The 110,174-nt window shown below is 50.5% G+C and carries 118 protein-coding genes, 1 tRNA gene and 2 pseudogenes (1 of these 121 running past the window's edge); 54 read left to right on the forward strand and 67 right to left on the reverse strand.

The window, feature by feature from the left end; translation table 11 throughout:
• From E3E33_RS01855 to E3E33_RS01925, 15 genes are all read right to left on the reverse strand, one after another.
• Window positions 1-484, reverse strand: a 484-nt coding sequence (locus tag E3E33_RS01855; protein WP_304940786.1) for an MnhB domain-containing protein, incomplete at its 3' end; no start/stop codon positions are given.
• On the reverse strand, window positions 485-739 hold the full coding sequence (locus tag E3E33_RS01860) for a hydrogenase subunit MbhD domain-containing protein (protein WP_012571987.1): 255 nt from the start codon (window positions 737-739) through the stop codon (window positions 485-487).
• Window positions 732-1,091 carry a monovalent cation/H(+) antiporter subunit G gene (mnhG, locus tag E3E33_RS01865; protein WP_167711618.1) on the reverse strand — a complete coding sequence of 120 codons (360 nt, stop codon included), beginning with the start codon at window positions 1,089-1,091 and terminating at the stop codon, window positions 732-734. The genes E3E33_RS01860 and mnhG overlap by 8 nt, the downstream gene beginning before the upstream one ends.
• Window positions 1,088-1,372, reverse strand: coding sequence for a monovalent cation/H+ antiporter complex subunit F (locus E3E33_RS01870; RefSeq protein ID WP_012571985.1), 285 nt, complete (start codon window positions 1,370-1,372; stop codon window positions 1,088-1,090). Before E3E33_RS01870 ends, mnhG begins: the two co-directional genes overlap by 4 nt.
• Window positions 1,362-1,937, reverse strand: a complete 576-nt coding sequence (locus E3E33_RS01875) for an NADH-quinone oxidoreductase subunit B family protein (protein ID WP_012571984.1) — start codon at window positions 1,935-1,937, stop codon at window positions 1,362-1,364. Before E3E33_RS01875 ends, E3E33_RS01870 begins: the two co-directional genes overlap by 11 nt.
• Window positions 1,938-1,942: 5 nt before the next feature.
• Window positions 1,943-2,440 carry a 4Fe-4S dicluster domain-containing protein gene (locus tag E3E33_RS01880; protein WP_167711617.1) on the reverse strand — a complete coding sequence of 166 codons (498 nt, stop codon included), beginning with the start codon at window positions 2,438-2,440 and terminating at the stop codon, window positions 1,943-1,945.
• 1 nt (window position 2,441) lies between these two features.
• Entirely contained in the window at window positions 2,442-4,064 is a 1,623-nt protein-coding gene (locus E3E33_RS01885) for an NADH-quinone oxidoreductase subunit C (protein ID WP_167711616.1), read from the reverse strand.
• A 3-nt stretch (window positions 4,065-4,067) separates the two neighbouring features.
• The gene (locus E3E33_RS01890; RefSeq protein ID WP_167711615.1) at window positions 4,068-4,949 is read right to left on the reverse strand and encodes a respiratory chain complex I subunit 1 family protein; all 882 of its coding nucleotides are present in this window, start codon (window positions 4,947-4,949) and stop codon (window positions 4,068-4,070) included.
• Window positions 4,946-6,850: a proton-conducting transporter membrane subunit gene (locus E3E33_RS01895; RefSeq protein WP_167711614.1), complete on the reverse strand. Its 1,905-nt coding sequence runs from the start codon at window positions 6,848-6,850 to the stop codon at window positions 4,946-4,948. The genes E3E33_RS01890 and E3E33_RS01895 overlap by 4 nt, the downstream gene beginning before the upstream one ends.
• Before the next feature lie 4 nt (window positions 6,851-6,854).
• Window positions 6,855-7,049 carry a CooT family nickel-binding protein gene (locus E3E33_RS01900; protein WP_012571980.1) on the reverse strand — a complete coding sequence of 65 codons (195 nt, stop codon included), beginning with the start codon at window positions 7,047-7,049 and terminating at the stop codon, window positions 6,855-6,857.
• Window positions 7,050-7,859, reverse strand: a complete 810-nt coding sequence (locus E3E33_RS01905; protein ID WP_012571979.1) for a P-loop NTPase — start codon at window positions 7,857-7,859, stop codon at window positions 7,050-7,052.
• Window positions 7,860-7,926: 67 nt separating this feature from the next.
• Window positions 7,927-9,819: an anaerobic carbon-monoxide dehydrogenase catalytic subunit gene (gene cooS, locus E3E33_RS01910; RefSeq protein ID WP_167711613.1), complete on the reverse strand. Its 1,893-nt coding sequence runs from the start codon at window positions 9,817-9,819 to the stop codon at window positions 7,927-7,929.
• Between the two features lie 10 nt (window positions 9,820-9,829).
• The gene (locus tag E3E33_RS01915) at window positions 9,830-10,444 is read right to left on the reverse strand and encodes a 4Fe-4S dicluster domain-containing protein (protein WP_240911995.1); all 615 of its coding nucleotides are present in this window, start codon (window positions 10,442-10,444) and stop codon (window positions 9,830-9,832) included.
• A gap of 121 nt (window positions 10,445-10,565) precedes the next feature.
• A complete protein-coding gene (locus E3E33_RS01920) occupies window positions 10,566-11,675 on the reverse strand; it encodes a winged helix-turn-helix domain-containing protein (protein ID WP_240912009.1) in 1,110 nt (369 codons plus the stop codon).
• Entirely contained in the window at window positions 11,675-12,229 is a 555-nt protein-coding gene (locus tag E3E33_RS01925) for a V4R domain-containing protein (RefSeq protein WP_048055067.1), read from the reverse strand. The genes E3E33_RS01920 and E3E33_RS01925 overlap by 1 nt, the downstream gene beginning before the upstream one ends.
• A 64-nt stretch (window positions 12,230-12,293) precedes the next feature.
• On the opposite strand from E3E33_RS01925, the gene sfsA reads away from it, so the two are divergent.
• From sfsA to xerA, 3 genes are read left to right on the forward strand one after another with little or no spacing between them, the layout of a single operon-like run.
• A complete protein-coding gene (gene sfsA, locus E3E33_RS01930) occupies window positions 12,294-13,016 on the forward strand; it encodes a DNA/RNA nuclease SfsA (RefSeq protein WP_167711611.1) in 723 nt (240 codons plus the stop codon).
• 49 nt (window positions 13,017-13,065) lie between these two features.
• On the forward strand, window positions 13,066-13,959 hold the full coding sequence (locus tag E3E33_RS01935; protein WP_167711625.1) for a toprim domain-containing protein: 894 nt from the start codon (window positions 13,066-13,068) through the stop codon (window positions 13,957-13,959).
• 1 nt (window position 13,960) lies between these two features.
• A complete protein-coding gene (gene xerA / locus E3E33_RS01940) occupies window positions 13,961-14,809 on the forward strand; it encodes a site-specific tyrosine recombinase/integron integrase (RefSeq protein WP_167711610.1) in 849 nt (282 codons plus the stop codon).
• Here the strand turns inward: xerA and pfkC are convergent, their stop codons facing one another.
• Together pfkC and E3E33_RS01950 are read right to left on the reverse strand one after the other, a co-directional pair.
• Window positions 14,810-16,189 (reverse strand): ADP-specific phosphofructokinase, encoded by a 1,380-nt coding sequence (gene pfkC, locus E3E33_RS01945; RefSeq protein WP_206203402.1) that lies wholly within the window; start codon window positions 16,187-16,189, stop codon window positions 14,810-14,812.
• A gap of 99 nt (window positions 16,190-16,288) precedes the next feature.
• Window positions 16,289-17,002, reverse strand: coding sequence for an aspartate/glutamate racemase family protein (locus E3E33_RS01950; protein WP_167711609.1), 714 nt, complete (start codon window positions 17,000-17,002; stop codon window positions 16,289-16,291).
• 96 nt (window positions 17,003-17,098) lie between these two features.
• On the opposite strand from E3E33_RS01950, the gene E3E33_RS01955 reads away from it, so the two are divergent.
• Genes E3E33_RS01955 through E3E33_RS01975 form a run of 5 tightly spaced genes read left to right on the forward strand, consistent with a single transcriptional unit; the run spans window position 17,099 to window position 20,423 of the window.
• The gene (locus E3E33_RS01955) at window positions 17,099-17,707 is read left to right on the forward strand and encodes a nitroreductase family protein (RefSeq protein WP_167711608.1); all 609 of its coding nucleotides are present in this window, start codon (window positions 17,099-17,101) and stop codon (window positions 17,705-17,707) included.
• Between the two features lie 41 nt (window positions 17,708-17,748).
• A complete protein-coding gene (locus E3E33_RS01960; protein ID WP_012571969.1) occupies window positions 17,749-18,075 on the forward strand; it encodes a hypothetical protein in 327 nt (108 codons plus the stop codon).
• Between the two features lie 5 nt (window positions 18,076-18,080).
• Window positions 18,081-19,226 (forward strand): tRNA uracil 4-sulfurtransferase ThiI, encoded by a 1,146-nt coding sequence (gene thiI / locus E3E33_RS01965; protein ID WP_167711623.1) that lies wholly within the window; start codon window positions 18,081-18,083, stop codon window positions 19,224-19,226.
• A gap of 9 nt (window positions 19,227-19,235) precedes the next feature.
• Entirely contained in the window at window positions 19,236-19,790 is a 555-nt protein-coding gene (locus E3E33_RS01970) for a DUF998 domain-containing protein (RefSeq protein WP_167711607.1), read from the forward strand.
• 42 nt (window positions 19,791-19,832) lie between these two features.
• Window positions 19,833-20,423: a 7-cyano-7-deazaguanine synthase gene (locus E3E33_RS01975; RefSeq protein WP_167711606.1), complete on the forward strand. Its 591-nt coding sequence runs from the start codon at window positions 19,833-19,835 to the stop codon at window positions 20,421-20,423.
• A 91-nt stretch (window positions 20,424-20,514) separates the two neighbouring features.
• Here E3E33_RS01975 and E3E33_RS01980 read toward each other — a convergent pair whose 3' ends face one another.
• The 3 genes from E3E33_RS01980 to E3E33_RS01990 are packed head-to-tail and all read right to left on the reverse strand — an operon-like array spanning window position 20,515 to window position 22,914.
• On the reverse strand, window positions 20,515-21,495 hold the full coding sequence (locus E3E33_RS01980) for a hypothetical protein (RefSeq protein ID WP_167711605.1): 981 nt from the start codon (window positions 21,493-21,495) through the stop codon (window positions 20,515-20,517).
• Window positions 21,496-21,508: 13 nt separating this feature from the next.
• Window positions 21,509-22,456: a hypothetical protein gene (locus E3E33_RS01985; protein ID WP_167711604.1), complete on the reverse strand. Its 948-nt coding sequence runs from the start codon at window positions 22,454-22,456 to the stop codon at window positions 21,509-21,511.
• An 8-nt stretch (window positions 22,457-22,464) separates the two neighbouring features.
• On the reverse strand, window positions 22,465-22,914 hold the full coding sequence (locus E3E33_RS01990; RefSeq protein WP_167711603.1) for a hypothetical protein: 450 nt from the start codon (window positions 22,912-22,914) through the stop codon (window positions 22,465-22,467).
• A gap of 303 nt (window positions 22,915-23,217) precedes the next feature.
• Between E3E33_RS01990 and E3E33_RS01995 the strand changes: the two genes are divergently transcribed.
• Together E3E33_RS01995 and E3E33_RS02000 are read left to right on the forward strand one after the other, a co-directional pair.
• On the forward strand, window positions 23,218-24,039 hold the full coding sequence (locus E3E33_RS01995) for a cysteine synthase family protein (protein ID WP_167711602.1): 822 nt from the start codon (window positions 23,218-23,220) through the stop codon (window positions 24,037-24,039).
• A complete protein-coding gene (locus tag E3E33_RS02000) occupies window positions 24,036-24,371 on the forward strand; it encodes a hypothetical protein (protein ID WP_012571963.1) in 336 nt (111 codons plus the stop codon). The genes E3E33_RS01995 and E3E33_RS02000 overlap by 4 nt, the downstream gene beginning before the upstream one ends.
• Window positions 24,372-24,402: 31 nt before the next feature.
• Here E3E33_RS02000 and E3E33_RS02005 read toward each other — a convergent pair whose 3' ends face one another.
• From E3E33_RS02005 to E3E33_RS02020, 4 genes are all read right to left on the reverse strand, one after another.
• Window positions 24,403-25,128 carry an acetate--CoA ligase family protein gene (locus tag E3E33_RS02005; protein ID WP_167711601.1) on the reverse strand — a complete coding sequence of 242 codons (726 nt, stop codon included), beginning with the start codon at window positions 25,126-25,128 and terminating at the stop codon, window positions 24,403-24,405.
• Between the two features lie 31 nt (window positions 25,129-25,159).
• Window positions 25,160-26,578, reverse strand: coding sequence for an acetate--CoA ligase family protein (locus E3E33_RS02010; RefSeq protein WP_012571961.1), 1,419 nt, complete (start codon window positions 26,576-26,578; stop codon window positions 25,160-25,162).
• 103 nt (window positions 26,579-26,681) lie between these two features.
• Window positions 26,682-27,458, reverse strand: coding sequence for a sugar phosphate isomerase/epimerase family protein (locus tag E3E33_RS02015; protein ID WP_342764303.1), 777 nt, complete (start codon window positions 27,456-27,458; stop codon window positions 26,682-26,684).
• Entirely contained in the window at window positions 27,451-28,632 is a 1,182-nt protein-coding gene (locus E3E33_RS02020; RefSeq protein ID WP_238516368.1) for a magnesium transporter, read from the reverse strand. The genes E3E33_RS02015 and E3E33_RS02020 overlap by 8 nt, the downstream gene beginning before the upstream one ends.
• Window positions 28,633-28,739: 107 nt before the next feature.
• Between E3E33_RS02020 and E3E33_RS02025 the strand changes: the two genes are divergently transcribed.
• Both E3E33_RS02025 and E3E33_RS02030 read left to right on the forward strand, forming a co-directional pair.
• Entirely contained in the window at window positions 28,740-29,348 is a 609-nt protein-coding gene (locus E3E33_RS02025) for a potassium channel family protein (RefSeq protein WP_012571958.1), read from the forward strand.
• The gene (locus tag E3E33_RS02030) at window positions 29,341-29,919 is read left to right on the forward strand and encodes a potassium channel family protein (RefSeq protein WP_167711600.1); all 579 of its coding nucleotides are present in this window, start codon (window positions 29,341-29,343) and stop codon (window positions 29,917-29,919) included. Before E3E33_RS02025 ends, E3E33_RS02030 begins: the two co-directional genes overlap by 8 nt.
• Here E3E33_RS02030 and nth read toward each other — a convergent pair whose 3' ends face one another.
• Window positions 29,920-30,651, reverse strand: coding sequence for an endonuclease III (gene nth, locus E3E33_RS02035; protein ID WP_167711599.1), 732 nt, complete (start codon window positions 30,649-30,651; stop codon window positions 29,920-29,922).
• Complete coding sequence (locus E3E33_RS02040; protein WP_012571955.1) at window positions 30,617-31,048, reverse strand: ATPase; 432 nt, start codon at window positions 31,046-31,048, stop codon at window positions 30,617-30,619. The genes nth and E3E33_RS02040 overlap by 35 nt, the downstream gene beginning before the upstream one ends.
• A gap of 96 nt (window positions 31,049-31,144) precedes the next feature.
• On the opposite strand from E3E33_RS02040, the gene E3E33_RS02045 reads away from it, so the two are divergent.
• The 4 genes from E3E33_RS02045 to E3E33_RS10910 all read left to right on the forward strand — a co-directional run bounded on the left by E3E33_RS02045 (window position 31,145) and on the right by E3E33_RS10910 (window position 33,672).
• The gene (locus E3E33_RS02045) at window positions 31,145-31,594 is read left to right on the forward strand and encodes a PadR family transcriptional regulator (RefSeq protein WP_167711621.1); all 450 of its coding nucleotides are present in this window, start codon (window positions 31,145-31,147) and stop codon (window positions 31,592-31,594) included.
• Window position 31,595: 1 nt separating this feature from the next.
• The gene (locus E3E33_RS02050) at window positions 31,596-32,582 is read left to right on the forward strand and encodes an ATP-binding cassette domain-containing protein (RefSeq protein WP_167711598.1); all 987 of its coding nucleotides are present in this window, start codon (window positions 31,596-31,598) and stop codon (window positions 32,580-32,582) included.
• 4 nt (window positions 32,583-32,586) lie between these two features.
• Complete coding sequence (locus E3E33_RS02055; protein WP_167711597.1) at window positions 32,587-33,351, forward strand: ABC transporter permease; 765 nt, start codon at window positions 32,587-32,589, stop codon at window positions 33,349-33,351.
• 147 nt (window positions 33,352-33,498) lie between these two features.
• Window positions 33,499-33,672 carry a hypothetical protein gene (locus tag E3E33_RS10910; RefSeq protein ID WP_240911997.1) on the forward strand — a complete coding sequence of 58 codons (174 nt, stop codon included), beginning with the start codon at window positions 33,499-33,501 and terminating at the stop codon, window positions 33,670-33,672.
• Here the strand turns inward: E3E33_RS10910 and E3E33_RS02065 are convergent.
• Entirely contained in the window at window positions 33,666-34,910 is a 1,245-nt protein-coding gene (locus E3E33_RS02065; protein WP_167711596.1) for a phosphoglycerate kinase, read from the reverse strand. The genes E3E33_RS10910 and E3E33_RS02065 overlap by 7 nt on opposite strands.
• A gap of 143 nt (window positions 34,911-35,053) precedes the next feature.
• Here E3E33_RS02065 and E3E33_RS02070 point away from each other — a divergent pair, with 143 nt between their 5' ends.
• Complete coding sequence (locus E3E33_RS02070; RefSeq protein ID WP_167711595.1) at window positions 35,054-37,192, forward strand: restriction endonuclease; 2,139 nt, start codon at window positions 35,054-35,056, stop codon at window positions 37,190-37,192.
• Here E3E33_RS02070 and E3E33_RS02075 read toward each other — a convergent pair whose 3' ends face one another.
• The 7 genes from E3E33_RS02075 to E3E33_RS02105 all read right to left on the reverse strand — a co-directional run bounded on the left by E3E33_RS02075 (window position 37,193) and on the right by E3E33_RS02105 (window position 46,261).
• On the reverse strand, window positions 37,193-37,816 hold the full coding sequence (locus E3E33_RS02075; protein WP_012571948.1) for a hypothetical protein: 624 nt from the start codon (window positions 37,814-37,816) through the stop codon (window positions 37,193-37,195).
• A 90-nt stretch (window positions 37,817-37,906) separates the two neighbouring features.
• Window positions 37,907-39,925, reverse strand: a complete 2,019-nt coding sequence (locus E3E33_RS02080; protein WP_167711594.1) for a metallophosphoesterase — start codon at window positions 39,923-39,925, stop codon at window positions 37,907-37,909.
• 68 nt (window positions 39,926-39,993) lie between these two features.
• Window positions 39,994-40,593: a DUF447 domain-containing protein gene (locus E3E33_RS02085; RefSeq protein WP_167711620.1), complete on the reverse strand. Its 600-nt coding sequence runs from the start codon at window positions 40,591-40,593 to the stop codon at window positions 39,994-39,996.
• 34 nt (window positions 40,594-40,627) lie between these two features.
• On the reverse strand, window positions 40,628-41,692 hold the full coding sequence (locus E3E33_RS02090) for an ABC transporter ATP-binding protein (RefSeq protein WP_012571945.1): 1,065 nt from the start codon (window positions 41,690-41,692) through the stop codon (window positions 40,628-40,630).
• Between the two features lie 10 nt (window positions 41,693-41,702).
• On the reverse strand, window positions 41,703-43,547 hold the full coding sequence (locus E3E33_RS02095) for an iron ABC transporter permease (protein ID WP_012571944.1): 1,845 nt from the start codon (window positions 43,545-43,547) through the stop codon (window positions 41,703-41,705).
• Between the two features lie 147 nt (window positions 43,548-43,694).
• Window positions 43,695-45,146, reverse strand: a complete 1,452-nt coding sequence (locus E3E33_RS02100; RefSeq protein ID WP_012571943.1) for an ABC transporter substrate-binding protein — start codon at window positions 45,144-45,146, stop codon at window positions 43,695-43,697.
• Window positions 45,147-45,238: 92 nt separating this feature from the next.
• Window positions 45,239-46,261 (reverse strand): CGP-CTERM sorting domain-containing protein, encoded by a 1,023-nt coding sequence (locus tag E3E33_RS02105; RefSeq protein ID WP_240911998.1) that lies wholly within the window; start codon window positions 46,259-46,261, stop codon window positions 45,239-45,241.
• Between the two features lie 182 nt (window positions 46,262-46,443).
• On the opposite strand from E3E33_RS02105, the gene E3E33_RS02110 reads away from it, so the two are divergent.
• From E3E33_RS02110 to E3E33_RS02120, 3 genes are read left to right on the forward strand one after another with little or no spacing between them, the layout of a single operon-like run.
• Window positions 46,444-47,571 (forward strand): tyrosine--tRNA ligase, encoded by a 1,128-nt coding sequence (locus tag E3E33_RS02110; protein ID WP_012571941.1) that lies wholly within the window; start codon window positions 46,444-46,446, stop codon window positions 47,569-47,571.
• A gap of 25 nt (window positions 47,572-47,596) precedes the next feature.
• Window positions 47,597-48,058 carry an Lrp/AsnC family transcriptional regulator gene (locus tag E3E33_RS02115; RefSeq protein ID WP_012571940.1) on the forward strand — a complete coding sequence of 154 codons (462 nt, stop codon included), beginning with the start codon at window positions 47,597-47,599 and terminating at the stop codon, window positions 48,056-48,058.
• Between the two features lie 47 nt (window positions 48,059-48,105).
• A complete protein-coding gene (locus E3E33_RS02120) occupies window positions 48,106-50,646 on the forward strand; it encodes a DEAD/DEAH box helicase (protein ID WP_167711593.1) in 2,541 nt (846 codons plus the stop codon).
• A gap of 78 nt (window positions 50,647-50,724) precedes the next feature.
• Here E3E33_RS02120 and E3E33_RS02125 read toward each other — a convergent pair whose 3' ends face one another.
• Window positions 50,725-51,516: a DUF63 family protein gene (locus E3E33_RS02125; RefSeq protein WP_012571938.1), complete on the reverse strand. Its 792-nt coding sequence runs from the start codon at window positions 51,514-51,516 to the stop codon at window positions 50,725-50,727.
• 94 nt (window positions 51,517-51,610) lie between these two features.
• Here E3E33_RS02125 and E3E33_RS02130 point away from each other — a divergent pair, with 94 nt between their 5' ends.
• Window positions 51,611-52,003, forward strand: a complete 393-nt coding sequence (locus tag E3E33_RS02130) for a hypothetical protein (protein WP_167711592.1) — start codon at window positions 51,611-51,613, stop codon at window positions 52,001-52,003.
• A gap of 60 nt (window positions 52,004-52,063) precedes the next feature.
• The gene (locus E3E33_RS02135) at window positions 52,064-52,699 is read left to right on the forward strand and encodes a hypothetical protein (protein ID WP_240911999.1); all 636 of its coding nucleotides are present in this window, start codon (window positions 52,064-52,066) and stop codon (window positions 52,697-52,699) included.
• Here E3E33_RS02135 and E3E33_RS02140 read toward each other — a convergent pair.
• Both E3E33_RS02140 and E3E33_RS02145 read right to left on the reverse strand, forming a co-directional pair.
• The gene (locus E3E33_RS02140) at window positions 52,696-53,457 is read right to left on the reverse strand and encodes an energy-coupling factor transporter transmembrane protein EcfT (protein ID WP_012571935.1); all 762 of its coding nucleotides are present in this window, start codon (window positions 53,455-53,457) and stop codon (window positions 52,696-52,698) included. The genes E3E33_RS02135 and E3E33_RS02140 overlap by 4 nt on opposite strands.
• Window positions 53,454-54,245 (reverse strand): energy-coupling factor ABC transporter ATP-binding protein, encoded by a 792-nt coding sequence (locus tag E3E33_RS02145; RefSeq protein WP_167711591.1) that lies wholly within the window; start codon window positions 54,243-54,245, stop codon window positions 53,454-53,456. The genes E3E33_RS02140 and E3E33_RS02145 overlap by 4 nt, the downstream gene beginning before the upstream one ends.
• 47 nt (window positions 54,246-54,292) lie before the next feature.
• Between E3E33_RS02145 and E3E33_RS02150 the strand changes: the two genes are divergently transcribed.
• Entirely contained in the window at window positions 54,293-54,808 is a 516-nt protein-coding gene (locus E3E33_RS02150; protein WP_167711590.1) for a biotin transporter BioY, read from the forward strand.
• A gap of 7 nt (window positions 54,809-54,815) precedes the next feature.
• Here the strand turns inward: E3E33_RS02150 and E3E33_RS02155 are convergent, their stop codons facing one another.
• On the reverse strand, window positions 54,816-55,844 hold the full coding sequence (locus E3E33_RS02155) for a pyrolysin (RefSeq protein ID WP_167711589.1): 1,029 nt from the start codon (window positions 55,842-55,844) through the stop codon (window positions 54,816-54,818).
• 130 nt (window positions 55,845-55,974) lie between these two features.
• Entirely contained in the window at window positions 55,975-56,565 is a 591-nt protein-coding gene (locus E3E33_RS02160) for a molybdenum cofactor guanylyltransferase (protein ID WP_167711588.1), read from the reverse strand.
• Between the two features lie 41 nt (window positions 56,566-56,606).
• Here E3E33_RS02160 and E3E33_RS02165 point away from each other — a divergent pair, with 41 nt between their 5' ends.
• A complete protein-coding gene (locus E3E33_RS02165; protein WP_240912000.1) occupies window positions 56,607-56,978 on the forward strand; it encodes a DUF1931 family protein in 372 nt (123 codons plus the stop codon).
• 116 nt (window positions 56,979-57,094) lie between these two features.
• On the opposite strand, the gene E3E33_RS02170 is transcribed toward E3E33_RS02165, so the two are convergent.
• Window positions 57,095-59,440: an AAA family ATPase gene (locus E3E33_RS02170; RefSeq protein ID WP_167711586.1), complete on the reverse strand. Its 2,346-nt coding sequence runs from the start codon at window positions 59,438-59,440 to the stop codon at window positions 57,095-57,097.
• A gap of 58 nt (window positions 59,441-59,498) precedes the next feature.
• Window positions 59,499-61,394 carry a S9 family peptidase gene (locus tag E3E33_RS02175; protein ID WP_167731664.1) on the reverse strand — a complete coding sequence of 632 codons (1,896 nt, stop codon included), beginning with the start codon at window positions 61,392-61,394 and terminating at the stop codon, window positions 59,499-59,501.
• A gap of 126 nt (window positions 61,395-61,520) precedes the next feature.
• Here E3E33_RS02175 and E3E33_RS02180 point away from each other — a divergent pair, with 126 nt between their 5' ends.
• On the forward strand, window positions 61,521-63,953 hold the full coding sequence (locus tag E3E33_RS02180) for a tRNA(Met) cytidine acetyltransferase TmcA (protein ID WP_167731665.1): 2,433 nt from the start codon (window positions 61,521-61,523) through the stop codon (window positions 63,951-63,953).
• A 53-nt stretch (window positions 63,954-64,006) separates the two neighbouring features.
• Here the strand turns inward: E3E33_RS02180 and E3E33_RS02185 are convergent, their stop codons facing one another.
• A complete protein-coding gene (locus tag E3E33_RS02185) occupies window positions 64,007-64,435 on the reverse strand; it encodes a hypothetical protein (protein ID WP_167712196.1) in 429 nt (142 codons plus the stop codon).
• A gap of 159 nt (window positions 64,436-64,594) precedes the next feature.
• On the opposite strand from E3E33_RS02185, the gene E3E33_RS02190 reads away from it, so the two are divergent.
• The 8 genes from E3E33_RS02190 (at window position 64,595) to E3E33_RS02225 (ending at window position 70,005) form a co-directional block, all read left to right on the forward strand.
• On the forward strand, window positions 64,595-65,107 hold the full coding sequence (locus tag E3E33_RS02190; protein ID WP_012571926.1) for a TIGR00288 family NYN domain-containing protein: 513 nt from the start codon (window positions 64,595-64,597) through the stop codon (window positions 65,105-65,107).
• Entirely contained in the window at window positions 65,104-65,616 is a 513-nt protein-coding gene (locus E3E33_RS02195) for a TIGR00288 family NYN domain-containing protein (protein WP_167712195.1), read from the forward strand. Before E3E33_RS02190 ends, E3E33_RS02195 begins: the two co-directional genes overlap by 4 nt.
• A gap of 38 nt (window positions 65,617-65,654) precedes the next feature.
• Window positions 65,655-66,590, forward strand: coding sequence for a calcium/sodium antiporter (locus E3E33_RS02200; protein WP_167712198.1), 936 nt, complete (start codon window positions 65,655-65,657; stop codon window positions 66,588-66,590).
• A 129-nt stretch (window positions 66,591-66,719) separates the two neighbouring features.
• Window positions 66,720-67,862, forward strand: a complete 1,143-nt coding sequence (locus E3E33_RS02205) for a thiamine ABC transporter substrate-binding protein (protein WP_167712194.1) — start codon at window positions 66,720-66,722, stop codon at window positions 67,860-67,862.
• 63 nt (window positions 67,863-67,925) lie between these two features.
• Window positions 67,926-68,002 (forward strand) — tRNA-Arg (locus tag E3E33_RS02210).
• A 400-nt stretch (window positions 68,003-68,402) separates the two neighbouring features.
• Window positions 68,403-68,858 carry an LEA type 2 family protein gene (locus tag E3E33_RS02215; RefSeq protein ID WP_167712218.1) on the forward strand — a complete coding sequence of 152 codons (456 nt, stop codon included), beginning with the start codon at window positions 68,403-68,405 and terminating at the stop codon, window positions 68,856-68,858.
• Between the two features lie 170 nt (window positions 68,859-69,028).
• The gene (locus tag E3E33_RS02220; RefSeq protein WP_167731666.1) at window positions 69,029-69,355 is read left to right on the forward strand and encodes a hypothetical protein; all 327 of its coding nucleotides are present in this window, start codon (window positions 69,029-69,031) and stop codon (window positions 69,353-69,355) included.
• Between the two features lie 287 nt (window positions 69,356-69,642).
• On the forward strand, window positions 69,643-70,005 hold the full coding sequence (locus E3E33_RS02225; RefSeq protein WP_167712220.1) for a hypothetical protein: 363 nt from the start codon (window positions 69,643-69,645) through the stop codon (window positions 70,003-70,005).
• Between the two features lie 96 nt (window positions 70,006-70,101).
• On the opposite strand, the gene asnS is transcribed toward E3E33_RS02225, so the two are convergent.
• Window positions 70,102-71,394 carry an asparagine--tRNA ligase gene (gene asnS, locus E3E33_RS02230; protein ID WP_167712057.1) on the reverse strand — a complete coding sequence of 431 codons (1,293 nt, stop codon included), beginning with the start codon at window positions 71,392-71,394 and terminating at the stop codon, window positions 70,102-70,104.
• Between the two features lie 241 nt (window positions 71,395-71,635).
• Here asnS and E3E33_RS02235 point away from each other — a divergent pair, with 241 nt between their 5' ends.
• The gene (locus E3E33_RS02235) at window positions 71,636-72,898 is read left to right on the forward strand and encodes an amidohydrolase (protein ID WP_167712058.1); all 1,263 of its coding nucleotides are present in this window, start codon (window positions 71,636-71,638) and stop codon (window positions 72,896-72,898) included.
• Here E3E33_RS02235 and E3E33_RS02240 read toward each other — a convergent pair.
• Window positions 72,879-73,292, reverse strand: a complete 414-nt coding sequence (locus E3E33_RS02240) for an NfeD family protein (protein ID WP_012571919.1) — start codon at window positions 73,290-73,292, stop codon at window positions 72,879-72,881. The genes E3E33_RS02235 and E3E33_RS02240 overlap by 20 nt on opposite strands.
• 19 nt (window positions 73,293-73,311) lie before the next feature.
• Window positions 73,312-74,268: an SPFH domain-containing protein gene (locus E3E33_RS02245; protein WP_012571918.1), complete on the reverse strand. Its 957-nt coding sequence runs from the start codon at window positions 74,266-74,268 to the stop codon at window positions 73,312-73,314.
• A 114-nt stretch (window positions 74,269-74,382) separates the two neighbouring features.
• On the opposite strand from E3E33_RS02245, the gene E3E33_RS02250 reads away from it, so the two are divergent.
• The 9 genes from E3E33_RS02250 (at window position 74,383) to ndk (ending at window position 82,201) form a co-directional block, all read left to right on the forward strand.
• A complete protein-coding gene (locus E3E33_RS02250; RefSeq protein ID WP_167712059.1) occupies window positions 74,383-76,275 on the forward strand; it encodes a phosphoadenosine phosphosulfate reductase family protein in 1,893 nt (630 codons plus the stop codon).
• Between the two features lie 26 nt (window positions 76,276-76,301).
• Window positions 76,302-77,174 (forward strand): MarR family transcriptional regulator, encoded by an 873-nt coding sequence (locus tag E3E33_RS02255; protein WP_240912001.1) that lies wholly within the window; start codon window positions 76,302-76,304, stop codon window positions 77,172-77,174.
• 122 nt (window positions 77,175-77,296) lie between these two features.
• Window positions 77,297-78,067: a hypothetical protein gene (locus E3E33_RS02260; RefSeq protein WP_167712061.1), complete on the forward strand. Its 771-nt coding sequence runs from the start codon at window positions 77,297-77,299 to the stop codon at window positions 78,065-78,067.
• Entirely contained in the window at window positions 78,064-79,884 is a 1,821-nt protein-coding gene (locus E3E33_RS02265; RefSeq protein WP_167712062.1) for a prenyltransferase/squalene oxidase repeat-containing protein, read from the forward strand. The genes E3E33_RS02260 and E3E33_RS02265 overlap by 4 nt, the downstream gene beginning before the upstream one ends.
• Window positions 79,885-79,935: 51 nt before the next feature.
• Complete coding sequence (locus tag E3E33_RS02270) at window positions 79,936-80,547, forward strand: HVO_0476 family zinc finger protein (RefSeq protein ID WP_012571915.1); 612 nt, start codon at window positions 79,936-79,938, stop codon at window positions 80,545-80,547.
• 177 nt (window positions 80,548-80,724) lie between these two features.
• Window positions 80,725-81,096, forward strand: coding sequence for a 50S ribosomal protein L7Ae (gene rpl7ae / locus E3E33_RS02275; protein ID WP_012571914.1), 372 nt, complete (start codon window positions 80,725-80,727; stop codon window positions 81,094-81,096).
• Window positions 81,097-81,174: 78 nt separating this feature from the next.
• On the forward strand, window positions 81,175-81,387 hold the full coding sequence (locus E3E33_RS02280) for a 30S ribosomal protein S28e (protein ID WP_012571913.1): 213 nt from the start codon (window positions 81,175-81,177) through the stop codon (window positions 81,385-81,387).
• 5 nt (window positions 81,388-81,392) lie between these two features.
• Window positions 81,393-81,599, forward strand: a complete 207-nt coding sequence (locus tag E3E33_RS02285) for a 50S ribosomal protein L24e (protein WP_012571912.1) — start codon at window positions 81,393-81,395, stop codon at window positions 81,597-81,599.
• An 89-nt stretch (window positions 81,600-81,688) separates the two neighbouring features.
• On the forward strand, window positions 81,689-82,201 hold the full coding sequence (gene ndk, locus E3E33_RS02290) for a nucleoside-diphosphate kinase (RefSeq protein WP_012571911.1): 513 nt from the start codon (window positions 81,689-81,691) through the stop codon (window positions 82,199-82,201).
• 2 nt (window positions 82,202-82,203) lie between these two features.
• Here the strand turns inward: ndk and E3E33_RS02295 are convergent, their stop codons facing one another.
• Both E3E33_RS02295 and E3E33_RS02300 read right to left on the reverse strand, forming a co-directional pair.
• A complete protein-coding gene (locus E3E33_RS02295; RefSeq protein ID WP_167712063.1) occupies window positions 82,204-82,377 on the reverse strand; it encodes a hypothetical protein in 174 nt (57 codons plus the stop codon).
• A 2-nt stretch (window positions 82,378-82,379) separates the two neighbouring features.
• Complete coding sequence (locus E3E33_RS02300; protein WP_167712064.1) at window positions 82,380-82,658, reverse strand: hypothetical protein; 279 nt, start codon at window positions 82,656-82,658, stop codon at window positions 82,380-82,382.
• A gap of 99 nt (window positions 82,659-82,757) precedes the next feature.
• On the opposite strand from E3E33_RS02300, the gene infB reads away from it, so the two are divergent.
• Window positions 82,758-84,551 (forward strand): translation initiation factor IF-2, encoded by a 1,794-nt coding sequence (gene infB, locus E3E33_RS02305; RefSeq protein WP_167712065.1) that lies wholly within the window; start codon window positions 82,758-82,760, stop codon window positions 84,549-84,551.
• A gap of 3 nt (window positions 84,552-84,554) precedes the next feature.
• Here the strand turns inward: infB and rlmD are convergent, their stop codons facing one another.
• Both rlmD and E3E33_RS02315 read right to left on the reverse strand, forming a co-directional pair.
• A complete protein-coding gene (rlmD, locus tag E3E33_RS02310) occupies window positions 84,555-85,814 on the reverse strand; it encodes a 23S rRNA (uracil(1939)-C(5))-methyltransferase RlmD (protein ID WP_167712066.1) in 1,260 nt (419 codons plus the stop codon).
• A gap of 136 nt (window positions 85,815-85,950) precedes the next feature.
• Window positions 85,951-87,171, reverse strand: coding sequence for a PLP-dependent aminotransferase family protein (locus E3E33_RS02315; RefSeq protein ID WP_240912002.1), 1,221 nt, complete (start codon window positions 87,169-87,171; stop codon window positions 85,951-85,953).
• A gap of 68 nt (window positions 87,172-87,239) precedes the next feature.
• Here E3E33_RS02315 and gyaR point away from each other — a divergent pair.
• Window positions 87,240-88,244: pseudogene (gyaR, locus tag E3E33_RS02320) on the forward strand (glyoxylate reductase).
• Between the two features lie 74 nt (window positions 88,245-88,318).
• Here gyaR and E3E33_RS02325 read toward each other — a convergent pair.
• Window positions 88,319-89,062: a DUF72 domain-containing protein gene (locus E3E33_RS02325; RefSeq protein WP_167731667.1), complete on the reverse strand. Its 744-nt coding sequence runs from the start codon at window positions 89,060-89,062 to the stop codon at window positions 88,319-88,321.
• Between the two features lie 66 nt (window positions 89,063-89,128).
• Between E3E33_RS02325 and E3E33_RS02330 the strand changes: the two genes are divergently transcribed.
• On the forward strand, window positions 89,129-90,709 hold the full coding sequence (locus E3E33_RS02330; RefSeq protein WP_167712204.1) for a dihydropteroate synthase-like protein: 1,581 nt from the start codon (window positions 89,129-89,131) through the stop codon (window positions 90,707-90,709).
• Window positions 90,710-90,731: 22 nt separating this feature from the next.
• Here E3E33_RS02330 and E3E33_RS02335 read toward each other — a convergent pair whose 3' ends face one another.
• Genes E3E33_RS02335 through E3E33_RS02350 form a run of 4 tightly spaced genes read right to left on the reverse strand, consistent with a single transcriptional unit; the run spans window position 90,732 to window position 92,744 of the window.
• Complete coding sequence (locus tag E3E33_RS02335; RefSeq protein ID WP_012571902.1) at window positions 90,732-91,025, reverse strand: DUF3216 domain-containing protein; 294 nt, start codon at window positions 91,023-91,025, stop codon at window positions 90,732-90,734.
• A gap of 3 nt (window positions 91,026-91,028) precedes the next feature.
• Window positions 91,029-91,787 (reverse strand): YchF/TatD family DNA exonuclease, encoded by a 759-nt coding sequence (locus E3E33_RS02340; protein ID WP_167712205.1) that lies wholly within the window; start codon window positions 91,785-91,787, stop codon window positions 91,029-91,031.
• Window positions 91,780-92,043 (reverse strand): DUF504 domain-containing protein, encoded by a 264-nt coding sequence (locus E3E33_RS02345; protein ID WP_012571900.1) that lies wholly within the window; start codon window positions 92,041-92,043, stop codon window positions 91,780-91,782. Before E3E33_RS02345 ends, E3E33_RS02340 begins: the two co-directional genes overlap by 8 nt.
• Window positions 92,043-92,744, reverse strand: coding sequence for an MBL fold metallo-hydrolase (locus tag E3E33_RS02350; protein WP_167712206.1), 702 nt, complete (start codon window positions 92,742-92,744; stop codon window positions 92,043-92,045). The genes E3E33_RS02345 and E3E33_RS02350 overlap by 1 nt, the downstream gene beginning before the upstream one ends.
• A gap of 149 nt (window positions 92,745-92,893) precedes the next feature.
• Here E3E33_RS02350 and E3E33_RS02355 point away from each other — a divergent pair, with 149 nt between their 5' ends.
• On the forward strand, window positions 92,894-93,946 hold the full coding sequence (locus E3E33_RS02355; protein ID WP_167731668.1) for a M20/M25/M40 family metallo-hydrolase: 1,053 nt from the start codon (window positions 92,894-92,896) through the stop codon (window positions 93,944-93,946).
• Between the two features lie 80 nt (window positions 93,947-94,026).
• Here E3E33_RS02355 and E3E33_RS02360 read toward each other — a convergent pair whose 3' ends face one another.
• Both E3E33_RS02360 and E3E33_RS02365 read right to left on the reverse strand, forming a co-directional pair.
• The gene (locus E3E33_RS02360) at window positions 94,027-96,804 is read right to left on the reverse strand and encodes a DEAD/DEAH box helicase (RefSeq protein WP_167712024.1); all 2,778 of its coding nucleotides are present in this window, start codon (window positions 96,802-96,804) and stop codon (window positions 94,027-94,029) included.
• Between the two features lie 29 nt (window positions 96,805-96,833).
• Window positions 96,834-97,967 carry an iron-containing alcohol dehydrogenase gene (locus tag E3E33_RS02365; RefSeq protein WP_167712025.1) on the reverse strand — a complete coding sequence of 378 codons (1,134 nt, stop codon included), beginning with the start codon at window positions 97,965-97,967 and terminating at the stop codon, window positions 96,834-96,836.
• Window positions 97,968-98,122: 155 nt separating this feature from the next.
• Between E3E33_RS02365 and E3E33_RS02370 the strand changes: the two genes are divergently transcribed.
• On the forward strand, window positions 98,123-98,404 hold the full coding sequence (locus E3E33_RS02370) for a hypothetical protein (RefSeq protein ID WP_167712026.1): 282 nt from the start codon (window positions 98,123-98,125) through the stop codon (window positions 98,402-98,404).
• Here E3E33_RS02370 and mtnA read toward each other — a convergent pair.
• Window positions 98,356-99,426, reverse strand: coding sequence for an S-methyl-5-thioribose-1-phosphate isomerase (gene mtnA / locus E3E33_RS02375; RefSeq protein WP_167712027.1), 1,071 nt, complete (start codon window positions 99,424-99,426; stop codon window positions 98,356-98,358). The two genes, E3E33_RS02370 and mtnA, sit on opposite strands and share 49 nt — an antisense overlap.
• Before the next feature lie 55 nt (window positions 99,427-99,481).
• Between mtnA and E3E33_RS02380 the strand changes: the two genes are divergently transcribed.
• Entirely contained in the window at window positions 99,482-100,000 is a 519-nt protein-coding gene (locus E3E33_RS02380) for an NTPase (protein WP_012571893.1), read from the forward strand.
• Here the strand turns inward: E3E33_RS02380 and E3E33_RS02385 are convergent.
• The 3 genes from E3E33_RS02385 to albA form a co-directional block, all read right to left on the reverse strand.
• Window positions 99,997-100,542, reverse strand: a complete 546-nt coding sequence (locus tag E3E33_RS02385; protein ID WP_012571892.1) for a cyclic nucleotide-binding/CBS domain-containing protein — start codon at window positions 100,540-100,542, stop codon at window positions 99,997-99,999. The two genes, E3E33_RS02380 and E3E33_RS02385, sit on opposite strands and share 4 nt — an antisense overlap.
• Before the next feature lie 49 nt (window positions 100,543-100,591).
• Complete coding sequence (locus E3E33_RS02390; protein ID WP_167712038.1) at window positions 100,592-101,221, reverse strand: transcriptional regulator; 630 nt, start codon at window positions 101,219-101,221, stop codon at window positions 100,592-100,594.
• A gap of 111 nt (window positions 101,222-101,332) precedes the next feature.
• Window positions 101,333-101,608, reverse strand: coding sequence for a DNA-binding protein Alba (gene albA, locus E3E33_RS02395; protein ID WP_012571890.1), 276 nt, complete (start codon window positions 101,606-101,608; stop codon window positions 101,333-101,335).
• Window positions 101,609-101,800: 192 nt separating this feature from the next.
• Here albA and purB point away from each other — a divergent pair, with 192 nt between their 5' ends.
• The 3 genes from purB (at window position 101,801) to E3E33_RS02410 (ending at window position 105,196) form a co-directional block, all read left to right on the forward strand.
• Window positions 101,801-103,156 carry an adenylosuccinate lyase gene (purB, locus tag E3E33_RS02400; protein ID WP_012571889.1) on the forward strand — a complete coding sequence of 452 codons (1,356 nt, stop codon included), beginning with the start codon at window positions 101,801-101,803 and terminating at the stop codon, window positions 103,154-103,156.
• 917 nt (window positions 103,157-104,073) lie between these two features.
• Window positions 104,074-104,814: a hypothetical protein gene (locus E3E33_RS02405; RefSeq protein ID WP_167712028.1), complete on the forward strand. Its 741-nt coding sequence runs from the start codon at window positions 104,074-104,076 to the stop codon at window positions 104,812-104,814.
• Between the two features lies 1 nt (window position 104,815).
• The gene (locus tag E3E33_RS02410; RefSeq protein WP_167712029.1) at window positions 104,816-105,196 is read left to right on the forward strand and encodes a hypothetical protein; all 381 of its coding nucleotides are present in this window, start codon (window positions 104,816-104,818) and stop codon (window positions 105,194-105,196) included.
• Window positions 105,197-105,624: 428 nt separating this feature from the next.
• Here E3E33_RS02410 and E3E33_RS02415 read toward each other — a convergent pair whose 3' ends face one another.
• Window positions 105,625-105,981 (reverse strand): DUF134 domain-containing protein, encoded by a 357-nt coding sequence (locus E3E33_RS02415; RefSeq protein ID WP_167712039.1) that lies wholly within the window; start codon window positions 105,979-105,981, stop codon window positions 105,625-105,627.
• A gap of 107 nt (window positions 105,982-106,088) precedes the next feature.
• Between E3E33_RS02415 and E3E33_RS02420 the strand changes: the two genes are divergently transcribed.
• The gene (locus E3E33_RS02420) at window positions 106,089-106,547 is read left to right on the forward strand and encodes a 6-carboxytetrahydropterin synthase (RefSeq protein ID WP_167712030.1); all 459 of its coding nucleotides are present in this window, start codon (window positions 106,089-106,091) and stop codon (window positions 106,545-106,547) included.
• On the opposite strand, the gene E3E33_RS02425 is transcribed toward E3E33_RS02420, so the two are convergent.
• On the reverse strand, window positions 106,544-107,119 hold the full coding sequence (locus E3E33_RS02425; protein WP_167712031.1) for a hypothetical protein: 576 nt from the start codon (window positions 107,117-107,119) through the stop codon (window positions 106,544-106,546). The genes E3E33_RS02420 and E3E33_RS02425 overlap by 4 nt on opposite strands.
• A gap of 56 nt (window positions 107,120-107,175) precedes the next feature.
• Between E3E33_RS02425 and E3E33_RS02430 the strand changes: the two genes are divergently transcribed.
• The gene (locus E3E33_RS02430; protein ID WP_167712032.1) at window positions 107,176-107,595 is read left to right on the forward strand and encodes a PPC domain-containing DNA-binding protein; all 420 of its coding nucleotides are present in this window, start codon (window positions 107,176-107,178) and stop codon (window positions 107,593-107,595) included.
• Here the strand turns inward: E3E33_RS02430 and E3E33_RS02435 are convergent.
• The 5 genes and pseudogenes from E3E33_RS02435 to E3E33_RS02455 all read right to left on the reverse strand — a co-directional run.
• Window positions 107,592-108,173 carry a DUF998 domain-containing protein gene (locus E3E33_RS02435; RefSeq protein ID WP_167712040.1) on the reverse strand — a complete coding sequence of 194 codons (582 nt, stop codon included), beginning with the start codon at window positions 108,171-108,173 and terminating at the stop codon, window positions 107,592-107,594. The two genes, E3E33_RS02430 and E3E33_RS02435, sit on opposite strands and share 4 nt — an antisense overlap.
• Window positions 108,174-108,475: 302 nt before the next feature.
• A pseudogene (locus tag E3E33_RS02440) lies at window positions 108,476-109,266 on the reverse strand (SDR family oxidoreductase).
• Between the two features lie 112 nt (window positions 109,267-109,378).
• The gene (locus E3E33_RS02445; RefSeq protein ID WP_167712033.1) at window positions 109,379-109,786 is read right to left on the reverse strand and encodes a NifB/NifX family molybdenum-iron cluster-binding protein; all 408 of its coding nucleotides are present in this window, start codon (window positions 109,784-109,786) and stop codon (window positions 109,379-109,381) included.
• A 55-nt stretch (window positions 109,787-109,841) separates the two neighbouring features.
• Window positions 109,842-110,069 carry a hypothetical protein gene (locus E3E33_RS02450; protein WP_167712034.1) on the reverse strand — a complete coding sequence of 76 codons (228 nt, stop codon included), beginning with the start codon at window positions 110,067-110,069 and terminating at the stop codon, window positions 109,842-109,844.
• Between the two features lie 33 nt (window positions 110,070-110,102).
• Window positions 110,103-110,174 carry the 3' end of a NifB/NifX family molybdenum-iron cluster-binding protein gene (locus tag E3E33_RS02455; protein WP_167712041.1) on the reverse strand. 522 nt of this gene lie beyond the right edge of the window, so only the last 72 of its 594 coding nucleotides appear in the window; the start codon falls outside the window, past its right edge; it ends in the stop codon at window positions 110,103-110,105.

Consider the following 110,174-nt stretch of genomic DNA (forward strand, 5'->3'; position numbering starts at 1 on the left):
GGGTATATTTTGAGTATGCTGCTATTATAAGGAGCGGAGCGACCGCGAGAGCAGAGCCGCCCTGAAAGCCACCACCCGGTGTCAAGTGACCGTGCAAGGCAATAGATGCCGAAACCGCAAGGATCATGACGACAATAATTTTCGTAACTGATTTGACTACTATGGTAAGACCTCCTGTGAATTCCTCTGTCTTCTGCTTTGCTGCCTTTTCCTGTCTTTTATTTAGCCTAAAGAGAGTTAGGCTTCCAATAATCGCAAGGAAGAATACCGCAGTCTCAAAGAGTGTATCAACACCACGATAGTCCCACAAGATTGAGGTGACGACCTCTGGACTTTTAGCCGAGTAGTCCCCGAAATAACTATTCTGGAGGTAAAACTCACCTAGAGGTCTTACATCAGTTTGCTGGGGGAGTTTTGGAGCAATATAATAAGCCAATCCCAGTATTGCCACAAGTATGATTACAAGTGGGATTAGCTTTTTCATTTACACCACCTCGTATCTCCCTGTTTTACTCACAACGAAAACCAGGAGTGCTGAATATATTCCAACCGCTATAGCAACGTAGGCCAAGACAATGTCTGGTGCCATTAGGATGTAAAATGCGATTGCATAGGCAATTGCCTGGACTGCCGAAAAGCCAATGGCTCTAAGCAGGTCTTTTTCAATAATTGCCAAGTATGAGAATATTAATCCGATGATTGTTGTAATTGCCAGCATTAGTAAGTGCACTTCAATCATGCTTCTTCACCTCTGTTAAGTGGTCGCACTTGGGGTTCCATTGGACGAGCTTAGCTTTGTGAGCGGCGTACGCTAGGGCATGGGCACCGGCAGGCGCTGCCAGAAGCACTATTATCCCTGTGACGAAACTAGCTCCTGCTATGGCATACTTGTGGGGAAGGAAATTGCTACCCAATGCTAAAAACCCGACACCGAATAACGGCACTACTGCACCCCCGATAGTTCCAACTGTTGCAGCGTGTAGCCTGACGTAGAAGTTGGGGAAGCGGAGTAGGCCTATGGCCCCAAAGAGGTCGCAGATGCCGCCGATAGTTATCATGATGGCTCCGAGGTAGAACAGCACCTCACTCATGCTCCCACCTCTCTACTCACAAGGTATTTGGCTATGTAGATATCCAGAAGATAAGCCCACAATGCTAGAGTTATAGCACCACTAATCAGAAAGACGCTTTTGAAGTAGACTGCCAAAATGGCCATGAATGCTGCGATATCGAAGCTCATGCAGTCTATTGCTAGTATTATGTCAGGTATTGTTGGACCTCTGAAAGCTCTAATTGCATAAATCACAAATGCAAGCAGGTAAAGCGGAATAATGAACTTCATGAAGATAATGAATGTGTCCTCAAGGCTCATCCTCAACCCCCCTGATGACAATTCCCGGCATAAAGTGCCTCGTCTTTTCTGTTTCACTTATGAGCTCGGCGATCATTAGCTTCTCATTTGCCACAGATTCCTCCGGCTCGACATAGACAGTCTTCTTCTGTTTTGACTCTAGCATCCCACTAGCAACAGCCACACCGTAGATTATGGCCTCTGGCTTTGGGGGACAGCCAGGTATAAAAACCGTCGCGGGAGGCTCCATGTTGTATTCTTCTTTTAGAATCCTGTAGAGCTCTTTAACACCACCTATTACGGAGTAAGTATCATACCATATGCCCCCTCCACAGGCGCACGCTCCTATGGCCAGAACCACTTTTGGCTCCGGAACCGCTTTCAGAGCGTCAATAACCTTTGGCAGACACTCCCTTGTAATTGGTCCGGTAAATGCTATGGCGTCTGCATGTCTGGGAGAGCCAACGAGCTTTATCCCGAGTCTTTCAACATCGTTTCGTGGTGCAAAGATATTTAGGATCTCTATATCACAGCCGTTACACGAGCCGGAGTTGAGATGAAAAACCCATAGACTATTTTTTACCATGGATCTCACCCCCACACCCTCCACTCAGACGTTTTTTTCGCTCTACACTCAGGGCACAGAAGGAGATTCTTTCTTTCCCAAGGGTGTATTTTTTCGAGAGAAGCTATCAGATGCCTATATGTGTCGAAGGACTTTCCGCACTCACTGCAGCGGGCCATCTGTAGTTCCACAATCTGGTGCAGTTCGTCATGATCTGATGTAGCAAGCTCGAATTGTGTGGTTAGCTTTATCGCACCCACGGGACATACGTCTTGGCAACGACCACAGAATATACATCTCCCAAGGAAAAGATGGACGACTCTGATGCCCCTAGCCTCGTCTGTGAAAACTCTAATTGCTTGGGGAGGGCAGGCGTTAGCGCAGGCACCGCAACCTATGCATGTTTCCTCGTTGATAACTGGTTTTCCTCTGTAATCATCTGGAACGTCAATCGGAGCGAAAGGATATTTTTCTGTGACACTACCTATGGAAATGGCCTTGCCCAGTAGTTTCAGCCTCCCCATTTCAGACCCTCCTCACGCCCTCCTTAAGCGGCCCTCTCCACAGAATCTTCCCGCTTTCAGAATCAATTATTGAGACGTGGTCTGTACAGGAGAAGCATGGGTCTATGCTGGCTATTATTAGGGGAGCATCTGCAACGTCATTCCCTCTGAGCATTATAGGAACCGCCGGGAGGTTGTTATAGGTTGCAGCTCTTGGATGCCAGCGGTAAATCATGTTCTCTCCCCATGTTATCACGGCGTGGATGTTCTCCCCGCGTGGAGCTTCAGTGACTCCGATACCGAGTTTGAATGGAGGAATCTCATATTCGTCATTTATCAGTTCTCCTGGAGGCATATTTTCCAGGGCCTGTCTTATCATATTGAAGCTCTCAAAAATTTCTTCGTATCTTACGAGGAACCTTGCAAAAACGTCCCCTTCTTTGTAAACCGGGACTTTGAAGTCCAAGTCCTTGTAAGCCGCGTAGGGATGGTCTCGCCTTACATCAGTGTCAATCCCGGAGCTCCTGGCCATGGGACCGACCACACCTATCTCCCTGGCCTCTTTCTTCGGTAGAACTCCGACACCCTCCATCCTTTCTCTGAGCTCCTTCATCTCAGCGATGTTATCAAGTACTTCCCTGCTCTCTTTTTCAACCATGTCCAGAAGTTTCAGCGTTTTTTCCTTTTTATCCTCTGTGATGTCTCTTCTTACTCCTCCGACAATATTTATTCCGTAGGTCTTTCTGTTGCCGGTTATGAGCTCTGCTATGTCCATTATGTATTCTCTGGCCCTCCAGATGTGCATGAAGCCGCTGTCAAAGCCGAGAAGATGGCATACAACCCCGAACCAAAGAAGGTGGCTGTGAATTCTCTCTACCTCAAGCATTATTGTCCTTATATACTGTGCTCTCTCAGGAACGTAGATGCCAGCAGCATCCTCAACTGCCTGACAGTATGCGGCGGAATGGGTGCAACCACAGATTCCACATATCCTCTCCGCGAGGAATGGGATTTGGTTTATTGTCATTCGTGATTCAGCAAGCTTCTCCATTCCCCTATGAATGTGAAATCCCCTGTATTCCGCATCTACGACTTTGTCTCCTTTAACATAGAGCTCAAAATACTCTGGTTCGTGAAGGGAGGGATGATATGGTCCCAGGGGTATCTCCATGACGTCTTTTTTGTGCTCCCTTTCTTTTTCTATGGGTTTTGACGGTGGAAGCTTTTTGTTGTAAGGAAAGTCTTTTCTCAAGGGATAGACTCCTTCTGGCCAATCGTCCGGTAGAATAAGCCTTTCTGGCTTTGGATGTCCATTGAAAACTATGCCGAGCATGTCCATGGCTTCTCTCTCTGACCATTCAGCACCCTTGATAACAGGGGTTATTGACGGTATCTCAGGGCTTCCTTTGGGGGATGTTATCTTGAGAACCACATATCTTCCCTCTGTATCGCAGTTGAATATGTGGTACATTGCAAACCTCCCGTTTATGGGCCGTTCGTCTACTCCCATGCCACTAGAGTAGTAATAACCCCTCTCGAATAACGCCCTTGCAATCTCCCGTATATTGCTGGCGCCGACCTCGGCGACTGTCATCTTATCATTGTGCTCCAGTATTTTACATCCTTTGAGGATATCAAATACCATAATTTACCACCCCACCACTCCCAAAATCCAACTTAGGATTCCAACTATTGCAAAACGCTTGAGGAATCTGGCGGCGTCTTTAGTCCTGAATCTCCCATAGTGGGCTTCAATCGACGCGTAAACAACTGATATGATGACTAGTCCAATGACGTAGACTAGTACTCTCACTGTGCCATCTTGGGGTAGGAAGAAGTTCAGGAGTATCGTGGTGAGAAGTAGCCGTTTCACGTAGATTGAGAGCTTTAACATTCCCAGGCCTTTCCCGCTGAACTCTATGAGGGGACCCTCGACTATCTCTGGTTCGGCTTCAGCGACGTCAAATGGGATTCTGGCTCCCGCGACGTATGCCATAACTGCGAATGCCAGAGCACCTGTTATGGTAGATACTTTTAGTTGGAGGGGGAAAAGTCGCGAGAACGAGAGACCTCCACTGGATGCTGCGAGTGCGGCCACTATAAAAGCCAAGGAGAATTCCTCTGCCATTATGATTGAAACTTCTCTGTGGGATCCTATTTGGGCATATGGACTTCCAGTTGAGAACGCTCCGAGAGCTATGGCGACGGCTGAGAGCGTTGAGAGGTATATGAAGGCGATTATATCCCCCCATGTGTCTAAAGAGCCAGGAAGCAGTGATGGGATGAACAGGGACGCCGCCAATACAGATACAAGCGCTATTGCTGGTGCTGGTTCGAACAGCCATCTTACGGACTCCCTAGGCCTGACGTTTGGCCTTCTGAAGAGCTTTAATAAATCAAGCCACGTCTGGATTAACGGCGGCCCTTGTCTTGACTGAAGTCTTGCTTTGACTTTCCTCTCGATTCCGTCTAATAACGGAGCAAAGAGTACTATGAAGATTAGATTGAGGGCAGCATAAACTGCATTCATAACAGAACACCCCCGAGTATTGTAAGGAGTATAAGGAGCATTAGCCAAGCTCCAGTCATCATCTTGTCCAAGTCGAAGGATGCTTCCTCAAAGTTGGACAAGACGGCTTTTGTGGCGTCCCATAGTCTTTTCGTGGTACATACACACCATTCTCCCCAGCTATAAACATCCTCGAATTCTTCCTCAAAGGAGGCATAGTATGAGCTCGCTGGAAGCCTCATGGCCAGGGACCGTCTCGTGCCAGTTGTCCACACCGGAAGACTGATTTTGTATGGGAAAATGGCTAGTAACACTGCGGTCAGAGCTCCGGAGAATACCAGGAGAGCCAGAGGAGCTATGTTTCCAATACCGTCGGACACTATGAGACCGGGAAAGACCGTGATTGATGGAGTGGTCACGCCTACTGAGTCAACCGCTTTTGAGATTGCTTCCAGTGGCAATGCTGGATAAACACCAAAAATTACACAAAGAACTGCGAGAATCAACTGGGACGCCCACATTGATACTGGGACTTCTTTGACCGTTATCTCCTTGGCAGGCGGTCTTACAAAGATGGAAGTGAAGTACTTAACGAAAGATGCGGTTGTTACAGCGCTTATGAATAGTGCTAGGGCCCCAAACAGGGAAACGAGAGTCGGAGTCGGAAGTGTTGAAACGTATATCATCCACTTGCTAACAAAGCCGTTGAATGGTGGCATCCCAGCTATGGAAAGAGAACCTATCAGTGCAGCAAATGCCGTTATCGGCATAAATCTCGCTAGTCCTCCCAAGTGGTCCAAATCCCTGCTTCCAGTTCTATAAAGGATCGAGCCTGCTGTTAGGAAGAGCAGTCCCTTGAAGAATGCATGGTTGAGAGCGTGGAATAGGGATGCCATAAGGGCAAGAGCTCCGAATGTGGTGTACCCCTTGGAAAGGAGATATATCCCTGCCCCAAGGGCAAAGACAACGTAACCTATCTGGCCGACACTATGGTAGGCCAGTAGGCGCTTTGAGTCTGTTTGCTTTAGTGCGTACATCGTACCAAAAAACAGGGTTAATGTTCCGAACAGTGCTATGAGTAGACCAATATTAGGGGTTAGTGGGGTGAAACTCAGGAAAAAGCGGAACATCATATACACTGGCATTTTTTCCATGGCCCCACTGAGCAATGACGAGACGTTACTTGGTGCCTCCACATATGCGTCTGGAAGCCATACGTGGAACGGCACAAGGGCGGCCTTGACACCAAGTCCGATCATGAATCCAGCACTTACAAGATACATCTCCAGAGGATGAGAGCGGAAATAGTTTACGAGCTGGGACGAGAGGATATCGTAATCACCTCCGCCAGAGATTGTTATGAGTACCAATACTATGGCTATCAGCATAAAGTCTGCTGCGGCTTTAGTCATGCAGAAGTACTTGAGGGTCGCAATGAGAGTCTTCTCGTTCCTTTCAAACGCTACCAGGAACTGGGAGAAGAGAGTCATCAGTTCCCAAAACACAACGAACCACAGGAGATTCCATGAGACGAGAACAAGGAACATGAAGAGCAGGAAGAGGGGATAGTTGAAGGCATATAGTCTCTTGTCTCCTTTATACATGTCTAAGTATGCAATACCATAAACCGATGTACAGAAGCCCAGAATTCCGAGTATTATCATGAAAAAGCCTGACAGCGGGTCGACTTTGAGTGTTAGAGTTGAGAAAGCATTGATAATGGAATCCGATTTCAGATGTAACAGAGTGATATTTAATTCAACGCTCTCTTTGAGACCTACAATCCCGGCATAGGCTATTGTCAATGAGCCAAGAGCGGAGAGAGCATTTACTAACTTCGTTAAAATTGCGCTCCTCGAAAAGACTCCAATGAAAGATGCAACTGACAGAATAATGACAATAAAAAGAAAAATTACCTCCATAGAATCACCTCCTGAGTTTAAACCTCATGATGTGCCTCAGAAAATCAATGCTGTCCAGCTCATAGTCTTCGAGTAGCATCTCTCTACCGAGAATGTCTCTTATCACTGGCTTTCCTTCCTTAAAATACAAAAACGCCACGTCCTCCATTATGATTTCTTCCTTTCCATTTTCCACAACAACGGCTTTTGACTCACACATTCATACCACCTTTGAGCGTTTTTTCATGCTCAGAAGTTTATTTGCAAGAGATTCAACATCACGGTAAATCCTAGAATCTCTTGGTATGGAATTGACACCCAGACCTTCATTGTCAGCTTTAATTACGGACGTGTCAAAATGCACCAGGTGATAGGGAACCAGATAGTCAGAGAAGACACGTGAATAGAGCTTAGCGGCTTCCATGGAATCGTGTACTTTGTTAATTATGAGCATTAAGTTCGAAATGTTGAGCTCCTCACCCATTTTGAGAAGTTTCTTGGCTATGGTGAGCGATTTAAGTGTTGGTTCCGCAACACAAAGCATAACATCGAATTTTTCCGCTAGACCTCTACCGAACACCTCTGCACCGGCCTCACTATCAACTATTACAATGTCCTTCTCTCTTAGAAGGACATGATTCAGGAATGCTTTGGCGAGTGCTATCGACGGACACAGACAGCCTTCCTTTGGCTGTTCTGTACTCCCGACCACGACGAGACTTAGATTCGGTTTTATCCTTATTCCGTACATGTCCACTAAGTCGTCAACTTTCGGTGTGAGGGAGAACAGTACCCCCCAACCGGAACCAGGTTTCGCTCCCGTTCTCTCTTGGGCAAGCTCCTCGTTCCGCGAGAGTGGAACGATATCTAATGCCTCATCATATGGGACACCAAGGCTTTGAGCAAGGTTTGGAACGGAGTCTGTATCAAGGGTCAGTACATTGTAGCCTTTGTCGGCGATTATATGGGCGAGTAATGCTGTTGTTGTTGTCTTGCCAACCCCTCCTTTTCCAGCTACTAGTATTTTCATTGTTGGCACCTCCGGCAATGTTTGTACGTTTAATGTACAAAATTCAAAGTTAAAATAATAGAAACTATTAGACGGGCCATCCAAGTTTTTTCCTCTTCTCAATTATCACGTTGTATATTGTTTCTGCCGCTTTCACTGGATCTGTCTCAACGTAGAACTTCCCTCCAAGGAGATCCTCGATGTCATCCGTAAGGAGTTTGGTAACCTTCTGGCTTCCAAGGACTGGTGGGATAACTCCCAAGTGCGTGAAGACGCCGCTTGCAACGAAGTAGGTTCCTATTGCCACTGCCTTCTCGCTCATCCATTCTGGAGCAGAGCCAGCAACTGGCAAGTCTGAAATGTCAACATTCAGAGCATTGGCAAGGGCACTCAAGACCAGCAGGATTCTCGAACAGTCAACACAGCTTCCCATGTGCAGGCATGGTGGAATTCCGAGCGCTTCGCATACTGCCTTCAGCCCTGGACCGGCCATTTCAGCTGCTTCGGGGGTTAGTAACCCATGCATTGCTGCAGCAATTCCCCAGCAACCAGTTCCAACAACCAGGATGTCCCTCTTGATGAGCTCCTTGGCCAAGGTGACGTGACCGTAGTTCTGCTTGACCCTTGGATTGTTACATCCAACGATTCCGACGATTCCCTTTATTGTTCCGTCCTGGAGGGCTTTTATGAGGGGCTCCAGTGTTCCACCAAGGGCTTCAAGTATTGCCTCGACACTAAATCCAGCAACCAATTCCATCTTGTGCTCTGGAATGTAGACTTTTGCCGGAACTCTGTTCTTATAGTTCTCAATTGCAATCTTGATGATCTCTTTGGCGATCTCGTCCGCTTTCTCAGGTTCAAATTCGACGTGTATTGCTCCCGGAATGCGAGCCTTTGGCTCAGTAGTTATTATCTTAGTGTGGTAACATGAAGCGACATCAACTAATGAGGGCATTAGGCACTGGTAGTCAACTATCACGGCCTCAACTGCACCAGTTATAATCGCCAGCTCCTGCATTAGGAAGTTTCCAGCGACCTGAACTCCCATTCTTGAGAGAACTTCGTTTCCGGTACAGCACATTCCAGCAACGTTAATTCCCTTTGCTCCGTACTGCTCTGCAAGCTTCTGCATCTCTTCACTCTGGGCAATCTCTGCTATTTTCATGGAGAGAATCGGGTTGTGGCCGTGAACGATTATGTTGACCATGTCTTCCTTCAAGACTCCCAGGTTCGCCAGCGACTTTATCGGCTTTGGTGTTCCAAAGAGAATGTCGCTCAGATAGGTGGCCATCATTGAGCCGCACCAGCCGTCGGCCAGGGCAGTCCTCACACCATGCAGTAGAAGGCTTGCAGGGTCTGCATCACAGCCTATGTGGGTTCTGTGCATACTGAGACATATCTCCCTGTCGATGGCTCTTGGTAAGACTCCTAGCTTCTCCCAGACCTTAATCCTCTTCTTTGGTGCTGTTGCTGCAAGTAATCTTACTGGCTCCTCATCCTGTTTTCCGAACTCCATCTCAAGAATGTGGGCGACTTCCAATGCAATTTCATTTTCGCTCTTGCCCTCTGTTTCGACACCCAGAATCTTAGCCAGCTCTTTGAGCTTTTCAACATCTGTTAGTTTATAGTCCTTGAACTTTCCTTCAGCAATGCCCTTGAATACATGGACTACATCTCTTGAGTGATCGCTGTGACCGGCAGTACCAGCCGCTATCATTCTTACAATGTTCCTTGCTACTATTGTATCTGCATCCGCACCACAAACTCCCTTAGTTGGGCCAACCCCAAACGGATCGATTCTACATGGTCCCATTGTACAGTTCTTACAGCAGACACCTAAGAGACCGAATCCACACTGAGGCTGCTGCTCCAAAAATCTGTGCCAGGCAGTCTTGACCCCATCCTCCTCGGCTTTCTCAATAAGCTTTCCAACACCTGGAGTTATGGAGACTTGCTTTGAGGGGACCTTCTTTCCGGCCATTTTCACCACCTCAATACCACACTATATTTGAATAGGCAAGATACAGATCCATAGGTCTAACAAGATCCTCTTTCTTCTTTGACTCGGAGACGGGCTTCATGTAGACCATTCCCTGCGATTTCAGCCCAGATATGAGACTCTCTGCCTTCTCCTTTCTAACCTCTTCCAGTATTTCGCCGAGAGTCCCGAACTTCAGGGCTCTAGTTGGACAGGCCTCGACACATGCTGGCTCTTTGCCTTCTCTGACCCTATCAACACAACTGTCGCATTTTATCACAGCCTTGTATTCGGGCTCGAACTTGGGATGGCCAAATGGACAGGCCATCACACACATGAGACAGCCTATGCACTTGTTGGCGTTAAGGACAACAAAGCCTTCTTTGGTCCTTGAGATCGCTCCTGTTGGGCAGGCCTCCATACAGGGAGCGTCCTCACAGTGCTGGCATCTCATTGGAACATTAAAGAAGTCGGCGACAACAACTTGGAGTCGGGGTTTGGGGGTTGGTTTTTCAAAAATTGCGCCAAAGAGGTTTTTGCTCATTGAATGTTCAACTGCACAGGCAATTTCGCAGGCCCTGCACCCCGTGCATCTCTCTGGATTTATGTAAATTGTAAGCTTCTCCATGTTGGAACCGGAAAAAGCTGGCATTGTTGATCACCTCGTATAATGTAAACAAAAAGATTTTAAGATGGAATCGTGTTCGGCGATCCGGATAAAAACGCAAGAAATTATTCGATCCACCGTATTAGAACCTTTCATTTAGAGACAGTAAAACTCTCTCTCGGATCCGTTGGTATTCTTTCAGGAGATCCAAGGCAACTCCAGTGAGTACAGTTATTCCTTTTTTTCGACCTCCCTTAACGGAGACAATCAATCTTCTCCCGAGTTTTTCCTCAATATCCCTGATCCTTTCCCAGTATGTTGATGGAGAAACTCCCATAATCTTACATGCCGCTCTAAATGATCTGGTCTGAGAAATAAGTTCAAGGAGTTCCATAATATCTCCGGGAATTTTTATGCCTGATGACGTAACAAAGGATATTTCAACTTTGGGTACAAAACTCGGATTCTTATTGTTGGGACATGGGGAAAAGAATATCTTCCGAAGTAATTCTCTAGTCATCTCCCGGTAGCTTACTGAAAAATTTGAGTTTGGACACTTTGATATAATGCCATATGGATTAACATAAAGATGCCTGCATGGATCCATGGGGGACATAAGCAGAGTAATGGGATAATCATTTAGGAACACTTTCATAGCAGAATAAAGATATTTCCTTCCATAATGCAGGCCAAGTTCGACATCTTTTCTGGCACTTATTGATTCAATGAACATATCTCCGGATGGAGGGCTGAAAAGGGAGGGTCCAACAGTTATTCTTAATCCTCGCTTCATGCACTCCCCGATTTTCCTAAGGATCTCCCCTGGATCCGAGCTCGAGTTAAATACCAAATAAGCCTCAATGTGATCAATACCTCTTGATTCAAGGGCTCTAATTAGAGTATCCCCTCTTTTAATATCTATCATGGGCGGAACAATTATAGAGATCATGTCCACATCAGCAAGCACATCTACTCTGAGGTTGGAGAGACTGGCAGTTAAGGGTATAAAAACGGTCACCCTTTTTGATATGTCTCTCAGCTCATCGTAGATAATCTTTATTTTTGGATGAAGAAACGGGTTAGGGCACATCAATATTCCTTCATTGAATCTGAACCCATCTAAAAGAGAGGCTATTCTAGGAAGAACATCCCCAGGGAGCATTACTCCACTTAACCTTTCTCTCCAAATGCAATTTGCACAGGTTGCGTCACACCTTCCTGATGGTTGTACAACTATAACTCCCATAACCATCACTCAAATACTACCTCAAAGCCACAGAAAGAGTAGCCAAGTCCCTGACAGTATATCTCTCTTGTAATGTTTCTGCCTACTAGCTCTTCTATGATACCTTGGATCAGGCCTGCTTCAAAATCACATAAAGTTCTCCCTATAGGGACAGTATGGTAACAACTCATACACTCATAGATATTTAGCTTTATCCTATTAAAAGACTCTTCCAAGATATCAAGAAGCCCTATCTTTTGATTTAAGAACACTTTAGGTAGGTCATCTAGACTTTTGACTTCTCCACTTTCTACAAGTCTTTTAGCGAGCTTTAATCCCGCACCTCTCAGAATAAGGCTTCTTAGAGAGGGACTATATTCCATCATACCATAAGAAATCATTCTGAAAGTTCTTACGTATTCTGGATCCTCTGGAAAAAGCTTCGCAAAAAAAGGTCTTCTAACTTGGAAGTAATTCTGGGGGGTTAGTTCAGTTCTCTGAAGTTGAGAGGGCTTTTCTTTAATCTCAGACCTGTAAATATTTCGCCACTGTTTGATTAGATCGATGTACTCAATTTCCATCCCCAACACCTATGAAAGAGTATGCATACATCAATTTAAAAGTTTTGAAAACCAAAATATAAATATGATTAAGATACTCCTCAGGCTTAATGTTGTACCATGTACATTCATCAAAAGGCTCAACCGCTTCGTGGCACTGGTAGATGTTGACGGGGAAGAAAGAAAAGCCCTAGTTACAAACACCGGCCGCTTGGAAGAGTTCATGATTCCAGGGAGGAAGGCCTTCTGCGTTCCCAAGAGCGGGGGAAAGACAGACTTCGTCCTAGTTGCCTTTGAAGACCTAGGTGGAAAGGGAGCCATCATAGACACGAGGACTCAGGCCAAAGCCTTTGAGAAGGCAGTGGAGCTTGGCTTGGTTCCATGGCTTAAAGACTGCAGGATAAAGAGGAGAGAGGTAACCATTGGAAGCTCAAGGCTGGACTACCTCTTCGAGTGTCCTGGCGGAGAGGTTTACGCTGAGATGAAGAGCGCGGTTCTGAGAGGTGGGGAGAGGGGAGAATATGCTATGTATCCAGACTGTCCTACCCTGCGGGGGCAGAAGCACATAAAAGAGCTGATAGAGCTCCAAAAGGCCGGGAGGAAGGCAATGATTTTTTTCATCGGCGCCATGCCTAGTGTTGAGAAGTTCAGGCCATACGAGAGAGGCGACCCTGAGATAGCGCGCCTTCTGAGTGAAGCCAAGAACGCCGGCGTTGAAATCCACGCGCTGAGCATTTCACTCCTTCCAGATGGCAGGGTGATCCTCGAAAGGCCAAGCCTTGAGGTTGAGCTGAGGGAGGATTTTTAAAGACCCCACCCTATTTTCAAAGGGGTAACGACCCCGCGAGGTGATGGGAATGGCCATAGTCGATGTTAGAATTTTGGTTGAAGGTGCGAGCGACGTTGAAGTGGTAAGTAAAGCTCTTCAAGGTCTGGCCTTGGGAAGTGAGTACAACATAACGATTTCTGCCATAATCCCGACGACCAACGTTGAGATTGCAAAGAGCGCCGCAGCTGGGGCTGACCTGCTTATCATAGCCACTGACGCCGACCGCGTTGGAAGAGACCTTGCTGAGAGGCTTTTTAATGAGCTGAGCGAGATGGTCGGCCACATTGAGAGGATGAAGCTCCCTCTCGGCCATGACCTTGAGCACGTAGATGTCGAGCTCGTCAGGAAGGAACTCAAGAACACACTGGTGAGAGCAGGGCTCAAAACACTCCAATTGCTGCCCGGCTACATGGAACTGAGAAAGGAGCTCCTTGATGTTAAGGGGAAGTACGACCAGCTGGCAAATGACTACGAGGCCCTCTACAAAGAGTACGAAGATCTTCAGAAGAAGTATGAGGAACTCCATGGGGAATACGTAAGAATTAGGCACGAGAATGAAGGATTGAGAGAACTCCTCAACAAGAAGAGCAGACCAGTTAAAATAGACGATGCCTGGAAGAATCTCTTTCCAGCTGAACCCACCCCTGAGGAGAGGCTCATCGCAATAGCCGTCGAGAAGCTTGGGCTGGCGGGTAAAGTCATAGTCGGCCAGGGATACATCTTCGCCGAGGACAAGGGACTAGTTGATGAACTCCTCAAGACAGTCTACCTTAGTCTCTCCATAAGGGAGGAGCCTCCAAAGCCACCAGAGCCACCGAGGAAGGAGCCGCCAAAACCGTCTGAGCCTCCCAAAGAGCCAGAAGTTGTCGCTGACGCAGAGATAAAGCCTGACGACATTGAGGGCCTCTTGAAGGGGCTGTGAAATGGAAGCCATCAACGAGATAATCGAGGAGTACGAGACTTACCTTGATCTGGAGGGCAAGAGCCCGAACACCATTAGGATGTACTCCTACTACGTGAGGCGTTATCTGGAATGGGGCGGGGAGCTTAAAGCCCGCTCCGCACTCCGTTTTCTCGCAAAGCTCAGGCGCGAAGGTTACTCCAACAAGAGTCTGAACCTTGTCGTCCAAGCCCTGCGCTCCTACTTCCGCTTTGAAGGCTATGATGAAGAGGCCGAAAAGCTCAGGCCGCCAAAGGTACCCAAGAGCCTCCCCAAGAGCCTGACGAGGGAGGAGGTCAGGAAAATTCTCTCCGTTATCCCGCCGACGAAGAAGCGCGACAGGCTCATTTTTCTCCTCCTCTACGGCGCAGGTCTTCGCGTCAGCGAGCTGTGCAATCTGAAGAAGTCCGATGTCGACTTCGAGCGCTCCCTTATAATCGTTCGCGGCGGAAAGGGCGCCAAGGATCGCGTTGTGCCGATTCCTGCCTTCCTGCTGGAAGGGATTAAGGCTTACCTTGAAACAAGAGATGACGACAGCGAATACCTTATTGTGGAAGACAGGCGGGAGAGGAAGGATAAGCTCTCTCCGAAGACCGTCTGGTACCTCCTTAAAAAATACGGCGACAGGGCTGGAATTCGGGTTACACCCCATATGCTCCGCCACAGCTTTGCCACCCACATGCTCGAAAACGGCGTTGATATAAGGGCTATTCAGGAACTGCTCGGTCACTCGAACCTGTCAACAACTCAGATTTACACGAAAGTCACAGTGGAGCATCTCAGGAAGGCACAGGAGAAGGCGAGGTTGATAGAGGGATTAATTGAGAAATAATCAGAGTTCTCCTTTCTCTTTCAGCAGGGCAAGGTAGCTCGTGAAGGCTCCAGCTGAAATCGTGTCTCCGAGGCCAACCGTTGAAACCGGGTTCTTGACGAGCCTTGTCGGGATTATAACGACCTTGTACTCCCTAGTTCTCAGCTTCCTCTTGGCCTCTTCGAAGCGGAGCTTGACGTATTCACCGCGCTCGTTGTAGGGAACTTTGAGGCCAACCTTGAAGTCCTCGGGCGATTTGATGTCCCCCAGAGAAGCCCTCGCTGCCGCTAAAGTCGTGGCCAGCTCGAGACTCTGCATGAGCTCCTCCTCGCTCAAGGGATTGTCAGCATGGGTAACGTACATGATGTAATAGATCGTATGAATCTGGAGAACCTCGAGGTTCATCTCGTCAATGAGTATCTTTCCTCCCAAAACGGTGTCCTCGATGCGGTTGTAGGTGAATATCCTGTCCGAGAGTTTTGAGTATCCCAGAGCGTTCAGGATGTGGGCTATCTCTGACTCGTCCATGCCTACGCTGTCGACGAGTGGGAAGAGGTTGTAGATGACTTTCTTCCTCAGCTCGCGGTTCTGGATTGAGGCAAACTCCAGGTGGACCTTGACGTCCTTCTTCCTCTTGAGGAGTATAATATCCTCTTTGGCCTTTTTGAGGTAGTAGTTTGCATCCTTCCCGTCGGAATAGCGGAGCTTTATCCCCTGGTATCCCGAAAGGATCGCCCCATCAACCTCGCCCCCTATTTCGGGGAGAAAAGGTCTCAGCTCGGACTTAGTATGGATCTTTATGCTTTCGAATCTGGCCGAAACGATAAACCTGCCCGAGAAAGGAACCGTTATCGTTTCGCTTCCGAGCTTGAAGGTCGTCCCCGCGCGGAACTCGAATATCCTGTTGACCTTTATCGGGTCGCCTTCGCGGTAGGCCTCGCGCGGGTGCTTGAAGGTCAGCTTTCTGTCCTCAACAATAGGATAAAAGAGATTTGGTTTATCAACAAACATTCTGGCCTGCTTTTTGGCCAGGTGAGGGGTGTAAACTATAACACGTCTGAAGTCGAGGTTCGCCAGAAGGTTCGCTATTATGCCCGCCTGACCCCCCATTCTCTCGACGTCATATTTGAAGTGGGAATCAAACCACTCGTGGAGCTCTTCATTAACCAAAGGCACAGCCATCGGCTTGCCAGTTTTAAGCGCATGAACAAGTCTTGCAACGAAGTCTATGGGCTCATTTATCTCCCTTGGGTACTCCTCCAACCTTCTCCTCACGGCTGTTGCACCGAATTCGTCTATCAGTTTCTGGACTGTCTCTCCTTTGAGAAAGACTATCGCGTCGACGTTCGTGTTGTACGCGGTGTATATCGAAAGTTCCCTAGCCTTGTGGAGGAGCTCCATATGTATCACCCTCAGTGACTAACATTTAGAAAATGTGCACGGATTCTTAAAAGGGTTTCGGAAACTGAATGGACACAAAAATGTTGAATGGTGATAAGATCAGAACTGTGTTAGGAGTCTTCCAAGCCAGGGAATCTTCTCCATGACGTCCATTTCTCTGAGTGCCAGCCAGAGAGAAGCCTGGTTGCTGGTGACTACTGGGACACCAAGGTCTTCCTCCAGAGGCTCGATGATCTCGAACGTCCTCAGGTTGGTGCAGCTTATGAAGATTGCATCAGCCTCGTCCACGAAGGTGGCCTTAGCTAAGCGGTAGGCCTCGTAGGGTTCGAGCTTCCCTATCTGGGCGTTGTCCTCTATTCCGAGGCCCCTGATGTCTAGAACCTCGAAGTCGTTGGCCTCGAGGAACTCCTTCTCGCGTTCGTTTATCTCGTCGGTGTAGGGGGTTATCACGAGTATCGACTGAGCGTCGAGCATCTTCAGGGCCTCGACGACGGCCGTGCTCGTGCTCACCACCGGAACGTTTACTTCGTTCTCTATCTTTGCCTCAAGCTCCTTCTCGAAGTCCTTGCCGCCGATGAATGAACCACTCGTGCAACCGTAGAGAATCAGCTCAATCCCTGCATCGCGGAGGAGCTTGGCGCTCTCCACTGCCAGAGCGTTCATCTTGATTAGCTCCTCCTCGGTAACGTTCCTGAGCGGAACCCTTGCAGTGTGCAGCGAGACCCCCTCGGGGATGGCCGAGTGAAGCTCCATCTCCATTGTGGTGTTCGAAGAGGGAACGATAAGACCTAGCCTGCCTCTCCATCCGTACATGCTTTCACCTTAGGTGGACTACTCAAGGACTCTCTTAAACCTTTGGTTTTGGAAAGACTGATTAACCTTTCCGCTAACGTTTCACAGGGTGATATTGTGGAACTTGGCAAGGCAATATTCAAGAGGACTTCTGTGAGGTACTTTGAGGAGAGGGATGTTCCGGAGGAGGCCATCAAAGCGCTCATTGAAGCGGCAGTGAGGGCGCCTACCGCCAGCGGTCTTGAGAACTGGCTTTTTGTTGTTTTCAAGAGTGAGGAAGCAAGGGAGGAGATCTACCGCCTGATAGCACGTGGGATGGAGGAGTACTATCGGGCGGTGAATCTCTCGGAAGAGAAGATAGAGAAGCTCAGAAAAAAGATGTATGAAAGGGGGATGTACCGGGCACCGGTTTATATAGCAGTTTTCATCGACAAACGTGTCCGCTTCCTCGAAGGTGAAGAGTTTGACGAACTCGAGTTTCTCTGGAGCGTGGAGAGCGCGGCAATGGCGATACAGAATTTAATGCTCAAAGCAGTTGAGTTAGGCCTCGGTACTGTTTACATAGGTGTTACGAACTTCAGGGGCATCGAGGAGCAGGTCAGAACGCTGGCTGGCCTCGATGAGAACTACTATCTCGTCGGCGTCATACCCCTTGGCTATCCGCTGGAAAAAGCAGCACCACGGAAGCGGAGGAAGACCCTCGAACAGGTCACTCGCTTCATCTAAACGTTTTTATTCTCCTTCCCTCAATTCCTTTTGGTGAAAGGATGATAGAGTTCGTCATACTCCTCGGCGTCATCGGTGGCTGGATAATAGTGGCTTCGACGCTGTTCCTAATGATCGCTCTTGGAAAGATGTGGGGGTTAGCTGGGGTTCTGATCCTAGTTCTGGCCATTCAGATAAACCACTGGCTCAAGAGGAAGTACATGGGCGCCATAGTTGACGCCACGCCGAGAGCGAAGGAGATAGCGGCCCACATTTTCGAGATGAACGAGCTGATACTCCTTTCCTCATATCTCATCTCGATCGTCCTTTGTGTCGTCATTCAAAAGTACGTCGAGATTGTGATTAAGTTCCCTCATATGGTGAGGTGATGCTCATGTTCAACGTCGTCATAGTCCGCTACGGTGAGATAGGCACGAAGTCGAGGCAGACGAGGAGATGGTTCGAGAACATCCTCATGAACAACATCCGTGAGGCCCTGGTGAGTGAGGAAGTCGAGTTCAAGAAGGTAGAAGCAAAGCACGGAAGGGTTCTTGTAAAGACAAACAGGGCTGAAGAGGCTGTTGAGGTTCTTAAGCGGGTCTTCGGCATAGTCTCGCTTTCCCCGGCGATGGAGATCGACGCAGAAATGGAGAAGATCAACAGGATGGCCCTCAAGCTATTCCGCAGAAAGAAGAGAGAGCTTAGATTAGAAAAACCTCGCTTTAGGGTAACCGCGAGGCGCATAACCAAGGAGTTCCCCCTGAAGAGTCCGGAGATCCAGGCGAAGGTCGGCGAGTACATCCTCGAGAACGAAGAGAGCGAGGTGAATCTCCACGAGTATGACATAGAAGTTGGCGTTGAGCTAATGGAGGGCAAGGCCTACATCTTCGTGGACAAGGTCAAAGCCTGGGGTGGCCTTCCCATCGGCACTCAGGGCAAGGTCGTGGCTCTGCTCAGCGGCGGCATTGATTCACCGGTTGCCGCTTTCCTCATGATGAAGCGCGGTGTAGAGGTAATCCCGGTGCACATCTACATGGGCGAGAAGACCCTCGAAAAGGTCAGGAAGATATGGAACCAGCTTAGGAAGTACGGCTATGGTGGAAAGGGCGAGCTGATTGTGATTAAACCCAAAGAGCGGGAAAGAATTCTCCAGAAACTCAAGGAGCTTAAAAAAGAGAACTACACCTGTGTCTTCTGCAAGTTCATGATGGTTCGCCACGCCGATAGAATCGCGAGGGACTTTGGGGCAAAGGGCATCGTGATGGGTGACTCCCTCGGCCAGGTGGCCTCTCAAACCCTGGAGAACATGTACATCGTCAGCCGGGCGAGCGATCTGCCGATTTACCGCCCGCTCATAGGCATGGACAAGGAGGAAATCGTCAAAATAGCAAAGGAGATAGGCACCTTTGAGCTGTCAACTCTCCCTGAGGACGAGATTCCCTTTATACCAAGGCATCCAGTGATAAGGGGTTCCTGGGAGGAGTTCAGAAAGCTCTACAAGGCCGTCTTCGGCGAAGAACCGAAAAATAGGGCATGTTGAGGTGATGTTATGGAGTCGACAAAACTCCCGGCATACATCTCCCTCCTCCTGCCACTCGTATTTCTTGTTGGGCTAATCGTTGTCATTTACCAGAATCCTTGGTTTTCATTCACCGACAACGCCCTCAGCGACATGGGGTCAGTACGGAATCCTGTGAACTACTACTTCAACGGCTTCATAATGCTCTTTGCCGTTCTGGGCTTCATAGCCTCGCTCGGGGCCTTCAAGAACGGCCTCTCTTATCTCATGCCCACCGCCATGGTCTCGCTCTTCCTTGTTGGCATCTTTCCTGAGGAATATTCCCTACATACTCCTTCAGCAACTCTCTTCTATGTCCTGGCGCTAGCGGATATAGTCCTCATAGGGCTCAAGCTCGCTCGTTCTGGCCTTTCCGTCGGGATGCTCTGGGCAATTCTTTCGGTTGTTACTTTTGTGGTGATGCTCTACATGGTGAAAGCTCGCGTTTTCAAGGGCCTTGCTATCCCCGAGCTTATAGGTGCGGCCATGATACTGGCCTGGTTTACCTATATTGGCCTGCTCCAGATTAGAGGTTCCCAACTCTAAGTTGAGGAAAACTTCATATATGGCTCTCCCCTTCTTCCAAACATGAAAGCTGTTGCACTGCTCAGCTCGGGCATTGATTCTCCAGTGGCGATATACCTCATGCTCAGAAAGGGCATGGAGATAACGCCGGTCCACTTCAAGCAGAGCGATAAGAAGGAGTCAAAGGTTCTGGAGCTCTGCGAGATTCTGAGTAAGTACGGGAAGCTCAACGAGCCCGTAATCGTTGATGCTTACGAGGAACAGGCGCCAGTCTTTTCCAAGCTGGTCGAGATAGGAAAGGCCAAGTGGACGTGTCTTTTCTGCAAGTACACGATGCTGAGGAAGGCCTGCAGGGTGGGGCACGAAATCGGGGCAAAAGCTATAGTTACGGGTGACTCCCTCGGGCAGGTGGCATCGCAGACCCTCGACAACCTGCTGATAATAAGTCAGGCGAGTGATCTGCCTATTTTGAGGCCCCTCATCGGCCTCGACAAGGAGGAGATAGTCAAAATAGCAAAGGAGATAGGCACGTTCGAAATAAGCATAGAACCTGAAGAGCCCTGTCCGTTCGTGCCGAAGTATCCGGTGGTGCGCGGCTCCCTTGGGGAGTTCGAGAAGATAAGGGAGAAACTCGTGAGGGAAGGGGTGCTTTAAAGCATCTCATTCCTCGCATAAGATTCTCTCAAGTTCACATCGAGGATGCAGGTGCAGTTCCTTATACAGACATCCTCGGGCACACCACTGGTCACCACGGGCTGAGTATCTTGTAAGCTTTCACCCCCTTTGTTGTCTGAACGTAAACGATATTTCCTTCAAGTTTCACATTTATCGGCCGTTCCCACTCCCCAAATTCCTTGCATGCGATTTTGATTAGCCTACCCGCGGTGAAAACGCAGACTCCGTTCTTCTCGTTCCTGAGCTCGTCCCTAAGGTAGTAAGCCACCGCTACATATTCATCGTTAGCGTCAATCAGCAGTCTAACACCAAGGGGGTGCCCTTCAATTGTGGCGATTTCACTCTTTTTCACTTCCTCGTTCCTCACAAGGTATATCAACGCCCTCGTTTTCCACAGATTAATGTCATAGTAGCCCACTGTATAGTACACCGTCTCACCCAAAATCCTTATGTGTGAGATGTATGGCCTCCTGACGTCGGGGCATATCTTCCTTCTTACGTTCCCGTCAGAAGTGTTCACAAAGTAAATGCACGAATCCACGAGGATTATGCTCCCATTGTGGTACATTTCCGGAAAGGCCTGGTATTTTTCCTTCCATACGGGGGTTAAGTTGTAGTCAAACAGCGCCATGGAGCTTCTCCGCTCTCCTGGGTAGTATGAATACACGACTACCCCCTCAGGAATGCAGAAATACTCCCCTTCCACACCTTCTAAGGTCATGTTCGCCTTCAGCGTTCCGTTAAGGGAGAGGGTGAAGTTCACAAGATGCTTAAATCCGCTCTGATAGTACTGAGATTTAACTTGGATTGCCGATAAGCATTGAATGAAACCAGTAGTCTCTCCCTCAAAATTAACCCCATCAGTTGCTATCGGAACAAGTGTCTTATTATCACCTGTTTCGTTGACACTTATTGAGATGCTGGACTTATTTTGTAAATGTAATCCTTCACCCTCATTAGGAGGGGGTGAGTTATCTTTTTGGATGATAAATAAAGAAACAGCAAAAATAAAAATTAAAAATCCTACCAAAACCTTTTTATCGTTCTTCATGACACCCCACCATTTACCACCTTACTACCCAGTCCCATCCACATTGGTTCCCGTATTCTTCTCTAGTACAGATTGCGAAGTTTTGAGATCTCGCGCTGTCTGGGGCAAAACACCCGTTACAATGTCTGTTTGCCCATTTACAAGAACTTCCAACGTCTCCTCCACCACAACACACTAGATATGGTGTGTTAAGATATAGTTTGTAGAATCCATTATAATGAGTAACATCCGGATCCTGAAGAGGTTTTAGGTAGTTTGTGACAACCCAACAACCTCCATTGTTGCACTCAACCTGCCAGATTATGTTGCTCTCCTGGTAGCTAAGTGTCTTGGGGTTGTATGCAGATCCACTGTAAAACAGTTTAATTTGAATTGATCCCCCAATGTACGGAAGAGCCGGATGCAACCATACTGCTTGATCCCAGTATTTTTTAAAGTCCGTTCCCGTATCAGGGAAGTCGTAAGTACAGTAATCTCCCCAAAATGTTGCCCTATTCGGAGTTGAGCTTTCGTATATTCCTACCCAAACTGCTACAGGAGAGAAATACATGTATCGAACGTAAGGTGCCTGATCGGCATCATACTGGCTAGGTACTCCAGGTAATGGAGGAGCTGGCTCAGAACATGATCCACAGTTGTATCCTTCAGTGATTCCTCCGAAGTGAATTGCCAATGGTTCTATCCCTGTGGCACTTGCTATCAGCGTCTGCTTTCGTCCGGTTTCTTTGAGTGTTTGCATGGTTTGTAGTTTTTCTTTCTCTTCGGCGAATTTGTAGATTTCATTCCAGAGTTTTTCCCTCCTGTCCAGCAGGGTGAAGATCTCCCTAAGGGTCTCTTCAGTGTAGTTCCCGGCTTTGACTTTCTTAAGCAGTTCTCTCATCCGCATGTCCGTTTGAACCACCTCAGTAAACGTCAGCTCTGCCGCCTGCTGGTAGTAGGCTATGAACCACTCCAAGTCCACGTCGGTTCTTACCGGATGAACTTTTTAATGTGCTCTTGGACGATGGCGCTCTCGGAAGGTAGTTTATAATAGAGAATCTTTCTGCCGTAAGGTGTCTGCACAGTGTAGTTCTGGACGATTTCAAGGCTGAGCTTCTGACGTTCGAGATACTCTAGTTCATTTGTGAGGAGTCTAATCTCATCTTTTAGCTTCACGATTTCGAAGAGAACGCTTGTGTTTTTAGTGGCGCTCCATTCCTCATAAAGAGTTTTGAGTTCTGATTTCTTCTGTTTAATGGTGTTAGTCAGGTTTGTGATGTTCGCTGTGAGATTATTTAGAAGGACGTTAACGTCGATGCAGGAGCAGTCCTGACAGGTTGCCTGGACTTGGTTGGTGGTTTGTGTTGCTTCCGCTTGGACGGTCTGAAAGCCGCCCAGGAGGAGAAGCCCAAGGAGGAGCATCGTTACCCACTTTCGCATTCGCCCCCCCAAAGAGGTTATCAATCATAATTATCAAAAGTTGTATATAACACTTTCGCCCGCAAAATACTGGGATTAAAACTTGCATTGGACAATATACAACTGTTGGAGTTATGTCCAAAGTATTTAAAACGCAGATTCATTACCCAATTCTGTCCATAACTGTTCGTTTTAGGAAAGCTTTTAAGGTCTTTGCCGGAGCCCTTTATGGTGATGGCAAATGAACGTGTTTAACAACACACTGGAGCTGTTCGAAAAGTACAAGCCGACCCCCCTTGTTAGGCTTTCCACCGAGAGGGGGGGATGTATTTTGCCAAGTTAGAGTTCTTTAACCCCTTCAGCAGGAGCATTAAGGACAGGGCCGTTTTTAACATGCTTATGAAGGCCATCGAGCGCGGGGACATCAACGGCACGAGGAAGCTTTTTGAGGCAACTTCCGGCAACGTCGGGATTTCTCTGGCTGCCCTCAGCAACGTTCTCGGTATTGAGTTCAGGGCATACCTGCCAAAGCCGACACCAAAGGCCACCCAGGTTCTGCTCAGAGTACTCGGTGCGGATGTCGTCATGACTGAATTCGAGACCATAGACCCTGCCATGGTTCAGTACGTCGTCGAAGAAGCGAGGAAGGCTGGAGCAGCTAACCTCAACCAGTTCGAGAACGACGACAACTTCGAGGCCCACTACCGCTTTACCGCTAGGGAGATAGACGAGCAGCTGAAGAGCATTGGCAAAAAGCCTGACGTTATGATAGCGGGCATAGGTACTTCGGGCCACATAGCAGGTCTGGCAAAGTACTTCAAGGAGCGCTATGACACAACCGTTGTGGGCGTCGTCCCGGCGAAGGGTGAGAAGATCCCCGGCATAAAGCGTCTTGAAACAAAGCCCAAGTGGTACTTCCAGGTAGACATAGACAGGGTCGTGGAGATAACCCGGAACGAAGCCATTGAGGGTGCCCTCAGCGTGGCACGCAGAGACGGTCTCTTGATAGGACTCAGCTCTGGAGCAGTGGTCAAAGCGTACGAAAAAGTCTCCAGCGAATTCGGTGAGAAAACATACGTCCTGATCTTTCCGGACGATGGATTTAAATACGTGGAGATATTTGAGGGTTACTTGGGGATCACATGAAAAGGTTAACCCTCGCCACTTACCTTCTTTTCCTCAACGGCTTTCTGCTTCTGTATTATGCCTACTCCTTCGGTTCAGTAGTTTACCTAGTCTTCGGCCTGCTGAGCATGGCTCTCGCATACGGCCTCACGCAGGAGAGCCGCACCGCCATAAAAATCGCCCTTATCTACGCTGCAATAGAGTTCTTTTTTGCGTTGCTGTTCCTGATAGCAGGTAATATATGGTCTGTCGTTGATGCCGCGGTGAGCTTTTTCATACTGCATGATATTCTGGGATACATCCAGGAGGTCGCAGGTGAGGAATCAGAAAAAGTCGAGAAAGAAAAAGTCTAATCAAGAGCCTTTCTCAGTACGCGGGGCTTATTTACTTCTTCTCTACGGGTTCTTTGAGGATTATCCTTGCGTCAACTACCACGGCACCTTTGCCCTGCTCGTAGACGAAGACCGGGTTGAGATCCATCTCTTTGATGTATTCCCTAAGCTCGTCGACGAGCTGGCTGACCTTAAGAAGGAGATTAACTATTGCATCGATGTCCGCTGGTTCTTCTCCGCGCGCTCCGGCAAGAATCGGATAGCTCTTGATCTCCCTGATCATCTTCTTGGCGTCATTTTCGGTAATCGGCACAAGCCTGAAGGTGACGTCCTTGAGAACCTCGACGAAGATTCCACCGAGACCAAACATTATAGCGTGGCCGAATTGCGGATCTTCGGTAACGCCTATGATGATTTCCCTTCCAGGCTTGAGCATCGGAGCAATCAGGACGCCGAGTATCTCAGCATCTGGCCGGTACTTCCTCGCGTTTTCGTGGATGAGCTCCCACTTCTCTTTGAGCTCCTCGGGGGTCTTTATGTTAAGGAGAACAACCTTGGCGTCGCTCTTGTGGAGTATCTGAGGAGACATCAGCTTCATGGCAACTGGATAGCCAATCTCCTCAGCATATTTGAGTGCCTCGTCAAGGGTCTTGGCAAGCTTTTCCTCCGGAACGGGAAGGCCGTAGGCCTTGAGGACCTGTTTAGCCTCGTATTCAACGAGTGCAGTCCTTCCGGACTTCAAAACCTCTTCGATAACTTTAAGGGCTTCATCCTTCATGATACCACCACCGAGAAAGTGAATGAGGGGCTCAGTCACCCCTCCTCAGATATTCAGCATATTTGACAAGGCCTGCCAAGGCCCTTACTCCTCTCTCAGGGGTTGGATAGACCGGGACTCCCTTCTCCTCTAGGATTCTAGCGTAGTAATCGGTCTTCTTACCACCCATGGCAACGGCAACGATGGGCTTGTCGCTCTTCTTCTGGTACTCCGCAAGGATGTCAATTATCTTCTCCTCCTCGAGGAGCGGCACCTGGAAGAGCACGATGACGAGTATAGCATCGACGTTCGGGTCATTGACGAAGCCCTCTATAGCGATTCTATACCTCTCGGCGTCGGTGTCGCCGACAACGTCTGTTGGGTTGCCAGCAACGGCGTGCGGCGGGAAGTTTTCTTTGAGGAACTTGAGTGTTTCTTCGCTCAGCTCGGCCATCTTGAGGCCGAACTTGGCAACGGCATCGCTCGCCATTACCCCGGCTCCACCGCCATCAGTGATGATTCCTATCCTGTTGCCTTTCGGAAGTTTGTCCTTCAGAGCTGCGAAGGCTTTCGCAAGATCAAACATGTGCTCGAAGTCCTCAGCGCGGATTACACCCGTCTGCTTGAAGACTGCGTCGTAGATAGTGTCCGCTCCAGCAAGGGAACCGGTGTGAGATGAAGCTGCCTTGGCTCCGTACTCGGTTCTTCCGCTTTTGAGGGCTATGACCGGCTTGACCTTGGTTATCCTCCTGGCGGCTTCCATGAACTTCCTTCCGTCCTTCACGCCCTCGATGTAGAAGGTGACGACGTTTATGCTATCGTCGTGGATAAAGTAATCCATGAGGTCCGCATCGTCGACGTCGAGCTTGTTGCCGTAGCTGACCATCTTGCCTATGCCTATGTCCGCCATGGCTGCCCAGTCGAGCATGGCTGCCGCGAAAGCACCGCTCTGGCTGACGAAGGCAATTGGTCCGCTCTTGGGTCTGTCCATTTTGTTCTCAGGCAGGAAAACCGTGTCAACACCGGTATCCGGCACGTAAACACCAACACAGTTCGGACCGATGATCCTTATGCCGTTCTCTCTGGCTATTTCAAGAATTTCGCGCTCGAGCTTCTTTCCTTCCTCGCCGAGCTCACCGAAACCACCGGTGATGATGATTACTGCCTTTATGCCCTTCTTTGCTATCTGTCTCATCGTGTCCGGAACGAACGGGGCAGGAATCGAGATGACTGCTAAATCAGTGTCATCAGGGAGCTCCTCAACGCTCTTGTAGACCTTGTAACCATCTATTTCATCGAGCTTTGGGTTTACCGGGTAGATGTTGCCTTTGAAGATACCGCGCTCCTTGTTCATTTTGAAGTTCTCAAAGATGACGTTTCCAACTTTACCTTTCTTGTTGGTTGCGCCAATGATAGCGACCGCCCTTGGGTCGAAGAAGGGTCTCATTTCCTCTACTATCTTTGCTTCCATTGGTATCCCTCCACCAGAAACTGCTTCTCGCAAAAACTTCATTTCAAATGTATAAAAGAGTTGCGTTTTGTAAAAATTGGGCTCCAGTGAACTGAAAAGTCCATCAATGCAGACTTCTCAGAAATTCGAGGCTTTTTCTCGCCGATTCTATGTCCCCCACCTCAAGAGACCATGTCACCTTTGGAAGTTTGGGAATAACCTGGGCCCAGGGAACAGTTCCCTCTCCTAACGGGAGATGCTCGTCCTTATCGCCGCGGTTGTCGTGGAGGTGGAGGTGCATGATTCTGTTTCCAAGAAGCTGGATGAAGCGGTCAAAGTTCCTTGTCGTAGTGTTTAGATGGCCGACGTCGAGAGTAACTCCAATATCAATGTCCCCCACCAGCTCTGCGAGTCTTTCGCAGCTCTGGGCGTCCAAAATGGGAAAGCTCGGCATGTTCTCGAGGCCGACCTTTATGCCGAACTCTTCGCTCCATGCGGCAATCTTTCTGAGCGATTTCCTGTGTATCTCAAGGTATTTCTCCTGGTGCTTTATGCTGAGTGGAGAACGGTGGCCAGGGTGAATGGTGACCACCAAGGCGTTCATTTCAGCGGCGACCTCTATTGTCTCGTGCAGAACCTCCAGTGCGGCTCTCCGTATCTTTTCGTTGAACGCACCGATGTTGATGTCGCTGAAGGGAGCGTGGACGGTTATCTTCATCCCATAGCCCTCAACGATCTCTGCGAAATCCCTGTAGCTCGCTTTTGTCAAATAGTGCGGCCACTCGCTCAGGAGTTCTATGAAGTCAAAGCCAAGCTTTTGTGTTTTCCCGGCCCATTCCTCGAAGTCTTTTATGCTCTTTCCCGAAAAGGCCGTCATGGATAGGCCAATCAACTCAACCACCTACCATAAGCTTTGCTATTATCACGACGTATATCGTGCCGAATATGTCGCTGTTGTTCGAAATGAGAGGTATCGCCACGTTGTCTGGATCGATGTTCTTCTGGAAGAGGAAGTAGGAGATTGTATACGAGTAGAGCATTATGAAAAGTGCCATGAGTGGATAGCTGAGGGTCAGTTCGTAAACTATTCTTGGCTCGGCTCCCGCGATGAAGTGGGCTATTCCCGCACCAAAGACGTTTATCAGGACCCCAACGATTGGCGTTGTGAGGAAGAGTGCGAGTATCTCCATGAATGGCTCCTTGGAGAGGTAGCCGTCAATCTCACCAAGGTGGAGTGCGGTTGAGGTTTTCGCCGCTATTATTGAGCCGTAGTTTCCAAAGGAGCTGAGGATTGAAGGATAGGCAAAGCCGAGGATTATAGAGGCCCCTATCAGGTCGCTGAACCTTTGGAGTGTGAAGCCCGAGATGAGTGAGAGCAGAGCTAAAGCTGTTATTATCGTGAAGAGCTCCTTGAATTCGACTATCTCGGCCTTTCTCACGCGGGAGATTGCCAGCAAGAAGAGGAAGAGCAAAATTAGGGCGAGATTGCTTCCCCAGAAGGTCTCCTTCGAGGTCTCAAGGAGGAGTATAAAAGCTATCAATGCTGGAATGGTGAGCAGGTCACCCATCGAGGCAACGAGCGGGGCGGCCATGCTGTCGGGGTCAACCTCCTTCCTGAAGGCAAATATGGTGACGAAAGCCGTAAAGTAGCCGAGGATGAGAGAGACGAGTATGGTCGAGCTCACAACGATGAGGAGAATCTGGAGGGCGTGGTACCTTATCCCCTGAATGACACCTATTGCCCAGAGAATCGTTACAGGGATTAGAGAGAGGAGCATCGCTATGACAATGTTCTTGAGAACCTTCTTTTCCCTGAGCGAGGGCTCGAGGTCACCGAGGTAAAGCATTGTGGAGAAGCGCGAGGCCATCGAGCCAAAAACGTTGCCGCGGAGGCCCATCATACCCGGCAGAATGACGAGCAGACCGGGATAATCGCGGCTAATTTTTTCCAAGTACTTACCGAGGAAGGTGCCTCCGAAGAAGCCAATTATCAGAGAGACGACTAACGAGGGCAGTGAGACCCTGTAAGCCTGCCTCACCTTTTCCCCGAGCTCCTGAGCCATCACTGGTATCACTCTCCACGCCCCTCACCCCCTAAACGTTGACCTCTGGTGGTATTAAACTTTTCGCGGCCGAAAACTAAATAAAATTCCCTTCAATTTCCCCTATCGGTGAGAGCCGGGTGGAAGAGTGGGACGAAATCGAGGTTCCCAAGAACGTTAAGGACATCTTTGTTGAGATGAAGAACACCGCCGAGCTGATGGTTGATCTCGCCTACTCCTCCGTTCTCTTCGGGGAGGAAGAGATAGCCGATGAAGTTCTCGAGCTTGAGGAGTATCTTGACTTACTCAACTACCACCTGATGGTGCATGCTGTTCTTGCCGCTAGAAACCCGAGGGAGGCGGAGCAGATAACGTCAATACTTCACATGGCACATGCTATCGATGACATGTCCAACGCGGCGGCGGATTTGGCAAAGATGGTTCTCGAGGGAGTTGAGCTTCATCCAGTTATCACCGAGGCCATCTTAGGCAGCGAGGAAATAATAGGTAAAATCTATGTCTCGGCAGATTCCATTCTCGTTGGTAAGACCTTAGAAGAGCTAGACCTTTCAACAAATACTGGTGTGTGGATAATAGCAGTTAGACGCGGAAAGCGCTGGATATTCGATCCAGACGGGGACTTCAAGATATTCCCTGGCGATATACTCATAGGCAGAGGCACTAACACCTCAATTGAGTACCTCAAGGAGATAGCGAGGGGCAACATAAAGGTGATGGGCAATGAATGAACTCGAAGAGATTAGAAACTGCCTTATAGAGATGAAAGACCTCTCATCGCTCATGGTTGACCTCGCTTTCTCGTCGGTCATGTACAACAGCGAGGACATAGCGGAGGAGGTCTACCTCCTAGAGGAGCGCATGGACGAGCTTACCCTGAAAGTCAAGAAGCTGGCCCTGATGCTGGCCAAGAATGAGGATGACCCGTTAAAGCTCCTCAGCGTCATAGACATGGCGGAGATAAATGAGCAGATTTCGGATGCCGCTTATAAGATCTCCGATCTTGTTCTTAGAGACGTCGAGCCCCACCCGATAATCAAGAAGATAATGGAGGACACCGAGGAAGAGCTGGGGAGGGTTACCGTAAGGAAAGGCTCCATTCTGCACGGCAAGACCCTGAAACAGCTTAAGCTCCCGAGCAAGATTGGAACGAGGATTCTGGCCATAAAGCGCGGAACTCGCTACATCTACAATCCTGGCAGAGATGACGTCATAAAGGAGGGTGACGTGCTCATAGCCGTTGGCTCGGACTTGGACAAGCTCAGGAAGTTAGCTGGGGAGGAAGTGGAAGAGGAGGAGTGACTACTTCTTCGAGCTCCCCTTTATATCTCCGTCCGTCACAAGCCCCTTTGAATAGGGACACAGCTCCCTCAGCGGGCACTCATCGCATCTCGGTTTAATCGGTCGGCATATAGTCTTTCCGTGGTCGACCATCGCGTGGTTAACGTAGATCCACTTCTCGTAAGGGATTAGCTGGCTAAGGTACTCCTCCACCTTCTCCGGAGCAACGCGCGGCGGAGCAAGGCCCAGGCGTTTGCTTATCCTGTTTACATGGGTGTCAACCGGTATCGCCTGTCTCCCGAAGCCATAAGCCAAGACAATGTTGGCGCACTTTCTGCCTATTCCGGGCAGTTTCATAAGCTCGTGAATATCGTCCGGAACCTTTCCGCCGTACTCCTTGAGGATTATCTGGGAGGCCTTAACAATCCATTCGCCCTTTGTTTTCCAGAGGCCGACGCCGTTTTCCTTCAAAAAGGCCTGCATTTCCTCTATCGGCGTTCTCGCGATGGTTTCGATGTCCCCGTACTTCTCAAACAGTTTTTCCCAGACCTTGTAGGTGACCTCGTCGCGCATGCGCTGGGAGATTATGCAGTGGATTAACGTCCTGTAGGGGTCGCCGATGAGGAGCTTCTCCCTCGGATGAGTCTTCATCAAGATTTCGACTATTTTTTCCGCCCTCTTTTTCTTCTCCTCCAAGCTTTCCTGGAAGGTGAAGCCATCAAGGCTTAACGAACCTGAGTTTGTTTTTGCCATGCACTATCACCACCGTTTCTTTGGAAACGCTAACTTTGTTAAGTTCCTCGAACTCATCACTATAAATCTTTTGTCCATTATGGTTCAGGATTAGAACCTTATTAGGAAACACCACGACGAAGCCCTTCTCGAAAGAAATTACATCTCTAATAGGGTCGTCGAATTCGAAGTCGATGATCCTAACTTCTCCAGTCGAGAACTCCACCCTCGTGCTCCTCGCGACCTTCATCGGTGAGGGCTCCGCGAGCAGAACTTTGAAGCGAAGAGGCTTTCCGAGCAGGTCTATCTCGACTTCCTCGTTGGTTCTTACCTCTTTCCCGGCTAGCTTTTCCCTCACTATCTCCTCGAAACCGGCCGGAAGTTCTGCCTCAAAAAGGGGCTTCAGGACAAGCCTCATATTCCCACCCTTGGATGCTTTTACCTCGCGAGTAATAAGGATTCCGAACCAGAATCTTTTTAAACGATATATCGTTCGATATGTTTGGTGATGTATGTGGAAAGACCCAATTTCAGGGGCTACATGAAGATACTGATCCTTGACCTGCTGAAGGAGCCAAAACACGGCTATGGCATAATGACAGAACTAGAGGAACGATACGGCATAAAACTCAGCGCAGGGACCGTTTACCCCATCCTTGCTTCCCTCAGAAAGAATGGCCTCATCGAGGTCGCTGAAACCGGGGATAGGGAGAAGAAAAACTACGTCGTGACGGAAAAGGGTCTAAGGTATCTTGAAGAACATGAAGAAGAGCTGGAAGAAGTCAAGAAGAGGATGCACGCCTACAGAACATTCCTTGAACTCGGTGGGGACGAGCTCAAGGAGGCGTTCAGGGAACTATTCAGATCGATTGAAGATCTCACGGACGAGCAAAGGGAGGAGCTCAGAGGCACCTTCCGGGAATTTGCGCGTAGAATAAGACGGATCCTTCTGGAGGGTGAATGAAATGAATGCTATTGAGGTTAAGAATCTTGTCAAGAAGTACGGTGATTTTGAGGCAGTTAAAGGTATATCTTTTAACGTGAAGCGGGGCGAGATATTTGCCTTCTTAGGCCCCAACGGCGCCGGGAAAACCACTACCGTTCACGTCCTCACGACGCTCCTCAAGCCAACGGCCGGAAATGCTATCGTTGCCGGCCACGATGTCGTGAAGGAATCTATAGAGGTTCGCAAAAAGATAGGCATTGTCTTCCAGGACCCGAGCCTTGACAGAGAGCTGACCGCTTATGAAAACATGTTCATCCACGGCAGGATTTACGGTCTGAGTGGAAACGAGCTCAAGGAGAAGATAGAGACGCTCCTAAAGTTTGTTGAACTCTGGGATTTCAAAGACAGGCCGGTTAAGTTCTTCTCGGGTGGAATGCAGAGGAGGCTTGAAATAGCGCGCTCGCTCCTCCACGAGCCCGAGGTACTGTTCCTCGATGAGCCGACAATCGGCTTAGACCCTCAGACGAGGGCCCACATCTGGGAGTACATCAAGGCTATGAAAGAGGAACACAACATGACGATATTCCTCACAACTCACTACATGGACGAGGCGGAGCAGCTGGCAGATAGAATAGCCATTATGGATCACGGCAAGATAATCGCCGAAGGCACGGCAGAGGAACTGAAGAAACTCGTAGGCAACGACATCATTTACCTCAAACTGGAGAGTCCAAAAGAGAATCTCAAGTGCATAAAGGCGGGCTTCATCAAGGGCTGCAAGCTTTTGCCAGACGGAAGAGTCAGGCTTGACGTTGAGAACGCCTCTGAGGCACTGCCGAGGCTCTTCGAACTTGCCAGAGAGAGCGGCGTTAAGATTCTGGAAGTTACCTATCATAGACCAACGCTGAACGACGTCTTCTTGCACCTGACCGGAAGGGAGATACGTGACGAAGGTGGCGAGCAGAACGTTGCAAGGATGATAATGAAAGCCCGTATGAGGAGGTGATAGCATGAGGGTTTTCACCACCATGATTTATCGCGAGCTGAAAAGGTTTTTACGCTCCCGCGCGAGGGTTATAGGTAGTCTCATCAACCCACTAATCTGGCTGATATTCTTCGGCAAGGGCTGGAGCGGTGTCTTCAACAATCCGATGGCCGCGCCGGTATTCGGCGGTGTCGACTACATGACCTACCTCGTGCCGGGAATCATTGCCATGACGGTCTTCAACATGAGCTTTATGCAGGGCATAACCCTCATCTGGGACAAGCAGTTCGGCTTTCTCAAGGAGATACTCGTGGCTCCAGCGAGCAGGACTGAGGCAATACTCGGCAGGATCACCGGCGGTGCGATAATGGCCATGATACAGGGTGTCATAATACTCGCACTCAGTTTCACCTTGGCGGACCTCAAAGTTTCGGGAGTGCTTCCAGCCCTTGGACTCAGCTTCCTCGTCGGCATAGCGATAGCGGCAATGGGAGTTGCAATAGCGCTCAAAATGACCAGCATGGAAGGCTTCCAGATGATAGTGACCATGATAATGCTTCCGATGACCTTCCTAAGCGGAGCGTTCTATCCGATAAGCACTATGCCTGAATGGATGCAGTGGCTCTCAAAGGTCAACCCGCTGACCTACGCCGTGGACGGCTCGAGGTATTATCTGGCCGGAGTCGAGCCGACATTCTCGCTGGCGACGGACTGGCTCGTGCTCGCTGGTCTGGCCGCGCTCTTCGTAGCAATAGCGGCGCTCGAGTTCAGGAAGGCGACGATAGACTGAGGTGACGGATGTATGAAGAATCAGCAGTTTACCATGCTCTGCGTGGCCCTTGCGGGCCTGATTTTTATTCCCACAGTCTTTTTCAGCCAGCCTCTCTTTGCCCTGATTGGAGCATTTTTTTGACTGGCTCCCTCTTCCTACCGGTGGATGAAGTCGGATAGGAAAGTGAACAGGACGTTCCTGAAGCTTCACGTCGCTGTGACGCTTATGGATTACGCCATCTTCGTGGCATGGCTTGCCACAGGCACGGCAACAGTGGGCTTCGCCTTCTTCGAGGTCTGGTGGGTGGCCATTATCTTCGGAGTGCTGATGAACTACTGAGATCCTCTTTCTATTTTGTCCTTAAACCTCTCGTGGCTTATCCTGAACGCCTCCAGAACCGGAAGCTTCTCGCCGGCGAAGAAGCTCAGCATCGCGCCGCCGCCCGTTGAAACGTGGCTTATGCCGGTTATGCCGTACTGGTAGATGCTCGCTATCGAATGCCCTCCCCCGACGACGCTGAAGGCTGGACTCTCGCCTATCGTCCTGAACACGCCGACGGTTCCAACGGCGAACTCCTCCCGCTCAAAGACGCCCATCGGTCCGTTTGCTACAATGACTCTCGCGTTCATGAGGACATCACGGTACTTCTCGATAGTTCTCGAGCCAATGTCGAGTATAGGATACTCGTCGAAGAGCCACTTCTCATCGCTGAGGAGGTCAACCTCAACCCGCTCGCCCTTGTAATCGACCGCAAAATCTACTGGAGTCCTCACGTATGGATAGAACTCATCGAGTATATTCTCTGCCCAGTCGACTAGCTCCAGAAGACCCTTCTTAGCCATGAACTCGAGGTTGGCATCGCCAAGGTGGAAGCCCTTGGCGAGCGTAAAGACGTGGCCAACCAATCCACCCGTGAGGATTAGGTCTGCCCTTCCATTTCTGAGGACGTTCTCGGCCACGCGGAGGGAGTCGTCAACTTTGGCTCCACCAAGGACATAAATTCTCGGCTTTTCGTTTGTTTCATATGCCCTACTGAGGGCTTCAACTTCCTTCTCCATAAGAAAGCCCATTATCATCGGCTTCAATCGGGCTAATCCTACGAGGGATGGCTGACTTCTGTGAGCGGCTGCGAAAGCATCGTTAACTACGTAATCTAAGAGCGGAGCAAGCTTTCTCACGAAGTGCGTCCTCTCACATTCCTCTAGGGGCTTGTATTTGACATCCTCAGCGGCAAAACGCAGGTTTTCGAGGATTACCGCTTCACCCGGCTTTAGCGTCTTTATTCTCTCTCTCGCATACTTTCCAAAGATGTCCTCGACGTACTCAACCTCCTGGCCGAGAAGATTGCTCAGGATTTCGGCGTGCTGCTCCGTGGTGATATAGTCACCTTTGTATGGCTTGCTCTGATGGGTTCCGATGACGAGTTTCGCACCTTCGTCCAGAAGGTGCTGGATCGTCGGCAAAACAGCCCGGAAGCGAGCGTCGCTGATTATCCTTCCATCTTTAACCGGTGAGTTGAGGTCAGCCCTCAGAAAGACGGTTTTGCCGTGATAGGTGAAGTCTGTGAGTCTGAACATTCCATCACCGCGAAGATGTTAAAGTTATCTCGTTAAAAACCTTATTTTGAACACCTACAGTGATGACGAATTCCTGGGAAAGAAATTTATAAAATGACCCTCAAATGATTTTAGTGACAGATTTTCGCTTATGGGTGAGAATGATGGCGTGGACCCTTGATCTAATAAGGCTCACACCGGAAGAAACTCTTATCGAGAACGTCATTGAGCTACTGAAGAGAATGGGCTTCAGGAACTACGAAAAGGTCGCAAGCAGGAAAGACTGGGGAATCGACATCGTGGCCATACGTGATGATCCCATCTCTGGAACCGAGAAGCTCGTCATAGCCGTCCATCGTAAGGGATTGGCCGCTTCCCGCGACGTTAACGTTTTTGCAGATCTAGTTGACAAGTACAAGGCCGACAAAGGAATCTTAATCTCGACGACAGGCTTCACGAAGGACGCCAAGGTTCTCATATCCCGGGAGTACCGGGGAAGGATAATCCCCTGGGACGGGGAGAAACTTGTTTCCCTTTTCCACAACTACTCCATAGAACCTCCGGCCGAGCTCGTTGAGATGGCCGCGGCCCAAAAGAGGAAGCAGAAAAAAGAGAGCCCTCTCAAGGAGTTTGAGCTCGACGCTCCGCTGCTCTATGACTTCTCCGCAGAGGGACTCATGAAGAGGGTAGTCTCCTTTGCCTCTTCCATGTATCCGATAAAGGCCGGTGAGATTGAGCTCCAGTCCCTTTCGGTTATCCTCTCGAGTGCATATATATTCTCCTGGTCCGTTGAGGAGGGAGGGGAGAAGGATAAGGCCGTTGTCTTCTCGCCGGAGAACATTGTCCTGAGGGCAACCTCACACAAGAAGCTCCGCGTTCCAGTAACCAAGGCACTTCTCGACGACCGCTCCATAATACGGGCTACCGAGAGAGAAATAGAGGTTCCCATAAGCCCCAGCGAGGCAGTGCTCGTACTCAAATCAAGGGCCTCGCGGGAGCTGGACGTCCCAGAAGGGAAGATAGCAATCCACGAGAGGAAGAAGGTCTACATACCCAAAATGGCAGAACTCGAACTTAAAGTCGGTGAAAACGCCGCGAAGGCCGTGGTAAACCTAGAGAACAATGAGATCGAGTTTCACATAACTCCGCTCTCCGATGAATACTTCCTTGAAAAGGCGAGGGGAATAATCAGTGAACAGACCGGAGAAAAGACCGTCGAGATTGACCTGAAGAGGGACAAAGGAAAGGTAAAGATCACCGGACGGACCGAGAGGTTTTCATTCGAAGTCTCGTTCAACGGCTACACAGGGAAGCCGCTTGGTGTGGGGGTTTTGATGAACGACGAGGCTCTCGATGAACTTCTGAGAAGGACATATCCCGACGGGGAGGTTCTGAACCTGGAGAAGGGCAAGAAGGTTGCCGTAGCTGACATCCTCCTTGGAGACGGCATAGCCGTCGTTGAGGTTGACCTTACGAGAGGGAGCTACACTGAAGTAAGAAGGCTGCCTTCACCAGAGGAAGCCTACAAGAATGCTAGGGAGGTCATAGAGAACAACTTCCCCATAGGGGACCTCGAACTTAACTCCTACCGGGTGCTGGAACACAAGTACCTTGAGCTGATCCTTGAAAGCGGCGATGGGAAGGCCGTCGTTAAAGTTGACGGTGCAACGGGTGATGTTCTCGACTACATCGTCGAAATAACGCCGGAGCGGGCAAAGGAAATAGTGGCAGAGAAGTACCGGGAGTTCGGGATAACAGCCGTTGAAGAGGCAGAAGCTGAATACACCATAACCGCTGAGAACGGCAGACACGAGTTAAAAATACGGGTCAGTAAGGACGGAAAACTCATCGAAGAGATAGACAGGGTGCTCAAAAGGGAGCTTGCCGAAAATATAGCAGGGGAGAAGGTCAGGGAGGTAGACCCCGAGGCTGCCATTAAGGGTATCAAACTCCGTGAGCACTGGGAGGTTGAGTTCACTGGTGGGACGAAGGTAGGAAAGCTCGTGCTCCACAGGGCTACTGGGGAGGTCCTCAGCCAGGACGTCCGCTTCACGGAGATGGCAATAGAGGCAATGTATCACAACCACGTCAGAAAAGTTTACGGTGAAAAAGAGCCAAAGACCGAGAGGGTGACCCACCACAAGGATAAGGGCTACATCAACATCAAGCTCTCAGGGAAAGACAGATTCTACTACGCAAGGATCAACACCAAGACAGGAAAGATAATCAGCGAGGATACTGCTCCAATAAAGGGGATAACAGCGAAGCTAAAGCAGATTCAGCTGGAGAGCAGGTACAAGTGATCAGGCCATCAACATGTTCTCTATCATTCTAATGGCTTCCACTATTTTCCTTTCTGGCTTCTCCTCGTTCTTGGGTATCTCCAGGTTTATGACGAGCCTCTCTTCCTTGGTGTCCTCGAAGTCGTATATCTCGAGCTCCTCGACCTCAACGTCCTCGAAGATGCTCTCTATCTCGGGACTTATTATCTTCTTGTCGTTCCCGTAGACTTCAACGCGAACCATGTCGTCAGTGGTCGAAGCAACGACGACTATCTCGTAGGAACCGACCTTCTTTATGAATTTGATGACGCTGCCGTATCCCTCCACTTCTTCCTTGAAACCGAGCTGGCGCATAGTGCTCCTTATGGCTTCAGTTTTGCTTTTTATCCTGTTGAGAATTCTCTCCCGGAGCTTGTAGCTCTCCTCGAGAGCCTTCTTTATCCCCTCTCCGGCTTCATCAACGGTACCTTCCCATATGCCTATGACCTTTATACCTGATGACGTCGGTTTGAGCTCTATCTTAATTGAATCGACATCAAAGTCTCGCAGATCGTCTATTTTAAGCTCGCCGATGGTGAGAATTTCAAATTCAATTCTCACGATGTTACCAAAGGCTTTGCCCTTAAACTTCACTTTCACCACCATGGTGGGGTTCAGAGGATGGTTTAAAAACTCTTCCCTTTGGGAGTAGCCCGCAGAATAACGTTCGGTAATGTAAAGGGAAAAGAAGGAAACTCACTTCCTCCTCCTGAGGAGGAGCGGGACTAGTGCAAGCCCGACGAGAACAGCCGGACCGCAGGTGCTACCCGTCTCTCCGCCCTCGGTGCTGCTTGTGGTCGTTGTGGTTGCCGTGGTAGTGGCTGCTGAGTGGGTGTACTCTGCCTCCCCGGTGTTGCCGTAGAAGTCTGTGGCTATAACCTTGATTGTGAAGCTTTCTGAGTCGACACCCGGAATTTCGGTGAAGTAGGTTGCCTTAACCTCGAATGGCTTCATTGAGAACGCTGGATACTCTGCGACTACCTTTCCATCGACGATAACCTGCACCTTCATATCCTTAATTCCGACGTTGTCGTTGGCACTGATGTAGACCTTGAATGCCTGTCCGGGCTTGGGCTTGCTTGGTGAGAGGTAGCCTATGCTCACCTCGGGAGCTTTAGTGTCGGCTTCCTTGACGACCGTTATCTGGCTGACTCCCTCCGGGACGGTAACGTTGAGGAGCATGTAGTAGGCTCCGCCTATTTCTCTCTCGCCGAGTACGGTGTAGGTTATGTTGGTGGCCTGCGGGTCGACCTTGGCACCGGCGGGAATCTCAAGGACTATCGGTCCGCTGACGCTCTGGCCGAGCTCGTTGATGAACTTGACGGCGGTCCCCTCCTCGCCATTCTGCCTGAAGACGATGAACTTCTGCGGAATTGGGAGAGAGATGATCTTGTCCTCGGCGAATAGGTCGTCCACAAGCGGGAACTCAACCTTTCCGTCTGAGTAGACATAGATTACCTGTGAACCATACCATGAAGGCTTGGTGTATCCTCTGTTTATGTCAGTCTGGCTCGGCGGGTTGCTGGTCTTGTCTGGGGCACCGGTGGTGGTAAGGGCGTAGAACCAGTGCTCGTTACCGTCCTTGTCGATGTAGAGGACCGGTTTGTCTTTGTGTATGTGTCCACTGAGAACGAGCCTGACGTTGTATTTCTCAACCATCTGGAGGAAGTACCTGGCAATGTCCTCGTACTCGCCGTTCCTTCCGACCCAGTCCCAGCTGGCGAGCTTCTTTATCTGTTGCCAGTCATTGTCATCAAAGGCCGTGAGGTTCTCAACGACTCCTCCGTTCAGTCTGCTTATGTACCAGAACGGGTGGTGGACGAGGACTATCGGTATCTTGTCCGGGTGATCCTTGAGAACCTGTTCCATCCACTGAAGCTGCTCCATTTCGGGGTGCCTCTCCTCACCACGGCTGTCAAGACCTATGATGAGGAAGTCTCCAATGACCTCATAGAAGTATCGTGGGCCAATATACTTAGTATAATAGGTCGGCGGATGGTCGTGGTTGCCCTTTACGCTTATAAAGGGTGTCCCGGCAGCGGTAGCGTGGAGGATTGCGTTGTCAAGGAGTTCGTATCCTGCCCTGTCACCGTTAGTATCTACGTCGTCACCTGTGGCGAGGATTATGTTTATGACGTTCTCTCCGTCCTGCCCAACCATCCCATAGTAGGTCATGAAGCTGTCGGTGGCGGTGTAGCTGTGAAGTGCCACGGGGTTCTTGCAGTACTCAAGTATTCCGGTTATGCTCTTCTGGAAGTAGTCACCGCAGACAAAACCCATCTTTGAACCACTCGTGACGTGCAGGTCACTTCCGTGGACTATTCTGAGAACTGTAGGGGCCTCCTTCATGACCCATACTCCGTTTGGTATGGCCACCTCACCTTTGTCGCTCTTGACAACAAGGAAGTAGACGTCCGGAGCGGCGTCCTCTGGTATTTTAGCCTTGACTATTCCATTCTCTGTGCCCAGTATCTGCAGGTCGTAAGGTCCGTGTAGAATTGAGATTATCTGGAGGCTCTGGATTGTAACCCCTTCGACAGGATAGATTTCAATGGTGTCTCCCGGGAGGCCAATGGCTGGAACTCCGGGGAGGGGCTTTATAAGAACGTCTCCTGGGGCCAAGCTGGTGGTTGTTGCTGCCCAAACATTCGTAGTTGGAATGGCTGCTAAGGTGAAAAGAGCCATCAACAGGGCTATTATTCTTCTGCCCAGCATGGTATCACCAAAACATTCATGGAAAAATTTAATTATAAGTTTTCCCTTTCTAAGTCGCGTTTTGGAGTTTAGGGGTTCCATCTGAGTGATGAGATTGCCCACCCAATCATTTTCTCGGCAATCTCGGAATTTCCGCCGAGATGTTTGTACATATGGTAGTTCAACCATATCCTCTCGTAGAGTCTTCTTGCGGCTTCAACTTTCAGGCCCCTTGTGGCAACGAAGAGCCTTGTGAGATCAACAGCCATTTCGAGGAGGAGGTAATCGGCACGGCTTATAGGCCGCGGAGGAAGTGGGCTCTCTATAACGCCATTCGGTCTAAGAGAGCACTTGAGAACAGATATCTTTCCGAGCTCGTCTTCGTGAGTGTCTTCTCTTAACTCAACTTTTCCATAGAAACCGGGAAGACCTTTAATCCAGCGATGGGGCTTTTTCTCCACAAACTCGACTTCCACGGGAATGTTCAGTCCGAGCTTAACCAAGAGCTCGACGTCATTCGTTATCTGAATTGATGCGTATGGGTGGGCTTTCAGTTCCTCGGAACTCCTTCCGCCAAAGAGCTTGAAGTTAAGGGTCTTCCCTTTTCTGACTACGCCTACTGGGGTGGCATTTGAGCGCGTAACCAAGAGGACTTCGTAAACCTGCTCCTCGTTAAAGAGTTCGAGCATCCCGGCCACCAAAGAGAAATGGAGAAAAAAGAATTTAAAGCTGCTGCTTTGGAAGGACTATTATATCGTCCCTGTCAACGTAGAATGTAACCTCCTGGAGCGGTCTGAGATGAGCAACTTCCTTGTCGCTGATGGTTCTTGAGATAATCCTTGTCTCCCCGAAGAGGCCGACGACTTCGACGAAGAAGCCGTAGTACTCGATGAGGTCCACTGTTCCTGTGAATGAAACCGCGTTTTCGACGGGCTTGAGCTTTATCCTCTCAGGCCTTATGACTATAACGACGTCGTCGCTTTTCTCAGTGTAGTAAAGGCCATCGAGCCTTATACCCTCGAACTCGACGGTGACCCTGTCTCCGTTCCTCTCGACGACTTTGGCGGGAATGACGTTGGTCTTGCCCATGAAGCTGGCGACGAACTCCGTCTTGGGGCTCTCGTATATCTCCTTTGGCGTCCCGACCTGTTCAACGGTTCCGACGTTCATGACGGCAATCCTGTCGCTTATTGCCATTGCCTCCTCCTGGTCGTGGGTGACGTAGATTACAGTTATTCCCAGCTCGCGCTGTATGCGTCTTATTTCCGAACGCATTTCAAGCCTAAGCTTGGCGTCGAGGTTGCTCAGCGGCTCGTCAAGGAGGAGAACCTTGGGCTCGACAACGAGAGCCCTTGCTATGGCGACACGCTGTTGCTGACCACCTGAGAGCTGGGTGGGATAGCGATCCTCGAAGCCACTGAGCTTAACGAGTTCGAGAGCCCACCTAACCTTCTTCCGTATCTCTTCTTTGGGAAGCTTCTTGAGCTTCAGTCCATAGGCAACGTTGTCAAAGACGGTCATATGTGGCCAGAGGGCGTAGTTCTGGAAGACTAAGACCGCACCGCGTTTGCTTGATGGGAGGTAGGTGACCTCTTCGTCGCCGAAGTGTATCGTTCCGCTGTCCGGGAAGTCCAAGCCGGCTATTATTCTCAGTGTCGTGGATTTTCCACAGCCACTCGGTCCGAGTAGGGTAAAGAGCTCTCCCGCCTTGATGTGTAGGTCTATTCCCTTGAGAGCCACAGTTTCTCCGAAGGTCTTAACAATGTTTTCTAGCTTGACATCAACCATTTCAACCACCTCATGTTAGACCGATGAATGAGTACCTCTGCTTGGTTATCAGGTTGGCCAAGACTATAGCTATTATCTGAACAGTCATAAGAAAGACACCAAGAGCCGCGGTGAGATGAGCTCCACCTACGGAACCAGTTATGAGCTCGACCATTCTTGCCGTTATTGGATAGTAGTCCGGGTTAATGGAACCGAGGGTAATGCCGACACTGGTCTCGCTCATACAGTAGACGAAGCTGAGCATAGCTCCACCAAGCAGATTGAGGAGTATCAGGGGTATAAGTATACCAGTAAGTGCTTTCCATCTGCTGGCGCCAAGGTTCAATGCTGCTTCCTCAAGTGAGACGTGCACCTGCTGAATTCCTGCCGATATGGAACGTGCAGCGAAGGGCAGACGCCTGATGGAGTAGGCCAGTATAAGCACCATTGCTGGGTTGAATCCGAGCAGGTTGGTGGGGTCGAGCGGCGTATCTGGGAACACTTTGGCGAAGAAGAAGAAATAGCTCATGGCTATGACGATACCTGGAACTGCTATCGGAATCGTGGCGAGGCTGTCGAGAACCGGTCCGAGCTTGCTCTTCTTGAACCTACTGGAAGCGTAGGAGGCAGTGAGCGAGAGCAGGATGATGACAACTATTGCAGCGGTTGAATACATCACGCTGTTTATGATGACTCTCTCGATGTCAGGCTGGGTAAGTATGCTTTGTATATGCTTGAGAGTGAATCCACTTGGCCAAGTGGCGTCTCCCCACTGTTCACTGAAAGCCAGGAGGACCACACCAATCTGTGGGAAGATTGATAGGAAGAGTATTGGAAGGACAACGAAGTATATCAGGAACGCCTGCCAGGACTTGGGCTTGGCGACTCGTGGCTTCCATCTTCCACCTTTGCTGAGCATCGCGTACTGACGCATGCTGACGTACTTCCTTATTCCTAAGAACATTAGGACGGCAATAAGAAGCATCATGAGAGCCAGTGCGGCGAGCTGCGGGCTACCAACGTTGAATCCGCTTGTAAAGGCACTGTAGATTTGGAAAGACATGAGTTTTCTCGCGAGACCATTGCCCTGGAAGACAATCGGTGCCGCCAGATCTTCTAGGCTGAATATTCCAACGAGGGTTGCTCCCGCTGCTATTCCTGGCAGGGCCAACGGGAAGGTAACCGTCCTGAACAGGTGGACTCCTCCGCTTCCCAAGTTCTCTGCCTGCTCTTCAAGTGTTGGATCGATGTTGATAAAGCTTGCATAGGCGTTGAGGTATACTATTGGATAGTAAGTTAAGGTCTGTGCAACAATAACGCCGACGAGACCGTCAATCCATATTGGATGCGGGAATATGTGGAGGATGTCGTAAAAGATCCAGTTGATGAGTCCAGTGGGAAGAAACATCTTCTTGACGATGAAGACGTTGACGAAGGGTGTGACGAGCAGCGGAACGAAGAGCAGGATTCTAACAATGTTCTTGCCAGGGAAGTCATAACGGGCCATGACGAAAGCGAAGACCGTTCCTAGAATCGTCGTAAGAATCATGACGCTTATTGAAACTAGTATTGAGTTCAGTATGACACCAAAGTCCCAGCCTTGAATGTAGTAGACCTGCTCGCCGTTTGGCATGGTTATAAGCTTGTAGAATTCTCCCTCCGGGCGGAAGCTAATGTAGTAGTCTGAAGTTAGTATACTTGTAAACCAGTGCAGTGAGAACTGCCCGTTATACTGAAAGGCCACTGCCAACATTGCCAGCACTGGTATTATGAGAAACGCTACCAAATACAGGAGTGGAAATAGGAAAGACGCAGTAACAACTGGATCAAATATTGGAGTCCCAAAGAGTCTCTCGCTCCATTTGCTAACTTTCATTGGTTATCGACCTCCCGTTCTGTTTCTACTCCCATAGCTTCTGAGATGTCTTTGTGGGTTCTATTTAAACATTTCCAAAAACCTGTTGACTAGATACATTGAAAATTGACAAGAGAAAAAGGAGAATTTTCCAGAAAAATGTTAAAATCAGCCAGTAATCTTCTGCAGGTCTTCGAGCACCTTGTTGTACTTGGCCATGGCTGCCTGGCGCCACTCCTGCACGAGCTGGTCCTGGAAGTTCCTGTCCTTAACAATCTTGTCATTTATGCTCTTAGCATACTCTTCGGTAAAGGTGACCACCTTGCCAGTCTCCGGATCTTTGAACTGTATTGGAGCAGTGAGTTCGTCCTTGAGTTGCTTGAACTGCTCTTCGGTTATTTTGCCTTCCTTGTACGCGGTGACTATGGCAATCCATGCATTATGTAGTTGCTGATTGGGGTCAACAAGGGTGGCCTTGAAGTAGTACTGGAGGGCGCTTATGGTTTCGAGAGCCCTCTTGTCGTCGAATGGTATTCCCTGAGCGTTGACAGCATCGTCGTAGGCCTTCTTGAGGGCTGGTCTAGCTTCACCGTAGGTCTTGCCTGCGTTCTCTCCTTTGAATATAACCTTGGCGTAAATGTCGGTTATCTCCATATCAAAGATCTGTGGGTTAATTGGAAGCCTGTTGACATCTGGGCTCATCCAGACTGCTTGGCCCTCAGTGAGAACCCAGTATATAAAGGCTTGAGCTGCCTCAGGGTGCTGGGCGTTCTTGAGGAGGGCTATTGGGTCACCGTTGATAATGCTCTCTCCCTTCGGAACGACATAAACACAGTCTGGGTTCTGCTGCATGGCGGTGTAACCGTAGAAGTCAATGGTGTTTCCGGCCGCTATCTCACCGTTGATGACCGCGTCTCTGACGGCGTCACTGGCCATGTAAACCTTAGAGTTGGCCGCTATAAGGGTCATGATACGCCAGCCCTCTTCCCAGCCGAAGGCTTGGAGGATGATCTGGTATATCCTCGTGTTCGAGGTGCTCCTCGTTGGGTCAGCTATACCGTACTGTGGTGGGTTAAGGGCCCAATCCTCGCTCGCTATGTCCTCCCATTTCTCGGGCAGTTTGAGGTTCCACTTCTCAAGTTGCTTCTTGTTGACAGTGAAACCAAAGGACGAGAGTGCCGCGGCTATCCAGTAGACATTACCGTTATCGTCCTTCCTGATCATTGGCATTCCTGCCAGTTCAGTTGGAATTGGGTTTCCAAGAAGGTTAAGGATCTTCTCGTCAGTTATGGGTGCAAGGTAGTTGGCTTTGTAGAGGTCGTCAAAGAGCGTTGGACCTCCGCCCCAGCCGACATCGGCACCTTTCTCGATATAGCTTGGCCAAAGGCTTTCCGGAACCTTGATGAACTTGAGATCAACGATGTTGTACTGTTTGGCTATATCACTCTGGAGAAAGACCTGCTTTACCATGTACTGGATTGTCGCGTCGTGTCTCGTTACAATGACCAAGGTTATTCCCTCGCCGTTGGTTCCGGTGGAATTTTCTCCGCTAATACAACCGCTCGCGACGACACTAAGGGCGAGGAGTAAAATAAGGCCGATTGATGCCCACTTCCTCATGGTTTATCACCTGTTCATGCTCAATCGGTTGAAGTTGCTCAAAGTCAATAAAAAATTAATGGTTCAAAAGACAAAGGAAAGGGGAGAAAAATTCACTTCCTCCTCTTGTAGAGGACAAGCGGTATAAGGGCGAGGCCGACCAGGGCAGCTGGACCACAGGTGCTGCCAGTCTCTCCGCCCTCGGTGCTGGTTTCACCAGTCTCGGTTGCGGTTTCTTTGCCGAGCTCCTGCTGGACATAGATGGCCCACTTAATAAAGTTAGTGACGAACTGCGGCCCGTCAAGCTGTATGCCCTTGTACTCGGGAGCCCACATTGGCTCATAGCCACCGTAGGGGGTCTCGCCGCTGACTATGAGGACGTTCTTCTTGTCGGGGAAGAGCTGAACCGCCATGAGTGGGAACTTGCCGGTGTCACCGGCGGTGTAGGCGTTGGCTGCTGGGTCGGTGTTCTCAACAATCTGGCCGTCATCGCTGCTGGTGACTATAACGTAGATGTTCTCGATTCCACCGCCGACTGGAAGCGGCTTCCAGTTGCCGCTCTCATCAACGTAGGCAACAACACCCGGTCCGTGGAAGAGAACCTTTCCACCGTTGGCGAGATCCTTGGTTATCATGTCCTTCTCAGGGGTGTCCGGATCGGGGTTAACAAGACCAATGACACGGTAGCCAGCTCCAGCGTTGCTGGTAGCGTCCTCAACTGAAGCCTGGTCAACTCTGAGGTTGGCACCGATTGCATCGAGAACCGTATCGGCGAAGTCAATCCTGTTCGGACCGTCACCGTAGTCAGAGTCCGCAGCCACCCAGAGAATCCTGTTGCCGTCGTTCCACCACTGGACGATGGCCTGTATCTCGTCCGGGCTGAAGGCCTGGCTCGGCTGTCCGAGAATGAGGAAGTCGACGTCCTTGAGGGCGTCGTAGGTTATCTTGTCGCCGATGTTCTGAATTCCGAGGGTGTCTGCAAGGGCCGGGTCACCAATATAGACCCAGTTAACGTCGCTGATGGTCTTGATCATTCCCTCTGCGAGGACGTTGCCGTCCTTGTCGGTCAGAACAGCGAGGCCCTTGTCGCTTTCACCGTGGGAGAGGTCGATGCCAATGGTTGTGGCGCTGGCCATGGCAAATCCAAAACACCAAAGAAAACAAACACCGCCATTATTATTGCAGCCTTCTTCATGGTATCACCGTCGTGTATACAGCGTGGAGAGTTATAAATCTTATGAATCGGAACTTTAACAGGCCTGAAAAACTTCCGTAAAGTCCTTAAAGGCTTAGGATATTCTGGCTTTAGGTGGTGAGCATGGACATAGGGAGGAAGATAGAGCTGATAACCAAGAGGCCCACGGAGGAGCTACTGACCGTTGAGAACCTGAGACATCTTTTGGAGATAGGTGCCCCAATGCAGCACTACATCGGCTTTGAAATAAGCGGTTACATTCACCTGGGAACTGGTTTGATGGCCGGTGCCAAGATAGCAGATCTTCAGAAAGCGGGGATAAAGACGAGGATTTTCCTTGCTGACTGGCACAGCTGGATAAACGACAAGCTCGGCGGCGATTTGGAGATCATCCAGAAAGTCGCTCTGACGTACTTCAAGGAGGGTATGAAGCAGAGTATAAAGGTCATGGGCGGCGATCCTGATAAGGTTGAATTCGTGCTAGCGAGTGAAATCCTTGAGAAGGGCGACTACTGGCAGACGGTTATAGACATCTCCAAGAACGTTACCCTGGCGAGAATGATGCGCTCCATAACCATTATGGGCCGCCAGATGGGAGAGGCCATAGACTTTGCCAAGCTCATATACCCCGCTATGCAGGTGGCTGACATCTTCTACCAGGGCGTCACCATAGCACACGCCGGAATGGATCAGAGGAAGGCTCATGTCATAGCTATTGAAGTCGCCCAGAAGCTTAAGTACCACGCAATAGAGCACAATGGTGAGAAGCTGAAGCCCGTTGCTCTTCACCACCACCTCCTGCTCGGCCTTCAGGAGCCGCCGGTGTGGCCGATAGAGAGCGAGGAGCAGTACAAGGAGCTCAAGACCCAGATGAAGATGAGCAAGAGCAAGCCTTATTCGGCCGTCTTCATCCACGACACTCCCGAGGAGATCAAGCAGAAGCTCAGGAAGGCCTTCTGCCCGGCCAGGGAGGTTAAGTATAACCCCGTTCTTGACTGGGCTGAGTACATCATCTTCCGCGAGGAGCCGACGGAGTTCACAATCCACAGGCCGGCCAAGTTTGGTGGCGATGTTACCTACACGACCTTTGAGGAGCTCAAGCGGGACTTCGCTGAAGGAAAGCTTCATCCGCTCGACCTCAAGAACGCAGTGGCTGAGTACCTAATTGAGCTGCTCAAGCCGGTCAGAGACTACTTCGAGAAGCATCCAGAGCCTCTCGAACTCATGAGGGAGATAAAGATTACCCGCTGACTCCCTTTTTCTTTTGGTGAGTGACATGCCGGGGATAGACGAAAAGGATAAAGAAATTCTCAGAATCCTGAGGAAGGAGGGTAGGATAACCCTCACAGAGCTCGGAAGAAGGGTTAAACTATCCCCGGCGAGCGTGAAGAACCGGGTGGAGAAGTTGGAAAAGCTCGGCGCGATTAAGGGTTATTCTGCCATAATTGACCCTGCTTTCCTCGATGAGTTCGTTCAGGTCCTTTTTGAACTCAAACTTTCAATAGACGACAAGAACGTTGATGTGATCCTCAGGAGAATAGCAAAGCTTGAGAACGTCCAAGCCCTATACCGTAGGAGCGGCGAGAAGCAGATACTCATAAGGGCGAGCTTTCACAATACTGATGAGGTTAAGGAGTTCGCCGGAATGCTGAAAAAGCACTTTGGGAAGAACCTTGAACGGGTGGAGGTAACACTCATAATCGACACCTTCAAGGAGTGCTGGGTGGCCAATGAGTAGGTAAGACGCTGAGGCGTGATGAGTGGACGGCTGGCCGGGGGATAGCTATGCTCTTTGTCATCAGACCAGGAAGAAAGAAGAACGAGCTCGAAGCTTTTTTCATCGAGAATGAGCCCGAGAAGCTCTCAGCAATGAGGAACCTCAAAGCTGACAGGATTTACCGCTTCATCATGCGCGACGACAGGCTTTTCAAAGTTCTGGAGGGAAGCCAGTACAGAAACCCAAAGGAGATCGAGAAGGCTCTCCGGCAGGCCAGAATCGTCTTGGTAAACGCCGAAGAGTGGGAGGATTACTTCAAAAGGCGGCTTCAGAACAAGAGGGTTGAGAAGGCCGAACTCTGTCGCCTCTGCCTCCTTGAGGGTAAAATCACCGTTTTGACCGAAGGCAACAGGATAAAATACCACAACGAGTACATCTGTGAGCGCTGCGCCGAGGACGAGCTAAAGAGGGAGCTCCGTTTCAGGTTCAAGAGCGTGGCCATGTTTGACCAGGCGAAAAAGCTTCTCGAACGTTTTAAGGATCTTGACAAGGTTCTCTACGCCTTTGACCCCCGCTTCGACCCAACAAGGCACCCGGAGGTTACCAAGTGGGATGAGCTCAAAGCCAAGCACGTAAGGGTTGAGAGGCTCAAGGTGGACGAGCTGAATCTCCCCGAGAAGTTTAAATCCATTCTCAAGTCAGAGGGCGTTAGCGAACTCCTTCCCGTTCAGAGCCTGGCTATAAAGCGCGGGCTCTTAGAGGGGGAGAGCTTACTCGTGGTCTCTGCAACTGCCAGCGGCAAGACGCTCATAGGTGAATTGGCGGGCGTTCCGAAGGCGATGGAAGGTAGAAAGATGCTCTTCCTCGTCCCTCTTGTCGCCTTAGCCAATCAGAAGTATGAAGATTTTAAGAGGCGCTACTCCAAGCTCGGCCTCCGCGTGGCGATAAGGGTTGGCATGAGCAGGATAAAGACGAAGGATGAGTTAGTCGTCGTAGATACTGGCATAGATGCTGACATTATAGTGGGAACCTATGAAGGTATCGACTACTTGCTGAGGGCAGGCAGAAAAATCGGCAACGTCGGAACTATCGTGATAGACGAGATCCACATGCTCGACGACGAGGAGCGCGGACCGAGGCTTGATGGCCTGATAGCCCGCTTGAGGAAGCTCTATCCTAATGCTCAGTTCATAGGCCTGAGTGCCACCATAGGTAATCCTGAGGAGCTTGCCAAAGAGCTCGGGCTTAAGCTCGTCCTCTACGACGAAAGGCCCGTCGATTTGGAAAGGCACATAATCATCGTCAGAAACGAGAGCGAGAAGTGGAGGCATATAGCGAATCTCTGCCGTGCTGAGGCGAGTAGAAAGTCGCGGCAGGGCTACAAGGGTCAGAGCATAGTCTTCACGTTCTCGCGCAAGAGGACGCACGAGCTTGCCGCTTACCTCACGAGTAAGGGGCTCAAGGCGAAGCCCTACCACTCTGGCTTACCTTACAGACAGAGAAAGCTAACCGAGATGGAGTTTCAGGCTCAGACGCTCGACGTTGTAGTTACCACAGCCGCCCTTGGGGCAGGCGTCGACTTCCCGGCTTCGCAGGTCATCTTCGAGAGTCTCGCCATGGGCAACAAGTGGCTGAGAGTAAGGGAGTTCCACCAGATGCTCGGCCGCGCTGGAAGGCCGCTCTACCACGAAAAGGGCAAGGTTTACCTAATCGTGGAGCCGGGGAGGAAGTACTCGGCTCAGATGGAGAGCTCCGAGGATGAGATTGCGTTCAAGCTGCTCACAGCTCCAATTGAGCCCGTCGTCGTTGAGTGGAGCGACGAGCTCGAACAGGACAACGTTCTCGCCCACGCCTGCGTCTTCAATCGTCTCGACGTCATCGAGGACGTGCAAAGTAAATGCCTTGGCGCCAACCAGAGTGCCGAGAAGGTTCTGGAGAAGCTGGAGGAGTACGGCTTCATCCGCCTTAAGGGCTCCCTCGTCGATGTCACCCCCTACGGAAGGGCCGTGAGCATGAGCTTCCTCCTGCCCAAGGAGGCAACCTTCATAAGGGGCAACCTCGGAAAGAAGCCCGCCCAGTGGATGGCCGTCAAGCTACTCCCCTTCGAGAACCTGTATTTGAGCGGAACGCTCCAGAGAGAGCTTGAAGGCGCCGTGAGGGGAAGGCTGAGCGCCAATGTCTTCTCGCCGAGCTTTGCGTCGATTCTGGAAGAGCTTGATAAGGTCATCCCCGAACTCAGCCCTAACGCCGCTGAAAGGCTCTTCACGATCTATCAGGAGTTCTTCATGTGTCCTGAAGATGATTGCACCGAATACGCCATGGAGCGCGTTAGCAACCTGATAATCGAGCTGCGGAGAAACGGTAAGCACCCAACCCAGATAGCGGAGCACTTCAGGAAGGTCTATGGTCTCGTCGTTTATCCTGGTGACGTCTTCACGTGGCTTGACGGCATAGTTAGAAAGCTTGAAGCCATCGAGAGGATAGCAAGGGTTTTCAGAGTGAAGAGCACGGAGAACGAGGCAAAGCTTCTCAGGAGGGAGATTGAGGAGGGGGGAGCTTTAGATAGACGATCTCAAACGGGAACACGGGAGCGCGGCTATCGCCAGTGACTGCCCTTAAGGATAACCGTTCTCCTTTGGATTTTGACTTCAGCTTTCTGCAAAGATAAAAACCGGGAGATCCAGAGCTCAGCCTATCTGCAACACCAGCTGGGCTGGATCTCTTATTGCTGGGCCGAGACCGAGGATGTAGATGGCCAGGTACCAGAAGTAGCGCTCTTCCTCATCTGGAACAAGGTATTTAAGGCCGTAGTAGACGATGACAAGGATGAAGGTTATCCAGGGGTAGTAGAAGTAGGCCCCCAAGTGGGTGACTAGGATATTCTCCAGCCAGTGGACTTCCCTGTATCCGTAGAAGTGAATCGCCACCACTGTTGAGGCTATGTCGAAGTAGTGGGCAAGAACAGGGTAGAGGTAGAGCCTCTCGAAGGGTTTCCAGCGATAGAAGGCAAAAACCGCGAGGAAGCTGACCGCTGTGTGAATTAGAGTCAGCTCATAGGGTTCCCAGCTTTTGACGTTGGTTATAAGCAGATAGTTGGCCCACAGAGCTAGAATGCTCCCCCAGGCGACTGTTATCTTTGGATAGGTTTTCAGCTTGGCATCCGCAACGAGGGCAGGGACTATGAGGACGAAGGCCGTGAAGAATATCCCTGGCGTTAGAATGAGCGGGTTCTTGGGGAGAATGCCCCCATCGACCAGCGCCCTGACGGTTGCGCCAAAAACTACCATGGGCGTTACGGCCAGGAAAAGCCTCTCGTCAATCCTGATTTTGAGCGGTTTGATTATATACTTATATGAGTATATGATTCCGAAGCCGAGCAGGAGGGCATAGACGAGAGTGTTGTAGGGATTGTAGCCGCTCCTCGTGTACATCGGCTCGATGAAGTACTGGTAAATGAAGTTCCACAGCGACTCCAGCATTTTACCCACCGTACTGGAATAACTTCCCGTGCTTAAAGGTCTTTGGGAAGATTAATAAGCCTCGACAAGGAAAAACAAATCTGGAGGTGGTAATATGCCTTACGGGCATGGATTTGTATATGGGCTTGGGGCCGTGTCTTTCCTTGGTTTCCTGCTCTCCCTGTTTATAGCAGGGTTCTTTCTGTCGCTAGCGGCCCATCTGGTCGGTATAAAAGATGCCTCAACGCTTAAGGCGATGCTGGCAATAGTTGGCGGCGGAATCGTTGGAGCGATAGCGTACGCCGTAGTTGCAGTGCTGCTTATCTGGATAGCCCCAATGAATGCCCTTCTCGCGGTAGTAGCATTTATCCTGGCCTATGTATGGGTCATTAAGACGATTTTCAACACTGACTGGATCAGGGCGTTTTTAGCCTGGATTCTGGCGGCGATAATAGAGGTAATGGTGGTGGGAATCCTCGTGCTTCTCGGTCTGGTTGCCCTGGCGTGACCCTCTGACTTTTATTCTTTTCGGAAAGGTATAAATATCCCGAGCGCGCTATATTGTGCGATGCCTATGTTTTTCAAACCGGCTGAGGTTCAATCGAGGGAAGTAAAGCCCTTCGAGGAATTTCCCCTATCTTTCAGTGAGGGGAGCCTAGCCGGGATAATCTCAACTGACGAACTCGCCAACACAGTTTTTCTGTACCACCTGGTGGCCAACTCCCTCCTCAGCGGCCCCGTTTACCATGTTGGGCCCGGCAGTTCCTTCTCGATTAAAGTGCTCAAGCGCCTAGTTGACGACGTTTCCAACCTCTACACCGGCAACGTCTACTCAATGGACGAGCTTCTTCAGGCTTTGAATCTCGTTGAAGACAACTCCCTCGTGGTCGTTTCCCTATTTCCAACGCTCCTTAACAGAACGGCCGAGAATATTGTGGGGCTAAGAAAGACCGTCGATAGGAAGGGTCTGATGCTCGTACTGACACATACGACGATTGAGCTGAACGAACTCGACTTACCCGGCGAGTTCCGCGCGCTCTACACCCTCCCGGAGATATTCGAATCCCTTGCCGTCCTGAGAACAAACTCCTACCGCGGCCACTACAGGCTTAACATGACGGTTCTGAAGGCCCCAGCTGAGTTCGTCTCAAACATTGGCGACCACTCGATACCGATTGATTCCCTCGTCAAACCCCTTCTTTAGCCGTATATCCTCACATGGCCGAGGCCAAGGACGTATCTAACGTAGAGTGCCAGCGCGAAGAGGAGAACGACGACAAAAGTTGCCGCGTAGTCTTTTCCCCCCATCTTGATGTCGTAGAGGAACGTTCTCTTCTTACTCGCACCCAGAGCGCGGCTCTCAAGGGCTATGCTCAGCTCGTGGGCGGTCTTGAGCGAAGCGACCAAAAGTGGAATCAGGACGACAGTCATTCTCTTCGTCCTGACGATGAAGTTGCCCTTCTCCATTTCCCAGCCGCGTGCCATTTGGGCGTCCATGATGTTTCTCGTGAGGAGGTACAGCGTTGGGATGTAGCGGAGTGCTATTGAAATCGTCAGCCCGAACTCGTAGGGCATGCCAAGCCTGACGAAGCCGAGGATGAGCTCTCTCTGCGGGGTCGTCATGAGCAGGATGAAGGTCAACAAACCGAAGGTAAGCAGCCTGATGGCAAATGAGAGCCCGAAGAGGAGTCCCATCAGCCGCGGCTTGTAGATCAGCGGCCAGACTATTATGGTTATGATAACTATAGGCAGGAGAGGTTTCAGGGGACGGAGCTGTTCTTTTATCTCAACTTTTCCCAGCAGGCGGCCGTAGAGGAGGGTAACAAAGAACAGCGGGACGAGAAAGGTAGGATCGTTGAAGAGCATTATAACAGCTATCCCTACTACCGTGCCGATTATCTTAACGCGCGGATCGAGGCGGTGAAGGAAAGAGTCGCGCTCGACGTAGAACGAGTACATCATCGAGAACCACCCACCAGAGCCTCTATCAGCTCGCTCACGCTTCTCACAAATCCGGCTCCAATCTTTTCGCTGATCCTTAGAAGTTCAGGCTTTTCAAGGCCGTAGTCGTGCAGATTAAGAGAGAAGAACTCCTCCACTGAACCATCGAAAGCCTTCCTTCCATCATTAAGAAGCATCACTCTCTCGGCAAGCTCAAGAACGAGCTCCATGTCGTGGGTTATGAGCAGAATTCCATGGCCCTCTCCCCTGAGCTTCCTTATCACGTTGACGACGCTCTCCGAGCTTCTCGCGTCCAGACCGGTCGTCGGCTCGTCGAGGATGAGGTACTTCGGCTTCATCGCTAGAACGCAGGCTATAGCCAGGCGCTGCTTCTCACCGCCGCTCAGAGAGTAGGGCGTTCTCTCCTCGTAACCCTCCAGGTTAACCGCCCTTAAAGCCCATCTCACGCGCTCCTCTACCTCTTCTTCACTCAGCCCGAGGTTCTTTGGTCCAAAGGCTACTTCCTTAAAAACGCTTTCCTCAAAGAACATGTGCTCCGGATTCTGGAAGACGTAGCCTACAACGCGTGAAAGCTCCGCGACCGTGTGCTCCATGGTGTTCATGCCGTCAACGATGACTTCCCCTTTTGTCGGCTTGAGCAGACCGTCCAGGTGTTTGGCCAGGGTTGTTTTTCCGGAGCCGTTGGGACCGACTAGGGCCACTACCTCCTCGCCCATCTTGAAGTCTATGCCCTTCAGTGCTTCCTTTCCGTTCTCGTAGATATGCCAAAGATTTTTAACCTCAATCATCGGGGAATTTTCAAGTTTCGAGTTTAAAAGCTTTTTAAGGTGGTAGCATGAGGGGCAGGGAGGTTGCCTTCGCTGGACTCTTCGCGGCTTTGACGGCTGTGGGTGCCCAAATAAGCATTCCAATCGGTCCTGTACCGATTACGTTACAGGTGCTCTTCGTCCTCCTCAGCGGCCTCGTTCTCGGGGCGAGGCTCGGATTACTGAGCCAGCTGGTCTACGTTGTCATGGGGGCAATTGGTCTCCCGGTGTTTGCCAACTTTCATGGCGGCTTCACGGTCATCTACGGCCCGACTGGCGGCTACATAGTAGCGTTTCCCATAGCGGCCTATCTTGCCGGGCTGTTCACTGAAAGGCTTGGCAGAAGAGGAATGCTCATCGGCTCCATCCTGGGAGTTGGGATTATATACCTCCTTGGCTGGCTGAGGCTCGGCCTTTTCATGGGAGGGGACTTCGAAAAGGCCTTCCTCCTCGGCGTCACTCCATTCCTGCCAGTGGATGCAGTTAAAGCCGCTGTTGCCATTGTGATAGCAGACAGGGTCAGAAAAGCGGTGGAAATAGGGTGAAAAGAAGTCACCAGTCTTCCATTGCTTCTTTTAATATTCCAACTGCCTGCTTCTGGTGCAGTGCGGCCTCCCTTAAGTCTATGAAGATGTAAACTCTGGGGAAGTTTGAAACAACGGGATCGTATCTACTTGCGTTCGCATAGTAAGTTGCTGCGGTGTCGTTCTGGGTCATAGCGAGCCCGAGCGTTTCGTTGTCCATTCCTCCGGCCACAGCCTCCCTATACATTGTGTTGAACTTCTCAAGCGCCCGCTTGTACTGGATGTAGTAGAAGTTGAATGTCATGAAGTCTATTCCTCCAATGACAATAACCGGAGCAACTGGCACGAATTGGGAGTAGCCCAAGTTGTTCATGAGCATTTCCCTGAAGAATGCTTCCCACTCCGGACCTTTCCTTGCGATGCTGTACTCTATGGTTAGTCCGGTCACGAAAACCTTGCCGCTTCCCAGCGAATAGATCGCTGTGCTCGGTTTGTTGTAATCAGGGGTTCCCGAGGGTGCCTGAACTGTAATTATCTCCGCGTTAGCTGGCAGGTTGATGAAGTAGCCGTGGCTCGCGTAGCTGCTCACCAGAGTTGTACCGTTGGCTATCAGATAATCGTGGCTTGAGTAACCCTGTACTATCTCCGCTCCTCCGGGTAGGGGTGTTGTCCATACCCCTCTGTGCCATCCCCAGTTGGCGGCATGTATCTCGAGGGTTCTTCCGGCCCTCACATACTCCTCGAGCTTGTCCATCTGAGTGCCGAGGTCGTCGTAGAATGCCTGCGGCTGGTCGCTGACAATGATTATCATATCGTAGGTCTCGATTAGCTCTTGGGCAGTTTTGTTCTTCAGCTCTCCCGAGGTCATAACGTCGTAAGGTACCCCTATATCCGTGAGCGTGTTCTCCACTGCAGGTGAACTCCAAGCATCGACGCTTTTCAGGATCAGTACGTTATAATCGCTAATGGGCTTTGCAGAAACCATGCCCGGGCCGAAGGGGCCCATCACACTAAACAGAATAAGCAACGATATCGCTGCGCTTAAGAGTTTTTTCATAATTATCTCTCCTTTATGGTCCGAACCGAGCAGAAGAACTTTTGGGAACTCCCACCCTACTATATTATAGTCTTTGCTGCTATTTAAGGATTTTTACAAAAATTTGGAAAATTTCCAGCAAATCTGGGGCTCAGAGCTTCCTCAGCGTCTCCTCTGCAAAGCGAACGTCGAACTGGTTTCTCACCTTAAAGAAGCTCAATGTAACCTTTGGGTTTCTCTTGGCGAGCTCTTCGATAGAGACGGGCTCATAGTCGAGGAACTCCGTAATCCTGCTCAGGCTTTTGTAACCCTCTGCCAATGCTGCTTCTATAGCATCCTTCAGCGCGTCGGATTCATAGACGGCGTGCGTTATCTCCGCAGTCCCGTCGCGCCAGACCGGAATTAAGGCTTCGGGTTCGTTCTCATAGAAGAGACCAGTCAGGTAATTCACTAGGAAGGGCATTATGAGAGGCATGTTGCCCTCGGCGAGAAATATGGACTCCCTGGACGGAAGGGCGTTTAGAAGGGCTTCGAGCTTGTTCCTTCCTTTGGCCGGCAGGGGGTTTAAGACGTGAAGGGAATAGAGCTTCAGCTTGTCTTTCCTTACGATGGTTATTACATCATCTATGCGCTTGCTCATCAGAAGCCGCCTTTCAGTAAGCTTTACCACAGGCTCGTCGTTTACTGGTATCGTGTAGTTCTCCCAGCGCTTCTCTGGGTAGGCCAGGATGTATGCTCTCATGGGCTCTCATTTCAGTCGGGGCTTTAAAAACCCCACGGCGGTTGATAAACCTCATAAGTAAGAAGCTGAGCGATCTCTTTGAGATTGCCTACAAGAACGCTAAGGCTGAACGCTCAAGCACGATAAAGCTCCGCCACATTCCGCTCACCAAGGGCTTCAAGAACTCCATGAACCTCTTCAGGGCTGTCATCGAGGATGATAAGGTTGAGATTGGGCCCATCAGGAAGTACGTCCTTAAGAAGATACCCGGCGACATACCGCTTGAGGAGGACGTCGTGAACGAACTGCCGATAATAGCCGGAACGCTCTTCGTGCTCGTCGGAAGGGTCATCAAGGCTCTCCATCCTGAGATAAAGAACGTCTATCCTGAGCACATCGAAGAGGCCAAGAAGGTGCTGGATTATACGTTGTGAAGACTTAACTTCTATCATAAGATTCTTTTGTTTTCTTGAGGGCGTAGCTTGTTTCCGCTGTGGAGCTCGGTTTTTAAGCTTCTTTTTTATATCCCAATTCTATTTGTTGAATCTCTTCAAAGTCTAGTGTCCTCTGGGCCTATTGCCTGGAGCAAAAAAGATACTGCCTCTTTGATAGCGTCTTCAGGAATTTCTTTTCTGTTGAGTTTTCTTTTTATTAAAATGGAGATTTCAGTTTTGCTGAAATCTATGTCATGACTTTTGAGTTCCGCCTTTAATTGCTTTGAGAGCTTGCTTGTAGCTTTTTGTTCAGTAATTTTCTGAATAACTCTAATTACTGCTTGGCGCTTTTCATCATTATCTGAAAATACCAGTTTATAATATTCCAGAACACAGTCCAAGTATGTCTTTTTGTCTATTAAATCTTCGAGTTCTTGGTTTTCATCTCCCAACAAAATCACCCTACCTCTAAGTCCATTCTCATCTATCTCCGAAACCTTTTGTTTCATGTCTCCGTCGAGAATGAAATAGTACTCCATTTCATCTGTATACCGTATAAGGCACCTCATCATTTGTATCTTTCGGAGAATTTTGCTCTCTTTGACGTTGTCTCCTCCAAATAGAGGATGTATGTGCCACTCATGAAAGATGGGGTAATAAGCACCTATCCCTTCAAATACAAATTTGTCCGAAATTCCTTCGGTGAAAAGAACCTTCTTAAAGTTACTGACAATTAATTTGTCGATGCCTAGTGCGTGGTATACTGGGGCAATTAGGATATCTTCTTCGTTGGACCAAGGGCGTCGTTTTTTAGTAACTTTTTCATTTCCTTCAGTCTTGCTTTCTATCAAGTATACTCTATCGAGATAGTTTTCGTCAAACAATGCCGGTAGATGAGTTGTGTAAATCACCTGAATGTCCTGAGAAAGGGTATTTAGCGCTTTTAAGAAATCTCTCTGTCCTCTTTCATGTAAGAATACTGCGGGGTCATCAAGTAAAAGTACTGAATTCTGAAGCTTTCTCATGTATTCTATGGTTATCAAGTATGCAAGGTGCCATTTAAATCCTCTTGATCTCCTTTCAGGTATAGTTGACTGTATAGGGTCACCGTTGTCATCAATGTCTCTGATGTACAAATTAATTTCATTCTCCGCAACGTTTATTCCATCAATTCTGACCCGTTCTTGGCTCCAGTAGGTGTTTATTAGTTCACGGGAAAACCGAATGAGGGCGTTTTCCAGTTTATTCCTAGCTTCGCCCAGTTCTAATCTGTCGAGATCTTCGATTTTGAATTGAGGGAGTATTGAAAACAGTCTGTAATTTATTAGATATTCGCTGTCTGTCTTGGAGTACTCTTTAAATGTTTCTCTCCAGGAATCTTTTGTCTTCTTGATAGTGCCTTTTAGCTCCATTTCCTGATCTAAGTATACAAAGCGTGGTATAATATCGAGTAGAGTCTCTCTCAGAATAGTAGAACCCTCGATTTTTGGAATTAGCTGTTCTTCGAGTGCCTTTTTGGCGTTATCTAGTATTTCGTGGGTATAAATTGTCACCTGTTTGCCAGGGACGTTAATTTGGACTTGCGTATTGTTGATATTAATATTTCCAAGCGATTGTAAAATATGATTCTGTATTTTGAGGTACTCTACCCAAGATAGTGTATCCGTTTTTTGATGGTTCAAAATTGAATCAAAAGAGCCTCTAGTCAGTTTTAGATGTTCAAGGAGTGCTTTTACGAGTGAATTGTAGTTTCCATTCTTTGGTAAATTACTCATGAAGCTTTTAAGTTGCTCATCAGATAACTTATACTTCTCTTTTGCAATCTTGACTGTTGTATCCAAGCAGATTTCCTTAACTTTCTCTTCTAACGTCTTTCTTAAGTCCTTAATTGATGCAATGAGCCATTTCTCCAGTTTACTCTCAAATACATCAAGGTCAACTTCTTTAAAATCTCGGTCTAAAACCCGAATATCGATTTTGCCGGTTCCGTTTTTTGTAACTTTAAGATATCTAATAGCGGATATTCCCTGCTCCTCTGGTTTATCTAGACCCCACTCAAAAAATTCCTTAGGGCCGAGTATTGTGGGCTTAGAGAAAACGGCTCCCTCAAGGATTTTACCTCCACTCTCTGGAGTTAGCCTTATAGAATCATTCAATTTAAATGGAAATCTCTCCTTAATGCTGTCCATGATTAATTCAAAAAACCTCTCACTACTAAGTATTTTGAAATATAACACAACTTTAACGTCCTCTTTTGAAATGTCTTTCCCAAAGGGAAGATCTATGTCTGATACAGGATCTGGGGTTGTAGACCACTCTAAGGCTCGTAGTATATTGCTCTTTCCGCTTCCATTAGGCCCAACAAGAACAGTTATATCATCCAAACTGACTATACTGAGCTTTTTAATTGAGCGGAAATTCTCTATTTCAAACTTGACTAAGTGGAAAATTCTTGATGACATAGAGTGGAATAAGTGGAATGGAATATATTAACTTTTCGAAGCATTCTCTATATTTTAATCACCCCTTCAACCACCTCTCCATCCATCCAGCTATGAGCTCCAGCCTCCTAACGCGGTGCTTCGGCTTTCCACCCCTGCTTAAGTCGTGGTTCTCTCCCGGGAATATCGCGAGCTCCACCGTCTTGCCGAGATACCTCAGCGCGGTGAAGAACTGGAGCGCCTCTGGCAGCCAGCAGCGGTAGTCCTCCATCGAGTGTATTATGAGAAGCGGCGTTTCAACGTTGGGAGCGTACTTCAGCGGGCTCTTCTCCCAGTAACCGTCGAGGTTATTCCACGGGTCGCCGCCTATCTGGTCCGGGGCGAAGAAGTAGCCGATGTCCGTCGTTCCGAAGAAGCTCACCCAGTTCGAGATGGAGCGCTGAGTAACTGCCGCCTTGAAGCGCTTCGTGTGACCGACAATCCAGTTGGTCATGAAGCCGCCGTAGGAACCGCCGGTGACACCTATCCTCTCGGGGTCGATGAAGTCGAAGCGCTTTATGGCTTCGTCAACGACCTCCATGATGTCCTGATAATCGCGCTCTCCGTAGTGCTCCCTAATGTCCGCGAAATCTTCACCGTAGCCGTCGCTTCCCCTCGGGTTGCTGAAGATCACGACGAAGCCCCTGGTCGTCAAAACGTGGAACTCGTGCATGAAGGAATAGCCGTAAGCCGTCTTCGGCCCGCCGTGGATTTCAAGCACGGCTGGATACTTTTTACCAGGCTCAAAATCAACGGGCTTCATTATCCATGCGTCTATCTCCACGCCGTCGCTGGCCTTAACTTTGAAGTGCTCGGGCTTCGAGAGCTTGTAGTCCTTAATCCAGCCGTTGAAGTCGGTTAGCTTCTTCTCCTTCCCGTTCCTGAATATGTAGAGCTCCGTTGGAGTTACCGCATCCTGGGCGGTGAAGGCTATGTAATCACCGATGGCGAAACTCTCCACGCTCCTGTCGCCGCCGATAACTCTCTCAATCTTGCCCTCGAGGTTAACCCTGAAGAGGTTCGCCCTTGGGCCATCGGTAGCAACGTAATAGATCCAGCCGTCCTTGAGAACCAGCTCAGCTCTCTGAGCACCGCGAACGTCGCAGTTGAGGGAGTTGTATGCGGCGCGGTCGAGATCCTTTGTGAGCTTCCTCAGTTCTCCTGTCTCGGGATTGTAGTGGTAAATGTGCGTGTTCGTGGCGAAGCCCCTTTCAAGGGTGTTTGCCTTGAGGATGAACGTCCCGTCGTCAAGCGGGATGAAGTCCTGAACGCTCCACTTTCCGGGCGTCAGCTTCCTTGCTTTCCTGCCCTCGAGGACGTAGAGGTCGCTCACCCTCGGGTTCTTCTCCCTGTCCTCCTGGGCGGTGAAGTAGAGCTTCCCTTTGTGGAAGCGTATCGTCCCGACGTCGAGTTCCTTGGGAGTTAGGCGCTTCTTTCTGCCGCTCTCGATATCAACGAGGTAAACGACGCTCCTCCTTCCGTAGACCCAGCCGACGCCGTTGAACCAGTACGGAATCTCCTTGATGACGTGGACGTCATCCTTGGGCTTCTTCTCGATGTCTATAGGTGTAATAACGGCTATGCCCTTTCCGTCCTCCGTGAAGCGGAGGTCTTTTATCCCGTACTTGAATTTAGTGAGAAGCCTCGCCTCTCCGCCGTCCGTCGGAATGACGTAGAGCTCGGCTTCCTTGCTCTCCTTATCGCGCTTCGAGGTGAAAGCTATGAGCTTCCCGTCCGGCGAAAAGCGTGGGTTCCCGTCCTTCTTCCCGGAGGTGAAGGGCTTGACCTTCCTGCCATCGTAGAGGTAGAGCCTTGAGAAGTAGTCGTCATTCTCAACGTTTATCTCCGTGACCTGAAAGACGAACTTCCTGCCAAAAGCGTCGATGTTGCCGACGAGCTTGAACTTTCCGAGGTCTTTAATATCGAGCCCTTTCATGGAACCACCGATGGATTTGGGTTCTTTTCGTATAAAAGCTTAGCGTTTCGATGATTATCGAGAGACTCTCTGAACCTCCTAACCTTTTTAAGCCTCCTACCCTCTCTTCTCTGGGAGGTGACGGCCGTGACCGTCAAGGTCCGCTTTGACAAGGAAGTGAGAGACTACGCCAAGGGCGAGAGGGTGAAGGATTCCGTTCTCAAGCTCACCGAGACGGCCCTTGCTCAAGCTTTGGAGAAGTTCCACCGGAGAATGATCGTCATCGAAGGGGACACCCTGAGGAAGGCCGAGCTGGCCGGAATTCTCGCGGGAGCCTCGGCCAAGGTTCTGAGCGACGTTATAGACGAGCTGAAGAAGAAACGTCTCCGCGATGAAAGCGAGGATAAAATTGAGGTCCTCTACGCCACCGATGCCCTCGGAGAGGAAACCTTCGGAAGGAAGCGTTATGAAGCGTTTAGAAAGCACTTCGACGTTTTGGCCGGTTCTAATGTTAACGTTAAAGCCGTAACCTTTAAGCATACCCGCGACATCCTCGGGAGGACTTATGACCTGCTTGTTCTTGACTTAAGCTACGACTACTCCCCCAACGACCTCGGAAGGATAATCGAGACGGTTAGGGGAGGCGGCCTAATATTCGTGCTGGCCCACCCATTCGAGAAGTGGAAGAACATGTGGACGGGCTTCCACAAGAGCCTCGTTACTCCCCCGTACACCATCGACGACGTCAAGAAGCGCTTCAACAGGAGGCTCATAAGAAAGTTCACGGAGCACGATGGCATCTACATAATCACCGAGAACGGGAAGGCCAGGAAGAAGCCCAAACGGAACAAGAGCCAGGCCAAGATAAAGGGCAGAAAGGGCATCGATATTCCCGAAGAAACTATCTTCCCGCGCGAGCTCTACGAGATGGCCTTAACTGAAGGTCAAGTTGAAGTCCTGAAGGCCTTCGAAGAGCTCGTTGAGAACGAGGGTATGGTCGTTCTCACCGCCGACAGGGGCAGGGGTAAGAGCGTCTCCGTTGGAATAGCGGCGATAGGCCTTGCCCTGGCACTTAAGAAGCGCACGAGGATAGTAGTCACCGCCCCCGAACCAGAGAACGTGCAGAGCCTCTTCCGCTTCGCCAAAAGGGCCCTTGAGAAGCTCGGCTTCAAGCCCCACGTCGTTGAGGAGAAGGGTCTGATAAAGGAGCTCTACGCGAGGAAGATAGGCCTGCGCTATTATCCGCCGACCGAAGGCTACAGAAAGAGCGCCGACCTCTACATCCTCGACGAGGCCGCCGGAATCCACGTGCCCATACTCCACAAGTACCTGAACAAGCCGCGCGTAGTTTACTCCTCCACGATTCACGGTTATGAAGGTGCAGGTAGGGGCTTCTCGGTCAAGTTCCTCAAGAAAGCCCGCGAAAAGAGGGAATTCAAGGAGCTCCACATGGACGAGCCGATACGCTACGCCGAGGGCGATCCCATAGAGAAGTGGCTCTTCGACGTTCTGCTCCTTGATGCCGAGCCGGTTGAGCTTACCGACGAGGATTACGAGCTGATAAAGAAGAAAGAGGTTTACTTCGAGGAGCCCGACCTGGACGACTGGTTCGAGAACGATAGGGAAGACCTCAGGAACTTCGTTGGAATCTACATCCTCGCCCACTACCGCAACAGGCCGAGCGATGTAGCTTTACTTGCCGATGCCCCACACCATGAGGCCCGCGTTCTCCGCCTGAAGAACGGAAAAATAGTCACGGCGATACAGATAGCCAAGGAGGGCAACATCCCGAAGAAGGTTATAGACAAGATGGCAAAGGGCTACAAGCCCCGTGGAAACATAATTCCGGACATGATGGTCAAGCACCACTATTTGAAGGAGTTCGCCAAGCTGAAAGGCTACAGGATAGTTAGAATCGCCACCCATCCAGATGCGATGGACATGGGGCTTGGAAGCAAGGCCCTTGAGCTGCTCGAAGAGGAGGCGAGAAAGAAGGGCCTCGACTGGATAGGTTCAGGCTTTGGAGCGAGCGAGGAGCTCGTCCGCTTTTGGGTTAGAAACGGCTTTGCTGTGGTGCACCTCAGCCCTGCCAGAAACCCTGTCAGCGGTGAGTTCACGGCGATAGTCCTTAAGCCCCTCAGTGAGAAGGCCAAGAAGCTCATAAAGAAGGCCAACGACGAGTTCCGCATAAGGCTCACCGAGTGGCTGGGCGATACCCACCGCGATCTCGAACCGGAGATAGCCCGCTGGCTCTTTGAGAGTCCCTTTGGAGAGGCCGTTGATTACCCCATACACCTGACCGAGGTCCAGAGGAAGCGCCTCGACGCCTTCACGGGCAAGGTGCTCACCTACGATACCGTTGTCGATGCAGTTAAGCCCATCGTCAAACTCTACTTCCTCGACGGCTGGATGAAGCCCTACCTCGACGAGCGCCAGATAAAGCTCCTCATCTACCGCGTCCTTCAGGCCCACAGCTGGGAAGAGACTGCCAAGCTCATCGACAGAACCGAGACCTTCACCATGATAGAGGTGCGTGACATAATCAGAGGGCTCTGGTACTACTACAAGCGGCTCCTGTGACCGGGCTCTGGTTCTCAGTCTTTTGTTTGTCCTTGGCTATTCCTTGTTCTCTTTCATTCCGCCCCGCCGTTCTGTCTGTTCTCCGATATTCTGCCGGCGGCCTTTATCAGGCTGTAATCAAAGACAGAGAGGGGTACGTAGACCACTATGAAGGTTCCCATGAACTGGAGTGTGCCCTCAGGCCGTAAGTTGAAATGGTTCACTATGAGCGCCGCGAGGAGCGTGTTGAGGAAGACTAGGGAAACGTAGGTCTTGAATATGTGTTTTCTAAGCTTCTCTATCGTTGGCCTTATGAGTTGGGCGGCACTTATACCCGCTACGGCACCGGTTATTCCGTTGTCATCAAAATTGCCGCCCGTGATGGTGTACACTGCAAAGAGTGCCATTAAGGCAGTTGTGATCCCAAGAAGGAGCGTTGTAAGTTTCCATTTAAGTGGAACCTTCCCTGGACTTTCAACTTTCTTCACGACTAAAAGTTTCATCTCTCTCACCCTGATACGCCCCTTTCTGGTGGTGTTTTTATTCTAATCAGTTTTAAATTTTCCCAGGGAAGAGAATTAACATTTTTATAGGATTATCCCGTAGGTAAGGTGGTATCACAATGGTAGCTTGAGTGATGAACGATCTCAGCGGTGACAGCTATGTCAGGCAGCAACTGGGAGAAGATAGTATCGATAACAAAGGAGGGGATGCGGAGTATAGGAATGATGAGGCGAAAGATAAGCAGGGGTAAGAAGATAGCGCTGCTTATTGACGGCCCAAACATTCTCCGAAAGGAGTTTGGAGTAAAACTGGAAGACATAGTGGACGTTCTGGAGGACATCGGCGACCTCAGGGTTGCTAAAGTCATACTCAACCAGTACGCTCCTCAGGGTTTAATTGAGGCCGTCTCTAACCAGGGGTTTGAAGTAGTTGTGGTTTCCGGCGAGACTGGAGTAAAACTCGCAGTCGAAGCCATGAGAGAGATATACAACCCGAACATCGACGTCATAGCTTTGGCGACTAGAAACGCGGAGTTTTTACCGGTTATACTCAAGGCAAAGGAGAAGGGCAAGGAGACGATAGTCATAGGTATAGAGCCGGGATTCAGCGCGGCCCTAAAACATGCCGCCGATTACACGATAATCTTGACACCGAATGGTGAGGAAGGATGAGGGAGACTCTCTTCAAGGTCCTTAAGCGCGGCGAGAAGGAGGTCGAGGAAAAGCCCCCAAAGCCAAAGAGCAAGAAGAGTATAGGCCTTATTATCGATGGGCCCAACATCCTCAGGAAGGAGTTCGGCATAAAGCTGGAGGACATCGTCGAGGCTCTGGAAAGGATCGGCAAAATCCGCGTTGCAAAGGTTGTCCTCAACCAGTACGCGCCCCAGGGGCTGATAGAGGCCGTGGTCAACCAGGGGCTTGAGCCGATTATAGTCGCCGGCGACACCGACGTGAGAATAGCCATAGAAGCCATGGAGCTCATATACAACTCCGACGTCGAGGTAATAGCCTTAGCGACCCGAGATGCTGATTTTCTGCCGATAATTAATGAGGCCAAGCGCAAGGGGAAGGAGACGATAGTTATTGGAGTTGAGCCCGGCTTTTCGGTGGCCCTCCAGAATGCTGCGGACTACGTCATCAAAATGGAGGGCAAGGGGAACGGGGGCTACGGAGCCAAATAACTTTTAAGGACTCTTCCCAGCCTACTCTGGTGAGGGCAGTGGTAGTTGAAATAGTCATGTTCATTGTGGGACTCGCCCTTCTAATCAAGGGGAGCGATTTCTTCGTTGAGGCCGCTTCGAGGGTGGCCAAGGGCTTTGGAGTGAGTGAGTTCATTATAGCGCTCGTTCTGGCAAGCATAGCGACGACCCTGCCCGAGGTCACAGTCTCGGCGATATCGTCCTATCAGGGAAAACCTGACATCGCCCTCGGAAATGCCATCGGGAGTGCCCTCGCCAACATAGCCCTTATCCTTGGTGTCTCATCACTCCTCCGCCCGCTTAAGGTCGAGAGAACCGCCTGGAAGAACGCCCTCTTCATGATAGTGGTCACAGCTTACGCCGGATTGCTCATGTACGACGGCACGATAAGCAGGCTCGACGGCGCGAGCCTGATACTCATCTACTTCGGCTTCCTCTACTACCTCTACAAGAAGCACATGACCCTGGAAGAGCTTCCGGAAGGAGGGCGCGGAAATCCAAAGCGGGACGCGCTTATAATGTTCGGGAGCGGACTGCTCGTTGTCACTGGTGCGAAACTCGTCGTTGACAGCGCCGTCACCCTCGCGAGGGCCTTCGGTGTTCCCGAAGTGATTATAGGGCTTACGATGGTCTCAATAGGAACCTCCCTGCCTGAGTTCACTAACTCCCTAATGGCCACCATAAAACGGCTCCCCAACATCAGCGTGGGCAACATCATCGGTGCCAACATCCTTGACATGCTTGTGGTCATAGGAGTTGCGGCGCTTATAAACCCAATCAGGGTTGACCAAACTATATATACCTTTATCCTCCCGCTAACGCTTCTTGTCATGGGCATATTGACGGGAGCGCTCCGCTTCACGGGCAGAGTGAGTAGAGCAACCGGTGGAGTCCTGCTGGCGATATACTGCTACTTCCTTTACCTAGCTGCTACTGGGGGAGTGAGCCTCCCCTAACGTTCAACGTTTTAATGTTTTCACTTAATCTGAACTTTTTCAAGGTCACAATTCTGGGAGGCAAAGCTTTATTAGGCATCGTATTACCACATTATTGAAAATCACAACCGAGTATTTGGAGGTGGTTCGATGAGGAAACTTGGCATCGCACTCCTAGTAGTGCTCCTTGTGGGGCTTTTCGCGGTTCCAAAGCCCGCTGCTGCCCAGGAAGAGCTGACTGTTTACTCCTACGACAGCATAGAGTGGTGGATGAAGGAGATAGTTCCGATATTCGAGGAGAAGTACGGTGTTAAGGTCAACCTCGTCCTCATAGGTGACGCTGGAGAGGTCCTCAACAGGCTCATCCTCGAGAAGGACAACCCGCAGGCTGATGTCGTCGTCGGCATAGACAACAGCTACCTCGCCAAGGCTATAGATGCAGGCGTTCTCGAACCATATAAGCCAGAGAACGCCGACGTTATCCCTGACTGGATAATCGAGAAGTTTGACCCAACCTTCCACCTCACACCCTACGACTACGGATACATAGCTATCAACTACCGCAAGGACATGGTTCAGAACCCGCCGACCAGCCTCGAAGACCTCATCAAGCCCGAGTGGAAGGGCAAGCTCATCATCGAGGATCCGAGGACCAGCTCGCCGGGAATGGCCTTCCTCCTGTGGACGATAGCCGTTTACGGCGACGACTGGCTCTACTACTGGGAGAAGCTCAAGGAGAACGACGTCCAGATCGTCGAGGGCTGGAGCGCAGCTTGGGGAGCTTTCACCAAGGGCGAGTATCCGCTCGTGCTCAGCTACGCGACTTCCCCTGCTGCAACTGTTTACTACGAGAACAACACCAACATCGGTGCTGTCGCATTCAAAGAGGGCAACTACCTCCAGATCGAGGGTGCTGGAATAGTCAAGGGTGCCAAGCACCCAGAGCTCGCCAAGAAGTTCATAGAGTTCCTCATCAGCGAGGAAGCCCAGGAGAAGCTTCCGGTCAACCAGTGGATGTACCCCGTCAACAAGAACGTCCAGCTCCCTGAGGTCTTCCAGTACGCGGTTGAGGTTGACAAGCCCGTCACCGTTGACCCGGCCGAGATAGAGAAGAACTACGAGGCCTGGCTCAAGCAGTGGACCGAGCTCATGGTCGAGGGCAAGAGCGCTGACGAGATACTCGGCAAGACGACCACCGAAACCAGCGGGGAAACTGATAACGCCGGCATCTGCGGACCGGCCCTGATAGTCGGCCTTGCCATAGTGCCGCTCCTCCTTAGGAGGAGGCGCTGAATTCTTCTTCCCTTTTCTTCCCACCGTAACTTTTATAAGAGCGCCCCTTAACCACTAACCCGAGGGCCCGTAGCCTAGCAGGATAGGGCGCCGGCCTTCTAAGCCGGAGGTCGCGGGTTCGAATCCCGCCGGGCCCGCCATTCTCCGAAATAATTGCTTCCATGCGCCTCACCTTCTCTAAATGCCCTCTGAGGAGCTTATTTGCGAGGGCCGAAATGTTAAAACCCTCTTCTTTGAGACCGCCGACCACTTCTTCATCAAGGTACAAATGAACGCGCGTCTTTCGCCTCTTTTCGGGCTTATCTCCGTTGAGAGCCCCGCTATATTTAGGCCCACTTTGTCCCAACATGGCCCACCATTGTGATAATGGACAGAGGTCGATATTAAGACTGCGGTCATAGTCCTTTGCTGGAATTTTGCGTCACTGCGTTTTATTCGAGCTTTTTGATTGTTTTCCTGCGGACAAAAGCCGAAACTTTCTTATATCTTTGCGTAAATACCTTAACGCTTTGAACATAAAAGAGTGGAGGAGGGCCAAGGATGGGAAAAGGCCTAGTTGCCATGATAGTGATTATTCTCCTTTTGGGCGGCGTCTATGTTTTTTATGAGTACGAAAAGAGGGCAGCACTGCAGAATTGTGAAATTAGCCTGGCGGATGTCAGGGTGGCCAGTATTGGCCTTATCAGTGCCAAATTGGAGGTTGTCCTGAGGATTTACAATCCCAACGACGTTACTGCAACTCTTGACCGCATTGACTATGAGCTTTATGGGAACGGCGAGTTCTTGGGTTATGGGGCGTTTGATAGATCTGTGGACATTCCGCCCCACAGTTTTAGGCTTGTCTCCAGCGAGTTCACTTTGGACTATGGTGGGGCTTTGAAGACTATATGGAGTGCGTTGAAGAATGGCGATGTCGAGTGGAGGATTAAGGGCGTTGCTCACATTGACACACCGATTGGGACGCTGAACATCCCGTTTGAGAAGAAGGCCTCCTGAAGTCGTCCGGCTGCCGTGAGGTGATAAAGTTAAGAACCGAAGGAAGTTCCAAAGGGATACAAAGTTCTGGACGTGGCTTGGTTTATTTTCTTTATTCTATTTTTTTGCAATACTTATTGAAATGAAAAAACTTATATACATAAATTTGTCTTATAACAAAGTGGTGATACATGATGAAATTGACACCTGCACGGATAATCGTTATTGTTGTTTTGCTGACTCTAGTGGTATTTCTCCCGATAGTGCCTGCTACACGACAAGTAGCCGATCCTTGGAGTGGGTGCACTGTTAGTGAATGGCTTGATGGAAAATGTACTGAAGATCAAGTACAGTATGAAACTGAAACTTACTATGCACCTCTACTTGAAGCGAACCCTGCATTTAGTAGTCTCTGGCTGTTAGGTGTTGCAGGACTGGGCCTAGTATTGTACTGGCACAGTAAAGATAAAGAGAGTGAAAATAAGAAAAAACACAACAATCTGAAGAGGGTTAAGTAAGTTTCTAGCCCCCTTCCCACTCTTTACTCATAGCGTTAGTATAGTAAAGTTGTTACCTTCCTATCCTATTCTACTTATACTACTCATCTTGGCCTGTCATAAATGCACATACCAAAAAACTCCAAAAGATTGGTAGGACAGGTGGGAAAGATAGAAAGGTAGCATGTACTATTAGTTGTGGTTCCTCCATATTGGGGGCTTCTCACGGGTTACCCAATGCAGAGTAATAGCGCCTGAATATTGAGGAATACAAAAACTATCTCCTTGAATATCTTAGGTACCTTGTCTTGAGATTGGAAGGAAATGCAACTGGTGGCTATCAACACGTTGAAGAGCCTTACCTGTTTATCTCGAAGAGATACAAGGATAGGATTGGTACATCGTCTCTTTCTCCTGCAGAAGATGGTTTCATACTGAGGGTTTCGAGATTCATCGAGAAGTTCCTTAAGGTGCACGGTTTAGAACCTCAGAAAATACAGAGATACAATGATTTAATCTCTGACTACGGCAGGGGCAATAGCCAACTTTTGAAAACTATTCAGAGGAGATCTGAGGAGCTTCTGAAAATTGCAGAGCCTATCTTCCAGAGGGTTGAAGAGATGGGTGATAAAAGGTTAGAGGAAGAAATCCTGAAAATCCTTGAATCTTAAGTAGCTTGTCCGGTATGCATAGTTTTCTTTTTCAATGTCTTGCTTATTTGAGTCAAATGGATACAACATAAGAAGAATCAACAAAAGAAAGAAATTTCATGGATACAACCTACTGGGCGTCCTCGGGAAGAGCGTGGCCCAGCGGACGTGGTCGAGCTTCAGCACCCAGGCGACGAGCCTCTCCAGGCCGAGGCCGAAGCCGCTGTGCGGAACGCTGCCGTACTTCCTCAGGTCAAGGTACCACTCGTAGTCCTTCGGATCCATACCCTCATCGAGAATCCTCTGCACGAGCTTGTCGTAGTCGTCCTCACGCTGGCTTCCGCCGATGACCTCGCCGTATCCTTCCGGCGCGAGCATGTCTGCCGCGAGGACCTTCCTCGGATCCTCCGGGTCTTCCTTCATGTAGAAGGCCTTGATGTGCTTCGGATAGCCGTAGACGAAGAACGGGCTCTCGAACTCCTGCGTTAAAATCCTCTCCTCGTCGGCGCCCATGTCCTCGCCCCACTCTATCTGAACGCCCTTGCTCTGGAGTATGTCTATCGCCTCGTCGTAGCTTATCCTCGGGAACGGTGGAACCGTGTTCTTGAGCGTCGTTAAGTCTTTCCTGAAGGTCTCGATATCGCTCCTTCTCAGCTCAAGCGTTCTCTGCACCATGTAGCTGACGAGCTCCTCCTCAACCTTCATGATGTCCCAGAGGTCCATCCATGCCGCCTCAAGCTCGAGGTGCCAGAACTCGGTGAGGTGCCTCCTCGTCCTGCTCTTCTCGGCCCTGAAGCTCGGTGTGAGCGACCAGACCTTCTCAAGGCCGAAGATGGCCGCTTCGAGGTAGAGCTGGGCCGACTGGCTCAGGTAGGCGTAGCGGTCGAAGTACTTGAGCTTGAAGAGCGTTGCGCCGCCCTCAACAGCTCCAGTGACGAGTATCGGCGGGAAGACCTCGTACCAGCCGTCCTGGAGGAGCCACTCTCTCGCTGCTTGCATGAGAGTTGCCTTGACCTTCATTATGCTAGCAACCTTCGGCGAGTGAAGGTGCAGGTGTCTCACGTCGAGCAGGAACTCGTCGCTTGCGTCCTTCGTTATCGGGAAGAAGTCCACGTTCTGGATGACCTGAATTTTATCGGCCTGGATTTCCACACCCGTCGGAGCCCTTGGATCGGCCTTAACAACGCCCTCAATGATAACGCTCGACTCAATTCCGACCTTCTTGGCCTCGGCATAGGCCTCTTCACTCAGCTCCTTCTTGAATATCGTCTGAACTATTCCACTCGAGTCTCTAAGCACTATGAAGACCTTCTTTCCGACTTCCCTCTTTCTGTAAACCCATCCGGCGAGCTTGACGCGCTTACCTTCCATCTCGGGCCTAACGTCCGCGCAATAAATCTTATCAATCATCATTACCACCTCCAGAGGCTTTGAAATGGGCTTTATAACGGTAGCGATTCCAGACTACCCACGTTAACAGAAGAGCGTCAATTTATCCACGGCTCAAGGGCGGTTATTCCCTTCCTTATCATCAGTATTGGCGGCATGGCTCTACTTTTCCCTTTTCTGCATTTAAATCCTTTGGGCGATTTTATGTCGTTGTGTCAAAATTTTTAAGTATCCAGATGGCATATATTCAAAGGGTGATGGGATGTTTGCGCTCATTGGTACGGTGGTCGATGCTGAAAAGGTTCTGAAAAATCATGCAGTTTTGGTTGATGGAACCGAGGTAATCAACGTTATTCCCAGAGATAAGCTTGGAGAATATGGAGTTGATGAAATCTACGGTGGAGATGGTTATCTCGTTCTGCCGGGTCTAGTTAACACCCACACCCACGTAGCCATGGCCAAACTCCGCGGACTCGGCGAGGATCTGCCAATAGAGCGCTGGCTCAAGGAGGTAATCTGGCCCACTGAGCTCACCTGGACGTCCGAGGAAATCCGCCGCTGGGCGCTCCTTGGAATGGCGGAGGCTTTAGTTAACGGCTCCACGACGATAAACGACCACTACTTCTTTGCCGATGAGATAGCCGGGGCCGCTCGGGAGCTTGGAATACGCGCCTTCATCGGCCAGACGGTGATGGACCTGGTGGACTTTCCCCTCGCGGAGCCTGAAAAGGGCTTCAAGTTCTTCAAGCACTGGGAAGGAAAAGACGAACTCGTCAAACCTACTTTAGCCCCCCATGCAACGAATACGGTCTCACTTGAGCTCATGCGAGAAATCGGTGCCTTTGCCCGCGAGAGAAACGCTTTACTCCACGTCCATCTCTCCCAGAGCAGGGAGGAGGTCAGGACCGTTAAGGAGCGCTACGGACTAACTCCCGTGGAATACCTTGCTGAGGCCGGCGTTCTCCATGAAAACCTCATTGGCGTGCACGGGATATACCTGAGCGATGGAGAAGTTAAGCTCTACTCCCAAAGCGGAGCCACTCTCGTCCATTGCTCCCTCAGTATGGCGAAGCTTGAGGCAAGGATAGCTCCGATAATTGAGCTTTACACCGCAGGGACGAACATAGCGCTGGGCAACGACTCTCCGAACCCCGTTGGCGTTATGGACATGTTCACTGAAATGCGCTTTGCGGCCGTGCTTAACAAGGTCTGGAGAAAGAGAACGGACGTGGCCAGCACAAGGGAAGTTTTCAGCTGGGCCACCGTTGGTGGAGCCAGCGCTCTGAAGCTTAAAGCCGGACTGATAAAACCCGGCTACCTGGCTGACCTTGTGCTCATAAACGCGAGGAAACCCCAGTTCCTGCCCGGGGAGAACGTTTACTCCCATCTCGTCTACTCCACAAGGGGAAGCGATGTAGAGCTTGTGATAGTGAACGGGGAGATAGTCTACAGAAACGGCGTATTCACGAAGCTTGGAAAAACGCTGGAAGAATTATGGGAAGAGCTCAGACCTTCCGAACGATGAGTTTGACACCATCAACGTTGATTACCTTGACGGTGTCCCCTATCTTCAGCCTATCCTCGCTGAGGGCTATCCACTTATCGCCCTCGAGCTCGACGAGGTAGTGCTCCTTTCCGACCTCGACAACCTTTCCCTTTTTACCTTTGAGCTCGAAGGTGTACTTTAGCTTTCCGACGTCTTGGACGTTCCGTTTGATGTACCTCCCGATGACCATGTAGGAAATCACTGCCGCCACGAGTGAAACGACGAAGGACTCTGGAAAGCCCCGGTTGAAGCCGAGGAGCAGCCCGAGGACGGCGAAGGCAACGCCTATTGGAGTTATGAAAGCAGTGACCATCATGTCGAGCACTATTATCAGCAGTCCCAAAATTAAGAGGGAGATGGGGAGGGCATCCATGGCTTCTCACCATTGGCGGTTAGCTCATAATGTCCTTAAGCGTTTTGAGGTCGGGGTCACTTGAGCTTCCGGTTTCCTCGACGAATTTCTTCTCGTTTTTCGGCGGCTCTGGCAGGGGAGTATCTTTAACCTTCTGGAGGATTCTCAGCAGGCCTATCAGCGCCTCGGTGTCGTACGGGACGATGAGGTTACCGTACTTGGCCAGTTCGGGCATCTTCTCGATGTACTGTAGGGTTAAGTACTTCTCGTCCGCCATCTTCAGCGCCTCAAGAACCTTCCTTATGGCCTCGGCCTGACCCTCGGCGATGAGTATCTGCCTCTGCTTCTCACCCTCTGCCTTGAGTATCGCAGCCTGCTTCTGTCCTTCAGCCTCTTTGATGGCGCTCTCTTTCTTACCTTCTGCAAGGAGGATCATGGCCCTCTTTTCACGCTCGGCAGTCATCTGCTTGGCCATTGCCTCCTGGATGTCCTTCGGCGGGTCAATCCTCTGTATCTCGACGCGCGTTATCTTGACACCCCAGCGGTCGGTTATCTTGTCAAGTTCTTCTCTAAGCCTGGCGTTGATTATGTCCCTGCCGCTGAGGGTCTCGTCGAGCTCCATCTCACCAATTATTGCACGCAGGTTGGTCTGGGCGAGCTTGACGATAGCCAGAAGGAAGTCGCTGACGTTGTAAACGGCCTTAACAGGGTCGAGAATCTGGTAGTAGACGACGGCATCGACGGTGACGACGACGTTGTCCTTACAGATAACCTCCTGGGGTGGGACATCCACGACGTGTTCGCGCATGTCCACAACCTTTACCCGCTCCATGAAGGGGATTATGAAGTGTATCCCTGGCTCGAGGATTCTGTTGAACTTCCCGAGCCTCTCGACGAGGCCCTTCTGGTACGGCCGAATTACCTTGACGCTCAGCAGGAGCATTATCAAAAGAAAAACTCCCAGAATCAGCAGGGCAGCACTTGCGAAGGCCGGCATTACTATCGCCTCCAGTTAGTTTTCAAACTCGGAAGGATAAAACTTCTTATAAGTATTTCTGTTGAAGGACGACTTTATAAACCCCTCCACCTTCTGGAGGTCAGGTGAGAGAAAATGGGAAGGCCAGTCTTCCTCGGTAAGGCTTACATTCACTGGTGTGGAGAGTGCAACGTTCCGCTCATCGGCGAGAGCTGCGCCGTTCACGGAAAAGAGAAAACCTTCAAGCTCAACATCACTCCGCCGGGCGACCTGCGCTTCGCTTTCGAGAGGGACATCGAGTTCATACGCTCAATCTTCAAGGAGCACTACGGCGTGGACGTTGGTGAACTCTTCGAGGGCAAAATTGTCCTGCTCAACAAGACTCCAGGAGAGGACGACACCTACGAGATAATCGTCGACGGTTACGTTTTCGGCTGGATACGCTTCGACCCCATCGAGCTCCGCTGGAAGCCGGGCTTAAAGACTGAGGGTGCAATCGCCCTGTGGAAGCGCTTCGGCAAAAAGATGCGCAAATGGATAATCGTTGATGAGGGCGCGATAGAGCCTATCTTGAGCGGCTCCAACCTCCTCCCAGTTGGCATCCTGGAGGCTGAGGAGAGCATCGAGGTCAGCGACGACGTGGTTCTCATCTCCCCGAGCGGTGAGGTCGTGGCGACGGGTATAGCAAAGAAGGATTACAGCGCCTTGATCGCCAGGGAGCGCGGAACGGGCGTCAAAGTCAGGCGGCAGAAGAGCGTGAACTACCGCGAGGGAAGAAAGACCACGATGGAAGATGTCCTTCGGGCGAACAGCATCGAGCTCGAGAAGAAGGTAGCGGAAGCGAAGCGCTTCATGAGAAAAACTGCCATGCGTTACTCCGATCTGCCAATAGCGGTGGCCTTCTCCGGCGGAAAGGACAGCCTCGCCGTTCTCGGCCTTGCTTTGGAGGAGTTCGGCGAGGAGGGCTTCACAGTCTTCTTCAACAACACGGGCATAGAATTCCCCGAAACGCTTGAATACGTCAAAGAGTTCCAGAAGGAACTCGAACCAAAGGGGATAAAGTTCGTCGTTGCAGATGCTGGCGACGCCTTCTGGAGGGCACTTCACGTCTTCTCGCCGCCTGGAAGGGACTACCGCTGGTGCTGTAAGGTCACAAAACTTGGTCCGATAACGATGGCAATAAAGGAAAACTACCCCGAAGGAGTGCTTATGTTCGTCGGCCAGAGGAAGTACGAGAGTATAAAGCGCTTCAAGCAGCCCAGGATATGGAAGAACCCCTGGGTGCCGAACGAGACCGGCGCTTCCCCGATATTCCACTGGCGCGCTTTGGAGGTCTGGCTCTACATCTTCTCACGCGGGCTGAAGTACAACCCGCTCTACGAGGATAGGCTCGACAGGATAGGCTGTTTCCTCTGTCCGAGCTCGTCTCTGGCGGAAATCTACACGCTGAAGGAGGAGAAGCCCGAGCTCTGGGCCAAGTGGGAAAACGAGCTGGAGCGCTGGAGGAGGCGCTTTAACCTTCCGGAGGAGTGGATAACCTACGGTTTCTGGCGCTGGAAGAAGCTGAGCAGGGGTGAGAAGGCGATAGCAAGAGAGCTCGGCGTTGAAATTTCAGAAGAACGCTCCTGGGAGCCGGTGAAGTACTCGATCGAAGAAACGTCTGAAGGCTTAGCAACCCGCTTCAACACCGTTGTAAACCTCAAACGCATCCACGAAGTTGCCCCAATCCTCGGCGAGGTTGAGGAAGGCGAAAACTACATAAGGGCGGGGAAGGTTACATTTAGACCAGATGGAGCCTATACCGATGACTTCAACGAAGCCCTGCAGGCTTACTACCTCGTTAAGAGGGCCTACGAATGCGTTGGCTGTGGTGTCTGCGTGGGCAAGTGTCCTGAAGGAGCACTCAGCATAGATCCTGTGAGCAAAAAGATAATGGTGAATCCCGAGCTCTGCATCCACTGCAGGGAGTGTATGGACGTATGCCCACTCCTGAAAATCAAAAATCCCGAAGAAGGAAGTCAGCTCTGATTGGGCTATTCCTGACTCTCTTCATTTTGACAGTCCCTCTGGCGGGCGGACAGACCTATGACTATGAAATAAACGCCTACGCGGTCTATTTTGAGGTCATCAGTCCGGACGATATTAAGGAAACTATAGAGATAGACCTGACCTCGCATACAAACCTGAGCCAGTACGTTATCTACACGGACTACCCGGTTGATAACCCGAGCGCCATTGTGGAGTTGGGCAAGGGCGTTGAGACAATAAACGTGACCGTCAGGGAGGTGCTCGATGGGACCAGCGCGGTCTACCTCAACTTTCCGATGCTTAAACCTGGCCAGAGCGCCAGGATAAAGCTTACCTTCGAGACAAGAGGGATGATAAGTGAGGCCGATGGTAAGGAGCAGTTTACATACTACATCAAGTTCAGCCAGCCAGTTGGGGTTTTCCACATGCAGCTGCTCGTTCCTAAGGGCTACGCGATTCTCTCGCCGATAATCCCATCTCCGGACAAGGTTGAAAGCTCCACCAACAGACTTCTCCTCGAGTGGACGAGGAACAACATTCGTGTGGGGGACGAGTTTTACTTCATTGTCGGCTTCTCTGGCGAGATAAAGATCGAGAAGCCTTCGCCGCTGACTTACCTTGTCCTCTTCCTCGCAGGCATGCTCCTTGGCGCCGGCGGCGTTTACGGTTACTTCCTCTACAACGAGCGGAAGCGTGAGAAGGAGATGGGGTTCCTGAGGGGCGACGAAGAGAAGATAATGGCAATCCTTCGTGAGGGTCCAGTTCTCCAGAGTGAGCTCGCTGAAAAGCTCGGCGTTTCCAAAGCAAAGGTCAGCATAATCCTCCGCGAGATGGAGGAGAAGGGCCTGATCACGCGCGTGAAAGAGGGCAGAACGTACAGGGTCTATCTGAGGGAGTAGTGTCGGACTTAGTATAGTAAATTTGTTACAATGTATGAAAACGCTATGAATACACTTTCAAACGAAAAGCTTAAATATATTAATTGTGCAAGTAATTTTAACCATCCTGTAAGGGGGGGCGAATGCAGAGGCGTATAGTATGGTTGATTGCCCTTTTGGTGCTTGGAGCAATGCTGCAGGGAGCAAGCGCAGCCAACTATGGTAGCCAGCCAGAGATTCATACCTACCAAGTGTCAGTGAATGGCCAGATGATTCCCATAACAGTGAAAAATGGGATGGTTTCCATCCCAGATACACCCGGGATAGACAGGAAGAGTGTTTTCATGGCTGTCAACAAATATTTTGCAGAACTTCATAGACGTGCTTCTGCAAAGAATGCTGTTTCTGGATCTAGTTCTCCTGAAAGTATTACTGAATGGTACGGTCCGGACTTTGACTATAGGGAGAGAGAAATATTCAGCGTTCCTTACCAAGGTGACGTGTATATTTCTGCATATGCATCCCTCAGCATCGAGAAAGATCAGTTTTCAGTAGTCAGTGTTGGGGGGTACTCCTCAGGAGCTAGCTGGCTGGAGCCTTATGATTACTGGTGGTCTCAAAGTTATCCTGCAGAGACGGCCTCACTGAGTATCGAACTAAAGTTTGTAGGCATAAGTGTAAGCGTCTCGGTCCCATTGGGAGCAGGTTTCACCGGGAACTCTGATACGGCAACATATTCAGGAGTACTCTACAATACTGATTATATAGGCAGGGATTACTCTGGTATAGAGGCGGCTTCAACTTGGGGGATATGGAGGATAGAAGACCATACCCTCAGCTCGTTCTACTTTGGAGGAACGGTATCTTACGACCAAGGTGCCAACTTATATAAAGTCCGGGGGAGTGGAAGTTGAAAAAGACACTTTCTCTTTTTTTAATTTTCGTTCTAGTAGGAGGAGTATCTATCGGCATCTATTATTACAAAAATCCCACCTCAGAGACCAATTCACCAGAAGCTCCCCCAGTGTTACACTGCATTGACCAAACTTTAAACCTCTCGGCGTTTCTGGGGAAGGGGTGGATAGACTACACGATTAAACGGCTGAACCTCGCTAAATGTCCGGATGGTGGATTCACCGAGATTGTTGACACCATCACCCCGGACTTACACTCAACTTATTATTTTGTGGCCACCCTTAGGGCGATCAACGAAACTCCCTTCAACCGAGTCCAAACGATAGTTTGGCTCCATACTCAGGAGGAGAACTTATTTAAAAATGCCTCGAAGGCAAGGTATGGGTTTAGGAATGTATACCATGGAGTCATGACCCTAAAAATGTTGAACTCAACTCCTAGAGACCCGGATAAAATTATAGATTTTGTTCTGAGTGTCAAAAGGAAAAATGGTGCCTTTGTGTATGATGGCCTTGACGTGACAGACCAGGCAATTGAAATACTCTATGTCCTTGGATACAACGTCAGTAGCTTGAATGATACAACTCGATATTACCTAGCGAGATTTAAGAATTTGACTCCACCCTATGGAGGGGATGAGTTGGAGGTTTTAAAGTTTGTTTCGGAGTTTAATAGGTATACAAGAACATTGAAATTAATAGGAGTCAACTATACCTCAACGCAGGAATACAAGGAAGATGTGTCATTCATGAGGAACATATCTAGGAACATTAGTAGCATTTTGATGATAAATCCCCCACTCTTTTTGGTGGCGGATCTGGCCCAAGTATTGAGTGAGAACGGTCTCATGGAGGTTAACATTCCAGAAGCCATTTACACGTATGTCAAATCACATGAACTTCCCGATGGAGGATTTAATTTATTTGGAAAGGACTATGGTGAGTTCCAGGGTACGTATTATGCTGTGAAGGCTATTGTACTAGCGGGGAAAAAGCCTGACAATAAAACAATAAGCTTTGTTCACAGTTGGGAAAGTCCCCTTGGGGGGTTCGCCTTCACCTTCCAGAAGTTTGGGGATCCTATACTGACATATATGGGCGTTTACGTGGCTGAGAAAATAGGGATGGATGTTAACAGAACTATGATCAGGGAGTATTTGGAAAACGCTCTCCATAATCGGTGGCCATACTCTCAAGATGATCCTGAGCCCCTGTATTCTATCTATCTAACATACAGGAGACTTAACCTAACCATGGGGCAAAATGACAGGGAATACCTGAAAAACGAGACAGTTAGGCTAATGGAACTGTATTCTAATAGTCGAGTTGATTCAATCCTATCTGATCCAGGTTGGGTATCACTTATTAGACTTGGAAATGCGCTTGGAGTAACCTTTAGTTCAAAAACTAAGGCGAATCTAATTAACGTTATACTCTCAAAGCGAAATCCTGATGGAACCTTTGGGACATATAAGAATAATACCCCAGTGACTCTATTCCAGACGGTAAATGCCGTTATACTGCTTCACGAACTCGGGTATGATTACAGGGATAACAAAACCGTTCAGTACCTTAATAATCTGATGCATGATGGAGGATGGGGCGGACCCGACTTATACAACACTTACGGGGTAGTACAGGCGCTGGTGTACATGAACTACTGTCCCGAAAAGGTGGATGATATCATAACATTCGTTAGCTCCCTGAAGTACAGATACGGAGGTTTCAGGTTTTATAGAGGGGACACCTCATATGGAGGGCTACAAGAGACGTACTATGCACTGAGGATCCTGGAACTGCTTGGTGCAATCCAGTGACGTGACATACATTTATAAACCGCTCCCCTCTTCTTCCCACTGGTGAGAGACATGGAGGAGTACTTCATCTGTCCTGAGTGCGGTAGCGATGACGTTGAAGTCATCAAAGAGAGGGGACGGGAGCTTACCCTTCGCTGCAACGAGTGCGGCAATGTGTGGATCATAACGCTCCCAAAACTCGTAAAGGTTCCACTCATAGTTAGCAAGCACGAGAGGAGCTTCAAGACTTTCACGGAGCTTCCAGAAGGCGAGGAAATCAAGGTCGGCGACATAGTTGAAACCGAGGACGACGAGGTCAGAATTACCGGCATAGAGCTTGAAGGTGATAAACGGGTGAACAAGGCCAAGATAGGCGAGATTAAAACGCTGTGGGGTGAGAGTTTAACCTATCCGAAGGTCATCAAGGTCTCCATCTACCTGCCGAAGGGAGTAACGCAGGCCTTCAAGGTTAAGGTGCCGCGTGATGAGGAGTTCGTCGTCGGTGAGGTTCTTGAGGTCGGCGGTTATACCTTCAGGGTCGAGAAGATAAAGACGGAAACCAAGATGCTCCACCACGGCAAGGCCAGGGCCGACAAGATAGTCGCCCTGATGGGTCACAGCATTCCACGCGCAAGGGCTAGGAGAAGTCTGGAGATCTATCGTGGCTATGATGAGAACGAGTGAGTTCTCTCAGGTCATTTTCGTTTCCCTGGCTGACCTCTGGGATGACGAGCTTGGCCGCTGCTGATGGCGGCTGTCCCGTTCTGCTTTTTCCCGCCGGCTATCGAAATCCTTTTAAACCATCGCCCAGAATTGAGCACGCAAAACTCGATGAACGATGAAGTTTCGGAGGGATGAAGGATGGCGAAGCCAAGCTACGTCAAGTTTGAAGTTCCGGCAGAGCTTGCTGAGAAGGCCCTTGAGGCTGTCGAGCTTGCTCGCGACACCGGAAGGATAAGGAAGGGCACCAACGAGACCACCAAGGCCGTTGAGAGGGGCCAGGCTAAGCTCGTTATCATTGCAGAGGATGTTGACCCGGAGGAGATCGTTGCCCACCTCCCGCCGCTGTGTGAGGAGAAGGAGATCCCGTACATCTACGTTCCGAGCAAGAAGGAGCTCGGCGCTGCCGCTGGTATTGAGGTTCCAGCTGCTAGCGTCGCCATCATCGAGCCCGGCAAGGGCAGGGAGCTCGTTGAGGAAATCGCTATGAAGGTTAGGGAGCTCATGAAGTGAGCTCCTTTTCCTCCTTTCACTCACGGAAAGGTTTAAGTTCATCTCTGCGAGTGGATTTTTAGATAAGGGGTGTGAGAAATGAGCGACGAAGGATACCCAGCGGAGGTTATTGAGATCGTCGGCAGGACCGGCGTCACCGGTGGCGTTACTCAGGTCAAGGTCAGGGTCCTTGAGGGCCGCGACAAGGGCCGTGTCATCAGGAGGAACATTAAGGGCCCTGTCCGCGTCGGGGACATAGTCATCCTCAGAGAGACTGAGAGGGAAGCTAGGGAGATCAGAGCTAGGAGGTAATCGCGATGCCCAGGTGGAACGTCTGCTCCTATTGCGGAAGGGAGTTCGAGCCGGGAACCGGCAAGATGTTCGTCAGGAACGACGGCAGAGTGCTCTTCTTCTGCTCCAGCAAGTGCGAGAAGTACTACTTCATGGGCAGGAACCCGAGAAAGCTCAAGTGGACCAAGGCCTTCCAGGAGGCCCGCCTCCAGAGGGCCAAGAGGAGGAAGTGATTTCTTTTTTCTTTCGTTCCCTTATTCTGCCACATGTCCTTCTCCAAAAAGCCTTTTAACCGTGCCGTCAACTACTTCTGGTGTTGCCAATGGCGGACAAGAAGATAGAGCGCACCCTGGTTATCCTGAAGCCCGACGCCGTCGTTAGAGGCTTGATGGGCGAAATAATCTCCCGCTTTGAGAAGAGGGGGCTTAAAATCGTCGGAATGAAGATGATATGGATTACACGTGAGCTGGCGGAGAAGCACTACGAGGAGCACAAAGGCAAGCCCTTCTTTGAACCGCTGATTGACTACATAACCAAGGCTCCGAGCGTCGTCATGGTGGTTGAAGGCCGCTATGCCATAAGCGTCGTCAGGAAGATGGCGGGTGCAACCGACCCGAAGGATGCCGAGCCCGGAAGCATAAGGGGCGACTATGGCCTCGACGTTGGCGACGCCATATACAACGTTATCCACGCCAGCGACAGCCCGGAGAGCGCAGAGAGGGAGATAAAGCTCTACTTCAGCGAGGACGAGATATTCGAGTACTGGAAGGCCGCCGACTGGTTCTACCACACCCACGCCAGAGAAAAGAAGGAATACATGGACAAAATGGAGTGACTTCAGACCTTCTTCATTCTCTTTTCCACGTTTGACATCACCGTTACTTCATCGTGTTTCTTGTCGGCCTTTTCCAACGCCACTGCCTTCTTGAGCGTTCTTTCAAGGACATCTTTTCCGAGCTCTTTCGCGACTAACCTCTCTGTCCCTACCCTAACCTGAGTGATGTGGGTCATGTCTATGCCCCACGGAAGGAACCAGAGAAATACTGCCGCCCCAAGCTTCGCGAGGTACCCTCACCCTGACTCACTATCATTGCCGACGCCAGGAAGACCAGAAGGCCGAGGATGATGTGCTTCAGTGGGACACTCCTCTTCTCAATGTAGGCGACTTCAAGTGTCATAGAGAGCGAGAGCCTGAACAGAGATGCCCTGAACCTGTTTCTCCGCCAGATGATCAAAGCCAGACTAAACCCAACGAGCGCCCAAAAGAGTGCCACCAGCAGTTCCGTCAGCATTTTGCCGCTTCTCTGGAATTACCACCCGGACTTTTAATCCTTCCGCCCGAACGAACCCTTTAAAAACTCACGCCGGAGTATCTTCCAGAGGTGAGGGAAATGAAGAGGATTAGACAGCCGATCATAGCGGTTCTCGGTCACGTTGACCATGGAAAAACCACTCTCCTTGACAGGATCAGGCGCACAAACGTCGCCGGCAAAGAGGCCGGCGGAATAACCCAGCACATTGGTGCAACTGAGGTTCCGATTGAGACCGTAAAGAACCTCGCCGGTCCGCTCATCAAACTCTGGAAGGGCGAGATAAAGCTCCCTGGCCTGCTTTTCATCGACACGCCCGGTCACGAGGCCTTCACGAGCCTGCGCGCGAGGGGTGGTAGCCTCGCGGATCTTGCCGTCCTCGTTGTTGATATAAACGAGGGCTTCCAGCCCCAGACTATAGAGAGCATCGAGATCCTCCGGAAGAACAGAACGCCATTCATCGTTGCAGCCAACAAGATAGACAGGATCAAAGGGTGGAAGATCGAGGAGGACGAGCCGTTTCTGGTAAACATCAAGAAGCAGGATCAGAGGGCCCAGCAGGAGCTTGAGACCAAGCTCTGGGAGCTGATAGGCAGGTTTTACGAGATGGGCTTCCAGGCGAACCGCTTTGACCGCGTCCAGAACTTCACCCGCGAGCTGGCGATAGTTCCGATTTCGGCCAAGTACGGCATAGGCGTCCCCGAGCTGCTCGTCCTTATCGCGGGTCTCAGCCAGAAGTACTTGGAGGAGAAGCTCAAGATTGAAGTTGAAGGCCCGGCACGCGGCACAATCCTCGAAGTCAGGGAAGAGATCGGTCTCGGAACTACCATAGACGTCATAATCTATGACGGAACGCTCCACAAAGATGATACAATCGTCGTGGGTGGCAAGGACAAGGCGATAGTGACGAAAATCCGCGCTCTGCTCAAGCCTAAGCCCCTCGACGAGATACGTGACCCGCGCTTCCGCTTTGACCAGGTTGACGAGGTTACAGCCGCTGCGGGTGTCAAGATAGCTGCTCCTGGCCTTGAGGAGGCCCTTGCAGGATCGCCGGTCATCGCCGCCCGCTCTGAGGAAGAGGTAGATAAGGCCAAGCAGGAGATACTCAGCCAGATACAGAGCGTTGTCATAAGCACCGGCAAGGTCGGTGTGATAGTCAAGGCCGATACCCTCGGCTCTCTGGAGGCCCTTAGCAAGGAGCTCCAGGAGAAGAACATCCCAATAAGGAAGGCCGACGTCGGGAACATCAGCAAGACCGACGTCATGGAGGCCCTGAGCGTCAAGGACGAGGATCCAAAGTACGGCGTCGTCCTCGGCTTCAACGTCAAGGTAAACGAGGACGCTGAAGAGGTTGCCAAGGCCAGGGGCGTGCCCATATTCACGGGCAACATCATCTACAAGCTCATTGAGGACTACGAGGCCTGGGTCAAGGGCGAGGAGGAGAAGAAGAAGCGCGAGCTACTCAGCAAGGTCACCTTCCCGGGCGTCATCAGGCTCTATCCTGACGAGCGCTATGTCTTCAGGAGGAGCCATCCTGCGATAGTCGGTATCGAGGTCGTTGAGGGCAGGATAAGGCCCGGCGTCACGCTCATCAAGCAGAACGGCCAGAAGGTCGGCGTTATTAAGTCCATCAAGAACCGCAACGACTTCGTGCAGGAGGCCAAGAAGGGCGAGGCGGTGGCAATAGCCATCGAGGGCGCGATAGTCGGCAGGCACATCCACCCAGGTGAGACGCTCTACGTTGACCTGAGCAAGAACGACGTCATAATCCTTGCGAAGCAGCTCAAGAACGAGCTCGACGAGACTGACATAAAAGCCTTGAAGATGACGGCGAAGGTGAAGGCCCAACAGGATCCGTTCTGGAAGGCGGTTTGACCTCTACTTCTTTTCTAACATTATTACCGCCTCAACATGCGGCGTATGCGGGAACATATCGACCAGAACTGCCTCCTCGACTTGGTAGGCCTTCTTTAAGTGGTTCTCGTAGTCGAGCTTGAACGCCCTGGGATTGCAGGAGACGTAAACGACCCTCTCAACGCCGCTTTTAATCAAAAGCTTCGACGCCTCCTTTAGCCCCTTCCTCGGCGGGTCAACTATTACGGTGTCGTAATCGCCGATTGACGTTTCCTCAGCCCGGCCAACTTTGAAGACGACATCAACCCCATTCAGTTCAGCGTTTTTTCTAGCCATCTCCACCGCGAAGGGATTCAGCTCGACGCCCTCGACGGCAAAGCCCCTCTTCGCCAGCCAGACGCCAAAGGTTCCGACGCCAGAATAGAGGTCAAGAACTCTCTCTCCATCGGCGAAGCCCTCGACGGTCTTCAGCAGGAGAGCTAAGGCGTAGCTGTTGGTCTGGAAGAAACTGTTCGGATGGATGAGATACACCACGTCCTTAATCCTCTCTCGGATGTAAGGTTGGCCAGCTATAAGCCCCGGCTCTCCCTTCGGGTCGTCCCTCTCATCGGCCTTGAAGCTCCAGTAGAGGGAATCCGCGAAAGAGAAGTAGTCCCTAAAGGCCTGCAGGACCTCCCTGGTGGGTTGAACGTGGGCTATAAGGTTCACCATAACCTCTCCCGTGAACTTGCCCTCCTTAATTTGGAGATAGTGAACGTCGCCCCTCTTTTTCCGCAGGTCCCAGGGTCTTAGGCCGCTCTCCTCGAGAAAACCTCTGAGGGCATTCAGATACTCGCGCGCCCTCTTCGAGAAGATTGGACACTCCCTGGAATCCACGACGTCGAGCGGGTTTCCGTACTCCTTGAGGCCGATCCCAGCGGCTGTAACGATGAAGTTGCTCACGTTCCTGAAGCCCCAGATTTTGGGAGAGCCCCTTACATCTGCGCTTATCCCTGTTATCCGCTCGAAGAGTTCCGCTTTAAACCTTAGCTGCTCCTTGTACTTCATTCCCTGCCAGAGGCAGCCGCCGCATTTCCCAAAGTGAGGGCATCTTGGAGTTTGTCTGAGCGGCGAGGGTTCGAGAAGCTTAAAGTCTGTTGCGATTCTCCTTCCGAAGCGCCGTTTAGTTCGCTTCACCAAGACGTAATCGCCTGGGTAGGCGAAGGGGACATGGATAGCTCTGCCATCTATACGAAGGGTGCCCAGGCCCTCCTCGGTAAAGTCTTTGACTGTCTCTTTAATCATGTGGTTTGTTAATTGGAGCAGCTTTAAGAAAGTTTGCCCGATGCTCACGTTCGGTTAGCAAGAAGTAAAGCTACGTGATGATGTTCCACAAGGGAGGAACGATATGGGACTTCGAATTGAAAAAGAAAGTGGAGGATCAGAATTTCTCGCAGTAGAGCTCCGCAAGCCTCTTTATGCCTTCCTCTATCTCCTCTTTGCTCGGCCTTGAGAAGTTTAGCCTTATGGCGTTGCCGCCGCTCTCGTCCGTGTAGAAGGGCTTTCCTGGAACGACAACGACTCCTTTCTTTTCCATTAGCTCGCCCGCAAAGGCCATCCCATCGGCTCCCTCAGGCAGGAAGAGCATTACGAACATCCCTGCTATTGGCCTCGTGAACTCGGCGTCGGGAAGGCTCTCTTCAAGGGCATTCAGCATTGCGTCCCTCTTTTCCTTGTAGCCCGGAAGGCCCTTGTTCAGGTGGTACTCCTCGAAGTAGCCCCTCTTCAGATATTCGAGCGCGATGTACTGGGAAATCGTCGGTGCGCAGAAGTCAACCGGGGACTTCTCCATAAGTACCTTCTTCCCTATTGCACCTCCGGTTATGAGCCACCCGATCCTGAAGCCCGTCCCCATGACCTTGCTGAGCGTTCCGGCCACAATCACCCTGCCATCCCTGTCCATTGCCTTGAGGGGTGTCGCTTTACCTTCGTAGCGCATGAAGTTGTATGCTGCGTCTTCAACGATTAATAGATCGTGCTCGCTTGCTATCTCGAGAAGGGCCTTTCTCCGCTCCTTGCTCATAGTCACGCCCATGGGGTTCTGGCCGGTGGGTATGGTGTAGATGAACTTGACCTTCTCCCCCCTGGCTTCCAGCTCCCTGAGCCTCTCCTCCAGGAGGTCAGTCCTCATGCCGTTTTCGTCCATAGGTATTCCCACGATCTTCGCACCCAGCTGCTCGAAGGCGAGGATGCTGTTGATATAGCTCGGATTCTCGGTTATGACGATGTCGCCCGGGTCTATGAGCACCCTTCCGAGGAGGTCGAGGGCGCCGGTGCCACCTACGGTTATGATGATCTCCCCGGGAGATACTTTATAACCCTCGTACTTCTCAAGGAACTTCGAAAGCTCTTCTCTGAGCTCCGGAATCCCGTTCGCTGGGGTGTACATTACCGAGGCTGGAACGTTTTCGAGAACTTCCTTCGCAAGCTCGCCCAAAACGCTCCTCGGAATGAGGTTAGGGTCGGGGTCGCCTGCTGAGAGGGAAATGAGTTCCCTTCCCTGCGCCCTCAGCTCTGCAGCTTTCTTCATAACGTCAGCAAGGGCAGAGCCTTTAATCCAGTTGGCTCGTCCGGCCAAAAACTTCACGTCCTTCATAGCCATCACCCGATAAGGATATTAGCATTGAGACTTATGTCTAAAGGCATATTTAACGTTTCCAGGTGGTGGAGATGAAGCCAAAGGTCCTCATCACAAGGAAAATTCCTGAGAACGGAATAAAGATGTTGAGGGAGCACTTTGAGGTCGAGGTCTGGGAGGACGAGCACGAGATTTCGAGGGAAGTCCTGCTCGAGAAGGTAAGGGACGTCGATGCTCTCGTTACCATGCTGAGCGAGAGGATTGACGCCGAGGTCTTCGATGCCGCCCCAAGGCTCAAAATCGTTGCCAACTACGCGGTTGGTTATGACAACATAGACATCGAGGAGGCAACTAAGAGGGGAGTCTACATCACCAACACGCCCGACGTTCTTACCAATGCCACCGCAGACATGGCCTGGGTTCTCCTCCTAGCGACAGCACGGCGGCTCATTGAGGCAGACAAATTCGTCCGCTCCGGCGAGTGGAAGAAGCGCGGTGTTGCCTGACACCCGCTGATGTTCCTCGGTTACGACGTCTACGGCAGGACCATAGGAATAGTTGGCTTCGGCAGAATCGGTCAGGCGATAGCGAGGCGCGCTAAGGGCTTCGGGATGAGGATACTTTACAACTCCCGCACGAGGAAGCCAGAAGTTGAGAAGGAGCTCGGCGCTGAGTTCATGCCATTGGACGAGCTCTTAAAGGAGAGCGATTTCGTTGTCCTGGTCGTTCCACTGACCAAGGAGACCTACCACATGATAAACGAGGAGCGTCTGAAGCTGATGAAGCCGACCGCGATACTCGTTAACATAGCGAGGGGAAAGGTCGTCGATACGGAGGCGCTCGTTAAGGCTCTCAGGGAGGGCTGGATCGCTGGAGCTGGGCTGGACGTCTTTGAGGAGGAGCCATATTACCACGAGGAGCTTTTCAGCCTGGATAACGTCGTTCTCGCACCCCATATCGGTAGCGCCACTTACGGCGCGAGGGAAGGGATGGCAGAGCTCGTGGCGAGGAATTTAATAGCCTTCAAGAACGGCGAAGTTCCGCCGACGCTGGTCAATAGAGAAGTTTTAAACGTCAGGAAGCCAGGATTTGAATAAACTTGAGAGGGAATCCCCGGCGATGATGACCCCACCCTTGGCTGACCCATGATGAGCTGGACCCGTGCCTGAGCCTAGAGCATTGCCTTGAAGCGCTTCGCATCGGTGCACATGTTCGAGTTGTTGAAGTACATGAAGCTCTCCTCCCTGTTCCACCCGATAACCCTTTCCCTTATTTTTCCCAGCTCCGCATCCGTGTAGGTGTGGCTGTAGACTATCCTCCCTTTCTCGTAGCGCCCGTGGAGGCGGTAGTAGTTCACATCGCCGTGGTGGAGCGGAATCCTCACGAGAGGGTCTGTGACGTCTATAACGTCGAACTCCCCGACAAACCGTTTAACTCCCTCCTCACTCCAGCCCCTGAGCTCAACGGCTATCTCAAATTCGCCCCTATCGATCATTGAGAAAAACCTCTCGGCGTTCTCAAAGCTCTCCTCGGTTTCCTTGAAGCTTCTTGGAAGCTGGATGAGGATGAACCTTGCTCCGAGTAGCTCAGCTTCCCTCAGGGTTATCCTCCAGAAATGGAGCACCTCACTGTTGGGTCTCAAAAGGCCGACCTCCTTAGACGGCCTCACGTTGCTCCTCCAGGTGGGGCTGTTCGGAGGATGGGTGACTCCCTGAAAGGCCTTCATCGAGAAGATGAACCCTTCCGGCGCTTCCTTCCGCCAGCGTTCTAGGGTCTTCTCTTGGAGAATGCGGTAGAAGGTCTGCTGTATCTCAACCGTGTCAAAGTCCTGAAAGTACCTCTCCCTTGCCTCGCAGAAGCCGCAGGTCCCCACGTGGATCCTAACATCACCGGAGAGAATTTGTCCCGGGAGCATTTAGCCCTTTCGTGAAGGGGAAGTTTGTACGAAAGCCCTAAATAGCGGGAACGCCAATCTCCGACCATGAGCCCTCCCGAGCGAATCCTCCTCGTCACCGGCAAGCTCGCCGAACCGCTTGTTCGAAAGTACGGTAAGGGCTGCGACGTTTTCGTTACGCCCCTGAGCGTAGCGGCTTTCCTGACTCCCGAGATGATAGTTCGCTATCTGAAGAAGGCTAAAATCAAAAGCGAGGACTACGACCTTATTCTCATTCCTGGCCTCGTGAGGGGCTCGGCCCAAGAAATCGAGGAAGAGCTTGGCATTCCCACATTCAAGGGGCCGAGGAACGCGATGGATCTTCCTCAGGTGCTGAAGGCGGTAAGAGAAGGCTTCAATCTGAGCAAAGAGGTTCTGGCGGATGACCTCTTCTCCTTCGATGCTCTAAAGCGCGTTGAGGACATAAGGAACCGGACGAGAAACAAGCGCTACATAGAAGAGGCCCTCAAAAAGCCCTGGAACGTCCTTGTAGGAAACCTGCCCGCGGGGAGGGACTTTCCCACCAGAATCCTCGGCGAGGTCGTCGATGCTCCGAGGCTGGGCGTCGAAGGAACCGTGCAAAAGGCCCTCTACTACCTCCGTGAGGGGGCGGATATAATTGATATCGGTATGATCGCGGGCGAGACGAACCTTGACTTCGTCGAGCTCATTCCCGAAATACGCGAGAGGCTGAGGGAGAACGGTTTCGACGTGCCCATAAGCTTCGACTCGCTTAATACTGCAGAGATAGAGTGGGCCCTTGACCACGCCGACCTCTTCCTGAGCGTGGATGAGAGCAACTTGGAGAGCCTTGTTACCGATAAGCCCGTCGTTCTCATCCCAACCAACCAGGCGAAAGGGTATTTTCCAACGAGACCTGCGAAGAGAGTTGAATTTCTTGAGGGTCTTAAGGCCAGGGCCCTTGATCTGGGTTACAAAACGATAATCCCGGACCTAATCCTGGAGCACGTGCCCCATCTGGCGCGTTCGATAACGGCCTTCCAGCTCTACCGTGAGAGGAACCCGGACGACGTTCTCCTTGCCGGCGTCGGAAACGTCGTCGAGCTCTACGACGCCGACAGCGTCGGGATGAACGCCCTTCTTGCTGGAATGGCCAAGGAGCTCTCTATAGGCCTTCTCCTAACGACGGAGACAAGCGCCAAGACCAGGGGCTCAGTAAGGGAGCTGAGGAGAGCCCTGGACATGAACCTCTTTGAGATGCCAAAGGACCTCGGCTTTGACCTGCTGATACTCAAAGAGAAGAGGGGCAATGACTGGCGCTTTGAACCTGCTAAAGAAATCGTCGAGGCCGGGGAGAGGCCAGTTGAGCTCGAACCCGTTTACTTCCGCATCTGGCTTGAAGATGGGAAAATATGGGTGAACGCTTACCACGGAACAGAGGCCGTCTTAACCATTGTAGGCGACGAGCCGAACGCGATAATCGACACAATCCTTGAGCGCTTTGAGATAAGCCCGAGGCACGCCTTTTACCTCGGCAGGGAGCTGGAGAAGGCCTACACCGCGCTGAGACTGAGGAGAAGCTATGTCCAGGAGGTCGAACTTTTTAAGGACTTCTACCTTCAGAATAAGGGAAGTGATGAGCGGAGCTCTCCTGAGGGCTCCCGATGATGACTACAGCCAGGGCTGATCCTTAGCCCTCGAAAATCGGTGGCTTCGCCTTCCTGAACTGCTCGTCAAGCTCTGCTCTCCTTGCACTGACCCTTTCCAGGAGTTTCACGACCCTCTCATCGCCAGGATACTTGGCCCTTAGGCTCGTCAGCATGCCTTCGGCAAAGCCCAGTATGGAGACTTCTATGAACTCTTTCCCCTTCTTGCTCTCCAGCCCTTCATTAAGGGCCACGAATGAATCTATCCTTGCTATCAGCTCTTTCTCGCCGAGCTCTTCGCAGAGCTTCTTAAGCTCCTCAATCTCCGGAACGTTCATCTCTCACACCTCCAGCCTGAAAAACTCGATCGTATTTTTCTCTGTTATCCGTTCAACCTCACCAAATTCCAGCCCCTTAAGCTTTGCCACTTCTTCAATGGCCACTCTGACGTAGTAGGGCTTGTTCCTCTGTCCCTTGAATGGGCTCATATATGGTGAATCGGTTTCCACGAGGATATCCTCCAGCTCAAGAGCCTCTACTGTCTTCCTAATCTCCGGGATAAAGACTATCCCGGTGCTTATCCCTATTGGATGATCGTTTTCAGCAATCTCCTTAGCAAGCTCGGGACTCCCCGTGAAGGAGTGGAAATAGGCATTAACACCGTATCTCTGAACCAGCTCAAAGGCTTCCCTTTCGGCATCCCTTGCGTGGATAACCACGGGGAGCTTGAGCTCGACTGCCAGCTCGAGGAAATGCTGGAATATCGCCCTCTGGTTTTCCCTTTGGGCTTCGTTTTCAGCGTAGTGGTAGTCGAGGCCTATCTCGCCCACCGCCACAATTTCGTTCCTGTGCTCCCGGATGAAGTCCTCAACGCGCTTCACCTTTTCCCAGTTGCCCCTGCGTGCTTCGTTCGGATGGTAGCCGAGCGTCGGGAAGAGAAAGCCGAAGTACGGCTTGAGCAGCTCCCAGCTCTTCCAGACGTGGGTTTTTCTGTACTCGGTTATGGAATCAACCACAGCTTTGAGCTCCTTCCTGCACTCTTCTATTACCTGAGGTACTTCCTTCTTGTAGAACTCGAAGTGAGCATGAGCGTCAATCACTCTCTCCCCTCCTATCCTTTCTTGTCTCCCAGATTACCTTCCCATCCTTCTTCACGACCCTCCGAATACGGTGATATGGAATCTGGGCATCCCCGACGAAGAAGTAGCCATGCCCAAGCTCTATCAGCTCGACTGGGATTTTCTTGACGTCGCCGTAGGCACCGCGGTGCTCGATGATGATGTAGTAATCCCGCTCGTCCTCGCGCGGGTCGTACTTGAGCTTGGCGAGGACTTCCTTCACCGAACCCTTCCGCATCAGAGCCACCCCAGGATTTCAGTGAGGTTTCCACGCCAGTCTTTTATCACCCAGCCGTGCCCGGGGAGGCCGAAGCTGACGTCGAACTCTAAAAGTTTCTCCAGTGACTCCTGGAGTTGCCATCCGCTTCCGGTCGGGAGGTCTGTCCTCCCTACGGTGCCTTTGAAGACGGTGTCGCCCGTGAACATCAGCTTTTCCTCCGGTTCATAGAGACATGAGCTCCCGGCGGTGTGGCCTGGCGTGTGAATAAGCTCCAGCTTAAGCGAGCCGATTCTAAGTGTGTCCCCGCCCTTCAGCTTTATATCGACGGAATGCGCCTCAAAAAGCCGTCCATACGAGTACGCGAGTATGATATAGTCGTCGCCCTTTTCAAGGGCTCTCGCAGTGACATCATGGGCCGCGAAGAGAACCTCCATTCCCTTGTTCTCAAAATAGTGCTTCAGGATGAGATTGCCCCCGACGTGGTCAAAGTGTTCGTGAGTGTTGAAGATTATAACTCGCTTGATCCTCTGGAGATAGCCTTCCTTTTCCCAGATTTCTGTGTAAACGTGCCAGTTCACGCCGGTTCCGGTGTCAATGACCAGAGCCTCCTCTCCGTCGCGGAGCAGGTAAACGTTAGAATCCCAGCTAATCCCGCGGAGCATGACTGTATATGGTGGAATCTCTATGGGAATTATGTTTCTCGGAAATTCTTCCAGCATGACTTTCCCTCCAAAAGGGCTCCAGGGGGGACCGCGTCCTCATCCGAGGGAGCGAGTCTCGTCAGGAGGGATGAATCTCTTCATCGCCCCTTCAATCTACGCGGGGGAGGTTTATAAACCCAACCACAGAGCTTTATTAGGTGACCCAAATGAAAACTGAGAGAGCAAAGGAAATCCTTCTTAACCTCCTCAAAATTCCGTCCCCCTCAGGGAGCGAGGATCGTATAGCCCTTCACATCATGGAGTTCCTCCACAAGCTGGACTACGACGTCCACATTGAGAGTGACGGCGAGATAATCGACCTCGTCGTCAATCCCGACGCTGAGCTCTTCTACGAGGTCCATATGGACACGATACCGATGAGGGCCGAGCCCTTTGTAAGGGGTAACATCGTTTACGGAACCGGCGCGAGCGACATAAAGGGCGGCATAGCTGCGATTCTGCTTATGCTCGAAGAACTTAAGAAAGAAGGTAAGGATCTCAACGTCGGCATTGTCTTCGTCAGCGACGAAGAGCACGGCGGAAGAGGCTCGGCACTCTTTATGGAGCGGTACAGGCCCAAGATGGCCGTTGTGCTTGAGCCCACTGATCTAGAGGTCCACATAGCCCACGCAGGCAACATAGAGGTCTACTTTGAGGTCGACGGCAAGGAGGCCCACGGAGCCTGCCCTGAGAGTGGAATCAACGCCATAGATCAGACCTTCAAGATGCTTGAGGAGCTCAAGAAGCTCGAACCTTTCAACGCGAAGGGCAAGTATTTCGACGCCCACATCGGCCTTCAGGAGCTAGTCTGCGACAACCCATACTACCTTATCCCTGCCCTCTGCCGTGGTCGTGTGGAGGCTCGCCTTCTGCCAGATCAGGAAGTCGAGGACATCCTTGACCTTATGGAGCCAATATTTGAGGAGTACACCCTCAAGTACGAGTACACGGAGATATGGGACGGTTACGAGCTTGAACCCGATGAGGAGATAGTCGTTCTCGCTAAAAAGGCTATGGAAGCAACAGAGATAGACGAGTTCGGTGGTATGAGAAGCTGGACAGACGCGATAAACTTCGTGTACAACGGAACGAGAACGATAGTCTTCGGCCCAGGCAACCTCGACATCTCACACACAAAGAACGAGCACATCGATGTGAGGGACGTGGTTACAGCAAGTGAGTTTTTGAAGGCCTTGAATGAGATTTTTGGAAAGAGCTGAGGTTCTCCCTTCTTTTTACTTTCCCTTCGTATTATGGCCTTTATATAACTGGTCCACCAACAGATAATTTGTGGAACCCATTATTCCTCAGACTTCTTCTCTTCTTCCTTCTTTGCATCCACCCAGAAGCGCCTCGTCCTTATGAACTGCCTCTCGCGCTCCATCAGGGCGACCAGTAAGGCCTCTCCCCGGTACTGGCTCAACAGCCTCGCCGCAGTGTCCGGGCCTGTTCCGTAGCTCGCCAGGGCAAGAACCGCGTCGAAGCCGTAGGAATCAATCAGATCAGCGGCCTTCAGGAGCTTCCTGTAAGCCCTTTCCTCTTTCTTTTCGAGCCTCTCGCCGTACCTGACCTTTTTGAGAACGGGCATGAATTCCTCCGCGTCAATCGGATGGGCAACTGCCAGCATCCTCGAGCCGCACTTTGGGCACTCCCAGTGCTTGATTCTTTCCCCCAGGCGTGAAACTCTTGTTTTTGAGCTCCAGCCGCAGTTGGTGCACACAAGAACGACCCCGTGGTCGAGTATCCGGCTCTTGAAAAGCTCAAGTATCTCGTCCCTCTCGAGCTCTCCGCCGATTAAGAACTCCCCTCCAACGCTCACGTTGAGCCTCGCGAGGGTCGAAGGTTCTTTCCTCAGCTCCGTTTTAACGCGCAGACTTCCGGCCTTGAGCATGCTCAGAACGAGCTTCCCCTTCTCGACGTCGACTTTGTCGTGGTAGAGCTCGTTCAGGGTTTCCCTCTCGATTACCGTCCCCTCGAAGAGCCTCTCGATTCTTCTGATCTTCGCGTTCCTCCTCAAAGCCCCGAAGCGCTTGGCAACGTTGAGCATCCTCCAGCGGTAGGCGTGCGAATCCCTTAAGACCCTAGCCACTATAAAGGGCAGCGCCTCTGGATCCTGGTAGAGGTAACCCTTCACCTCACTCGGATTCAGCTGGAAGGGCGTCTTTATCACTATCGCGTGGGCCTGGCTCCTGACCGAGAAGACCTTTCCGTACCGCATCATGAGGAAGGAGTGCACCAGTCTTCCAAGGGCTTCGTTGGTCCTGTTCCCGAAGTCCGCGTGAATTATCAGGGCCTTGGGCGTGCTCTCTATCACGATATCCCTGTCGGTTGAGAATGGCCCATCCTTTATCTCCTCAAAAGCCCGTCTGAGCTCCTCCTCGCTGAAGTCCACGCCTTCCAGAAGCTCTAAAGCCCGTTTGAAGTCAAAGGCCAACTCCCTCTTGAGCCTCCCAACATCGAGCGCAACGCCAAAAGGAACGGGAATCATCTCGCCCTCCCAGCTAGGTATCGCGCTTTCCAAGCTTTTGCTCTCGCGCACCTTCAAAAGCCTGGCCTCTTCGTCGATTTTCAGGAGAATCCAGCTCCTCCCGTTCATCACGAACTCCATTCCTTCCTCCAGGTCCATAACGAAGCTCTCGTCGAGCCGTCCGATTATGTGTCCGCTCCCTGAGTCGAAAACACGCCAGGAAACCTCGTCCGGGATCGTCGAGAGGTTCTCGTAGTAGTACTGGAAAGCCCCGCGGCGGAGATAGAGGAGATTCTTTTCTTTGTCGTAGCCAATTAGACGAGCGTCCTCTAGGATTCCCAAAACATCGAGATATTCCTCCCATTTAAGCTCCCTGTAAACGTAAGCTCGCCTCGCTATCTCGTAGGGTCTCTCCCTCGGCATGCGTTTGTACTCGATAAGAAGCCCAACGAGGAAATGGGCCAAAACATCGAGGCCGCCAATCGGCTCTACGGCCTCAAACCTTCCCTCCAGCGCGCGCCTGGCTATGATTAGACTCTGAAGGTAGTCCTCGACGTTGGAGGTGATGACGTATCCCTCGCTGACCTCGCCAATCCTGTGTTTCGCCCTCCCAACACGCTGAACCAGGCGGTTCACCTGTCTCGGGCTCATGTACTGAATGACAACGTCCACGTTGCCTATGTCAATTCCCAGCTCCATCGAGGACGTGCAGATTAGAGCCTTGATTTTGCCCTCCTTCAAGGCCCTTTCCGCTTTTATACGGGCCTCCTTCGAGAGGCTCCCATGGTGGACTTCAACTGGCTTGCCCCAGGCCTTCAGACGGTGGGCCAGAATCTCGGCGAACTGCCTCGTGTTGGTGAATATCAGCGCCTTTCCGTGCTCTTCGACTATTTCCCAAAGCGTTCTGAGACGGGCGGCCACATCGGGGGCCAGACTCAGCTCCTCCGCGAGCTTGAAGTCCTTCTCCTCCGGCCTCGGATAGAGCACGTGGAAGCGGTACGCTTTTCTCCAGCTGGGCTTGACTATCGTTTCCGCCCCAAGCCACTCCCTCACCTCGTCCTCGTTGCCGACCGTTGCGGTCATTCCGATGCGTTTGAAGTCCGCTATCTCCGCCAGCCTCTCAAGGTTCAGCAGGAGCTGTGCCCCACGCTTGTTGTCGACCAGCTCGGCTATCTCGTCAACAATGACGAACTTGACGTTCTCCAGAGCTTTTCGGAGTGATTTTACCGTTAGAATAACGCCAAGAGTCTCGGGGGTAATGATGAGCATCTGAGGTGGATTCTTCGTCTGTTTGGCCTTTTTGTAGGCAGAAGTGTCCCCGTGCCTCACCTCGACGCTTATTCCAAGCCTCTCTCCCCACCACTCCAGGCGCTCGAGCAGGTCCCTGTTGAGGGCCTTTAGGGGAGCGATGTAGAGGGCGGAGATTGGCTTGAGGCCTTCCTCAAGGATGGCGTTAAAGACGGGCAAAACGGCCGCCTCGGTCTTCCCCGAGCCAGTGGGAGCGATGATTAAAACGCTCTTCCCGGAGCTAACCTCACGAAAAGCTTTCATCTGAAGCTCGTTGAGCTTTCCAAAGCGTTCCCTGATGGTCTTCTTGAGGAGAAGGTGCATGGTGAAAGAAGGTAGGGGAGGTTTATAAATCACTCCCCGTAGAAGGCTTTTAGATACAGCTCCCTTATCTCCTCGGACTTGGGCTCCACCGGGTTGAAGTAAACCAGGCCATCGCGGTAGGCCTTCTCCGCCATCTCCTCGACCCTGCTCACGAAAGTTTCTTCGTCAACCAGCTCGCTCAGCTTCGGAACGCCGAGCATCTCGTTTAGCTCCTTAACGACTTCCACTAAATCTTTGGCACTCGAGAAGCCCAGCTCCCTCGCTATCTCCGCGTAGCGCTTCCTCGCGTAGTCGTTCCTCATGTTGAACTCCATGACGTACGGCAGGAATATTGCATTGAGCAGGCCGTGCGGACCTATCCAAGCAGCTTTGTGACTCATAGCATGGCAGAGGCCGAGGCGAGCGTTGAGGAATGCTATGCCGGCCATAGTGGCCGCGTAATGAACTTTTGCCCTCGCGTCCTCGTCGCCCTTAACCGACAGGGGCAGCCACTTGTAGACAGTCTTTATCGCCTTTATAGCCATCGCGTCGCTGAATGGGTTTGCGACCTTCGTTGTGTAGGCCTCTATCCCGTGAACGAGTACGTCTAACCCGGAGTTTCTCGCAACCTCGGCCGGCATTGTTCTTGGCAGCCTCGGGTCGAGAATAGCTATATCCGGCGCTATTTCGGGAGTGACGATGTTGTACTTCACGTCACCCTTCTTGAGGACGCTCGCTGCAGAGACTTCGCTTCCAGCGCCGCTTGTTGAGGGTATCGCTATCAGTGGAGTTTTAAGCTTAGGGACCGGCTTCGGTTTGGAGAAGCGGTCGATGAAGGCTATCTCCTCGAACTCGACTTCTGGAGCATCATAGAAGACCTTCAGCGCCTTGGTAGTGTCTATGACGCTTCCGCCGCCCAACGCCACCAGAAGATCCGGGTTAAACTCCCTGACCTTTGGCAGGAACTCCTCTATGACTTCCACACTTGGCTCTGCCGGAAGGCCGGCTATCGAGAAGACCTCGGCTCCGGCTTCCTTTACATAGTCCTCGGCCTCCTTCAGGAAGCCATGCCTCTTCATCGAACGGGATGAGAGAATCAGAACGCGTTCATAACCCTTCACCGCTTTGGAGAGGTGGCTCAGGCTCCCCTCCCCTTCGACTATCTTCGTCTTTACCCAGAACATGGACACCACCGTGATTCCCTATGCTCAAGTGCTTTTAACGTTCTCGCTTCTTAAACATGGATTGAATTAGTTGCAGGCATTTTATTTCCTGAACTTCCGGTTTTTAACCTTTGGATTGGGAAACGCTTTAATCTTCGCGCTCTTTTTCCCCATCGATGCTCGTGAGAGGTAAGATCGTCGGAAAGAACTACAGCGCTCCCTTCGTGGTGCGCAAAGACAAGGGCGGTGTTAGCGTCACGGTAGAGCTTGGAGATGAGGACTTTACTTATTCAATCGACTGCCCCTGCCTCGAGCCGCTGGAGTTCCTCGGCCTTCTGCTGCCGTCCCTTGAAGAAGAGCTCGGGGAGATTCAGGGAGTCTTCGTGGAGGAAGTAAAAGAGGAGAAGAGTCACTCCCGCTTGAAGAGCCTCTTGAGGTTTCTCTCGAAGGGCGGATAAACGACTCCTCTGTCTGTGATTATGCCCGTCAGATACTTGTGCGGTGTCACGTCGAAGGCAGGGTTGTAGACATCGACATCTGGGGCAATCCTGCAGCCACCGCAGGTGAGAACCTCCTCCTTGCTGCGCTCCTCTATTGGTATCTCCTTTCCACTCTTGAGGCTCATGTCTATGGTCGAGAGCGGCGCGACGGTGAAGAAAGGAATTCCATGCTCTTTGGCAAGAACCGCCAGAGTATAGGTCCCTATCTTGTTGGCGAAGTCGCCGTTTGCCACTATCCTGTCCGCACCGACTATAATCGCGTCAACCTTTCCCTGCTGCATCACGAAGCCAGCCATGTTGTCACTTATAAGCTTGAGTGGAATTCCGTCGTAGTGGTACTCCCATGCTGAGAGCCTTGCGCCCTGAAGGACCGGCCTCGTCTCGTCCACCCAGAGGAGCTTTAGAGTACCCTCCTTGTTCATGACCCTGAGAACTGCTCCAACCGTTCCGAGGTGGACGGTCGCCAAGCTGCCAGCGTTGCAGTGGGTCAATACGTTTCCTTCCGGCAAAGCCTCGGCACCGTAATGACCCATCCTGAGGTTTGCTTCCACGTCTTCGTCCGCTATCTTTTGCGCCTCTTCAACTATGAGGTGCTTTATCTCGTCGAGTGAATCCTCTCTGTGCTCCTCAACCAGCTTTTTAACCCTGTTGAGGGCCCAGAAGAGGTTTACGGCTGTTGGCCTTGTGTTCTTGAGCTTATCGTAGGCGGCGTAAAAGCCGTCCATGAACTCATCTTTAGTCTTTGCCTTTGTCGTCTCAGCGTAGAGGGCCAGGCCAAAGGCTGCGGCCGCCCCTATCGCCGGCGCCCCGCGCACCTGCATCGTAACTATCGCCCTCGCAACCTCATCAACCGTCGTTAGCTCGATGACCTTAAACTCCCTTGGAAGAAGACGCTGGTCTATGAGCTTAACCTTTCCGCTCTCGTAGATAACGCTCCTCGGTAGCCTCGTGAGCTCTTCCGGTTTATACTTCAGCTCCATCACGACCACCCTAAAGGGTTTAAGGAGGAAGCTTAAAACTCGTTCGGTGGTGACAATGAGGATATTCATAACCGGCCCGGCAGGAGTTGGGAAGACAACGCTTGTGAGCAGAGTTGCTAGGGAAGTCGACCGCTGGGGCTACATCGTCGGCGGCATGATAACTCAGGAGGTTCGCCAGCGTGGGAGGAGGATGGGATTTAAAATCACTGCCCTCGACACGGGCGAGGAGGGAACTCTCGCGTGGATAGGCAACGGAAGGCCGAGGATAGGAAAATACGTAGTCCATGTTGACGAGCTCAATCGCGTTGGCGTTTCCGCGATAAGGAGAGCTTTAATTGAGGCCGACCTAATCGTCATAGATGAAATCGGCCCGATGGAGTACATGAGCGACGAGTTTGTAAGGGTTGTTGGAGAAGCCCTGAGGTCAGAAAAGCCTCTTCTGGCGGTTGTTCACAGACGCTTTGTGGACAAGTTCAGGCCGCTTGGAAAACTCTACACACTGAGCGTCGAGAACAGAAACAGAGTCTTCACTGGGGTAATGGATGAAGTTATGAAAGAGCTAAGGGGCGGTTAAAGGTTCAAGGAGTCCTTGCAGCTCTCGCAGATCCACTTCTCGCCGCCCTCAATGTAGACTTTGTAGAGCGAACCGTACTGACCACAGAGCTCGCAGATTCCATAGACGTCCGCCTCTGGCTCGGGTTCCTCCTCAGCGGCTTCATCGGCTTCGGTAGCGTATGTATTGAGCGCCGCGAGAAGGTCCGCAGCAGTTACGAACCCTATCGGCTTTCCAAGGCGGGTAACAAGGAGCCTCCTTATGCCCTTGTCCATCATCCTGTCGATGGCGTCCTGTACCTCGTAGTCATCCTCTATCGTTACAGGGTTCTTGGTCATTACCTCCTCGACTTTAACGTCTTTGGGATCCCTACCTTTTGCCACGACCTTGTCGAGTATGTCCCTGTCGGTTATTATTCCAACGATTTCGTCGTCCTTGACGACGACAGCGCTTCCGACCTTGTTTCTTGAGAGAATTCTGGCGATTCTGTGGACTGTGTCGTCTGGTTTGACTATGACTGCCTTCCTTTTAACCACTTGTCCCACGGCGATTCTCGGTGCCATTTTACCACCTCGCTAACGGGGGTTAGAGGGGAAACTTAAAAACCTTTCCTCAGCGCCTGCGCTCCAAAAGATACGAAACGAGGAGAAACGTTAAGATGAACGCCGCAAGAGATAACATCACTGGAAGGGCCGAAGCAGAAGTCTGCATTAATGGTGTGGTAGTTATTCCCTGCGTGGTGTTGGCTGTGAGCACGGTTATTTCCCTGCCCGCTTCCATCACAGTAAAGTTCCCCGATTGAGTCGTATTGCTATAAGTGGGTATGTCCTTTGGACTCAGCAAATCCGTCGAGGCCTTGTAGACGCCGGCCGCCATAATTCCCGCGATGGTCAAACTTATCACGTGAAGCTTCTCAAAGCCGGGCACGGCCTTCTTCTTAACTTTGGCCACGTTCTTCCTGGGAACAAGCAGAATAGGTCTGTCTGAGGCACTGTACAGCTTTACCTCCTGCAAACGCTTGCCGTACTTTTTGCCAGCGACCTCAACGAGTCCCACCTTGAGCATCTTGTCGATATGGTACGAGACCGTTGAGATGGGAAGGTTCAGCTCCCTCGCTATCTCGCTCATTGAAAGGGCTCTATCTTCCAGCAGGTGCAGGATGGCTATAGCTTTATCGTTCATTAGAATCTGAGCGAGCTCTTTCGCTCTCTCATCGTGTATATCTATGGTCTCGTAGTCCAAAGGAGCCACCTACGGAGAATACTGTGAGCAGATATTAAAGCTTTTCACAGCTTCAAACTGAGTTGAAGTCAATCTAGAAACGCACGATAGTAAAAGGAAAGGAAGTCAAATTCACGGCTTCTCAAGGATGATCTCGATGGTCGAGGTGTTGGCAGTCCTGCCGTCGGCAGTCGGGAGCTCCTCGGTACCGATCTTGATCTCCTTGACCCTGACCTCTGGGAGGAACCTGTTCCTGACGATCTCGGCGACGTCAACGGCCCTGCTGATGGCCCTACCGCGAGCCTTGACGCTGACCTCCTTAGCGCCCTCGTTGAACTGGGTTATCACGGCGAGGACGTAGTTCATAACCGGCTTCTTTCCAATGTAGACAACATGCTCCTCTGCCATCTTTGGCACCTCCAGGAATTTTGTCGTTAGCATCTCGAGGGATTTCGGTTAAATACTTTTCGGTCTTTCCTGACGTTATTGGACAGTCCTATGGCTTTAATGAATTTATCGAATGTCCATCTCTGCTCCTGCATGTTTCTGTTAAAGTAAAATGTTTTAAGCCGTAGGGATTGCCATAGACCTGGTGATAGAATGGCCGTTCATCCGATTGATTATCGCTACGGTAGCGAGGAGATGAGGAGAATTTGGGATGAGGAGAACAAGCTTCAGAAGCTACTCGATGTTGAGGCTGCCTTGGCTAGGGCTCACGCCAAGCTCGGCAACATCCCCGAAGAGAGCGCCCGCGTTATTTCCGAGAGAGCTAACACCAAGTGGGTTAAGCTCGAACGCGTTAAGGAGATAGAGAACGAGATACACCATGACATAATGGCCGTCGTTAAGGCCCTGAGTGAGGTCTGCGGCGAACACGGCAAATACGTTCATCTAGGTGCGACCTCAAACGACATCATCGACACGGCTAACGCTCTTCTCATCAAGGAGTCCCTTGCGATAATCGAGAAGGATCTTAGGGAGCTCCGCTCAATTCTCAAGAAGCTCGCGGAGGAGCACAAGTACACGGTCTGTGTCGGGAGAACCCACGGGCAACATGCTGTTCCTACAACATACGGCATGAAGTTTGCCCTCTGGCTCGATGAGATACAGAGACACATAGACAGGATAGAGGAGCTGAAGGAAAGGGTTTTGGTTGGCCAGATGAGCGGTGCAGTTGGAACGATGGCGTCTTTCGGCGATAAGGGCCTCGAAATTCAGCGTCTCGTCATGGAGGATCTCGGTCTCAGGCCTGCCAGAATAAGCAGCCAGGTAATCCAGCGCGACGTTTACGCGGAACTAATGATGGTTCTCGCGCTTATAGCTTCCACTCTCGACAAGATAGCCCTCGAAATCAGAAACCTCCAGAGAACTGAAATTCTTGAAGTGAGCGAGCCCTTCGGAAAGAAGCAGGTGGGCTCCTCGACAATGCCCCACAAGAGGAACCCCATACGGAGCGAGAAGGTGAGTGGCTTGGCGAGGGTTCTCTACTCCAATGTCATTCCTGCACTGCTCAACAACCCCCTATGGCACGAGAGGGATCTGACTAACTCCTCTGTCGAGCGCGTTATTCTTCCTGAGAGCTTTGTCCTACTTGACGAGATGCTCAAGAGCATGAAGAAGGTTCTCTCGGGGCTTGAATTCTTTCCGGAGAACATTAAGAGGAACCTCTACATGACCCACAACCTCATAATGGCCGAGCCGCTTATGCTCGAGCTTACTGAGAGGGGCATGGGAAGGCAGGAGGCGCATGAATTGGTGAGAGGACTGGCAATGAAGGCGTTCTACGAGAAGAGGGACCTCATGGAGATCGCGAAGGAGAGTGAGGAAGTCAGAAAGTTCCTCAGTGAGGAAGACTTTGAGAGCCTGAAGCCGGAGAACTATATTGGCATCGCGCCTCAGATAGTTGATAACGTAATTGCTTATATAGGGGAGAAAGAGCGAAAAGAAGGGATGTAAGGCTTTAATTTATTGTCTCTTATTCTCTACATCGTTTTTGTTGTTTTGTCCACTTCGTCGAATTTATCTCTCAAATTTTTGGGCGAATTGCTACGTTTAATTATAGTGATTTTTATGCTTTTTATTTAAGTGTTATTTATGTAAAAGTTTAATATAAATTAGATACTTGTTTATATACCTCAAAAATTACTCTTTAAAGTATTAAAAAATTCAAATTTTTAACTTTTTCTTAGCGTAATTTTCACAATGATTTTTAGTGTGGCAAGATGTTTGACTGGCGTATGCCGACGAATGAAGTTACCCCCACCAATGTTTTTGAGTCTAGTTCACCAATAGTCTCTATCGACTGGAATTGATACCACCTTTAATTGTAATCATTTTTTGGTCTGTAGAAGCCCGATCTTATCGATAAAAATCCCTGATTCAGAAAGGATGTCCATGGTTACACCATCATTCCCAATTGGGAGGGATAGTCTGGCCAAGGGGATTGTCTATGGATATTTATTTGTTCTATTATCTTTCCTAAGTACATCGTGATCATTTTATTTGCAGCTTATGGCAGCTGTAACTTTGTTTCGGAGCAAAGCTGGGGGTGCAAATTGGAGAGTTTTGTATCCCTCCAATGCCTTATACTCACGGCAGATGATTACCACTTCAACCTGTCTTGGCATTTGTGTATTCGGTCTCCTCTATCTTCCCTGAATAACTGCTGTTTCAGACAGCATAGGTGCCTTTAACTAAACAAAAGCTTTGGGCATGTAGGAGCCTTCCTATACAGTGCACTCATCGGCGATCTATTTCTGTCTCATGTTAATGATCAAACATGTTCGTGAATTTTAGATATAAGGCACATTATATGACAATTATGTATAGTGGTAAAATCAACAAAGTTTAAAAAGACCGGAACATTATTGGTCATGGGGAGGGATATGTGTGGAGCATATAATTTGACCAAACATGAAAGTCTCTATCTGAACCTTACCCCTTGGGCAGAAGATGATATCTTGGAACCCTTTCGATGGTACTACTCAAAACAGCCTAGGATTAGGGGCTTAAATCCAAGAACTACTGCCATCTTACTAACACGGGCAGAGACAGGAGCTGACACATACACAACGGCAATATACTTAAATCACATTCTGAAGGCAAAGCTAACAAGTCTTCAGTCCATAGCATCATGGAAACGTCAAATAACAGCAGAGTACATAGTTAACACTGTAAGAAAAACGCCCAAATCACTAACGCATGAGGGTATTTTGGATGTAATAAAATCTGGAGTGGAGAATGCGGTCAATAAACTTAGCGAGATTTCGATTGATAACATGAAATCAAAAGTGCCTCACTGGTTGATAAAAACACACATTTCTAAGGCACTTTCTGAGCATACTATAAGCCTGATAGAATGGACGTCAGACAACAGTCGATATGATATTTATCTACCGCTAGAGAATGTAACGGTTGAGGTAAAATATGTTTGGGGATACACTATAAATTACCGTGAGTATACCAAGAAAAACAAAGATATCTATGTCATTGTGGGTGAAAATGTCTCACAGGAAAAACTCAAAAGAATAAGCGAAACTAAAGGTATTAACTACATTTTGTACCGTACAGATTACGGTAGGTTCTTCTCAAATCATGAGGATATAGGTGAGTGACATGGTAAGAGATGGAACTACAGAGTATGCCTGTATTGGACCTCTTGCGAGGGAAATAATTATGACAAAACTCCAGCAAGCCGTTCTCCATCGAAATACGGTCCAACCGTTTTTCAGAGAAAACCAGAAGAATGGATACCTCGAACTGGTGATCCCTACTAACTGCCTCTCTCCTCTGGAGAAATACGTTTTGGAAGGGGCGGGTTATCCAAAAAAACCTGTGAGGGTGGGGGATGGCATCATTAGGGCATTTATATTAAATGTCCGCTACATTGAACAGAACGATCCGGAGCTGTCGAAGGAAATAATTAATATCTATAACAAACGTCTGGAGGAAAGCTGCGTTGGTCCGTGCTACAAGTATGGGGATAACTATCTTTAATTGTAACCTAATATTTGGTTCAAGATAGCCGTCTACCCGGCGCTGATTGTGGATTTTGCGAGGTGTTGAGGTCGCTGTGCACATCCTCCTGCCAATGTTCTGAATATGTTCTTTTTGTCTAATAATTTCTTTCTGGAGTGGTAGACTTTTTGAAATTTTCACTATTTTAAAAAGTGACATTTTTCTTTTAAATTATTGTACTAAACTATATTCTAAAATTAGACAAAAAAATTTAATCTTTAAAATAATTTAATCAAAACTTTATAAATTTGTTTAATTTTATATATTTCAAAAAGTAAAAATCTGCTGAAAAATTTGAGAGATCACCCGACACAAAAATTAGGTTCCACTAAAAGGCAAAACAAGCATAAAACACCTCCAATAATATGATACTCCAATAAAAGAAGGTTTTTCATCGAACAAACAGTTTATGGACCTTCTTCAGCAATGTCCTTTGGGACCTCGTTGCCCTGAGGGAGGATTATCAGCTCTCTGCCCTCAACCAGCATCTGAGCAACTTTCTTTCTGGCCGAGCTCAGGGCTCTCCAGACTGTTCCTCTTGAAACACCCATTCGCTTTCCGGCCTCCTCCTGGGTCAGCCCCTCAAAATCAACCAGCCTCAGGGCTTCAAACTCCTCATAAGTCATGAAAATCGGTGGCTTGGGCTGTCCAAGGGGCGGCAGTGCAGGATAGAAATGTCTAACCTGAGGGATGAAGCCTATCATCCTCATCTTTCTTCTTCTGCCCCGCCCTTTTCCCCAACCGCGTCCCATTCCCATTGGCATGATTATCAATGGCCTTAATGTAGCCCTGGTTTATAGGTTTTCCTATCCCAAAGCTACTCTCAGTAATTGTTATAACCAATTTGCTCTACTCGGAAGTGGTGAGAAAAATGGGATTTCGTTTAACTGAGAGAAAGATCGGCTGGCACAAGGACTTCGATAGCTCGCACTTCCTTGTTCTTCCATATGAAAGCAAGTGCCTTAGAATTCACGGTCACACCTACAACGTTGACGTGGAGATATGGGGCGATGTCAATGAAAGCGGTATGATATTCGACTTCAACCACCTCAGCAATCTCATTAAGCTCCTGGACCACAGGATTCTCGTGAGCGAGGAGTGGGTTGTAGAAAGAAAAAACGGCCTGATAATCATCGAAAAGAACGGCAAGCGTCTGGAGCTCCCCGAGAATGAAGCGGTCGTCCTTGACAAGCCCAACGTTACTGCGGAATACATAGCCGAGTGGTTCGCGGAGAGGATAGCTGAAAAAGCCGGGGACAACGTGAGAAAGATAAAAGTGAAAATCTGGGAAGACCCGAGAAGCTACGCAGAAGTAACGCTGGAGCGTTAACAGGGATTCTTTCTTTTCTTCTCCGGCACAGGTGTCTCGATACTGCATTTTTCCCTCAGGTCTCTGAGGTGTTTTGCCGCCGTTGCTGCCAGCTCCTGGAAATACTCCTCCGGAAACGTTTCCTTTGCTTCGAGCGTTAGGCTGTGAATCAGCGTGAGGTACGCGTTGGCCATGTCACAGTCTTCAGATTCTGCTATGTGTGGCATCATGTCCACCAAGTAACCTAGGAAGTTGTGAAAGAGGTTGAGCCAGTCTCTCTCATAACCGTTCTCAATCAGCCAGCCCTTTAGGGTTATGAAGATTTTCACTGACGGAATGATTACCCCCTGTTCACCGTACCTGCGGTACCTTATGAGCAGATACTGGAGGAGCGATATAATGAATCTTCCAACTACTGCTCTCTCGCCACCGTTTTCTTCAACGAACCTCTGGAACTCCAGTAGGCCCTTGCCATCGCTTTTTTCAAACTTGGTGAGAAGTGGAGTGTAGGGAGTGGCGTACTGAGAGAAATCAACATCCTTTAACTCAGGAATCTCGGGGAATATTTTTACGACAGCTTCTTTGATGTTCATTCTCTCACCCAAACTATTAAATCCTGCTTGTCTTATTAGTTTTGGGGGTGATAGTTATGAGATTCTCAAGGGGGAGGAATTTTCTGTTCAGGGTTCCTGAGGGCAAGGAACTGCTGAGCTTCATCAACGAATTTGCGAGAAAAAACAACGTTTTAATTGGAACGGTGAGTGCCATTGGAAGTCTTAGGAATCCCAAAATAGGCTACTTTGTGGAAGAGGAAGGGCAGTACAAAGTCATTGAGCTGAAAGGAATCTACGAGCTCGTTTCACTCTCTGGGAACATAAGCCTTAAGGATGGTGAGCCCTTCGCTCACATCCACGTCGCACTCGGCGATTCGGAGGGGAGGCTCTGGGGCGGTCATCTTGTTGAAGGGGAAGTCTTTGTCGCGGAGGTTTACATCCAAGAGCTCCTCGGCGAGCCGCTTGAAAGGAAGCCTCAGGAGAGTGGGCTGGCACTGTGGGACGAAGAGTCTTAATTTTTACTCTGCTTTTCTGTTTTGTAGAATTTTGCCCATAGCACTGTGTAGTGCCAGATTATAATCCCAAAAATTCCGATGAACTCTGCGATGGCCACACCTTCGAAATTCCCGAGGGCCCATCTCGCCAGAATCCACGCGACCACAAAGACGGTAACTGTAAAAATTCCGATATCCCCTCTTCCCTCAAGCCAGAGGCCGAGGCCGGCTATCAGAAGTCCTATGCTACCTGTTATGAAGAAACCCCAGCTGACGTAGTAGTGCGGATCTGCTCCCTCGGGAAAGAGGCCGATTCCAGCCAGAAATAGGAGAGCGACAATGAATACTCCGGCTCCTATCTTCTCTACTACGTTTCTGAGCTCTCCGAAGAGGCCGATCGCGTAGTATGTGCTCAAAATCGCAGTTGCAATGAGTGCAAGGTTCATCACCCAGTTGTAAGGCAGTCCAACTTTTCCAAGGTCGCTTATGGCGTTGTCGGTCAGGCTCCACCAGGAGCGGTTTATGATTATTGCAATGAAAATCCCACCTAACCCAATCAGGGGTGCACAGAGGCCCGCCAGTCGCTGGCTTTTTCTCAATGATATCACCGTTCTAATGTTCTCTCCTTCATCTATAATCTTAACGCCTACTGGGCTCTCGATGAAGCTGACTAGTCCGGTAAGGCTCGCTACCAGCCAGAGAGCGGCGATTATTATGAACTCTATCAAAGCTAAACGAGCGTATGGAGCTCGTAGAGCGAGAGGATAACAAGGAGCCATCATATAGAGAAGAACGGGTAAAGGACTAAGGGACGCTAGCGAGGCCGATGTGGGCCAGAAGTGTCTTTTGTTGATGCTCATGTGTAGTCATCAAGGTGCGTGGAAAGGGATAAGATAAAACGTCAGAACACTGAGTTCAACCTTCCTCCATCAACGGAAATCATCGCGCCGTTTATGTAGCTTCCGAGATCGCTCGCGAGGAACGCCACTAGGTAGCCTATCTCTTCCGGCTCGCCAGGTCTTCTGAGAGGTATGGGCTCTGCATAGTCGTTGAGGGCTTCCTCGACGTTTTTCCCTTCCCGATTCGCCTTATCCCTGGCCAGCTGAATCATCCTACCCGTCCTTATGATGCCGGGCATTATGCCGTTCACCGTTATTCCCTTTGGTCCCAGCTCCTTGGCGAGCGTTCTCACGAGGCCGGCCATCGAAATCCTCACAACGTTGCTGAGGGCTATATTGGGTATTGGCTCCTTTATGGCGACACTTGTTGAATAGATTATCCTACCAAAGCCCCTGCGCTCCATTGCTGGAACTAAGGCCCTAGTTAGGTAAACCGCCGGACGGAGGAGCAAATTCACTGTGCCTTCCCAGTCTTCTATGCTCATCTCCATGAAGTAGCCTGGCTTGGGCCCACCGGTGGAAAAGAAGAATATATCTGGCTCGCCGATGTTTTCGAGCTCCTTCACGGTTCTCTCCAGATCTTCGCGCTTCGTTAAGTCAGCAACGATGTAGCTCACTTCGACGTTGCTCTCGGCCTTTATTTTCTCCCTTGCCCTCTTCAGGTTTTCCTCGCTTCTCGAGAGGAGTATCAGTCTGCACCAGCCTTTGCCAGAATTCTCGCTGTCCCAAAGCCGATGCCTTTGCTCGAGGCGGTGGCAAAGGCTAGTTTCCCCGAAAGGTCTATTTTGAGCATGGAAACCACCGTATTAAAATTCGCGTCGAAATGATAAAAAACTAACGACCAAAACTCAATGCCCCTGTCCCTGTTTCTGCCAGCTGGACAGAGTTTATGAAATGAAAAATAATCATCGACCGCCCATTCCGCGCCCCATGCCTCTGCCGTGGCTGCCACCGTGTCTGCCAGGGCTCGTGACTGCACCCTGGAGCTCGCCGCGGAGGAAGGCTTCGACTGCCTCTCTAACGGTCATTGTTGGCGGTGCCGAGACCATTCTTATGCCAGCAGTTTGGAGAACGCCGTAGGAGTTCGGTCCGAAGTGACCCGCTATAACGACCTCGGCGCCTTGGTCGATGCAGAACTGTGCCGCCGTAACTCCAGCTCCTCTCGGCTGGCTATAGCCAGGGTTCTGGACAACCTGGACGTTCACGATCTCTTCATTCTCGACGTCGACTATGGTGAAAGTCGGTGTCCTCCCGAAGGCCTGATTGACCCTGTCATCAATTCCTCCGTTGATAGTTGAGACTATAATCCTCATTTTTTCACCCCCAGCATGGATTAGGGAAGCCGAACTTAAAAAAGTTTGCATAAGCTCAAAATGGTCTTCTCCATCCCCAGAGTCTTGGTCTCAGAAATTCCCGCAGGATGAGCAGGGCTATCAAGCCGACTGCATAGGGAGCAGCCACGATGAACAGCTTGACAAAGAAGTACAGTATCCCAATGAGGAACAGCAGGTCTATCAGCCCGTAGAATCCAAAAAATCTTCGGTAGTAGCCCCTACCAAAGCCCCTGCTGTATCCTCTTCCTGCCCCTCTTGGCATCGCTCATGCCTCCAAAAGTAAAAAGAAGATAACTCACCACCAGCCGTAGAGCCAGCGAAGGGTTCTTCTGTTTGGTCGTCCTGTCCAGGGACAGTAGCCCAGGCG

This window comes from Thermococcus sp. GR5 (genome assembly GCF_012027535.1).
Lineage (GTDB): Archaea > Methanobacteriota_B > Thermococci > Thermococcales > Thermococcaceae > Thermococcus > Thermococcus onnurineus.

Coding starts and splice junctions, on each gene's coding strand:
- E3E33_RS01860 (WP_012571987.1), bottom strand. CDS start 739: ATGATTGAAGTGCACTTACTAATGCTGGCAATTACAACAATCATCGGA.
- mnhG (WP_167711618.1), bottom strand. CDS start 1,091: ATGAGTGAGGTGCTGTTCTACCTCGGAGCCATCATGATAACTATCGGC.
- E3E33_RS01870 (WP_012571985.1), bottom strand. CDS start 1,372: ATGAGCCTTGAGGACACATTCATTATCTTCATGAAGTTCATTATTCCG.
- E3E33_RS01875 (WP_012571984.1), bottom strand. CDS start 1,937: ATGGTAAAAAATAGTCTATGGGTTTTTCATCTCAACTCCGGCTCGTGT.
- E3E33_RS01880 (WP_167711617.1), bottom strand. CDS start 2,440: ATGGGGAGGCTGAAACTACTGGGCAAGGCCATTTCCATAGGTAGTGTC.
- E3E33_RS01885 (WP_167711616.1), bottom strand. CDS start 4,064: ATGGTATTTGATATCCTCAAAGGATGTAAAATACTGGAGCACAATGAT.
- E3E33_RS01890 (WP_167711615.1), bottom strand. CDS start 4,949: ATGAATGCAGTTTATGCTGCCCTCAATCTAATCTTCATAGTACTCTTT.
- E3E33_RS01895 (WP_167711614.1), bottom strand. CDS start 6,850: ATGGAGGTAATTTTTCTTTTTATTGTCATTATTCTGTCAGTTGCATCT.
- E3E33_RS01900 (WP_012571980.1), bottom strand. CDS start 7,049: ATGTGTGAGTCAAAAGCCGTTGTTGTGGAAAATGGAAAGGAAGAAATC.
- E3E33_RS01905 (WP_012571979.1), bottom strand. CDS start 7,859: ATGAAAATACTAGTAGCTGGAAAAGGAGGGGTTGGCAAGACAACAACA.
- cooS (WP_167711613.1), bottom strand. CDS start 9,819: ATGGCCGGAAAGAAGGTCCCCTCAAAGCAAGTCTCCATAACTCCAGGT.
- E3E33_RS01915 (WP_240911995.1), bottom strand. CDS start 10,444: ATGGAGAAGCTTACAATTTACATAAATCCAGAGAGATGCACGGGGTGC.
- E3E33_RS01920 (WP_240912009.1), bottom strand. CDS start 11,675: ATGGTTATGGGAGTTATAGTTGTACAACCATCAGGAAGGTGTGACGCA.
- E3E33_RS01925 (WP_048055067.1), bottom strand. CDS start 12,229: ATGGAAATTGAGTACATCGATCTAATCAAACAGTGGCGAAATATTTAC.
- sfsA (WP_167711611.1), top strand. CDS start 12,294: ATGATTAAGATACTCCTCAGGCTTAATGTTGTACCATGTACATTCATC.
- E3E33_RS01935 (WP_167711625.1), top strand. CDS start 13,066: ATGGCCATAGTCGATGTTAGAATTTTGGTTGAAGGTGCGAGCGACGTT.
- xerA (WP_167711610.1), top strand. CDS start 13,961: ATGGAAGCCATCAACGAGATAATCGAGGAGTACGAGACTTACCTTGAT.
- pfkC (WP_206203402.1), bottom strand. CDS start 16,189: ATGGAGCTCCTCCACAAGGCTAGGGAACTTTCGATATACACCGCGTAC.
- E3E33_RS01950 (WP_167711609.1), bottom strand. CDS start 17,002: ATGTACGGATGGAGAGGCAGGCTAGGTCTTATCGTTCCCTCTTCGAAC.
- E3E33_RS01960 (WP_012571969.1), top strand. CDS start 17,749: ATGATAGAGTTCGTCATACTCCTCGGCGTCATCGGTGGCTGGATAATA.
- thiI (WP_167711623.1), top strand. CDS start 18,081: ATGTTCAACGTCGTCATAGTCCGCTACGGTGAGATAGGCACGAAGTCG.
- E3E33_RS01970 (WP_167711607.1), top strand. CDS start 19,236: ATGGAGTCGACAAAACTCCCGGCATACATCTCCCTCCTCCTGCCACTC.
- E3E33_RS01975 (WP_167711606.1), top strand. CDS start 19,833: ATGAAAGCTGTTGCACTGCTCAGCTCGGGCATTGATTCTCCAGTGGCG.
- E3E33_RS01980 (WP_167711605.1), bottom strand. CDS start 21,495: ATGAAGAACGATAAAAAGGTTTTGGTAGGATTTTTAATTTTTATTTTT.
- E3E33_RS01990 (WP_167711603.1), bottom strand. CDS start 22,914: ATGCGAAAGTGGGTAACGATGCTCCTCCTTGGGCTTCTCCTCCTGGGC.
- E3E33_RS01995 (WP_167711602.1), top strand. CDS start 23,218: ATGTATTTTGCCAAGTTAGAGTTCTTTAACCCCTTCAGCAGGAGCATT.
- E3E33_RS02000 (WP_012571963.1), top strand. CDS start 24,036: ATGAAAAGGTTAACCCTCGCCACTTACCTTCTTTTCCTCAACGGCTTT.
- E3E33_RS02005 (WP_167711601.1), bottom strand. CDS start 25,128: ATGAAGGATGAAGCCCTTAAAGTTATCGAAGAGGTTTTGAAGTCCGGA.
- E3E33_RS02010 (WP_012571961.1), bottom strand. CDS start 26,578: ATGGAAGCAAAGATAGTAGAGGAAATGAGACCCTTCTTCGACCCAAGG.
- E3E33_RS02030 (WP_167711600.1), top strand. CDS start 29,341: ATGAATGAACTCGAAGAGATTAGAAACTGCCTTATAGAGATGAAAGAC.
- nth (WP_167711599.1), bottom strand. CDS start 30,651: ATGGCAAAAACAAACTCAGGTTCGTTAAGCCTTGATGGCTTCACCTTC.
- E3E33_RS02040 (WP_012571955.1), bottom strand. CDS start 31,048: ATGAGGCTTGTCCTGAAGCCCCTTTTTGAGGCAGAACTTCCGGCCGGT.
- E3E33_RS02050 (WP_167711598.1), top strand. CDS start 31,596: ATGAATGCTATTGAGGTTAAGAATCTTGTCAAGAAGTACGGTGATTTT.
- E3E33_RS02055 (WP_167711597.1), top strand. CDS start 32,587: ATGAGGGTTTTCACCACCATGATTTATCGCGAGCTGAAAAGGTTTTTA.
- E3E33_RS10910 (WP_240911997.1), top strand. CDS start 33,499: ATGAAGTCGGATAGGAAAGTGAACAGGACGTTCCTGAAGCTTCACGTC.
- E3E33_RS02065 (WP_167711596.1), bottom strand. CDS start 34,910: ATGTTCAGACTCACAGACTTCACCTATCACGGCAAAACCGTCTTTCTG.
- E3E33_RS02070 (WP_167711595.1), top strand. CDS start 35,054: ATGGCGTGGACCCTTGATCTAATAAGGCTCACACCGGAAGAAACTCTT.
- E3E33_RS02075 (WP_012571948.1), bottom strand. CDS start 37,816: ATGGTGGTGAAAGTGAAGTTTAAGGGCAAAGCCTTTGGTAACATCGTG.
- E3E33_RS02080 (WP_167711594.1), bottom strand. CDS start 39,925: ATGCTGGGCAGAAGAATAATAGCCCTGTTGATGGCTCTTTTCACCTTA.
- E3E33_RS02085 (WP_167711620.1), bottom strand. CDS start 40,593: ATGCTCGAACTCTTTAACGAGGAGCAGGTTTACGAAGTCCTCTTGGTT.
- E3E33_RS02090 (WP_012571945.1), bottom strand. CDS start 41,692: ATGGTTGATGTCAAGCTAGAAAACATTGTTAAGACCTTCGGAGAAACT.
- E3E33_RS02095 (WP_012571944.1), bottom strand. CDS start 43,547: ATGAAAGTTAGCAAATGGAGCGAGAGACTCTTTGGGACTCCAATATTT.
- E3E33_RS02100 (WP_012571943.1), bottom strand. CDS start 45,146: ATGAGGAAGTGGGCATCAATCGGCCTTATTTTACTCCTCGCCCTTAGT.
- E3E33_RS02105 (WP_240911998.1), bottom strand. CDS start 46,261: ATGGCCAGCGCCACAACCATTGGCATCGACCTCTCCCACGGTGAAAGC.
- E3E33_RS02110 (WP_012571941.1), top strand. CDS start 46,444: ATGGACATAGGGAGGAAGATAGAGCTGATAACCAAGAGGCCCACGGAG.
- E3E33_RS02115 (WP_012571940.1), top strand. CDS start 47,597: ATGCCGGGGATAGACGAAAAGGATAAAGAAATTCTCAGAATCCTGAGG.
- E3E33_RS02120 (WP_167711593.1), top strand. CDS start 48,106: ATGCTCTTTGTCATCAGACCAGGAAGAAAGAAGAACGAGCTCGAAGCT.
- E3E33_RS02125 (WP_012571938.1), bottom strand. CDS start 51,516: ATGCTGGAGTCGCTGTGGAACTTCATTTACCAGTACTTCATCGAGCCG.
- E3E33_RS02130 (WP_167711592.1), top strand. CDS start 51,611: ATGCCTTACGGGCATGGATTTGTATATGGGCTTGGGGCCGTGTCTTTC.
- E3E33_RS02135 (WP_240911999.1), top strand. CDS start 52,064: ATGCCTATGTTTTTCAAACCGGCTGAGGTTCAATCGAGGGAAGTAAAG.
- E3E33_RS02140 (WP_012571935.1), bottom strand. CDS start 53,457: ATGATGTACTCGTTCTACGTCGAGCGCGACTCTTTCCTTCACCGCCTC.
- E3E33_RS02145 (WP_167711591.1), bottom strand. CDS start 54,245: ATGATTGAGGTTAAAAATCTTTGGCATATCTACGAGAACGGAAAGGAA.
- E3E33_RS02150 (WP_167711590.1), top strand. CDS start 54,293: ATGAGGGGCAGGGAGGTTGCCTTCGCTGGACTCTTCGCGGCTTTGACG.
- E3E33_RS02155 (WP_167711589.1), bottom strand. CDS start 55,844: ATGAAAAAACTCTTAAGCGCAGCGATATCGTTGCTTATTCTGTTTAGT.
- E3E33_RS02160 (WP_167711588.1), bottom strand. CDS start 56,565: ATGAGAGCATACATCCTGGCCTACCCAGAGAAGCGCTGGGAGAACTAC.
- E3E33_RS02170 (WP_167711586.1), bottom strand. CDS start 59,440: ATGTCATCAAGAATTTTCCACTTAGTCAAGTTTGAAATAGAGAATTTC.
- E3E33_RS02175 (WP_167731664.1), bottom strand. CDS start 61,394: ATGAAAGGGCTCGATATTAAAGACCTCGGAAAGTTCAAGCTCGTCGGC.
- E3E33_RS02185 (WP_167712196.1), bottom strand. CDS start 64,435: ATGAAACTTTTAGTCGTGAAGAAAGTTGAAAGTCCAGGGAAGGTTCCA.
- E3E33_RS02190 (WP_012571926.1), top strand. CDS start 64,595: ATGTCAGGCAGCAACTGGGAGAAGATAGTATCGATAACAAAGGAGGGG.
- E3E33_RS02195 (WP_167712195.1), top strand. CDS start 65,104: ATGAGGGAGACTCTCTTCAAGGTCCTTAAGCGCGGCGAGAAGGAGGTC.
- E3E33_RS02205 (WP_167712194.1), top strand. CDS start 66,720: ATGAGGAAACTTGGCATCGCACTCCTAGTAGTGCTCCTTGTGGGGCTT.
- E3E33_RS02215 (WP_167712218.1), top strand. CDS start 68,403: ATGGGAAAAGGCCTAGTTGCCATGATAGTGATTATTCTCCTTTTGGGC.
- E3E33_RS02220 (WP_167731666.1), top strand. CDS start 69,029: ATGATGAAATTGACACCTGCACGGATAATCGTTATTGTTGTTTTGCTG.
- asnS (WP_167712057.1), bottom strand. CDS start 71,394: ATGATTGATAAGATTTATTGCGCGGACGTTAGGCCCGAGATGGAAGGT.
- E3E33_RS02235 (WP_167712058.1), top strand. CDS start 71,636: ATGTTTGCGCTCATTGGTACGGTGGTCGATGCTGAAAAGGTTCTGAAA.
- E3E33_RS02240 (WP_012571919.1), bottom strand. CDS start 73,292: ATGGATGCCCTCCCCATCTCCCTCTTAATTTTGGGACTGCTGATAATA.
- E3E33_RS02245 (WP_012571918.1), bottom strand. CDS start 74,268: ATGCCGGCCTTCGCAAGTGCTGCCCTGCTGATTCTGGGAGTTTTTCTT.
- E3E33_RS02250 (WP_167712059.1), top strand. CDS start 74,383: ATGGGAAGGCCAGTCTTCCTCGGTAAGGCTTACATTCACTGGTGTGGA.
- E3E33_RS02260 (WP_167712061.1), top strand. CDS start 77,297: ATGCAGAGGCGTATAGTATGGTTGATTGCCCTTTTGGTGCTTGGAGCA.
- E3E33_RS02270 (WP_012571915.1), top strand. CDS start 79,936: ATGGAGGAGTACTTCATCTGTCCTGAGTGCGGTAGCGATGACGTTGAA.
- rpl7ae (WP_012571914.1), top strand. CDS start 80,725: ATGGCGAAGCCAAGCTACGTCAAGTTTGAAGTTCCGGCAGAGCTTGCT.
- E3E33_RS02280 (WP_012571913.1), top strand. CDS start 81,175: ATGAGCGACGAAGGATACCCAGCGGAGGTTATTGAGATCGTCGGCAGG.
- E3E33_RS02285 (WP_012571912.1), top strand. CDS start 81,393: ATGCCCAGGTGGAACGTCTGCTCCTATTGCGGAAGGGAGTTCGAGCCG.
- ndk (WP_012571911.1), top strand. CDS start 81,689: ATGGCGGACAAGAAGATAGAGCGCACCCTGGTTATCCTGAAGCCCGAC.
- E3E33_RS02295 (WP_167712063.1), bottom strand. CDS start 82,377: ATGACCCACATCACTCAGGTTAGGGTAGGGACAGAGAGGTTAGTCGCG.
- E3E33_RS02300 (WP_167712064.1), bottom strand. CDS start 82,658: ATGCTGACGGAACTGCTGGTGGCACTCTTTTGGGCGCTCGTTGGGTTT.
- infB (WP_167712065.1), top strand. CDS start 82,758: ATGAAGAGGATTAGACAGCCGATCATAGCGGTTCTCGGTCACGTTGAC.
- rlmD (WP_167712066.1), bottom strand. CDS start 85,814: ATGATTAAAGAGACAGTCAAAGACTTTACCGAGGAGGGCCTGGGCACC.
- E3E33_RS02315 (WP_240912002.1), bottom strand. CDS start 87,171: ATGGCTATGAAGGACGTGAAGTTTTTGGCCGGACGAGCCAACTGGATT.
- E3E33_RS02325 (WP_167731667.1), bottom strand. CDS start 89,062: ATGCTCCCGGGACAAATTCTCTCCGGTGATGTTAGGATCCACGTGGGG.
- E3E33_RS02330 (WP_167712204.1), top strand. CDS start 89,129: ATGAGCCCTCCCGAGCGAATCCTCCTCGTCACCGGCAAGCTCGCCGAA.
- E3E33_RS02335 (WP_012571902.1), bottom strand. CDS start 91,025: ATGAACGTTCCGGAGATTGAGGAGCTTAAGAAGCTCTGCGAAGAGCTC.
- E3E33_RS02345 (WP_012571900.1), bottom strand. CDS start 92,043: ATGCGGAAGGGTTCGGTGAAGGAAGTCCTCGCCAAGCTCAAGTACGAC.
- E3E33_RS02350 (WP_167712206.1), bottom strand. CDS start 92,744: ATGCTGGAAGAATTTCCGAGAAACATAATTCCCATAGAGATTCCACCA.
- E3E33_RS02355 (WP_167731668.1), top strand. CDS start 92,894: ATGAAAACTGAGAGAGCAAAGGAAATCCTTCTTAACCTCCTCAAAATT.
- E3E33_RS02360 (WP_167712024.1), bottom strand. CDS start 96,804: ATGCACCTTCTCCTCAAGAAGACCATCAGGGAACGCTTTGGAAAGCTC.
- E3E33_RS02365 (WP_167712025.1), bottom strand. CDS start 97,967: ATGTTCTGGGTAAAGACGAAGATAGTCGAAGGGGAGGGGAGCCTGAGC.
- E3E33_RS02370 (WP_167712026.1), top strand. CDS start 98,123: ATGCTCGTGAGAGGTAAGATCGTCGGAAAGAACTACAGCGCTCCCTTC.
- mtnA (WP_167712027.1), bottom strand. CDS start 99,426: ATGGAGCTGAAGTATAAACCGGAAGAGCTCACGAGGCTACCGAGGAGC.
- E3E33_RS02380 (WP_012571893.1), top strand. CDS start 99,482: ATGAGGATATTCATAACCGGCCCGGCAGGAGTTGGGAAGACAACGCTT.
- E3E33_RS02385 (WP_012571892.1), bottom strand. CDS start 100,542: ATGGCACCGAGAATCGCCGTGGGACAAGTGGTTAAAAGGAAGGCAGTC.
- albA (WP_012571890.1), bottom strand. CDS start 101,608: ATGGCAGAGGAGCATGTTGTCTACATTGGAAAGAAGCCGGTTATGAAC.
- purB (WP_012571889.1), top strand. CDS start 101,801: ATGGCCGTTCATCCGATTGATTATCGCTACGGTAGCGAGGAGATGAGG.
- E3E33_RS02405 (WP_167712028.1), top strand. CDS start 104,074: ATGGGGAGGGATATGTGTGGAGCATATAATTTGACCAAACATGAAAGT.
- E3E33_RS02410 (WP_167712029.1), top strand. CDS start 104,816: ATGGTAAGAGATGGAACTACAGAGTATGCCTGTATTGGACCTCTTGCG.
- E3E33_RS02415 (WP_167712039.1), bottom strand. CDS start 105,981: ATGCCAATGGGAATGGGACGCGGTTGGGGAAAAGGGCGGGGCAGAAGA.
- E3E33_RS02420 (WP_167712030.1), top strand. CDS start 106,089: ATGGGATTTCGTTTAACTGAGAGAAAGATCGGCTGGCACAAGGACTTC.
- E3E33_RS02425 (WP_167712031.1), bottom strand. CDS start 107,119: ATGAACATCAAAGAAGCTGTCGTAAAAATATTCCCCGAGATTCCTGAG.
- E3E33_RS02430 (WP_167712032.1), top strand. CDS start 107,176: ATGAGATTCTCAAGGGGGAGGAATTTTCTGTTCAGGGTTCCTGAGGGC.
- E3E33_RS02445 (WP_167712033.1), bottom strand. CDS start 109,786: ATGAGGATTATAGTCTCAACTATCAACGGAGGAATTGATGACAGGGTC.
- E3E33_RS02450 (WP_167712034.1), bottom strand. CDS start 110,069: ATGCCAAGAGGGGCAGGAAGAGGATACAGCAGGGGCTTTGGTAGGGGC.